Below are 115,343 nucleotides of genomic sequence, written 5' to 3' on the forward strand. Positions count from 1 at the left end.
GCTTTGGCTTCCGTTACGCCGCTGTAGGCCCAATGACACAGAAGGAAATTTCAGGCTGGGATGGGATGGCAAATGCTGCTAAGGAAATTTATCCATCGCTTTCCAATATCACTACACTACCTCCAAAAGTAGTTCAGCTCATGGCTGATGGAAAAACAGGCATGAAAGCTGGGGAAGGATTTAGGAAGTGGACCCCAGAAGAAATCAAAACCGTTTCCGACTCATACTCCCGTAGACTGAAAGCTGCTTTTGACGTTCTTAATATTGAATGATTGAGAAACCATGAGCGCCATCACCCCAAAATACCAGGGCGAATATATTAAGTCCGAAGCTACTAAGTGGGCCCCTATTGTTAAAAAATCTGGCGCAACTGCTGAATATTTAAACTATTAAATCGAAAGAAATTCATGATCGAAATCTCTGGAAAAAAACTAGCTGGTCCTATTATTCGCCTGCATCCTAATGACAATATTGTGGTCGCCCGGGTTGATGTTGGAATTGGCGCTGAAGTTCCTATTGAGCATTTTACAAGTCGCAGCCAAGTGCCTGCTGGCTACAAGATTGCCACCAAAAAGATCCTCAAGGGCGAGCCAATTCTGAAATACAACGTGACGGTAGGTTTTGCTAATACCGACATCGAACCCGGCACGATGGTGCATAGTCACAATACTGAGTTTCGCGAGTTTGATCGTGACTACGCTTATGCAAGCGAATATAAGCCGACCCAATTGTTGCCCGAAGCTCAACGAGCTACCTTCCAGGGCTATGTCAGACCCAATGGAAAAGTAGGAACACGTAATTACATCGGCATCTTGTCGACAGTAAACTGTTCAGCAACTGTTGTGAACAAAATTGCAGACTGGTTTACCCCCGAAAGATTGAAAGATTTTCCCAATGTAGATGGAGTCGTGGCGTTTAGTCATGACATCGGCTGCGGTATGGAAATGAGTGGTGAGCCAATGCAATTACTTCGCCGTACTATGGCTGGGTATGCTCGTCACCCCAACCTAGCAGCCGCTCTAATTGTGGGTCTCGGTTGTGAGCGTAATCAACTAAAAGGCTTGATGGAGCAAGAAGACCTGGCCGAAGGAAATACTCTGCATACCTTTATCATGCAAGAATCGGGCGGCACGCGCAAAACCATTGAGGCAGGTATCGAAGCTGTCAAAGCACTTTTGCCTGCAGCCAATCAAGCAAAACGGCAAACAGTGTCGGCAAGTCACCTGACGGTTGGCTTACAGTGTGGCGGTTCCGATGGCTTCTCTTCAATTACAGCCAATCCCGCACTAGGTGCCGCGATTGATATTTTGTCCCGCCATGGTGGCACTGGAATTCTTTCGGAAACTCCAGAGATTTATGGTGTAGAGCATACCCTTACCCGCCGCGCTGTTAGCAAAGAAGTGGGTGAAAAGCTCATTAAACGAATTCGCTGGTGGAAAGATGAATACTCCGTCGGTAGAGATGTGCAAATCAATGGGCAAGTGAGCCCAGGAAATCAGATCGGTGGCTTGGCCAATATATTTGAAAAATCCCTCGGATCTTCGATGAAAGGTGGTACTGGTCCACTAATGGAAGTCTATAAATATGCAGAACCGGTAAATACCAAGGGCTTTGTATTCATGGATACGCCTGGATTTGATCCGGTATCCGCTACTGGCCAAATCGCAGGTGGGGCCAATCTTGTTGCCTTCACCACCGGTCGCGGTTCGATGTTCGGCTCTAAGCCAGCACCCTGCATCAAGTTGGCCACTAACACCCCAATGTATGAGCGTCTTACCGAGGATATGGACATTAACTGTGGCGAGATTTTGGATGGCACTGTCTCAGTCCAGGAGATGGGGCAACGGATCTTTGATTTATTTCTCCGCACTGCCTCTGGAGAGCCCTCCAAAAGCGAATTATTGGGGTTGGGTGACTATGAATTTGTACCCTGGCAAATTGGGGTAATGAGCTAATAGAACTGTAGAATTAATCCTATTAGCTCAACCCAGATAGAAACCAAACTGAAACAGGCTTATGAAATTTAGGGATTACTACGAAACACTCGGCGTTGCTCGTGGCGCCACTGAAGCTGAGATTAAATCAGCCTATCGCAAGCTTGCTCGCAAATACCATCCGGATGTAAACAAAGAAGCTGGTGCTGAAGAGCAGTTTAAGCAAATCGGCGAAGCTTATGCTGTTTTAAAAGACACTGAAAAGCGCGCCGCCTACGATCGCTTTGGTGAGAACTGGAAAAACGGTCAAGACTTTACCCCTCCCCCAAACTGGAATGAAGGCTTTGAATATTCTGATGGCGGCTATGGTGGCGGTCATCCTGGTTATGGCGGTGGCTTTGAAGGTGATCAAAGCGAATTCTTTGAGTCGCTCTTTGGTAGAGGCAAACATCGCCAAGGTGGTCGCGGTGGCAACCCCCGTCAGGGCATGAACTTCAAAGGCCAAGATCATCACGCCAAAATTTTGATTGATCTTGCAGACGCGTACAACGGTGCCAAACGTACGATTGCGCTACACATGCCCGTGCAAGATGCGAACGGTCATGTCAGCACCCAAGAGCGCAAGTTAGATGTCAGCATTCCCAAAGGTATTAAGGCTGGACAAAACCTGCGTCTATCTGGACAAGGCGGTCCTGGTGTTGGCGAAGGCCCTGCCGGTGACCTTTATTTAGAAATTGATTTCCATCCAAACCCAATCTACCGCGTAGAGGGCAAAGATGTCTTCATCGATATTCCTTTGGCACCATGGGAAGCGGCTTTAGGAACAACTGTTAATGTACCTACACCAGCAGGCAGCACTTTGGAATTAAAGATTCCGGCTGGAACGGTAGCAGGTCGCAAGATGCGACTCAAAGGCAAAGGTATTCCAAGCGCAGATGCTGGCGATCTCTATGTTGTACCTTCTATCGCACTGCCACCAGCAGATACAGATGCACGCAAAGAAGCCTATCAATCATTTGAAAAAGCTTTTGATTTCAACCCTAGAACTCACTTGAAGGGATGATCGAGATGACACAGACTAATATCACTTGGATTGAAGGTGAAGTTGTTGAGAATGACGTTCACATGACTATTGTTGAACTCTCCCATGCATCACGCACTGCAGAAGATCTCATCATGACTTGGGTTACAGAAGGGGTTTTAAGCCCGACAGGATCATCACCTCAAGATTGGCGCTTTACTGGTGACTCTTTGAGAAGAGCAAAAACTGCTGCGCATCTCACACACGATTTAGAGTTAAATGTACCAGGCGTTGCCCTCGCACTCGACTTACTTGATGAGATTGCCCAGCTACGCGCCCGATTGCCACGCGGCTAGGCTGTAGCGTTAGGACTCTGAACGACTCAAAAGCTGCTCCCAGCGTTGCAGCTTTTGATCTAAGTCGGCAGTGATTTCACTAAGGCGGGCTTGCATACTAGCCGCCAACTCAGGTTCATTTTTATAGAGATCTGGGTTACTCATAGCAATCCCAATATCAGCCTGCTCAGTTTCTAATGTCTCGATTTGCAATGGTAAGGCTTCTAGCTCTTGACGCTCTTTGCCGTTGAGCTTCTGGACTCCGCTTTTAGCAGCTGGCTTTGCTTCTACTTTAGCCTCGGTCTTCACCTCTGCTTTAGCTTCCAGCTTTTCCACTGATTTTGAATTTCCATTGGCAGCGCGAATCTTATCTGAACGCGCTTTCTGAATCTTCCAATCCTCGTAACCACCTTCATACTCTCGCCAAAAACCATCACCCTCATTCGCAATGATGCTGGTAACAACGTTATCCAAGAAGTAACGATCATGACTTACCAAGAAAACAGTGCCTTTATAGTCTTGCAAGAGTTGCTCTAGCAAATCTAAAGTATCAATATCTAAGTCATTGGTTGGCTCATCTAAAACCAATACGTTAGCTGGTCTGGCAAATAAACGCGCTAGTAACAAGCGATTGCGCTCGCCACCAGATAAGGTGCTCACCGGAGAATTGGTTCTCTCGGGTGCAAATAAGAAATCACTCAGATAACTTTTAACGTGCTTCTTATTGCCATTGATTTCAATCCACTCGCTACCAGGGCTAATGTAATCTTCTAGTGAAGCATTGAGATCCAAGCCTTCGCGCATTTGATCGAAATAAGCCACCTCAATGCGTGTTCCCATAGTGGCAGTACCCGAGTCGGGTGTAATAGTTCCCAAAATTAATTTGAGCAAAGTTGTTTTACCTGCGCCATTAGGGCCTAGTAATCCCACTTTATCGCCACGCAATATCGTTGCCGTGAAGTCTTTCACGATCGGACGATCATAGGTTTTGCTGACATTCTGTAAATCAGCCACAATCTTACCGCTACGATCACCAGCAGAAACCGCCAACTTCACCTGCCCCATGGCATCCCTGCGTTCGGCACGACTGCTACGTAACTTTTCTAAGCGTGCAATTCGGGCAACGCTTCGAGTACGGCGAGCCTCAACCCCTTTACGAATCCAGACCTCTTCTTGCGCCAATAATTTATCGGCACGAGCATTAGCTAAGGATTCAGAGTTGAGCTCTTGCTCTTTTAATACTTCATATTGAGTAAAGTTACCTGGGTAACTACGCAGAATGCCGCGATCGAGCTCAACAATCTGGGTGCAGACGTTATCCAAGAAGGCGCGATCATGGGTAATCAAAATTACTGAACCCTGATACTCCTTAAGAAGTTCTTCCAACCACGCAATCGAATCCAAATCCAAATGGTTGGTTGGCTCATCAAGTAGTAGCACGTCAGGCATCTCAACTAAAGCACGCGCTAAGGCAACCCGTTTCTTAGTACCGCCAGAAAGTGTATTGATTTTGAGATCAGACTCCAAGTGCAAACGATCTAATGTTTCATAAACACGTTGCTCCCAATTCCAGCCGCTCAAGGCCTCTAATTGCGATTGCACTTCGTCAAGGCGATCATGGGAGGCATCATCCCACTCGCCAACGCTGAGGGCCTCGTATTCCTCGCGCAAGGCTTTTGCTTGAGCAACACCTTTGGAAACTGCCTCGAAGATAGTCTCTTCCGCCTCAAATATAGGCTCTTGGGGAACATATGCGATTCTGAGGCCTTGCTGATACTGCAAGAGACCATCGTCCAGCTTTTCTATACCAGCCAATATCTTCAACAAGGAAGATTTACCAGTGCCATTGCGGCCAATTAAGCCAACACGTTCACCGGATTCCAGTGAAAAAGCAGTGTTTGCGAGGAGGTCAACGTGGCCAAAAGCCAGTTTTGCATCAGTGAGTACGATTAAAGCCATGGCGACATTATCGTCACTTCCCCAAAAGAGGAGATATTTCCACTTATTTCTGCGAGACTAGCTACTTATGGTCTGTAAATTAACTCCTTATGCGCCCCGCCTGATCCTCTTTGCGGGACATGCCGGCACTGGAAAGTCGACTTTAGCCAAAAAGGCTCTGCCTCTGATTATTGAGAAAACTGGAGAAGATTTTTTCTTTTTAGATAAAGACACCGTGTATGGCGACTTCAGCGCCCATGTCATGGGCCTCACTACTCAGAACCCAAATGACCGTGACAGCCCCTTCTACCTTGAGAATCTGCGCGATTGGGAGTACCAAGGTCTCATTAATATCGCCAGGGAGAATTTGCTTTTAGGGGTAAATGTCATTCTGATCGGCCCATTCTCGAAGGAGATTCAGAGTGGCAAGATGTTTGATGCGCAGAAATTGGGGGTGCCCCCACAGACCTCTATTCAGATTGCTTGGATTGACCTAGAGGAGTCTGAAGCCAAAAAGCGGATGGAGAAACGAGCTGACCCAAGAGACGAATGGAAGCTTGCTCACTGGGATCAATATGCTAAGCGGAGAATAGAGCCGCCAGACCACGCTAAATTGCATCGGTTTAATAATTTCACCTTTAATGAAGGGGTGTTTGAAAAACTCGTCGATGACTTATCCCGGTAATTTTGAGACAAAAAAATAGAGCCCCTAAGGAGCCCTATCTCAATACCCAAGAACTGAATTCTTAGAACTTGTAAGTTACGCCAACTGCTGGCATCCACGGGTTCAATGTCAACTTGCCAGATGCACCGGCAAGCGCTCCGCTACCAGTTACATTGGTACTCATAGTTGCATATTTCACATCAACGTTTAAACCCCAATTTCTATCCAACATGTAATCCATGCCAACTTGACCAACAAAACCAACGCTTGACTGATCAACTTGTACCTGATTTCCGAGCGCAGGGAAATTTTGACGATTTCCAAAGATGGTGTAATTGATGCCAGCGCCAACATAAGGTTTAAAAGCACCTAAGTCAGTAAAGTGGTACTGGGCTAAAAGTGATGGCGGTAAAGCTGTAATCTTACCGGCGTTGGCATTACCTGGGCCATAAGTAATATTCACCTGTTGCGGCCATGTCAACACCAATTCAGCTGCAATATTTTTTGTGAAAAAGTAAGAAACATCAAACTCAGGAATAACTTGATTTTTAGCTTTTACGTTTGCGGCTTGAACCAGGCCAGACTGTCCATTTTGCCAAAGCAGATCCACCGCGCGTACACGCACCATCCAAGGATTTTCTTGTGCCTGGGCTTGAGCCGCGATTGGGGCTAAAGATACAACTACAGCCATTGCCCCTACGAGTGATTTAATACGCATGATGGTTTCCCTTTTTGTTATCAATTTCGATGAAATCATTTTCGAATTGATACAGAGTGGGCGATTTGATACAAATCAAATCAACAGCCCCTGGGATTTTTTTCTTTGCTAAAAAGCAACAGTATTTTTGAGTGCATTTGATCTAAATCAAATTGCTTAAGGTTTGACACTACAAAACCTTGGAATAAGTCCCTTTAGCCTGGGATTCCCGGAGGTGCCGATCAAAAGTCATGGCCACTCGTCTAGCCAGGAGGCGACCCTTCGTGGGAACCAGAATACTTTCACCCTCCCAGCTGAGGAGACCGGCCTCCTCTAGACTCTTGAGTTCTTCCATTTCCGTCTTAAAGTAATTTGAGAATTCAATTTGATGCGATATTGAAAACGCTTTGGTGTCTAAGGCGAATTGGCACATCAACTCACCAATTAACTCACGGCGCAGAAGATCATCTTTATCAAGACGCAAACCTCGGAGTACCGGTAAGCGACCCGCATCTAATGCTTCGTAATATTCATCCAAAGTACGGACATTCTGAGAGTAGCAATCATCCACTTTACCAATAGAAGAGATTCCAAATGCCAGAAGATCGCACTCCGCCTGGGTGGAGTAACCCTGGAAGTTGCGATGCAACCTTCCTTCTTTTTGGGCTATAGCCAATTCATCATCAGGCTTAGCAAAATGATCCATGCCAATAAAGACGTAGCCAGCCTCGCCTAACCGTGCGATGGTATTAGACAAAATATCCAACTTATCAGCAGCAGCAGGCAAATCAGATTCAGCAATGCGGCGTTGCGGCTTAAAGATATGCGGCAAATGCGCATAGTTGTAAACAGACAAGCGATCTGGATTCATAGCCAGCACTGCATCTACCGTTTCTTTAAACGTTTCTGGTGTTTGCTTTGGTAGACCGTAGATTAAATCGACGCTGCGTGATTTAAATCCATACTTTCGGGACCAATCCATCACCGCTTGAGTTTCTTCAATCGTTTGCACGCGATGAACAGCCTCTTGAACTGCCAAGTTGAAATCCTGAACACCCAAGCTAATGCGGTTAAAGCCCAGATCAGCCAAGAGTGCAATATCTTGCTCAGTAACACGGCGTGGATCAATCTCAATTGAATACTCACCGTCAGGCAGCAGTTCAAAATGCTCGCGAGTGTGCTGCATCAACTCGGTCATCTCTTCATGAGATAAAAAAGTAGGCGTGCCTCCACCCCAATGCAATTGCGTAACGGGAATCTTTTTCTGAGCATCCATGGCTTTAGTAACCATGGCCATTTCTTTGGCAAGATACTTGATATATTTAGCGCTACGCCCATGATCCTTGGTGATGATCTTGTTGCAACCACAGTAATAGCAAATATTGGGGCAAAACGGCAAATGAAAATATAAAGACAGCGACTCATTCGCTTTAGCCACCCGCTCTAATGCCCCTAGATAATCAGCCTCAGAAAAATCCCCATGAAATCGATCTGCACTTGGATAAGAGGTATAGCGCGGTCCATTAATATCAAACCTCTTCAATAACTCCGGATGAAAAAGAACTTCTTTTTCTTCGGTCGATGAATGAGTTACTGCAGAATTCATGGGGTTCTTATGTGATATTTACTTTGACAGATAGTCTAGCGCGACTGCTTCTGCTACTTTAATCCCATCAACACCTGCCGACAAGATTCCACCGGCATAGCCAGCACCCTCTCCCGCTGGATAAAGGCCTTTGATATTCAGACTCTGATAGTTGGCGCCTCGAGTAATTCGCAAAGGGGAAGAAGTGCGTGTCTCCACACCAGTTAAAACAGCATCTTTCATAGAGAAGCCTTTGATTTGCTTTTCAAAAGCGGGAATCGCCTCACGAATGGCCTCAATGGCATAAGCGGGCAAGCTATCTGCCAGATCCGTTAAATGAACGCCGGGCTTATATGACGGCATGACGCTACCGAACTGAGTTGAAGGCTTGCCTTCTAAAAAGTCGCCAATCAGTTGACCCGGCGCTTCATAAGTTCTACCACCTAATTCAAAAGCCTTTGATTCAATAGCACGCTGAAACTCAATTCCCGCCAATGGGCCACCCGGGTAATCTTCTGGAGTAATGCCAACAACGATTCCCGCATTGGCATTTCGTTCGTTACGAGAATATTGGCTCATGCCATTGGTTACAACTCGATTCGGCTCGGAGGTGGCAGCGACCACTGTCCCACCAGGGCACATGCAAAAACTATAGACGGAACGACCATTTTTGGCGTGATGAACCAATTTGTAATCTGCCGCGCCAATTAACTCATTGCCAGCATGAGGACCCAGGCGTGCTTTATCGATCAGTGATTGGGGATGCTCAATCCGAAAGCCAACAGAAAAGGACTTAGATTCCATGAAGACACCGGCATGATGCAAGGCTTCAAAGGTATCCCGTGCACTGTGCCCCAGAGCCAAGATGACATGGTTGGCAGGTAGATCTTCTTGCCCTTCAATCTTGACCCCTGTAATTTGCTCATTCTCAATATCAAAGCCAATCACCTTTTGCGAGAACCGAATCTCACCACCTAAGTCAATAATTTCCTGACGCATTTTCTCGACTACGCCAACTAGGCGGAAGGTGCCGATATGCGGCTTAGCTACATAGGTAATTTCTGCGGGAGCGCCAGCTTTCACAAACTCATGAATGACCTTGCGCCCATAAAACTTAGGATCTTTAATCTGACTGTACAACTTACCATCTGAAAACGTACCAGCACCGCCCTCTCCAAATTGCACATTGGATTCTGGATTTAAAACATTCTTACGCCATAAGCCCCAGGTATCTTGCGTGCGTTCGCGAACTTTCTTGCCGCGCTCAAGAACGATAGGCTTAAAACCCATTTGCGCCAATACTAGAGCGGCAAAAATACCGCATGGGCCAAATCCAACGACTACTGGGCGCAGTGCTTTTCCAGAATCTATAGCTTCAGGGGCTTTTGCTACAAAGTGATAGTTCGTATCCGGGGATGGTCTTACATGAAGATCTCCAGAAAATTGGTTCAGAAGAACATCTTCATGCTTTGCAGATAAGTCTACTGTATAGATAAAAGAGAGAGCGACGTTCTTTCGCGCATCGTAACTACGCTTAAAGACCTCAAATCGTATTAAGTCTTTAGCGTCTAAATTGAGGCGCTTCAATATCGCCTTCTCCAGAGCTTCTGGAGCATGGTCAATTGGCAGACGTAATTCAGTAATACGGATCATGGGTTTTTACGGTACACAGTACTTTGAGGTATTTCCAGGCTCATCAGGAGCCACAAGCCAAATAATACTGGTTATAGGTTAGCTCAGGCTAGGAGTTGGTTCATAAAGGCGATAATACGTCATGGCTCTACGCGCAACTATCCACAAAGTCGACCTTCATGTCGCAGATTCTGACCGCCACTACTATGGCAGCCATTCATTAACTATTGCTAAGCACCCTTCTGAGACTGAGCAGCGGATGATGATCCGCATCATCGCCTTTGCATTGCAGGCAAATGAGGATCTAGCGTTTACAAAGGGTTTGAGTGATACCGACGAACCCGATCTGTGGATTAAAGATCTTACCGATGCAATCAAGTTGTGGATTGAAATCGGTCAACCAGACGAGCGTCGTATTCTGAAAGCCTGTGGTCGTTCTGATCAAGTGATTGTCTATTGCTACGGCGGACATACCAGCAAAATCTGGTGGGATGGCATTGCCAACAAACTAACTCGTGCTCGCAATTTACAAATAATCTCTATACCAGCAGAACAAGCGGAAGAGCTGAACAAGTTGGTTGAGCGCAGCATGGTGATTCATGTCAATGTTCAAGATGGTGAGGCTTACGTCTCCTCTGATAAAGGGCAGGTCACTATTACCCCAGAGATTTGGCGCAACAATCAATAGGCGTTAGAAATGAAGGCAGTAGTTTTCGATACCAATGTCCTGCTAGATCTTTTTGTCTTTAATGACTTTAGAGCGCTTCATTTAAAGCAAGCGCTGATCGAAGGCAAAATAAATGCGCTCGCAACTCCAAACACTTTAGAAGAATTTGCTGATGTGATTGCTCGCCCCCTGTTTTCGCTCGATGAAGTACAACAAGAGCAAATTCGCCAGAAATGGCATGGTTTAGCAGGCATGATGGATGATAAAAACTTAGCCAAAGCACCCTGGCTATGCCAAGACCCGGATGACCAAGTCTTTTTAGACCTGGCTTACACCGCAAAGCCCTGCTTCTTAATCAGCAAAGACAATGCAGTGCTGCGATTTGCGAATCAGGCTGCAAAAGAACAAGTATTCATTACCGCAGATTACAACGTAGCGATCTTATAGGCTTTGCGCGGCCTGTGCGGCGATCTCAAATGATCTGAGACGAGCTTGATGATCGAAAATTTGCCCAGTCATGATGATTTCGTTTGCGCCAGTCAGATCCAACCAACGACGCATCCCCCGCTTTACCGTCTCTAGCGAACCAACCACTGAAACCTGCAAGGTATGATCTGCCGCCGCTTGCTCATGAGGCGCACAAAATTCATTCATGTCAGCAATTGGGGGTGGTAATTGCCCGCGAGTATTGCGCCGCATTCTGACAACATTTTGTTGCAAAGTAGTAAACAGATATTGAGCTTCTTCATCGGTATCTGCTGCAACTACATTCATCACAAATGCTGAATAGGGTTTATCTTGTTGTGCCGATGGCTTAAAGAGCTCACGATAAATCTTCATTGCCTCTAAAAGTTGCTCTGGCGCAAAGTGAGAGGCGAAGGCATAAGGTAAGCCAAAGTGAGCGGCTAATTGAGCCCCATACAAACTAGAACCCAAAATCCAGATGGGAACATTGCTATCCACTCCCGGTATTGCTTTTACAGATTGTCCTTCTTGTAGCGGGCCAAAATAATGCTGTAACTCACGGACATCCTGTGGAAAACGATCATCACTACCCAATAAATCCCTACGCAATGCCCTGGCAGTCATTTGGTCGGTGCCGGGTGCACGACCCAAGCCAAGCTCAATTCTTCCCGGGTATAAAGCTTCTAGGGTGCCAAATTGCTCAGCAATCACTAAGGGAGCATGATTTGGCAACATAACGCCACCTGAGCCCACCCGGATATGGGAGGTGCCAGCAGCGATGTAGCCAATCAAGACTGCAGTTGCAGAGCTCGCATTGCCCGTCATATTGTGATGTTCTGCCACCCAATAGCGGGTATAGCCCCATTTTTCAGCATGCCTTGCCACATCCAAGGAGTTGCGCAGTGCATCGGCAGCAGTAAAACCCTGGGGAATCGGAGATATATCTAGAATGGAGTATGGGATGGAATTTGCCATCGCTAGATCATACCGAGAAAGTGCATTGTTGACATGAGTAAACCCAAAATGGCCGATCCTGACGATGGCCTCTTTAAGCCAGGCAGTAGATTGCGCCACATTAAGACTGGTGGATTTTATAAAGTGGTCTTCTTGGCTAACGTAGAGGCAAATCTTGAGCCAGCCTACGTTTATGAATCCATGCAATCTCATGATTTTTGGATTAGGCCAAAAGCAGAAATGGAAGATGGGCGCTTTGAGCTTATCTCAGAATAGAAAGTAAGTTATGTCTGAAGAACGCATCACTAATCTAGAAATCAAATTAAGCTTCACAGAAGACTTAATTGAAAAGCTCAATGAGACCGTCTACAAGCAACAGCAGCAAATCGAATTTCTGTATCGCGAATTAAAGGCAATTAAAGAACAAGCCAGCGGTAGCGGAGGCGGAGGCGGAGGCCCTCAAGATGAAATCCCCCCGCACTATTAATCAACTGCTAATATAGCCATTAGGCATAAAATCCTTACAACACCAGCAAAGGAATCATCCATGAGCAACTTAACTCTATTTCTAGTCCAGTGGGGCTTAACTTCTTTATCCCTTTGGGTTGCCAGTTATATTTTTAGTGGCTTGCGCTTTGCAGATGGCGGCTCATTATTAATTGCCGCCCTCCTCTTAGGATTTGCCAATGCGATCGTTAAGCCTTTGCTCATTCTTTTCACGCTACCGTTAACGGTAGTAACTATGGGCCTCTTCTTGCTCGTGATTAATGCTTTGGTGTTGATGCTGGTTTCTGCAGTAGTAAGTGGTTTTACGATCTCTAGCTTCTGGACCGCTTTTTTTGCCAGCATCTTTATTTCTTTATTCAGTCTCTTTGTTAGCGGCTTAGTTTTTTAAAAGGCTGGTTTACGAGCTTAGCTAGTCTTACTTGCTAGCAGGATAGATATCAGACCAAGAGTGCAGCGCTGTTTTACATGGCTGCGACTTGGTCGCTAATGATTTAGCATTCTCCGCCGCAATACTAATACCGCCGGTTAAGAAACCTAGCCCAATGGAGACGGCGCTATTCACCACCCCTGCCTTATTCACTCCAGTTTGCGGGTTTTGTAAGGTTCCCTCAATTTTTACAAGTCCGGCCAGATTCAAGCCCGTTGTAAGGCCTGATTTTTCTCTTGGATTAATATTGATATTGAGAGCCTCGTCGGCAAGATTGATCGTGCCCGCCAAGGTGATATCAAGACGGTCCGTCTCAATGCCAACTGAATTCTGAATATTTACCATTCCACTATTGATGGGTAGGTAAGCAACTGCACAATTTAAGATAGTTTGATTGGATTTCTTGTACATTGGATTGATAGCATCTATTACAGTGATAACAAAGTCCCCGCCTTTATTGATGAACTTTGAATCTAATTTACTTTGCCCTAGTGAAACCTGAATAGCGCCATTAGCTCGACTAGCTATTTGATGTGGGCTCATCCCGCTCCCCTGCAAGCTCCAAGCGACTTTTGCATCACCACCAGATACTCTAGAGCTTGAATCAGTGACGGCAATAATTTGCTCTAAGGTAAAGTCTTTAGCAATACCCTTCACAGAAATCTTAGGCGTAGGGCTGGTGAACTGAGCAATGGAAAGTTGTGCTTGGGCACTTCCCTTGCCTACATTAAAGCTGAAATCGCTCGCATCAATCCTATCCTTCTGAAATCGGAGTGTCGTTTTGAAGTTAGTAAACGGCGCCTGATGCGGAATCCCAAGCTCAGTAATATTAATGTTGATCGAGCCGTCAGCCAAAGGCAAAAGATCAAAAGGCAGAGCGTCATCGGAGAATAAATACTTTCCTTGGGTCTTGTGTGTAGATGCTTGAGGAGTTTTTCCAGCTGATCCAGCAATAGCAACAGAACCCGCTAAAGGTCCTAAATCAAAGGATTTTGAATTGAGATTGATATTAAATTTTGGCAATAGATCTGGCTTTTTATCAATATCGCCCGTAATCGCAAGCGACTTACCGTTTAAGGTCAAAACTAAATCGAGATCTAGGTTTACTGGAGATTGATTCCAGGCGAAGTAAGCATTACGCAGTGAAGTTGTTTTACCCTTTAGATTTAGGGTGTAGTTAGCGCGCTGAACATCTACCAGAATCGTAGACCTTCCATCGCTAGCGTCTAAAGAAATTTTGGGAATGCTAATCGGGCTGGCTGCTTTTTCTCCGTCTTGATAATTGATATGGGCATCTACGACATCAAGAGTGTTAATGGAGACAAGGGCGTTATTAGAGGAGTCGCTATTTGCAGACTGCGTTACTGAACCACTGGCAACTATCGTAGGTGGAGTGAGGTTCCAATTACCCTCCCCAGCTTTATTGGTTTGTAAGTTCGACTCTAGCCCTCTTATACCGATTCTGCTGATTTCAACGCTACCTTTCAGAAGCGGAAGTATCCTAATATCTAATTCAATATGCTTGAATACAAACAAATCAGGGTTGCTTGCCCATGAGGCATTGCTCAAAGATACCTGTTCGGCTTTTACGCTAATTGATGGGAAAAGACTCAGACTTACTGGACCGGCGATTTTCAACTCACGCCCAGTAGCCTCTTTGACCGAAGCACTCAGGAGCTTGGTTACCTGGGCAGGATTTACAAAAGATGATGCATACCATGCACCCAAACCTATTATGGCAAGACAGCCTATCAGAGCAATAAGAGAAATCTTCAGGGTTTTATTCACCTAACCATTCTAAATCGAGTGCTAAATGCGGGACAAGACTGATCACCCGTAGACTAAAATGAGTCAATGAGCACAGATAATCTACCAAAGTGTCCTGCCTGCCAGGAAGATATGACCTACCCCGATGGGGAAAATTACGTTTGTGCCCAGTGCGGTCATGAATGGCCTATGGCTGCTGTTGCAGAAGAGGCTGAGGCTGGGCTCATTGTGAAAGATGCCAATGGAAATTTATTGGCAGATGGCGATACAGTCACCCTCATTAAGGACCTCAAGGTCAAAGGCTCTTCCACCACCCTGAAGGTTGGCACCAAGATTAAAGGGATTCGTCTGGTATCAGGTGATCACGAAGTCGACTGCAAAACAGAAGCGGGCAATATGCTACTCAAAGCCTGTTTCCTGAAAAAAGCCTAGATCTACAAAACCTAGGCTTTTCCAACTTATTGCTTGCTTAGTTAATTAGCTAGTTGCTTGCCTTCTTTAAGACGGCATAAATCTGATCTTTTAAAAGGAGCTTTTCTTTTTTTAAGGTCTCGATTTCTTCTGGGGTACTCGGCTCTGAATGGGATTCCATTCTTTGGATCTTTTGATCTAAATTGTTATGCTTATCAAATAAATGTGAGAAATGACGATCTGTCGTTTTCAGCTTGGTGATGAGTTCGCGATATTCAGGAAACATAGACCCTCTTCATATTTAGGTTAGACAAAACTTCACGCTTTTAGTGTAGCAACCCTGCATTGCAAGAACAATGGCTACGTCCATCTATTTATTTCACCCCTACCCTTGTAATCCGCAGGAAAAACCCCATATAGGAAAGGCGAATTCCCCAGGGAATTTGCAGTAATATCAGATAGTGCATCAAGCACAATAACTACCGAAAGAAGGGTAATAAACCATGGCTACAAAGAAGTCACCAGCAAAAAAGAAAGTAGCTACCAAGGTGGTAAAAAAAGCCCCTGTTAAAAAAGCTGTCAAGAAAGTTGCCGCTAAGAAAGTGGTAAGCAAAAAGACAGTCAAAAAGGTAGTGAAAAAACCAGCAGCCAAGAAAGTGGCCGCAAAGAATCCTGCTGCCAAAAAAGTAGCAGTTAAAAAATCAGTGGCAAAGAAACCTGCGGCCAAAAAGCCTGTAGCGAAGAAAGTTGCCAAGAAGACTGCAAAACCCGCTTCATCTAAATCACCTAAAGTAGACCAATATGGTCTTGAGCAAGATGATGAGTTTTACGGTCTGTATTTTGCAAAGTCTACCAACAAGGGATTGGTTGAAGTAAAGCCCTGCACTTTCTCACTGATGTATTGGTGGAAAGGTTTGCTTGGCTACCCTGACATGATCGAGATATCCAAAGGAAGCAATACTGCTATGTTGCAGTTTGAATCCACATTTGGTGGTGGCGATTCTGGCGAGACTGAGTTAACTGAAAAAGATGTGCTGGATATTGATCACATCATTGAAGTAGACGAAGAGGAAATGATGATCTCCCTCTACTCCTATGTACCTATCCCAGTGCCTGAGAAATTGGTTGGGGCTTTGAGCCTAGCCGTTCTCAACATTAACCCAGAAACTCGCTATGGCAGTCTAGAAATCTGCCCAACCGAGAATGAAAGTGGCGAAACTGAGCACTTCTTGCGTTACCGTACTGCAACCTATTTGCGTGGCATCAAGTCTGGCAAAGTGGAGGCAATCGAAAGCATGGTTACCAATGGCTCTGAGTTCTTTGGTCTTGCTTTAGATGCAATGTGCGTCAACAAGTCGATTAAGAAGTGGTTGCTTAGCTAAGATCCAATCAATGGCGGGCTAACTAATCGCCACTATCTACAAAGATAGATATAAGTTAAGGGAAAACGGTCATTGACCGTTTTTCTGCTTTCTAGAATCGTCACAGTTCTTTTGCCCTGCTTCTTGCATTCTGCAAGAGCAGCTTCCTGAGCCTCGCTCTCTTTTGCAGTCTTAGGCGCATGTACACCAATCGTGCCATCAGATTGTTGATAGACGCCAAATTCACTTTGCGGTGTAGAGCAAGCTGCTAACAACAAACACATCAGTAGAAATAGAAAGCGACTTAACATTTTGAATGCTGCCTAACAGATAAGAGATAGATGAATTCTATCTTATCTCCAGTTATGGAAAGCAAGAATTTACAGCCAAATTAGGCGGCCTGGAAGAACTTCTCTTTAAGCATGAGTGCAACCGAGACTAAGCCCACCATAATGGGCACTTCTACCAAAGGTCCAATCACCGCAGCGAATGCAGCTCCCGAGTTAATGCCAAACACAGCTATTGCAACGGCAATGGCTAACTCGAAGTTATTACTAGATGCCGTAAACGATAAAGTGCAGCAGCGCTTATATTCAATACCCATTTTTATGGTGATAAAGAATGTCAGTAAGAACATCACTACAAAGAAGATTAACAATGGAATTGCGATAGTAATGACATCAATTGGTAACTGAAGAATTAACTTACCCTTCAAACTAAACATCACCACTATAGTAAAGAGCAAGGCAATTAATGTGAGCTTTCCAATTCTTGGAACAAATGCATCTTGATACGACTCTCTCGACACAAATTTGAGTGAAATATATCTCGTTAAGAAGCCAGCCACACAAGGAACGCCTAGATAGATAGCAACTGTCTTAGCAATCTCGCCAATAGTAATATTGACAACAGAGCCTGCAAAACCAAAATATGGCGGTAGAACTGTCAAGAAGAAATAGGCATACAGACTAAAGAACAGCACTTGGAAGACAGCATTAAAGGCAACCAAACCAGCAGCATATTCTGTTGAGCCTTTAGCAATATCGTTCCAGACAATCACCATTGCAATACAAGGCGCTATCCCAATGAGTATTAAGCCGGCCATATACTCCGGCTGATTGGGCACAAAAATGATGGCCAAGAAAAACATCAACGTAGGTGCAACAATCCAATTGAGTAAGAATGCCAATCCAAAGATCCGCCTGTCTCTAAAGACGTCAGGCAAGTCTTCGTACTTCACCTTCGCAAAAGGTGGATACATCATCAATATTAATCCGATGGCTATTGGGATATTGGTAGTACCAGATTGAAAAGAATTAATGAATCCCTCTACTCCAGGGACAAAATATCCCAAGCCAATACCTGCCGCCATGGCAGCAAAGATCCAAACAGTGAGATATCGATCTAAAAAGGAAAGTTTGCTAGTAACTGTACTCATGATTTGGCGTGAATTTCTTTGAGACTCATCGAATCTAATTTCTCCAACGGCATTGATGCAAGAATATCAATGCGCTTCTTAAGTCCATTCATGACCTCAACAAAAGCCGTCTTTTTCTCCATATCGGAACCCTCTACTTTTGATGGATCAGGAAAGCCCCAATGGGCAGTTGCTGGACTACCCGGCCAAAATGGGCACTGCTCACCAGCTGCATTGTCACAAACGGTAATAATAAAATCCATCTTAGGAGCGTCAGGCACTCCAAATACGTCCCAACTCTTGGACTTTAATTTTGCAGGGTCCATACCCATCTCCACGGCAATTTCTCTAGCAATGGGGTTAACACTGGTGCCCGGAGTTGAGCCAGCAGAGTAGCCGACAAACTTACCACTAGGATGGGTAGACGCTAATGCCTCACCCAGAATAGATCGGGCGGAATTATGAGTGCATAGAAATAAGATGTTGTATTGCTTCATTACTGATCCTTAGTTAATTAACAGCAAGATTTTTTTGTAATAGATGCTACCGATATTGCTGTCAAGGTTGGCGGCACACAACATGCATCGTCCCCGCTTTGAGCAGTATTAAAAACAGGGATTATGTCTAGGGTATGAAATGTTTCCCATGGAATACCTGCAGGATCATTGACCCAATACTTATCTGATTTTGCATAACAACATGCGGTACCCATCTCCTCGATTACCCCCTCGTCAATCGTATCGAGGCGCATCTTCATCTCTTCAAGCTCAATATTGTTTTCTACCTGAATACCTAAATGATTAATACCCATGGGGGCTCCACGAGCTGAAATAGCAAAATTAACTTTAGGATCCTCTAGCTGCCATTTTGCGTAATCGCCCTTAAGAATAGTTGGCCCACACCCAAACATCTTCGCGTAAAAAGGAATAGAGGATGGAATGTCAGTCACCGCCACGTGAACATGAAGTCTTTTCATTTGCAAATCACTTTCTTTTTCTTTACTGACTCACAAGAATTTCCACCGCAGCAGTTTTCAAGTAAGAACCCGCTTAACTCTTGAACTAAGTTTGCATTGGGTCGATAGATGAGATTGCGACTTTGACGCTCTACTGAGAATAGATCAGCGCCAACCAGTTCTTTAAGGTGGAAGCTGAGTGTGGCATTGGCAATACCTAATTTTTCAATAATCTCACTAGGCGTTAATCCAGTATCTCCACGCTGCACCACCAAACGAAAGATATTTAAGCGGGTCTCTTGGCCCAGCGCCAGGAACACCTTGATAGCATCAGTATTTTTCATATTTCCAATTATATCGAAATATATATTTCTTTCTTACAAGCGATGTCACAAAACTGACATATATGTGTCACATATGCTTGAAAATAGGAGAAATAAAACGTAGGATCGGGTAATTAGATATACCAATCCACCTAGGAATCAGCATGAGCCAGAAGAAATTAGTAAAGCAGCTATTAAAAAAGCTTGATAAATTAGAGTCCGATAGAGAAAAGCTCATAGACAAGCTTGGAAAAGCACTAGATAAGTTAGATAAAAAAGTAGCCACCAAAAAAGCTCCGGCCAAGAAAGCTGTGACAAAAAAGGTTCCTGCGAAGAAGGCTCCCGCAAAGAAAGTCGCCGCCAAAAAGACGCCCACGAAGAAAGCGCCTGCTAAAAAAGCTGCCTCCAAAAAGTCTGCTCCTCCACAGCCATCAAATACAAATGAAGCAAGCTAATGGGCCAAAAAGGCAAAGATAAACTAGAGCGATCTAGCTATGATGATCAACTTCGTTTATTGCAAATTGAGTTGGTTAAGCTACAAAATAGTTTAATAAGCAAAGGTGATCAAATATTGGTCATTCTTGAGGGCCGTGATACGGCAGGCAAGGATGGCACTATTAAAGTCATCACTCAACACTTAAGCCCTAGAGAAACTCGCGTGGTTGCACTTGGCAAACCATCTGATAGCGAATCTGCTGAATGGTACTTTCAAAGATATGTAGCAGAACTACCCAAGAAAGGTGACTTTGTTCTATTCAATCGCAGTTGGTACAACCGTGCCGGCGTTGAGAAGGTCATGAATTTCTGTACCAAGCCGCAATATGCCAACTTTATGGGAACCGTAAATGAGTTTGAGTCCATCTTGGCCAGCTCAGGCATGACTATTCTTAAATATTATTTAGATATCTCTAAAAAGGAACAGGCTGCTCGTCTTGCAGATAGAGCTAAGGATCCACTCAAGCAATGGAAGATTAGCCCGATTGATCAGCAAGCGCAGAAATATTGGAATGCCTATAGCAAGTGTAGAAATGACATGCTAGAAAAAACTAGCCCTAAGGATGCACCCTGGATCATCGTGAAAGCGAACGATAAAAAAGTTGCTCATCTCAACATGATTCAAGATCTGCTATCAAGAGTCACGTATCCTGGCAAAGATAAAAACTTGCTGAAGGCTAGCAAAGATATTGTCTTCACGTGGGACGGCAATCTATCTAAGCTCGAAAAATAAGCCTTCAGAAAACCTCTGGAACATACATTTCAGGCGGTACTGGCCCACGTAGATAGTCTGGATTGTGCACGCGCTTTGGCAAAGTAATCTCTGGGTGATCAATCTCTTGATAGGGAATTTGATTCAATAAATGCGTAATGCAGTTGAGACGTGCTTTTTTCTTATCATTGGCGGCGACCACCCACCAAGGAGCCTCAGGAATGTGCGTACGTTCAAGCATGGTTTCTTTGGCCTTTGTATAAGCCTCCCAAAGCCTTCTTGCTTCCAGGTCCATTGGGCTTAACTTCCACTGCTTTAACGGATCATGAATACGCATCATGAAGCGGTTATATTGCTCGTCATCTGAGATAGAGAACCAGTACTTGATCAAGATAACGCCTGAACTAATCATCATGCGCTCAAGGTCAGGAACTGTTCTTAGAAATTCTTCGTACTCATTATCAGTACAAAAACCCATTACCCTCTCAACGCCAGCACGGTTGTACCAACTTCTATCAAATAAAACGATCTCGCCGCCAGCAGGCAACTGGGATATATATCTTTGAAAGTACCACTGTGTTTTCTCGCGCTCGTTCGGCGCAGGTAGGGCAACCACTTTGCATACACGCGGGTTAAGTCTCTGAGTGATTCGCTTGATCGCGCCGCCCTTACCTGCAGAATCACGACCTTCAAATAAGACTGCAACTTTGAGTTTATTGGCTACAACCCAGTCTTGGAGCTTAACTAATTCACCCTGAAGTCTAAAAAGCTCACGAAAGTAGACATTACGTGGAATTTGAGAGCTCTCACTTCCATCGTGCGATAGACGATCATCATCGAGCTCCATTTCAAGCTCTTCGTCCATGCTATCCAGAATCTCTTCTTGGGCACGGCGATACCAGTCGGCCATTTCGTTATGCTTCGATGTCATTGGTTTACGCTCCTAGACTAGATTTATAGCTAGAAATGATGACACATTTATTACATCAGCCGAGGATTGCCTTTTATATGAGCAGAGATAGCCTCCTGGCTGTGCAATGCCAGCCACTTTCGGTCACTCGATGCATCTGGACTGGCCCCTGAGGGTGGTAAAAAGACCAGTTCTACTATCAGCTTTCGATCTTTCAGGATCCTATTCATGGATTCGAGCAAGCCCATATCACCCACAAATGCCGGCGCCTCACTTCTGTCACCAGATAACAAAGATCTATAGGTAATTGCCAAGGAATAGACTGGCGCCTGAGCAATAACAGCCGATTCAAATAAATTAGGCTTGAATGGCAGGACGCCCTCACCTATTGTGGATGTACCCTCCGGAAAAATGCAGACAGACTCAGCTTTAAGCACATCACTCACTTCGTTAGCAACATGCCTTCCATGACGAGCGCTATCACGCCTGATAAATACCGTACCCAATTGTTTCGCCATCCATCCAAATATAGGCCAGCCCTCTACATCAGATTTTGCAACAAATCGAATAGGCTTAAACGCATTAATAGCGTGAATATCCATCCAAGAGATATGGTTTGATGCCAGCAGATAGGGGGTGGCAGGAAGAATTTCTGCATTTTTGAGTCTTAATTCAACACCAAAAATAGATAGCAACCTTTTTGACCACTTTTGAATATGCCTATTTTTGGCCTCCTGAGTGGCAAATGGGAACTGAAAAGACAAAGTAGCTAATCCGCCAATCACATGACCCCACACTAAAACCCACGAGAATGCAGAAGCCCAATATTGAAACGGGGGCTGTTTGAGGTATTTATTTAGACTCATACGTTATAGGAATATAAAACACATTCGGAAAATGCTACATCGTCATAAAACTGACTTGGAACTGTCATTCTAGTTTCATACTCAGTAGGCTTAATACTGTTTCATGATGCATTACAAAGCCATCTGGATTTCAGACGTACACCTAGGAACATCAGGGTGTCAGGCAGACTACCTTCTGGATTTCTTAAAACACAACGAAGCAGATAAATTTTACCTAGTTGGTGACATTATTGATGGCTGGAGACTGAAAAAATCTTTCTACTGGCCTCAATCGCATAATGATGTAGTACAAAAACTCTTGCGTAAGGCACGCAAGGGAACCGAAGTCATCTATGTTCCCGGAAATCATGATGAAAGCGCCAGACAATTCTTTGGAATGTCTTTTGGTGATGTCAAGGTAGTTGAAGAGGTAATTCATACAACAGTAGATGGCAGAAAACTATGGGTCACCCATGGTGATCAGTTTGATGGCGTGATGCAATACGCCAAGTGGCTTGCATACGTTGGTGATAACCTCTATTCGCTTATTCTTTATATAAACCGTTACTTTAATATGGTCCGCGCCAAGATGGGTCTGCAGTATTGGTCGCTATCGCAATACCTTAAACACCAAGTAAAGAATGCCGTCAGTTATATCGCAGACTTTGAGCACATTATGGCCAGAGAAGCACGTCTACGTGGTTGTGATGGGGTTGTATGCGGACATATTCACAAAGCAGAAATTCGCGAGATTGATGGCTTGTTGTATTGCAATGATGGTGATTGGGTCGAGAGCCTTACCGCACTAGTTGAAACACAAACAGGTGAACTCAAAATTATTCACTGGACACAGATCAAGGGTGAGCCAGTTGAGTCACCTCAAATCACCCTTCAACCCGCTATCGAATCACTCATCAAAGAGGCTGCGCTATGAAAATTATGATCATTACGGATGCATGGGATCCACAAGTAAACGGTGTTGTCCGCACCCTAAAACAAACCCGCGCTGAATTAACCGCAATGGGGCATCAAGTAGAGATGATTACACCAACAGGTTTTAAATCCATCCCCTGCCCAACCTACCCGGATATTGCTCTCTCACTCTTTCCAGGAAAAGAAGTCGCTCGTCGCATTAAAGAATTTGCACCGGATGCAATGCATATTGCCACTGAAGGCCCACTAGGTTTATCAGCTCGCGCCTATGCAGTAAAGAATCGCCTGCCATTCTCTACCGCTTATCACACACGCTTCCCTGAATACGTCAAAGCGCGTACCGGCATCCCTTTAGCAATTACTTATGCATTTATTCGGTGGTTCCATGGCCCATCAATGGCTGTGATGGCGCCAACCATTGTGGTTAAAGATGATCTTGAAAAATACGGCCTCAAGAATGTGGTCTTGTGGTCAAGAGGCGTTGATCTGGATATCTTTAAGATGCAAGATTCAAAGGCATTGAATACTGCGCATCCCATTTTTTTATACGTGGGCAGAGTTGCTGTTGAGAAAAACATCAATGCATTTTTAGAAATTGATTTACCAGGTTCAAAGTGGGTGGTAGGAGATGGTCCAGCGATGGCTGGAATCAAAGAAAAATATCCAGAAGTGAACTATCTGGGAGTTCTTCAGCAGCATGAGTTAGCAAAAGTGTATGCAGCAGCAGATGTATTTGTATTTCCTAGCAAAACCGATACTTTTGGCCTGGTTTTACTCGAGGCTATGGCATGTGGTACTCCAGTGGCAGCCTACCCAGTGACCGGCCCGATTGATGTGCTGGGTAACTCCAATTCAGGCGCCATGAACGAAGACTTGCGTGAGGCTTGTATGCAGGCCCTGAAAATTCCTCGTGAAGTAGCACGTGCACATGCTGAGAAATTCTCCTGGAGAGCGGCCTCAGAGCAATTTGCCAATCACCTTAAGCCCGTACCAACAACAGAAGTTCATGTAACAGCACTAGCCTAAAGAAAAACGTATCTTGAACTCTCCATATCACATAGATCAGAACCCCCATAAGGGCAATCGAGGCCTTGCCAGAGCATGGCATGCAGCCAAGAACTCTTGGTGTGGTTTGGTTTATGCATTTATGGAAGAAAGTGCGTTTAGACAAGAGCTGACTTTATTTGCCTTGCTAACACCAGTCGCCCTCTTGTTGCCGATCACCCTGCTAGAAAAGTCATTACTAGTTTCCTCGTTGATGATGGTGCTTGTTATTGAACTATTAAATTCCAGTGTGGAAGCGGCGATCGATCGAATTTCATTCGAACATCATGACCTCTCCAAAAGAGCAAAAGATTTTGGTAGCGCCGCTGTCATGCTTGCGCTATTTGTTGCGACTCTACTCTGGGCTGCAGTTTGCATCCCCTTGCTCCTAACACTTTAATCACCCACTAAGGCCAGCCATGTCTGACATCCCTAATCCAATTGGTTCATTTGAGATCTTTAGCCCTAAGAAGGTCAAAGCCTTAAAAAGAATCAAGCCAAATCCCCTTAAAAAACTCACCAAAAAGTTGGCTAAGAAGCTATTTGGTAAGAAGTTTGTAACTACAACAAGAGCCGAGCTTAGGGAAGTAGCTCCTGTTCCTGCGATTCAGGTTGATAAGCCTAAAAAACCGGCATTTCAAATTGTTTGGGCAAGCACACCGGGCGAGGTTAAAGAGGCACAAAGATTACGCTATAAAGTATTCGCTGAAGAAATGGGCGCCAATCTCCCAAAGAACGTCGAAGGCTTAGATGTAGATGAGTTTGACTCTTATTGCGATCATTTATTGATTCGCGATCAAGATACCCTGAAAGTAGTTGGCACCTATCGCGTACTGCCTCCACATAAGGCACAAGAAATCGGTCGCCTCTATTCTGATTCCGAATTCGATCTATCCCGTATTGATCACCTGCGCCCTAAATTGGTTGAGCTCGGTAGGTCTTGTGTTCACCAAGACTATCGCTCAGGAGCCGTCATCATGGCGCTATGGAGTGGCTTGGCTCAGTATATGCAAAAGAATGGCTATGAAATTATGCTTGGCTGCGCTAGCATCCCCATGGCTGATGGAGGTCACTTTGCAGCGAGCCTCTACAACTCCCTAGGCAATGATCAAATGGCGCCAACGGAGTTCCATGCCTTCCCGCGTTTACCTTTGCCTTTAGATAAATTAAATGGCGGCTTAGATGTACAGCCTCCACCGTTAATCAAGGGCTACTTGAAGCTTGGCGCCAAAATTTGTAGCGCCCCAGCTTGGGATCCAGATTTCAATACAGCCGACTTATTGACAATGCTCCGTCTCTCAGAAATCAACCCGCGTTACGCAAAGCATTTTTTGGGTTTGTAAGTCAAGAGCATTAATTGCAAGACAAAAGCCACTTCGTATTGAAGTGGCTTTTTTATTCTGAAATGCACATCTATTTAAAGCTAACTTGGTAGGAGCGCCCTACCCTTTCCCATTCTGCCGCCTCTTTCAGGAGGCTAAATTCAGTCAGGGGATGCTCAGCAACCCATTCCTTAGAAAGGCTAACTAAATACGAGCCAGCATGTTCAGAAACTTTTACCTTCGGAAAGTTGGTGTCATTGCGGCCGCGACACAGCACTTGAGCAAGTCGCAAACAAAAAAGCATGCGCCAGTCTTCAAAGCTAACATTATTCGCTAGCTTGCCTAGTTTGCCAGTATGTCCAATCAGCAAGGCGGCAAGCCTAGCCTGATCATTCTTAGAGAACCCAGGCATATCTGCATTGCCCGCTATATAAGCAGAATGCTTGTGATAGCCATTGTGAGAGATTGATAAGCCGATTTCATGTAGGTTGGCAGCCCACTGCAATAGGGCAATATTATCAGCTCTACTCTCTGATTCTGGCTTTGGTAATTGCTGCAAAAAATCAGCAGCTAATTTACCAACCCGATCTGCCTGCTCTCGATCAACGATATAGCGTTGCATAAATTGCTCTACAGTCACATATCGCATATCGTGATGTTGCGATCGACCAAGTAAGTCATATAAGACACCGCTACGCAATGCAGCGTCCGTTACTTCCATCTCTTCAATGCCCAATTCATCGAATGCTGCCAACATAATTGCTAAACCGCCTGGCCACACAGATCTTCTATCATCCTTCAGACCCTCTAGCTCCACTTGATTTACATGTTCATACTTGAGAAGGTGTTTTTTGAGATTCTTAAGGCCTTCACGGGTAATCATTCCGCTTGAGCTATTGACGCGGCCCATTGTTAAGCCGTCGCCACTGCCATTGAAATGATTATTTCCAATGAGATCAGCTAAAGCTCTAGCGGTACCGGAAGAGCCGATAACCTGCTTCCAGCCGCTTCTTAAATACGCGCCAGAAATAACCTGTATTTCACGGCGAGCTGCCAACTCAGCCTCCTTAAAGGCATGAGCATCAATATTTCCCTTAGGGAAAAATCGCATACTGTGAGATACGCAGCCGATATAAAGGCTTTCCATCAACTTAGGCTCATAGCCTTTGCCGATAATAAATTCAGTAGAACCACCGCCAATATCAATCACCAATCTATTACCCTGTACAGCCTGAACCTCATGCGCCGCTCCGATATAAATCAGCCGTGCCTCCTCAACCCCAGCAATGACTTCAATCGGGAACCCTAGAGCTACTTGCGCATCTTCTATAAATTGTTGGGAATTTTTGGCAACGCGCAAAGTATTCGTTGCGACCGCTCGAACATTGGCAGGATCAAAGCCGCGAATGCGCTCTCCAAAGCGCCGAATAGCAATCAAACCCCGTTGATAGGCATCATTACCAAGCAATTTATTTTCAGTCAGACCAGCAGCCAGGCGGACTGTCTCACGTAAGGTATCAATAGGGCGTAACTGAGTGCCAGAGGGGGTATTTACCGCTTGGGCCACCAGCATGCGAAAACTATTCGATCCCAAATCGACCGCAGCAACAAGGTCTTCTGAATGAACTAAAGGATCTACGGGATTGCTGGCCAAAATATTCCCCAAAAATGGAATGCTGTATCAATTGTGTCTATTTTATGTAAAAACCGTGACACATTGATGAAAATGCTAGCAAGCCTTTGTGGCCGGGAATAAGAGCTCTGATTAGGCTGCTAAGTTTTGCTCTGAACTGGAACAATCACGATTGCCAAAGCTACATAAGATGCAGCAATCACCAGACTTTGGCTTCAAAATAGCACTACAGGTGCGGCAACGATATAAGTGCTGAGAAGAGCCCTGCTCAATCTGAATAGCCTCTGAAGCTTGGCAATAAGGGCAGGTAACGATAGATTCTAAAAATGCAGCGTTTGTATTCACAACGCAATACTGAACCAAAAATATTTCAATATTGTGTCAATACATATAAATAGCTTAATCCGTTGTACTAGGGCTCCAGAATGCCTGAGTCACGAACTCTTGATCAGCAATCTTAGCAATCAACTGATCCATTTCATCTCCATCAACAGCCGATGCAGTTAAAACAGCCTGTATTTCCACATCATCACTTCCAAATTGATGCACCTCAACGTCTTGGGTTTGATACCCTGCTCCTTCTAGCGTCTTAATAAATTGCTTTAAGGCATGCTTTTGAGCATGCTTAGGGGTGATGATATATACCGAATTGGTCACCTCAACCGAGATGGTATCTAGTGGCTGACGATTGATAAAAGTCACCACAGGTCGCAAAAGAGTATTAGCAGCCAAAATAAATAAAGTCGCCAATCCGGACTCCAAAATTAGATCTGCACCAGCACAGGCACCCACCGCTCCTGAGGCCCATAAGGTGGCCGCCGTATTAATCCCACGAACATTACCTTCCTCGCGCATGATGACGCCAGCACCTAAAAAGCCAATGCCAGAGACAACATAAGCCATTACATGCACAGCCCCATCATGACCCGTCAGACGATTTCCAGCATCAACAAAAATCGCAGCGCCAATAGCTACCAGAATATTAGTTCTTAAGCCTGCAGTTCGTTGGCGATACTGACGCTCTAGACCAATTAAACCGCCAAAGAAAAAAGCCGCAGTCAGACTGATTGTGGTATCAGTTAACGACGCGTAATTAATGTTGCTAACAAACTCCATAGGACTAGTATTTATTTAGAGCCGAGACCTAATGACTCTACCATTACTTTGAATACCTCGGTGTTATCCATGAAACCCTTGAATTTATCTGCCCCCGGACCCATAGCATTCAGAACGGCATCATCTGCTGTGTGCACCCCAGACTCTTGGTGCGAGGGCAGATTTCCGCCCACATGAATCGCATCCTCCTGAAGTTGGAGATATTTTGGATTGGCTACATATTTACCGGAATCATCTTTAACGGCAGGAACAAAAGTGCCACCCAGTTTTGGATGTAAGGTCTCATAATGATCTGGGTAGTTGCCATAGAAAAATGCGATGCGTTTAGATACATCGATCTTATTTGGATAACCCTGGATATCCGCTTTTGGGTAGTTTGGGTAGCCTGCCTCAGCATAGGTGCCCACCTTTTCACGCAATGGGCCCGGCTTATCGTCGTGCACCACCCCGCTAATGGATCCGCTATGGGTGTGATCGGGCGTTACGATGATCAAAGTATCCGGATGCGTTTTAGCAAAATCTTTAGCAATCTGCACGGCGTTACTCAACATGATGGTGTCGAATGCCGCCCGCTCCCAATCGAGAGGATGGTTGAACTTATCAATTAATGCTGCCTCAACCATCAAGAAAAATCCATTAGGATTTCTAGATAGCACATCAATGGCAGACTGCGTCATCTCCGTCAAATCTGGCTGATTAGGGTATTGCTCAACCGTATTCTTTTTCAAATACAGGCGATCCAGTGATCCATCCATATTGTCCGGATGAAAGACGCCAAATAACTTTTTAGTCGTCTTATTTTCAGACGCAGAAATCAACTCCTGCTTGGTAAAGGCCAACTGATAACCATCAGACTTAAAACTGTCTACCAAATTCTTTTCATCTTTACGTTTTGAACCCTTGGTGGATTGCGGATAAAAATAGGCTGACCCTCCACCGAGAATGACTTCTGCACCGCTAGATAGTAGTTGATCAGCGATATATTGTTTGTCTGCCCTGCGTCTTGTATGAGAAACCATAGCGCCTGGCGTTGCATCTTCTAGTTCAGCATCAGAAACGATACCTATCGCCATCTTGGTATTGCGCTTGATGAGCTCTGCAATCGTTTCCACATTGGGATGTGCGAGATTATCACTGGCCCGGGATACATAGACTCCCATGGCATTTACTGCTGTCTTATGCCCCGTCGTATATGCACTCATAGAGTTGGCAGAGTCTGTAATAAGGGAATCAGACCCCGATGTCCCAATCATGGCAGTATTTGGCATATCGTCAAAGGCTAATCGACCTTGATACTTGCCCTCCTGAATACCTTTGGATAAAACTCTAGCAGTTGTTCGATTAGCAATCGTCATCCCATCACCAATAAATAGAATCACATTCTTAACACGGCGAGGACCCGTTGCGTAAACATCCCAGGTTACCTGTAATTTCTCTTGGGGTGCTCGAGCGATGATTTGATATTTACCAGCTTTTGATAGCTCAACATCCCTAAATAGAAAGGAGCTACCTCTACCATTTTCATTTGAAATGAACTCTGGTTTGGCGCCAATGGTTTTATTGATTGGTGAGCCGTTAAGTTCGATAAGAACCTCTTCAGGAGTGGTAACGGCATTGAATTCAACCTTGATATCGAACTTAGAACCCGCCAATATAGAGGCTTGATCGATTGGATAAATTGCTGCAGCTTGCGCTAGTCCAGCAAAGCTACCCAAGAAGATAAGAAATGTAGTTCTCAGAAATGGTAATGTATTCATGGGATAAATAGTGAACAAGATAGGTCAAATTAGACTATCTCCCAATCAAATGACAATTTGATGACCGCCCCACAGTACTCTAATTCAGAGCATTCATGCCTTGGCTGCCTTAAGTCTTCCACTCTTAACGGCCTTACGGAACAGCTCAAAGTCATGCTCATTTTGCTTTGCATAAGACCTGGCAAATAAATACATGGCCGCACCAAACTCTTTTTCCTCACCACAATACCCAGCAATCTCAGCCGCATCGCCAGAACGGGCATGCCCAAGTGCTAGTGCCCAGCCATACAATTTGGAATAGTCTGCAAAATTCTTTAAAGAAACCCCGCCTGGGCCAATCGGTATACCGCCTTTCATATCACGTAATTGACGTAGATAAAACCCCTGGCTTTTATCAATATCAAATTGCATAGAGCCGTAATTCAAAAAGATATCTGGGGCACCTTGGAGCAATCTCTGACCAGCCACGACGCGCTGGCCCATATCACGATAGATTGATTCACCCAAATACGGACTCAAGACAGATTTTTGGGCTTCCTTGTATTGCAAGAATAAGGGATCGCTTTCACTATCACCCTCAAAATAAAGAACCATGCAATTAGTCCCCACACTTCCAACCCCAACTATCTTGCGTGCAAAATCCTTCAAAACATAGCGCTCAAACAGAATCTTGCGATCAGCCAGCAAGGTGCTTGAATAATTCAGTAAAGCCTTATCAATGAGTGTACTCAAAGGATGACCAAAAGCATTCTTTTTGAAATGCTCAATTAAGGGGGCCTTATTGATAATCTTTCTATCTTTGCCAACAAGAGTGGTGAGTTTTTGTAAGACCTGCACATTTCCCTGCCCTTTAGTCTGCCTTAAGTAAGCGTCGATTTGCTTTTGGTGATCTTTATTAAAATGCTTGCGAATATTTGTATCGCTAATGAATTCTTGTGCCAAATCTAAATAGGGCATCTTTGCATATTGAAGCATCCGCTTTTGATATTCAGCGCAAATGCGTAACACTATTTTTTTGCTTAATGCTTTATCGCCACCATTGCTTTCACATGCAATCACTGCACTAGCAACAAGACGCTTCAGATCCCACTCCCAACTACCGGGCAGAGTTTCGTCAAAGTCATTGATGCCAAATACCAGACGATGTTCTGCAGTTCCAAACAGGCCAAAATTAGAAACATGCATATCTCCACACAGCTGAACTGTAATGTTGGTATTTGGCTGATTAGCTAAGTCTTGAGCCATGATCGCAGCACCACCACGGTAAAAAGCAAAAGGTGACTGCAACATTCGTTCGTAACGAATTGGAATCAAGGACTCAATGCGAGTCTTGGCTTGATTCTCAAGAATTGTGATGGGATGAATCCGATGTGGTGGTGGCGTATAGATACCCTGCTGAGCAAAGCTCACCACCTTACGCAAGGCCTTGCCATCTGCCATACGCTTTTTGATGCTAGGTCTTGGATTGCTAAAGGACTCTACCGACCTAAGTACAGCAAATTTAGGCTTCTTCTGTGGGTGCATGGGCTACCTGGGTAATGAATATACCCACCCATATTAAAGCTATTTCAAAAACAGGTCTAACTATGAATTCAGGAAATTTAGCTTCTTCTGAATACCTACCGGCAGAGTCGAGAACCAAACACTATCGTCCCCGACCGCAGGTAATATTTGGCCATATTCGATCATTTGGCAGGGAATAATTTCATCAATATATGCCCAAATCTGATGACCCGCCAATCCAGAGACGCTCTGAATGGCAACCTCAAGCTCAACGAGAAGTTGTTTTTTCATTTGCTCACCTCTACCGCTGCGGATTTGCCCGCTTAAAAAGAGGTGGGGTTCATCAAGAAGAACGCCACCAATAAAACAATCATGCGGATCCAATTGCTTAAAAATGACTTGGGCAAAATAAGCCTCAGCACCAGTGACATCAGCATGAATTTTAGTAATTGCTTTAGCAATAGTAAATTTTTGATGAGTTGTGAGCGAGATTCCGGCGTAATTGATGCTATATGTAGCCATAGTGAGGTATACCTGTGAATGCTTTAGTCACAGTGTTGATGAATAGAATGAAGCTCATCTTTAATTTGCAAATGATCCAATTTATCAATTGGAAGATCAAGCAATAACTCGATGCGATTTCTCAAACCCATCTCAACTTTTCTAAACGCACCCCACATTTCTTGATCGGTACCAGTAACAGCACCTGGGTCCATAAAGCCCCAATGTGCAGTTGTAGGATGGCCGGGCCAATAAGGGCACTCTTCACCTGCAGCAGAATCACAAACGGTAATAATGAAATCCATATGTGGCGCATCATGCCTACCAAACTCATCCCAAGACTTACTTCTAAGCAATTCGAGAGGGTATCCCATCTCTCTAGCGAGTTTCAAAGCAATCGGATGTACAAATTTCTTTGGATTCGAGCCCGCTGAGTACCCTATAAAGCGACCATGACTAAGAGTGGTTGCAAGTGCTTCAGCAAGAATGGATCGAGCTGAATTACCGGTACACAGAAATAAAATATTGTAAGAATGAGTCATCAATCAATAGCCATTAAAGAACACTAATTAAATAATTTCATCTAAGCGTAGTGAGAATCTTTTATCGAGTACAAATTGATCGATCTTTGGGTCTACCAAATCTCTACTGGCTTGCATTTCATTATTGACGGATTTGAAATTCGCATTTCCCTGAACTTCATTCCGAAATACATCAGATAGGTATTTTGTTAAATCTGCATTCATAGGGTTTTCGCTTTCTAGTAAATCATCGATATCGCTATCCTATGGCTTATATATTTCAATTCTATTAAAGCGTTTAAAAAAGGAAAAACCCAGCATAGGCTGGGTGTAAAGGAAGAGCGGTACAGATTTGTCTTGGTCAGAAACTTTCTGACCCATTAAAGATATCAGTGCTTTGTTACAAAGAAATGACCAGATTATGAAAATAAAATTAACTACCAAGACGATGGGAAGCGTAACGACTTGCATAAGCTAAGCGTGCTTCGTACCAGACTTGCCAAATTGCTAATAAAGTTTTTTTCATATAAATCTCTATGATGAAAGATTAATTGGGACATTTTTATTTTGTAAAAATGCCATTGGTTTAACAATTGAATTATTTACCGTCGAAGTGACAAGGTGAAGGCGCTTTTGTGACCGATTGACACAGCTGCGATACACTCCGACTTATATAAACACTTATCCAACAAGGAAATTCAGATGTTTGATTGGGATCTCTACAGCACTATTGCCCTCAGATTAGCCCTGGCCCTCTTTGTTGGATCTGTGCTCGGCCTAAACCGCTGGCTGCACCATAAATCTGCCGGAATTCGGACCCACTCTTTGGTAGCCATTGGCTCAGCCACGGCTGTTATGCTTATCAGCGACTTTGTGAAGGATGATGCGCAGTCTGTTAGCCGTGTTCTTCAAGGGCTTATTACCGGCCTTGGCTTCCTGGGTGCCGGTGTCATTATTCGGGAGCAGCGCTCACAGCGAGTCCACGGGCTAACTACAGCAGCAAGCCTTTGGGCTTGCGCCCTGATTGGGGCGGCATTTGGGGCTGGGCAATTTGCGCTTGGGGGACTCTCCTTGGGAGCGATATTGCTCACCTTACTGATTGGCGGTCCTATGGAGCGGTTGTTTGCCAGGCTAAATGGGGTTAGGCGTAGCTCTGAAATCTCGAACGAACCTGACTGAAATCCATTAAAACAGTCAAAAAATAGATTTTTGTCATATTACTTTGCTAGGATTGCACATCCCAACAATGACAAGCATATGCCATGAGTGATTATCGATATGAAGACGCAGTGAAACAGCTGCAAGAAACTGGTGCTATTGGGCTGGTTGACCTTAAAAGCCTTCCACATGAAGATCTAGTTGAGTTGCTTGAAGAGATTAAGGTTTGGTGCCTATACGCAAGCGGAAAGGCGGAAAAGCTGACCAAAGAATCCAAGAAGAAGAAGAAAAAGAAGAAAGACTAGATTTAAAGGGTTAAACGCTCTTTAGGAAAGCGCAGCGTAAAAGTGCTGCCTTTGCCGGGCATGCTTTCTATTAATAACTGAGCTTGATGACGACTTGCAATATGCTTGACGATTGCCAAGCCTAGGCCGGTACCACCCGTATCACGAGAACGACTTCTGTCCACTCGATAAAAACGCTCCGTCAGCCTTGCAAGGTGCTCTGAGGCAATCCCGGGGCCGGTATCTGTAACAGAAAATTCACCCTGCCCTTGTGCATTAGCGCACCACCTTACATGAATTGAACCTGCATCTGGCGTGTAGCGAATTGCATTTGAAACTAAATTACTAAATGCTGAGAGTATTTCTCTTTCCTCACCCAACAAGCATTGCTTATCAGCAACCTCAAAACTAAAGCTATGCTTTCCTTGGGATAAAGCCTCAGCATCATTTCTCAGCAATGCCATCAAAGTTTCAGTATTGATCTTGTTCATTGCAGCTGGCAATGAATTTGCCTCCAAATTTGCTAGCGTCAACAGGTCCTCAACCAAACTTTTCATACGGTGCGCCTGGGACATCATCATGTCAAAATATTGATCGCGTTGACTCTTCTCGAGATCCAGGGTTTGAACGGTCTCTAGAAATCCCATTAAGACGGTAATAGGGGTTCTCATCTCATGGGATACGTTAGCAACGAAATCGCGCCTCATAGAATCTGCTTTTTGCAGATCGGTCACGTTTTGCACCAACAACAAATTACGTTGATTTCCAAATGGAAATGCTTGCACCATTAAGCTAAGGCTATTGTCTGGCCCCATTCGCTCTAAAAGTAATGGCTCTTCAAAATGACGTCTGCTTAAATATTGGATAAATTCTGGGCGACGAATAAGAAAATTAATCCGTTGCATGACATCACGCTTATAGTTCAGGCCAAAGAAACTTTCTGCAATTGAATTGCACCACTCAATATGATCGCTTTCATCAAGCATCACGATGCCATTAGGAGATGCTTGGAAGGCCTCTATAAAGTGCTCATGCTGCTGCTCAATAATGCGCATTCTCTGCTTTAAGCTTTTTACCAAACGCTGCAGCTTAAAAAAAATCTCTTCCCAAAAACCACTAGGCAAAGGCATGCTCTCAACGGTATCTGACTGAATATTCTTTAATAGGCGCGCTAGATTGATGTAAGAGTAAATCAAAGGAATGGACATTAGGGCAATACTTATAAAAATAGCCCATTGAGCGCCCCATGTATAGAAGGCGGTAAATGAAGCTATCAAAACAAAGCATGCAAAGACAATGTAGCGCGAGATGGCAGAAATCATGGTGCAATCTTAGACTATCTTAAGGAGAGCCCTGAAATAGCCTTAAAAGCCTTAAAAATAGGCCCTAGGATTCAGTTGGTATCTTGGTGATGCGGTAGCCGCTACCTCGAACTGTCTCAATAAATCGATCGCAGTCAAAAGGGCTTAATGCAGCCCTTAAGCGTTTGATGTGAACGTCCACAGTGCGCTCTTCGATATAGACCTCATTGCCCCATACTTTATCGAGCAAATTTGTACGTGAATGCACTCGTTCTGGGTTAGCCATGAAGTACTGAAGAAGTCTATATTCAGTAGGGCCAAGGGATATTGGCTTTGGCTCAGAATTAGGCCAAACTGCTAAGACTCTGTGGGAGCTGGGATCTAACTTTAGTGGGCCAACCGTGAGGGGACCAGTATCGTCAACGGCGGTCTGTCTTCGCAGTAGCGCTCTAACCCTAGCAATCAGCTCCTTGGGCGAGAATGGCTTGGTGACATAATCATCGGCCCCGGAATCTAAACCCAAGACTTTATCTACCTCTTCACTTTTAGCAGTCAACATCAGGATTGGTAGTCCCCTTGTACGATCATTTGCTCTTAATTCTTTGGCAAACTGTACGCCGGACTTTCCAGGAAGCATCCAGTCCAAAATAACCAAGTTCGGCAAGCGCTCTTTCATCATGCCCAAGGCTATATCAGCCTGCATGGCCTTTTCAACTTCGTAACCAGCATGAGTTAGATTAATTGCAATTAACTCTGCAATTGATGGCTCATCTTCAACTATTAGTATGCGGTGAGTCATGTTCAGGCGCTGGTTTACTGCTTATTGGCTTCGCGCACCAAGTCTTCATGCGGAATATGACGCACATCGGACCCTTTTGCGATGTAAATCACGAATTCTGCAATATTCTTAGCGTGATCGCCAATACGTTCGATAGCCTTAGCAATCGTTAACATATCTAATCCAGTGCTGATAATGTGCGGATCTTCAGACATATAAGTAATTAACTTACGAACAAAGCCTCTGAATTCCTCATCAATTTGACGATCTTCCGCAACCACCTCTGCAGCGGCTACAGTGTCTAGCCTTGCAAATGCATCTAAGCTACGACGCAATAGATTAATGGCCATTTGCCCTGATAGACGAATTTCGGCAACGTTAATATTGTGTGGGGTACCAGACTCAATTAAACGCTTAGTGCGCTTGGCAACGCGCTCCGCCTCATCGCCCGCTCGCTCCAAATTCGTAATCGCTTTAGATACCGCCATTACCAAACGAAGATCTCGCGCAGTTGGTTGACGACGCGCAATTACTTCAGTGCAAGCTAAATCAATTTGGATCTCAAGATCATTTACAAGTTTTTCGTTTTCAATCACGATGTTGCAAGTATCAAGATCCATTTGCGTGAATGCACGCATAGCTGTGGAAATTTGAGACTCAACCAATCCACCCATTTCAAGCAATCGGCTTGAAAGCGAATTAAGATCGGCATCAAATTGTGAGGATAGGTGTTTATCTGGCATTTTGTATCTCCAATTAACCGAAGCGGCCGGTGATGTAGTCTTCTGTTTCTTTACGCTTAGGCTTGATAAAGATTTCGTCTGTTTTACCATACTCGACCAAACTACCAAGGTACATATAAGCAGTGTAGTCGGATACGCGGGCTGCCTGTTGCATATTGTGAGTAACGATAGCAATGGTGTACTCATGCTTTAGCTCATTGATCAGCTCTTCGATTTTTCCAGTCGAAATTGGATCCAAAGCAGAAGTTGGCTCATCGAGCAAAATGACTGATGGCTTGACTGCAACACCACGAGCGATACACAAACGTTGTTGTTGACCGCCAGAGAGAGATAAACCACTTTGGTTTAACTTGTCTTTTGCTTCAGTCCATAGAGCAGCTTTATTCAAAGCCCACTCAACACGTTCATCCATTTCAGAACGAGAGAGTTTTTCATAGAGGCGCACACCAAAAGCAATGTTTTCATAGATCGACATTGGAAATGGGGTTGGTTTTTGGAAAACCATACCAATACGTGAACGAAGCAGGTTCAAGTCCTGCCCTGGCTCCAAAATATTCTGGCCATAGAAATTGATTTCACCTTCAGCACGTTGCCCTGGATAGAGGTCGTACATACGATTCAAGGTACGTAGTAATGTGGATTTGCCGCAGCCTGAAGGGCCAATGAATGCTGTCACTTTACCCTGCTCAATATCCAGATTAATATTCTTGAGGCCCTGGAAAGCACCGTAAAAGAAATTCAGATTTCTGACTTCAAGGGCATTAATTGCTGCCTGTTCTGAATGTTGATTTGTTGTTTCCACTTTACCCCCTTGACCATCAATCTTATTTAAGTCAAACATAGTTTTCATATTACTCATCATCCCTGGACCTTCTCACGAAATACCACTCGTGCCAAAATATTTAAACCGAGAACGGTAAACGTAATCAAAAGAGATCCGCCCCAAGCAAGACTTACCCAATTGTCATAAGGGCTCATCGCAAATTGAAAAATAACCACCGGTAAATTAGCCATAGGCTTATTCATATCTGTGGAGAAAAATTGATTGCTCAACGCAGTAAATAATAAAGGCGCTGTTTCGCCACTAACTCGAGCAAGAGCTAGAAGAATGCCGGTCATAATGCCGCTTTGTGCAGCGCGCAAGGTAACCATAAATGCCACTTTCCACTTAGGCGTTCCCAACGCATAAGCCGCCTCACGCAAACTTCCAGGTACTAAGCGCAGCATATTTTCTGTGGTGCGCACAACCACTGGAATTGCAATCAGAGCTAATGCAATAGTGCCCGCCCATCCTGAGAAATGCTGTACCTTAGCAACATATAAGGCATAGACAAATAGCCCAATTACGATTGATGGTGCGGACAGCATGATATCGGTAACGAAACGAGTCAAAGAGGCCACTCGACTTCGATCACCATATTCAGAAAGATAGAGACCCGCCAGCACACCTACAGGCGTGCTGATAAATGTACATGACCCAACCAATAAAAGGCTACCAACAATTGCATTAGCCAATCCACCACCCTCAGTGCCTGGAGCTGGTGTGCTTGCTGTAAACATATTTAGATTGATTGCAGAAAACCCTTTAATAAAAAGGATGCTTAAAATCCAGATCAAACTTGCCATTCCAATTGCCATTGCAATCATGGATAAAGTTAGGCCAATTTTATTGGTCCTTTTTCGACGGGCAAACACGGTCATATCAAAGTTAACGTTTGAACTCATGATTTAAGTCCTTGCTTCTTTTCCATGCTGATCAACATCCATTTAGCAAAAGCCAATACAACAAACGTAATAAAAAATAGAGCAAGTCCGAGCGCGAAAAGAGATGAGTAATGCAAACCAGCCTCTGCCTCGCCAAACTGGTTGGCTAATGTTGATGCTATTGAGCTTCCTGGCGCAAAAAGAGAAGCTGAAATACGCTGCGCATTACCAATAACGAAAGTAACAGCCATCGTCTCTCCAAGCGCTCTGCCAAGACCCAACATCACACCGCCAATTACTCCCGCTTTGGTGTATGGCAAAACAATGTTTCTTACTACTTCCCAAGTAGTGCAACCAATACCATAAGCCGACTCTTTTAGAACAGGAGGCACGATTTCAAAGACATCGCGCATGACCGATGCAATAAAAGGAAGAATCATCAAGGCAAGAATTAATCCCGCACATAACATTCCAATTCCGTTTGGTGGGCCAGAAAATAAAATTCCGATAAAAGGAATTTGACCAAGAGTGGCCTGAAGTGCCGGCTCAATATAGTCACCAAAGATTGGTGCAAAAACAAATAAACCAAACATGCCATAAATAATAGATGGTACTGCTGCCAACAACTCCACCGCAGTCCCAAGTGGACGCCTTAAGGGTGGAGGGCAAATTTCAGTCAAGAAAAAAGCAATGCCAAAACTAAGTGGTACTGCAATCAATAGCGCAATCACCGAGGAGACCAAGGTGCCATAAATAGCAATTAATCCACCAAAATCACCATTAACAATATCCCAGGCTGGTGTAATGAAAAATTGCGGTCCAAACTCTTTCAATGCAGGCCATGCATTCACAAATAAGGAGCCAATAATCCCCAAGAGCGCAAAAAGCACAGAAAGAGAGAAAAATTGAGTTACGCGGTGGAAAAGAAAATCTTGAATGCGCTGAAGACGCGCAATTCTTGCGGCCACTAGCGTCGGCGCGCCCGCTGATTCCAAAGTATTCATCATTAGACTTAAGCTAAAGTTAAAAAACGACCCTGGAAGCCAGGGTCGTAATGATCAAAAATACAAAGAAGAATTACTTAGTGTCAACCTGTGACCAAACTTGTTTGCGAATGTAATCTACAGTTGCATCAGGCATTGGAACGTAATCCAATTCTGAAGCTGCTTTTTTGCCATCTTTGAAAGAGTACTCAAAGAATTTCAATACTGCAGCAGCTTGAGATTTGTTTTCTGGCTTTTTGTAAAGCACCACAAAAGTAGCGCCGGTAATAGGCCAGGATTTTGCACCAGCAGCATATGTGATGAATGTATTCATGCCAGGAAACTTAGACCAATCTGTACCAGCGGAAGCGGCTGCAAATGCTTCAGCAGTTGGAGAAACCATTACGCCATCAGCATTGCGAACTTGTGTGTAGCTCAAATTATTCTTTTTGGCATATGCATACTCAACATAACCAATGGAATTCTTAATGCGGGCTACGTTTGCAGCAACGCCTTCATTACCTTTGCCGCTAACTGTAGAGGCTGCAGGCCACTTGACTTGGGCACCAAAACCAACCGCTTCTTTAAAGTTGCTGCTTGTCTTAGAAAGGAAACTAGTAAAAATTGCAGTAGTACCAGAACCATCAGCACGAGTAACAACAGTGATTGGGCCTGAAGGAATCTTCATACCTGGGTTCAACAGAGCAACGCGCTTATCGCTCCAATCAGTTACGCTACCCTGGAAAATATCTGACAACAAGTCGCCTGAGAGCTTGAGCTGATTTGGACCAACACCTTCAATGTTCACAACAACTACAACACCACCAATAATTGCAGGGAACTGAACCATGCCATGACTTTGGAGATCATCAAATGCCATTGGGGCGTCGGTAGCACCAAAATCTACTGTCTTAGCTTTAATTTGTTTAATACCACCACCTGAACCGATAGACTGGTAGTTAAGGCCATCACCACTTTTAGCCTTATAAGACTCAGCCCATTTGCTGAGCACTGGATAGATGAATGAAGAGCCAGCTCCAGTCATTTCAACAGCGTAAGCTGTAGGGGCCAAAGCAATAGCACCGATGACTAGTGCTTTTTTCAAAAAAGATTTCATGTGATTAGTCCTGGTATTGAAATAACGCAACATTGCGATAACGAGACAATACGTTTTCACTGTGACGATTTAATGACAAAGTGTCATTAAGGAAAAATTCATTATAAATCAATGGTTTATACAATATTTTCCAGCCCGCTATGATGCCATTCGAACAACTGGGGAGGACTTAATCAGGAGATTAAATGATCCTTTTTAGTTTTAATGCAGCAAAAACTGCCGCACCAGTAACAGACATCAGAACCATGACTTCATAAAAAGAGCCTCTTAATCCCGGTAGGTCCTCCATATTCATACCCATCACGCCGGTAATTAAGGTCATTGGTAAAAAGATTACCGTCATTACGGACAACACTTGCAAGTTCTTGGCATTAAATTCTGCTACGTGGGCTGCCTGCTCGTCTTGCAGTACCTTTGCGCGGTCGTAAAGACTAGAAATCTCCTGCACCAAGTAGGAAAGCAAGTCCAAATCATCATTTAAGCGATGCTTATCTTCCTCGCTAAACCAGTATGGGAGACGCTTTAATAGGCGATGTAAAGCGATTAATTCTGGTGAAAAGTGTCTTCGAAGCCGACTACATTGAATGCGTATCCTGCCAAGATTTTCATGCTCTGGAAATTCCCTTCCTTTGAGAAGTTTTTCCTCCAAATCATCCATATTCTCAGAAAGATGTACCAACAGCGTTCGCAATTGCTCGGCACGCAAGTCCAGTAGCTCATGAAATAATTCAATGACAGAGGCTGGGTTGAGTTGACCATTTCTTAAGTCATACCGCAATTTATCGGTAGTTCTCAGGGGGTTGTTGCGCAAAGAAACCATCAGCTTTGGCCGGACAATCGCCCAAAGGGTTCCCAAGCCGGAGTCACCGCCCTCCTCCCCAAACTCTTGCTGAAAGTCGTTCATGACCATTAAAAGACAATCATCTAACTTTTCAATGCGTTCCAAACGACTGAGGTTGACACCTTCTTGAATCATCTCTACCACACGCTCTGGAATCAATGGGGTATTTTCGAGCCACCGCTGAATTTGGGAATTAGATAGATTTAAATGCAGCCAGATAGAGATATCAGGATTTTCAAGTGCCTCAGAAATTTCAAACAATGGAATTTCATACCCATTACCTGAAATGGGCATAGCCCAAGCGAATACAACACCTGCAACTGGAAAAGGTTTTGCAATGATTTCTAAAGTCATCACTAAATTGTATGGCACACAACAAGTGACACTAAGTACACCTGACATCAAAATGACATGAAATTAGTCTAAACAGATTGTTTGAACAATAAGCAGGTCTTTGTAGATTCCAATGAAAGCGTTATTCCTTGCGTTTCTGCTTTTACCAGCATTTGCCTATGCTTTTGAGCCCCTGAATACCGATGATGCAGGTACTGTAAAAGCTGGAGGGAATCAAATTGAGCAATATTTTTTCTCCATCAACCGAAATGGTGGATCCCAGCAAGCAGACGTAATGACCCCAGGCGAAGAGTACACCGGCCGAACCGATGCAAAAGCATTTCCATTTACGTACACGCGTGGACTAAGCGACCAATTAGAGGCATCGCTCTCTGCAACCTACTATAACGAGCCAAGCGGTACTTTCTCCAAGTTCTCAAATTATGTACTAGCAAGCAAGTGGCGCTTTCATGAGGATAACGATCTAGGGTATGCCCTCGCCATTAAGCCAACGGTTGTATTGCCTGCCGGTAAACAGCAGCAAGTTGCAGGCTTAGGCTTAGCTGCCTTGAATTATGGCGTGAACTTCATCACCTCTAAATACTGGGAGGACATCGAGCTGCACGTGAACGCTGTTTATATGCGCTCGCCATACAACACGAATTACAGTGTCGGGACTGCTTCTGATCCTAATCGGACAAATATCTTTTTAGTGTCTATTGCTCCTGTTTGGTCTATTTCTAAGAATTTAAAAATCGCTTTAGACCTTGGGGCAGCAACTAACCCACCATCAACCGAACAATACTTAAGTCATTACGCCTTGATAGCGGGGATTTACTCCCTTACTAAGACTATAGATCTTGGTATTTCCTATATGCGGACCGGAGCAAACTATGGTGAAACTTTTGCAGCGCAATCGGCCGGGGCAACACGAAGCGAAGTTGGGATTACTTGGAGATTTTGAAATTTGATTAGATGGCGGATATGAAATTGTCACAATTTCGTAGCAAACTCAAAGGAACCCCATTACATTTAAATTGGAGCAACTAAATGTACTATCAGATTATTCCTTTAGAAATGGGCTCCTTAGTAGAGCGCAACCTATTTCAGAAATCCAATAAAGAAATTAAGTGCGGCATGGTCTGGAAATTGGGCTCCGTTATAACCGAAAGTAAACCCACCTTTATTAAGGCATACGACCCAAATATTGGCATCTGTATTGAAGATATCCCTGGTGGCGCCATTAGCAAGACTTATGGTGGGGAAAAAGTGATTTATTTTTCCGATACCATCGAGGAAGATGAGCAAGATGAATTAACGGAGATCTTTTATCAGAGTAATAAAAAATATTCTAAGAGTTATGAAGATGTTTTCCATGACCTAGGCTGGAAGCAAGTAAGCTCAGATTCCTATATTTTTGGCGAGCTTGAAATAAAGGAACTAGATGATGCACTCACCTCTTACAAATAAGCATGAAATTACTTAAATCAATACTTGCTGGACTACTCTTCGCTTGTTCTTTGGGTGCAACCGCTCAATCATTAGAGTCATTTAAATTTGTAGCCTTAGGAGATATGCCTTACTCCATCCCTGAAGACTACCCCCGCTACGAGAGATTAATCGCCGCAATCAACCAAACTAATCCGAGTTTTAGCCTATTTATTGGCGACACTAAATCAGGCTCAACACCTTGTAGCGATGAATACAACCAAAAGGTTAAGGGCTATTTCAATCAATTCACATCCCCCTTAATTTATAGCGTTGGGGATAATGAGTGGACTGATTGCCATCGACCGATGGCTGGATCTTATGATCCCATTGAACGATTAGACAAACTCAGAAGTACTTTCTTTAATACTCGTAAGAGTTTGGGTAAGCAACAATTAGAGCTCACCAGACAATCTGATGTTGACCCTAAACATCAAAAGTTTGTTGAAAATGCTTACTGGGTAAAAATCCATTTTCTATTTGTCAGCATACACATTCCCGGCTCTAACAATAATTTTGAACGAGATGAACAAGCAAAAGCGGAATATTACGAACGTAACCAAGCTAATATAGATTGGATCCAAAACAGCTTTGCGCTGGCTCAAAAGATGAATTATTTAGGCATCATCTTCTGCTACCAAGCCGATATGTTCTACACACCCACACAGGCAGTGAACCCAGACAGCGGCTATCGAGATACATTGCAGGTATTCAGCAAAAATGCTCAATCATTCAAGAAGCCTGTGCTATTAATTCACGGTGATAGCCATCGACTCATCGTTGATCAGCCACTGAAAACGGCAGATCAAAAACATACTCTGGAGAACGTATTACGACTAGAGGTGATGGGCGCAGAACAAGTCCAAGCCGTAACGATTGGGGTAAATCCAAAGTCTGAGCAACCATTTAGCTTTACACCAATTATGCTCAGAGAAAATATGTCTACTCCAAGACCCTAAAACCTAACCAAGGTATTCCACGCTCTAAATCTCAGACTATGAAATGTCATCAAAATCGCATCAACATGTCACATTCCATTAGTAAAGTGGAGCCCTACTTATGGGAGATGAAGTGCAATTCTCTTTTTACTGGTTGTAAATAGTTTGTACTAACAGCCCATAGGTAACCAAATTCTTTAGTTTCACGAGGGCATCATGAGTGGCAAACGACATCAAAGCGAAGGTGCGAGCCTTGAGAAGAAGCCTGAAGTCAGCGAGGAATCCCATTCTTTTTTAAAGAAAAGATTAATTTGGCAACGCCTAGCTCAAAAAAAGATTAAAAAGACTCTTAAAGCTCGATTCAAAATAGATACCAAAAAATAATTGACGATGGTTCTAATCCCTATTTTGATTTAACTGAGGCGCTCTAGGTTTTCCTGGATAACTTCTATAAAGTGTTCGCCATATCGATCTAGCTTGGCCTGCCCCACCCCGCCAATACCGCTAAATTGATCTAAGGTAGTTGGTGTAGACCTCACCATCTCCTGCAAAGTGCTGTCATGAAAAATTACATAGGGTGGAACCCCTTGCTCGCGTGCCAGCTCAGTACGCTTAGCTTTGAGTGCCTCCCACAATTTTTCATCTGCAACATTACTAAAGGGATGCGTAGAACTTTTCTTTGCTCCTGATTTTGTAGCCTTTGCTTTGGAGTAGCCCGTTTCTTTTCGCAACCAAACCTCTTGCTCGCCACGCAGGACCGGCAATGCGATCTCATCGACCAACTTTAAGCCCCCATGCAGGGCAATGTCTACATCTAGATAACCGCCTGCTACTAGTTGACGATAAATGCTATTCCATTGAGCCTGGTTGAGTTCTGCACCGATGCCAAAAGTGCTGACCTGCTCATGAAAGTACTGCTTGACTCTGGGAGTAACCTTGCCAAGGAGAACATCAATTAAATGGGTCACACCAAAACGCTGGCCTGTCCGATAAACGCATGACAACGCCTTTTGCACCTCCTGCGTGGCATTCCAAGTTGCCACTGGCTCTAGACAGTTATCACAGTTCCCACAGCCGCCAGGATGCGTCTCTCCAAAGTATCGCAAGATTGTTTGATGGCGGCATGATGTGGATTCACAATAACCCAGTAGTGCGTTGAGTTTTTGCCGCTCTACCCGCTTACGATCCTCAGAAGCTTCGCCAGAATCGACCATTTGCCGCAAGCTCACAACATCCCCGAATCCATAGGCCATCCAGGCATTTGCGGGTAAGCCATCACGTCCTGCGCGCCCTGTTTCCTGGTAATACCCCTCCATACTTTTTGGAAGATCAAGATGAGCTACAAAGCGAACGTTGGGCTTATCAATACCCATGCCGAACGCTACGGTTGCGACCATGATGACGCCCTCTTCACGTAGGAAACGTTTTTGATTGGCGCTACGTGTTTCAACGCTTAAGCCTGCGTGATAAGGCATAGCATCCCAGCCGCGGTCTACCAACCATTGCGCAGTCTCTTCTACACTGCGACGCGATAGGCAATAGATAATTCCCGAGTCATCGGCATGCTCAACATCTAAAAGATGCTCTAACTGTTGTTTGGCACTCTGCTTTTGCAGAACACGATATTTAATATTGGGACGATCAAAGCTGGAGACAAACTGCTCGGCAGATTCGAGCGAAAGGCGCTCTACGATTTCGGCTCGAGTTGGCGCATCTGCGGTTGCTGTTAAGGCGATACGAGGTACCTTAGGAAATCGCTCATGCAATACAGTGAGTTGGCGATACTCTGGACGGAAATCATGACCCCATTGAGAAACGCAATGCGCCTCATCAATCGCGAATAAGGCAATTCCAGGGCCTGAATTAAGTCTATCGAGTATCGATAGAAAACCAGGGTTCATGAGACGCTCAGGCGCCACATAGATTAAGTCAAGATCCCCAGCCAGCAACTGACTGGTCACCTTTTGAGATGTAGCCGCATCCAAACTGGAGTTTAGAAAAGAGGCTTTAACGCCTAACTGGGTTAATGCATCAACCTGATCCTGCATTAGTGCAATCAGGGGTGAAACTACTACGCCAACACCACGTCGAACAAGTGAGGGAATTTGATAGCACAGCGACTTACCGGCGCCAGTGGGCATCAGAACCAAAGCATCGCCGCCTGCCACTACATGTCTAACAATAGACTCTTGAGCCCCACGGAATTGATCAAAGCCGAAAACATCATGAAGAACTTGGTGGCTCGACTGCAAAAGTAATACTCCCCTGTCTTATTCAATAACTGCGGATTGCAAACTATATATAAATAAAAAGCCCCACGTCATGCGGGGCTCTTTCGATATTTTCTCTATGCAAACAAATATAGAGTCTGAATGGCGGAGAGGGTGGGATTCGAACCCACGGTAGGTTTGACCCTACGCTTGATTTCGAGTCAAGTACATTCGACCACTCTGCCACCTCTCCGAACCAAAGCCAATTATAGCTTTGGGGTGGTTTTATGGTTTTTGCTCAGATTGGCTTTAATACCGCTAGGCCACCCAAGTAGGATTGCAATGCCTTAGGGATAGCAATACTGCCATCTACTTGCTGCTTATTCTCAAGCAATGCAACCAATGCTCTGCCTACTGCAAGGCCTGAACCATTTAAGGTGTGCACTAATTCTGGCTTTCCTTGACCGGCTTTAAATCTAGCCTGCATCCGTCTTGCCTGGAAATCGCCCATGCTGGAGCATGAGCTAATTTCTCTATAGGCTTTTTGTGAAGGCACCCAAACCTCTAAGTCATAAGTCTTGGTACTACCAAAACCCATATCGCCCGTGCAAAGCAATACTTTTCTGTAAGGTAACTCGAGCAATTCCAGAATACGCTCAGCGTGGCCCGTGAGCTCTTCCAAGGCTTGCATGGAATCTTCTGGCTTAGTAATTTGCACTAACTCAACTTTGTCAAACTGATGCTGACGTATCATGCCTCGGACATCACGACCATAGCTACCAGCTTCTGAACGGAAACAGGGTGTATGAGCTACAAACTTTATTGGTAAGTTATCGGCGTTAACGATTTCATCGCGGACTAAATTCGTTACCGGCACTTCTGCAGTAGGAATCAAGTAGAAGTTTTCAGTCTTCGCTTCACCGCCCTCATCTTCACCGCCCATTTGGCGCGGAACCTTAAATAAATCCTCTTCAAACTTCGGCAACTGACCAGTACCGCGCATAGAGGCAGCATTCACCATGTAAGGTGCATACACCTCTTGATAATTGTGATCTGTAGCATGAGTATCAATCATGAGCTGCGCCAAAGCGCGATGCAGTCTTGCGATTGGTCCCTTGAGAACCACAAAGCGTGAGCCGCTAATTTTGGCTGCTACTTCAAAGTCCAGGCCCAGGGGGCCACCCAAATCAACGTGATCTTTAATCTCAAAATCAAAAATCGGCTCTTCACCCCAACGCTTTACTTCTTTGTTTTCTGTTTCGTCTTTACCGGTTGGTACAGATTCATCTGGCAGATTCGGAATCCCCATTAAGAAATCAGAAATCTCTGCTTGCAGCGTACTTAATCTGGTTGCACCAGATTCCATATCAGTATTGACTTGCGCAACTTCAGCCATCTCGGCAGAAGCATCCTCGCCCTTGCCTTTTTTCATACCAATAGCTTTGGATAATTGGTTGCGTTTAGCTTGCAATTCTTCAGTACGGGTTTGCAAAGATTTTCGCTCAGATTCCAAGGCATTGAATTTCTCAACATCGAGTTGGAATTTGCGAGTCGCTAAACGTGCAGCAACTGCGGCGATATCTTTACGGAGTAATTGCGGATCAATCATGTGATGCTCTGTAGATTAGGGGTTCTAGGTTTTAGTTTTATACGGGCTCTAGTTTAAGCGCAAGACTTCGGCTCCGGCTGGCGGGGTGAAAGTAAAGCGATTGGCGGGCAAATTAACATTGAGTTGGATCTTATCCAAAGTCACCAGGACCACGCTTCCAAGCCCATCGGTTAACTCCAAAGCTTTCGGTAAGCCATTAGCCATGCCAATCGAGATCTTTGTATAAGGCAGGTCATTTTTATTCTTGGCATTGGGATCTTTTTTAGGAATCAAAGCTACCCACTTCATTCCTAAACGCTCTTCGCCTTCAACCAAGTCAAAATGCTGTTCTAGTGAAGTCTCACCAAACAGAATAGCTGCTGGTGTAGAAGCTAAGGCCTGCCCCGCTGGACGAAAAGTCGCCTGGTTTAAATCTTTATCCCATAAGATTAGTTGCTTGCCATCAGCAATTAACTTTTGCTCGTAAGGCTTTTGGGTATCCCAGATAAATCTTCCTGGACGCTGAAACACAAAATGACCTTGGGTTTGACGGAGGACTTTCAAGCCCTTGTCTTGCGACTCATTGGCTTTGGGTGCGCGCAACTGTTGTTGCACAAAGTCACCTTCAGCAGTTTTAGAGTTGCGTACAAATTGACGCAACTGCTCTGCGCCACTCTCGCTTTGAGCAAGCGATGCACCTGAAAAAAGGATACTTGCAATTGTCAGAATTGCTGCAGTCAGAAATCTTGGCATGGATTCTTATTCGGAGGGGCGATGGAGAATCTCGCGATTGCCGCCGTTACCCATTTTGGATACAAGACCTGCTTTTTCCATATCTTCTAGCAAACGTGCAGCGCGGTTGTAACCAATACGCAAATGACGCTGCACTAGTGAGATCGATGGGCGTTTATTTTCTAGAACAATAGCGACGGCTTGGTCATAAAGAGGATCTGCTTCACCACCACCCTCACCAGTCAATGCATCCACATTGGATTCGTCAGCACCTTCAAGGACACCATCAATGTAGTTGGCTTCGCCCTTCTCTTTGAGCCATTCCACAACACGATGGACTTCATCATCCGATACGAATGCGCCATGAACACGAACTGGCAAACCGGTACCTGGCGCCATATAGAGCATGTCACCCATACCCAACAATGCTTCCGCGCCCTGCTGATCCAAAATCGTACGACTATCAATCTTGCTGCTGACTTGGAATGAGATACGGGTTGGTACGTTGGCTTTAATTAAACCAGTAATGACGTCAACGCTTGGGCGTTGTGTTGCTAATACCAAATGAATACCTGCAGCACGAGCCTTTTGCGCAATACGGGCAATCAACTCTTCAATCTTCTTGCCCGATACCATCATCAAGTCAGCCAACTCATCAATCACGATGACAATGACTGGTGCTTTATAGATTGGCTCTGGATCATCTGGAGTTAAGCTAAATGGATTGGTGAGCTTCTCACCTTTCTCTTCGGCTTCTAGAATCTTTTTATTAAAGCCAGCTAGGTTACGAACGCCAAACTTACTCATCAGTTTGTAACGGCGCTCCATCTCATTTACCGCCCAGTTAAGTGCGTTGTATGCCTGCTTCATATCCGTTACAACTGGGCACAACAAATGCGGGATCTTGTCGTAGATGGCCATCTCGAGCATCTTCGGATCAATCATGATCAAACGCACTTCATCAGGCTTAGCCTTAAAGAGTAGCGACAGGATCATGGCATTGATACCCACCGATTTACCCGCTCCAGTAGTACCCGCAACTAAACAGTGAGGCATCTTTGCTAAGTCAGCCACCATTGGGCTACCAGAGATATCTTTACCTAAGGCTAGAGTCAGCAATGAATGATTGTCGTTGTAAACCTGCGAAGTCAAAATCTCTGATAGGTAGACTGACTGGCGCGTTGGATTTGGTAACTCCAAAGCCATGCAAGTCTTGCCAGGAATAGTTTCTACAACACGCATACTGACAACGCCTAGTGAGCGCGCTAAGTCACGTGAGAGATTCACGATCTGACTGCCCTTTACACCAATCGCTGGATCAATTTCGTAGCGAGTCACTACTGGGCCAGGATAGGCGGCAATCACTTTTACTTGAACATTAAACTCGGCTAACTTGCGTTCGATTAAGCGTGAAGTAAATTCCAGCACGTCAGCAGAGATGGTTTCTTTTGCTTCAGGCACTGGATCAAGTAATGCGAGTGGCGGTAATTCTGAATCTGGAATATCCACAAACAATGGCTGCTGTTTCTCGCGCTCTACACGGGCACTCTTCGGAATCTCAATTGGAGCACGTACGATTTGCACTGGTGCTGCAACTTCAACGCGACCGCGGAACTCTTCTACAAACTCTTCACGCTCTTCAGCAGCAACTTCACCTAACTTGCGGTCTTCTTCGCTATCGCGGCGTTCACGAATGCGGTGATATGTCACCTCCAAGAAACGCCCTACTTTTTCAGCAACATCCAGCCAGGAGAAATGCAAGAACAAAGAGAGGCCAGCACAAAGACCAAATAGGAGAACCAGAGTGGAGCCGGTAAATCCAAGAGACATTTGCAATGGGTCACCAATCAGCTCACCCAAAATACCGCCAGGAGGTCTAGGGAGCTCCCAGGACAGCGAATGCATGCGGATGGACTCCAAACCCATACTGCAGACAAGAGTCAGTCCAAAGCCTAACCAACGCATTAGTAGAGAGTCTGGCTTAGCATCTGGATCTGGTGGCAAAGGTATGCTCCAAAGCTCACGCCAGCCATTTAAGACGCGGCGCCCAAAGAGAGCAACCCACCAAAAGGCAGAAATACCAAAGATATACAGCATTAAATCGGCTAAATAGGCCCCAAAACGACCCCCCAGGTTCTTGGGAGCCTCAAAACTGGCGTGGGACCAGGCTGGATCAGCCTTGGAATAGGTCAGCAAAATGGCAAATAAACCCAGGCACAAGCCTAGAGAGATGAACCAACGAGCCTCTAATAAGAGGCGGGGCATCCTGCCCTGCGGGCCATTCTCTGGGGGCTGGGAGCTCATTGGAGCCTTGGACTTCGGGTATGCGGTTCTTGCCATGTTCTACCGATTGTAATCAAGCAAATCTATAATTTGAATATGACTACAAATACCCCAAAACACTCCAAAGTTCTGATCCTCGGATCCGGCCCTGCTGGCTATACAGCAGCCGTCTACGCAGCCCGAGCCAATTTAAACCCCACCCTCATCACTGGCCTAGCTCAGGGCGGTCAATTAATGACCACTACTGACGTCGAAAACTGGCCTGCGGATGCCGATGGCGTTCAAGGCCCAGAACTCATGGAGCGTTTCTTAAAGCATGCCGAACGCTTTAATACTGAAATCATTTTTGACCATATTCATACAGCAGCCCTGAAAGAAAAGCCCATCCGCTTAGTTGGTGATTCTGGAACCTATACCTGCGATGCCTTGATTATTTCTACTGGCGCTTCTGCTCAATATATTGGCTTACCAAGTGAAGAAGCATTCATGGGTCGCGGTGTTTCTGGTTGCGCCACTTGCGATGGCTTCTTTTACCGTAATCAAGATGTTTGTGTAGTCGGTGGTGGCAACACTGCAGTTGAAGAAGCGCTCTACCTTACTGGTATTGCTAAAAAAGTAACCGTGATTCATCGTCGCGATAAGTTCCGTGCTGAACCAATCTTGAATGATCGCCTCATGGCAAAAGTTGCTGAAGGCAAAGTGGAGCTGAAACTGAACTCCACTCTCGACGAAGTTCTAGGCGATGAAAAAGGTGTAACTGGTGTGCGCATTAAGAAACAAGATGGCAGCACTGAAGACCTTGCTGTAACAGGCGCCTTTATTGCCATTGGTCACAAACCGAATACCGAACTCTTTGTTGGTCAGCTCGATATGAACAATGGCTACCTCAAGACCCATTCAGGCCTTGAAGGCAACGCCACTGCTACTAATATCCCTGGCGTCTTTGCTGCTGGCGATGTGCAAGACCATATTTACCGTCAAGCGATTACCAGCGCTGGCACAGGCTGTATGGCTGCATTAGATGCGCAACGTTATTTAGAAACTTTGGAGTAAGTTTTATTTGCTTAGAACTTTAAGTAAGTATGAAATAAAAAAACGCCTAGCAATGCTAGGCGTTTTTGTTTGAGCTTTCTTATACGCTCAAGGCCAGTAAAGCCACCTCAGGGGCACGATCCAATATCTTTAGCAGCGCCTTTGCTGCGCCTGTAGGACTTCTTTTTCCCTGCTCCCAGTTTCGAATAGTTTCTAAAGAAACTTCTATACGACTTGAGAACTCTTGTTGAGATAAGCCAATCCGTTCACGAACTCGCTTTGCATATTTTGCAGCATCTTGCATGGCTTCGTCATCGTCTTGCCGTTGGTGTAGCTTTATGAGGCGCTCAGAAGTTGCATCTAATAGCTTCTTATCTACAACCCCCTTGGGGAAACTTGTAGGGTTATTTAGATCAACGCTAACTCGTACTATTTTTTTCATATCGCTTGACCTCCCTGTTATTAGCTTTCCTTGCTGAAATAATTCTGATGGCCTTAACTCTTCTGGTGAACACAACTACGAAGACTCGTTTATCAATTGCCCCTATTGCGCGATACCGCTCTTCCCCGTAATCCCATCTTTGGTCATGCTCAATAACTATCGTAGGATCTTTAAAAATTGATATCACATATGCGAAATCAAAATTTCGAGAGATCTGGCATGAGTTACTTTTAGCCAAATCCCATTCAAAATCCATTTACCCTATAGTAGGCCAATGGCCTACACTTTGTCAAGTGGCGTCAACATAAACAAAACGCCTAGCATTGCTAGGCGTTTTTGTTTTCTGCAGTCTGATTGCTACTGCATTTAATGACTACTCATTACTTAACGAGAGACCATTGGCAAGAGTGGCACGATAAGTAATGCCACGATATTGATGATCTTAATGAGTGGGTTAACGGCAGGGCCCGCAGTATCTTTGTAAGGGTCGCCAACGGTATCGCCAGTCACTGCCGCTTTGTGAGCTTCAGAACCTTTGCCGCCGAAGTGACCTTCTTCGATATATTTCTTGGCGTTATCCCAAGCACCACCACCGGTACACATCGAGATCGCTACGAATAAGCCAGTCACAATAGTTCCCATGAGCAAACCACCCAATGCTGCAGGTCCTAACAAGAGACCAACTACAACTGGGGCTACTACTGGCAAGAGGGAAGGAACGATCATCTCTTTAATAGCTGCAGAAGTCAGCATATCGACAGCTTTGCCGTACTCTGGCTTTGCAGTGCCTTCCATGATTCCAGGGATATCACGGAACTGACGGCGCACCTCTTCTACCACCGCACCAGCACAACGACCTACTGCTTCCATCGCCATTGCACCAAACAAGTAAGGAATCATGCCGCCGATAAAGAGGCCAATGATGACCATGTGATTGGACAAGTCAAAAGACACCTGTTGGCCCATACCCTCTAAAGCATGGGTGTAGTCAGCAAAGAGCACGAGCGATGCCAAACCAGCCGAACCAATTGCATAGCCTTTAGTAACTGCTTTAGTAGTGTTGCCAACCGCATCCAATGGATCGGTAATATCGCGAACAGATTGTGGCAAGCCTGCCATCTCTGCAATACCACCAGCATTATCTGTAATTGGGCCATATGCATCAAGCGCAACCACAATACCTGCCATGGACAACATGGCTGTTGCTGCAATTGCAATGCCATATAAACCAGCCAACCAATACGCTGCAAAAATCGCTGCACAAACAAAGAGCACTGGGTAAGCAGTTGACTTCATCGAAATACCTAAGCCAGCAATAATGTTGGTACCGTGACCTTTGGTTGAAGCTTCAGCAATATGCTGCACTGGCTTGAACTGGGTACCGGTGTAGTACTCGGTAATCCATACCAAACCTGCTGTAAGCAACAAGCCCACTACAGTTGAACCAAACAAACGCCATTGGCTACCAGGAATACCTAATGCGTCGTCCGGCATGATGAAATTGGTTACGAAGTAGAAGGCAATCAGCGACAGACCACCAGCAATGATCAACCCCTTGTACAAAGCAGGCATCACATTTTTCATGCCAGGTGTTGCTTTTACAAACGAGCAACCAATGATGGAGGCGATGATAGAAACGCCACCCAGCACTAATGGATAAATAATTGCAGCAACTGGTGCGCTAGAAACCATTAAGGATCCCAGCACCATGGTTGCAATCAGCGTAACCGCGTAAGTTTCGAATAAGTCCGCCGCCATACCTGCGCAGTCACCAACGTTGTCGCCAACGTTATCAGCAATCACCGCAGGATTACGTGGATCATCTTCCGGAATCCCAGCCTCAACCTTACCGACCAGGTCAGCGCCAACGTCTGCACCCTTAGTAAAGATGCCGCCACCTAAACGCGCAAAGATCGAAATCAAGGAAGAGCCGAACGCCAAACCAATCAGGGGATGCAATACAGAAGAGAGATCTTGTCCAGCACCAATCGATACAAGGAACATAAAGAAGAGGCCAACACCCAAGAGACCCAGTCCAACTACCAACATGCCGGTAATTGCGCCGCCTTTGAATGCCACATTGAGCGCTTCGTTCATACCCTTGGTGGCCGCTTCCGCTGTCCGCACGTTTGCGCGCACTGACACATTCATACCAATGAAGCCGCAAGCGCCAGAAAGCACGGCGCCAATGACAAAGCCAATCGCGGTCGCAAAATCAAGGAAGAGCGCCATGAGAATGGCCAGAACCACCCCAACCACGGCAATCGTTTTATATTGGCGTGACAAATACGCTGCCGCCCCCTGCTGAATCGCCTCTGCAATTTCTTGCATTTTGGCGTTGCCTGTACTTTGCTTCAAAATCCAGCCGCGCATCACAAAACCGTAAATCACGGCTAGGACACCGCAAGCCAAGGCAAAATACAAGCCTAAAGTGACATTACTCATGCTTGAACTCCCTAAAGTTAATCATTTGTTAATCTTTATTGTTTTTGCATAACTCCACTTAGGTAGACCTGGTTTCCGAAAGCTTTAAACTATGGTCTTTAAGCTGTATCAGTATGTAACAGAATCACCCCTGCTCTCCCTTGATAGGATCAGGGTATTTACTAATCAATATTCGGAGTATTTATGAGTCTCGAAAAAGTCAAGCCAGGTAAAAAGATCCCTGAAAGCTTCAACGTCATTATTGAAATCCCAATGAACGCTGATCCAGTGAAGTACGAAGTGGATAAAGAGTCTGGCGCAATTTTCGTTGACCGTTTTATGGGCACTGCAATGCACTACCCATGTAACTACGGATACATTAATAAAACGATTGCCGGTGATGGCGACCCTGTTGATGTTCTCGTAATTACTCCATTTCCACTCATTCCAGGTGTTGTTGTTAGCTGCCGTGCAATTGGCATCCTACAAATGGAAGATGAGGCTGGTCAAGACGCTAAATTATTGGCTGTTCCAGAAGACAAAATTTTGCCTATCTATACACACTGGCAAAAACCTGAAGACATGAACCCATTGCGTTTGAATCAAATTCAACACTTCTTCGAGCACTATAAAGATCTCGAAAAAGGTAAATGGGTAAAAGTTAAAGGCTGGGGTGGCGTTGCTGATGCTCATAAAGAAATTCTTGAAGGCATCGAGCGCTACAACAAAGAGAACAAGTAATTCTTTTATTGAAAAGGCTTTGTGATTCGGAGTGAGCACGCAGAAAATTGCCTTAGCCCAAATCAACCCATTACTGGGTGATTTGGCTGGCAACGCGCAACTCATTCACAAAGCCGCTCTAGATGCCAACTCACAAGGCGCCAAACTCGTAGTCACCCCTGAGCTTTCGCTCACCGGCTATCCCCCAGAAGACTTACTCCTCCGCCCTGCTTTTATTGAGGCGGCACAATCACAGCTCGAGCTCTTGATGAAAGAGCTAGCTCAGTACTCTGATCTAACAGTCATCGTCGGTCACCCCAAACAAACATCTGCAGGTTTGCAAAACTACGCATCTGTTTTACGAAACGGCAAAGTCATTGCGGGCTACGCAAAACAAGAATTACCTAACCATGAAGTATTTGACGAAGTTCGCTACTTCGTACCTGGTAATCAAGCTTGTGTTTTTGAATGCGAAGGTGTTCGCTATGGATTGATCTTGTGTGAAGATGCCTGGCATGCAGGTCCCGCTAAACAATCTCATGCTGCTGGCGCACAAGTATTGTTAGTCCCCAACGCCTCTCCTTACCACCTGCAAAAAGAAGCCTTGCGTATTGAAGTGCTCCGCGGGCATATTGCACAAACCAAAATGCCACTGGTTTACGTCAATGCCGTTGGCGGTCAAGATGAATTAGTTTTTGATGGCGGCTCATTTGCATTAAATAGTGATGGCAAAGTCGTGATGGCAATGCCTCAGTTTGAAACCGGCCTAGGCCTTGTTACCGTGACAGCAACTGGCGAGCTAGAAAAAGGTCTGATCACCCCACCCCAATCCGTTGAGGCACAGGCCTATCAAGCGCTGGTTTTGGGTGTACGTGACTATGTGACCAAAAATCGCTTCCCTGGCGTGATTATTGGCCTATCTGGCGGTGTAGATTCAGCTTTGGTATTGGCAATTGCCGTGGATGCCTTGGGTGCTGACAAGGTACGCACCGTCATGATGGCCTCTCGCTATACCGCCGATATCTCTTGGATCGATGCAAGGGAGATGGCCCAGAACTTAGGCGTGCAGTACGACGAGATTCCGATTAGCGGGCCGGTAGATGCTTTAGAAGCATCTCTAGCGGAGCAATTCAAAGGTTTAACAGTAGACGCCACCGAAGAGAATATTCAGGCACGCGTTCGTGGCACTCTGCTGATGGCCCTATCTAATAAAACAGGTCGACTTGTTTTGACTACCGGCAACAAGAGTGAAATGGCAGTCGGCTACTGCACACTCTATGGCGATATGGCGGGTGGCTTTGCAGTCATTAAAGATATCGCCAAGACTTTGGTGTATCGCCTATGCGCCTATCGCAACAGTATTACGCCAGTGATTCCGGAGCGAATTCTGACCCGCGCACCTTCGGCAGAGTTACGTCCAGACCAAAAAGATCAAGATAGCCTGCCCTCTTATGAAGTGCTGGATGGCATTGTTGAGCGCTATATGGAGCAAAACCAATCGATTGCCCAGATCATTGCCGCAGGCTTTGATGCCGAGAGCGTAGAAAAAGTAACCCGCTTAATCAAGCTTAATGAATATAAGCGTCGCCAAGCCCCACCGGGAGTCCGTGTAACCACTCGTGCCTTTGGCCGCGATTGGCGCTACCCCATTACCTCCCAATTTAGAGCCTAGAACGTTCAGCGGGTCGATTTTTGGTATTTCAGAGCAGATCTAGGTATGATTAGTGCATTAGGGAGAACACATGAAATTAATTACATCCATCATAAAGCCGTTCAAACTCGATGAAGTTCGTGAGTCATTGGCAGAAGTCGGTGTTACAGGTCTGACCGTTACTGAAGTTAAGGGCTTTGGCCGTCAAAAAGGCCATACTGAACTCTATCGTGGCGCTGAGTATGTAGTCGACTTTTTACCTAAAGTAAAAGTAGAAGCCGTGGTTTCTGATGACCGTGTTGAAGCTGCTATTGAGGCAATCACTAAAGCTGCACGCACCGGCAAGATTGGTGACGGCAAGATTTTCGTGACTGCAGTAGAGCAAGTGATTCGTATCCGTACCGGTGAAACCGATAACGCTGCGGTTTAATTCAACAAATTAAACCTGCGAACCTCTCAGGCCATCAACGTAGCTGAGAGTCTGTGGAGTTTGATGGAGCTGCAGGCTGAATCATTTCAGCCGGCTCCAAAATAATTGTCTTACTAGTTGTATTTCCCACGCGCACCTTTGCACCTTGGTAATACAAATCCACCTGATTTAAACCACCAGTTAAAACCTTTAATGGCGGCTTGCCATAAACACTCGTACCAACTCCAGGTTCTAGAGTTTTATTCTGGGTCTTACCTGTAGCATCCACCACACATACTGTTTGCGCAGTCTTTGATTGCAGATAAACCATGTCACCCGCTTTTTTAGGGGCTTCGGGCCTGTAATTGAGTGTAGATGCATCTGCAGGCGGGCATTCATTAGAAACGGTCGCTGGGGTCGGCTCTGGTGTTGCCGCTGGAGCTGGCTTGGCTTCTGCTGGAGCATCCACCGGGACAGGTTCTTGTGCCACCTCTTGAATAATGACAATCTCTTCTTTAACTGGCTCAGGAAAAAATAAGGGGCGCAAGTTCACCACAGAGAAAATCACTGCCACACCAATTGCCAACAGTAAAAAAAGTTTCTTTTTAGGTCCTACTGAAGCTTTTGATTTCTGGCTGTAATCAATCGCTTTTTGTGAGAATTTGCTAGCACTGACCTTCTCAGGTTTTAGTTTTGGTTCTGCGACTTTCTCTACCGCTACAGGGCTAGCCTCTTTTTCTTTTACTTTTTCGGTCTTTGCCTTTTTTTCTACCGCAGAGGCTTTTGTCTCCTCCTGCAATTTCTCCTCAACATCAGCTACTTTGATAGGCTGCACGACACCAGAAAAATCAAATGCCTCTTCAGGTGTGAGCCTGAGTAATCCAGCTACCTTTTTTGCTGCTGTGAATTTAACTTGATCACCGTAAAAAGAGCTGCTTTCACCATTCTCAATCTGCTCAATTTGGCGAGCAGATAGACAGGCCATTCCCGAAAGATCTTTCGTGCTGAGACCAAGGCTTTCTCTGGCTTTAGTAAATGCCTCTTTGCGAATCTCAGGAAGTTTGACTGGTTTATTCACTGCGCAGCAACCATCTCATATGGAATTAATAAGATTGATAGTAATACCAAAATGGGACAAGAGTAATTAGCCACAAAGCTAGGTGTTTAATGGATGGTTCTCAAGGTTGGATTCAAGATACTTCTTCACCAGCACTTGCAGGGAATCCGCATGCATTTTGTCCATCACCCTAGCCTTATGGACTTTAATGGTGGCATCCGTGGTTCCTAGTTTTACGGCAATATCCTTGTTTAGAAGGCCCTTAACAAGCCATCCACAGACCTCACGCTCTCTAGGAGTGAGGCTTTCGTAGTCTTTCTTAGCTTCAACATCCAGGGAAACTCGCTTGAGTTGACGACTATCAAAATCAATTGCGTCTGCAACTGCCTTTAAGAGCTCTTCTAAATTAAAGGGCTTGAATAAGAAATCCACCGCACCCCGCTTAAGACCCTGAACGATTTGGTGTGGGTGACTTTGGCCGCTAATAAATACGATAGGTGTCTTACGGCCACACTTTTGGAGCTTTTCTTGCAAATCTAGCCCGGTCATATCTGGCATTTGCATATCCAACAGAATTACTGCTGGTGACACTGGAACAGATTTCTCCAGGAAAACACTGGCAGATGCGTAGTCCTCAACCAGATAACCCAATTCACGCAGCATTCTCGAGAGCGAAATGCGCATGGATTCGTCATCATCAATTAGGTATATATGGCCGACTTTAGTCATTGAATTCAAAGGAAAAAGTGATTGATGACTTAATGTACTGCAGCCTCTTTTACTAAGCTATTAGCTCCTTAGCTAATATTTAGACCTAAATCTATGAATTCTTTGGCATTTTCATACTGCAGTGCAACATTTGTAGTAATTATGATGAGCTCATCGATCTAGAGCACCCTTAACCCATCTCACGGCACAATAGAGCCTTTCGACACAAACCTTTTCTGGAGTAATAAGCATGAAACGCCTTAATGAACGCTCGCGCATGGTCACCGAAGGGGTCGCTCGCGCACCTAATCGTTCGATGTATTACGCAATGGGTTACGAAGAAAAGGATTTCGTAAAGCCGATGGTTGGCGTTGCGAACGGCCACTCCACTATTACCCCTTGCAATAGTGGTTTACAAAAATTAGCTGACGCTGCTGTTGAAGCTCTAGAAGCGGCCGGTGCAAAAGCACAAGTATTCGGTACACCAACTGTTTCCGATGGCATCGGCATGGGCACTGAGGGCATGAAGTACTCCCTCGTCTCACGTGAAGTGATTGCTGATAGCATTGAAGTGTGTGTAAATGGTCTTTGGCAAGATGGTGTTGTCGTCATTGGTGGTTGCGATAAAAACATGCCAGGCGGCATGATGGCCTTAGCCCGCACTAATGTGCCCGGCATCTATGTCTATGGCGGCACGATTAAACCAGGCCATTACAAGGGCAAGGAACTCAATATTGTTTCTGCATTTGAGGCAGTTGGTGAATTTACTTCCGGTCGATTGAGTGAAGAAGATTTAAAGGGTGTTGAACAGCATGCCTGTCCAGGGAGCGGCTCTTGTGGCGGCATGTACACCGCAAACACCATGAGCTCCTCATTTGAGGCTTTGGGCATGAGCTTGCCCTACTCCTCTACGATGGCGAACGTTGATGCTGAAAAAGTAGCGAGTGCTGCCGAATCAGCGCGCGTACTGGTTGAGGCTGTGAAAAATAACTTGCGTCCCCGTGACATCATCACCAAGAAGTCCATTGAGAACGCTGTCAGTGTGATCATGGCAGTTGGTGGATCCACAAATGCAGTATTGCATTTCTTGGCCATCACCAGCGCAGCTGAAATCGATTGGACAATCGATGACTTTGAGCGTATTCGTAAACGCGTTCCTGTGATCGTTGATATGAAGCCATCCGGCACTTACCTTGCAACTGACTTGCATCAAGCCGGCGGCATTCCACAAGTAATGAAGATTTTGCTTGATGGCGGATTACTTCACGGTGACTGCATGACCATCACTGGAAAAACGATTGCTGAAGTACTAAAAGATGTTCCGTCAGTACCGCGCGCTGATCAAAAAGTGATTCGCACCTTAGACAATCCTTTGTACAAACAAGGTCACTTGGCAATCTTGAAGGGCAATATTTCTCCAGAGGGTTGCGTGGCTAAGATTACCGGCCTCAAGAATCCTTCGATCACTGGCCCAGCCCGTGTGTTTGATTCTGAAGATGATGCCATGGCAGCCATCATGGCCCAGAAGATCAAAGATGGTGACATCGTTGTGATTCGTTATGAAGGCCCTAAAGGCGGCCCAGGGATGCGTGAGATGCTTGCCCCAACCTCTGCTCTTGTAGGGCAAGGTCTAGGTGAGTCTGTAGGCCTCATCACTGATGGCCGCTTCTCTGGTGGCACCTGGGGTATGGTTGTGGGTCACGTAGCTCCTGAAGCCTACGTAGGCGGCACAATTGCCCTCATTCATGAAGGTGACTCGGTAACGATTGATGCCCATCAACTACTGATTCAATTGAACGTTGATGAAGCAGAAATTGCGAAGCGTCGCGCAGCTTGGGTGCAACCTAAGCCTCGCTACACTCGTGGCTTATTAGCAAAATACGCTCGCCTTGCAAGCACTGCAAGTAAAGGTGCGGTAACTGACTTGAACTTAGGTGACTAAGTTAATCAAGTAAAAGCCTTAAAAGAAAAAGCCCCCAGGTAAAACTAGGGGCTTTTTTATTGCGTGTACCACCCAATCAATTGACTTAGTGCTTCATAGCTCCAGCGCCCATTGCATTAACTGGCATCTTGACCTCAACATCACCTGCCTTAGCAAACTTCAGCTTCACGGGAACGGTTTCACCTGCAGCTAATGGAGCTTTAATGTTGATAAACATTAAGTGCAAGCCGCCAGGTTTTAATTCAACAGCGCCACCTGCTGGCACAGTAATATCTTTTACCTGACGCATCTTCATAACATTGCCCTCCATTGCCATCTCGTGGAGCTGCACTTCACCTGCAACAGGTGAGCTGGCAGAGATCAATTGATCAGCAGCGCCTTTATTTTCAATCTTCATAAAGCCACCGGCTACCTGCTGACCAGGAACTGTAGCACGGGTATAAGCATCTTCAATTTTGATAGCGTTAGTAGTGACGGTTTTGGAAACGTTTTGCGCCCATGTCGTCCCTACGAAAGCCATCCCCGCAACGGCACACAGTGTTACTAATAGTTTTGTCTTCATTTACATTCTCCCGGTAATTGATAAGCGATACATTTAATTATGGTTTAACCATCAAAGCATTTTGTAATTGCTGAAAGTCTACTAAGCCTGTTTTTCTGGTAGCTTTACCATTTTTATCGATCACTATGGTTGTAGGTGTTTCGCCATGCCATTTAGGATCGATTTCATAGCGCAGGCGCTCATCAAAAGGCGCTGCTACATAATAATTATTGGCTTTTTCTAGATTTGCTTTGCTCAACATTTTTTTCATCGACTCGATTGATACATCATCAACCTGAATAAAAACTACTTTAGCGCTTGGATTGTTTTTGATAAAAAGACCCCACTGCGGCATCTCTTTAACGCAGGATGGGCAAGTCACCCCCCAAAAATTAATAGCCAGAGGTCCACCATTTGCGGCTTTGATGATGGATTTCCAATCTCCCACCTGATAAGGCTTCAAAGAAACTGGATCAGCGAAGGCAAACCCAGTCATTGAGAGAATGAGAATAAAAATAAGCCAATATTTTTTCATTGCTTTTGTCCAATATTTATGAGTTGGTATCCATCATTACGCGTAAGCCAGGATAAAAATACTTGATTCCCTTGAGCTAGCAACAAGGGATGGTCACTGTACCCTGCTGTACTAGATAGTATTTTAGGAATTGCCCAAGTTTTTCCATCATCGCTAGATTCTTTTAAATATACGGATGATTGCACGCCATCAAACTCCTTCCATACCAACCAAACTTGCTGGCCCAATGCCAATAGATATGGCCTGGATACATTGGCAGTTTCAGCGCCTATGCGAGTAGGCTTGGAATAGGTGGCACCTTGGTTGGTGGAATTGGCATAAAAGACTCCAGAGCGCTTACTGCCTTGGGTATACCAAGCCACATGGAATGTACCGGTGTTTGATACTGCTATGGATGGTCCATGATGCGGGCAGGCATCCGTTTTCCAGTTGTCATCAGCCACCTTACGGATTGGTCCTGCACCTGAAGCAGAAATCACTTGGCTGGCCTGATCCCGAATGCCTCCAGGAAATATTGCTCTATACGCTAGCACTGGGTTGTCTTTTGGATCAAGGCTGCCACCAATGCGACAACACTCACAACTACTCTCATTAGCAAAGTGTTCTGCCTGAAAGCTTTTGCCGCCATCCTGAGAAAAAGAATAGGCAATTGAGCCGCCAAGACGATTTTGTCCACCCTGCTTTGCTGCAGAAACTAAACGTTTATCGATCCAAGAGATAAAAATATCGCCATTTGGCTTGATCAGAACCGATGGAAAGCGCTGACTGGAGCCATCATTTACTAAGGACACTGCTTTGGTGAATGTGTTTGCCCCATCGGTCGATCTAGCAGTATTGATTTGCGCATTCCAGTTTGCATCTTTGAAAAATGCATATGCCAAAAAGACATTCCCTTGTTTATCAGCAACAATTTGTGGACGTGCATCAGCGCCAGCATCTAATGATTTACCGTGCTCAGCAATTTTGACTGCTGGTGAAAATGTTTTTCCTAAATCAGAAGACTGCGCAACTGAGACCACGCCACTCGCGGTCCATACCAGCAATAGCCTTCCATCCTGCGTAAAAAATGGGGTTGCAGCATTGGCACACTCCAACCCAATTCCCTGGCAAACACTGCTCACTTTTGCTGGATTTGCACCGGCCATATGCGATGAATGATCCATTTGCGTTTGAGCTTGTGCAGCAAAGCTCAGCACTCCCGAAAGAAGCGCCCCGAGCAATAAGAATCGATTAAAAGAGTATGGGGTCGAATTCATAATTAGAAGATGATACGTGCACCTACAGTAATGCTCTGTGGTTGCCCGGCGATATAACTTCCTTGACTAGTTCCCGTACCGTAAGTGATGTAGCTTCGATTGAACATATTGATCACACTGGCAAATACTGAGGCTTCTGGCGTTAATTGATGGTTCACCTTTAAACCAACAACTGCATAGGAAGGAACTGGTAAGGTGTGTGCGCCATCCAACCAAGAATTACCAATATAACGAACATTGGCTGTCAGACTGGTCTTTGGAAGCGGCATATAGGTCACTCCTGCATAACCCATGTTTTGTGGCACACCGCCAACCTGAGATCCAATTGGATTTAAGGATGCACTAACCCCCGAGCCAATCCAAGTAAGAATGGTGTTCGTATGGGTATATGTACCATCAACAGCCCACTGAGTATTGAGATCATGATGTGCCTGTACCTCAAGCCCACGACTTTGAAGATTCTGATTATTGCCGTACAAGCTAAATGTTTGGCCATTAGCTCCGGTACAAACTGAGATTGGACAACCTGCAGCAGCAGCTTGTGCCTGAGAAACATTGGGTGCATAAACTGCGTTTTTTACATTCGCATTAAAGCCCGTGATCTGCACAAAGCCCGCATTCCAACGATAGTCAGTCCCTAGTTCATAGCCAGTCATGTTCTCGGGGCTCAGCAATGGATTGGCCAGGCTAACGCTCGTTGAATTTCCATAAGTACGAAGCGTGTTGTTCAAACCAGGCGCATGGAAACCCTGATAGGCCGCCCCCCTAAAGTCCCACTCCTTAGTAGCCTGTAATAACAAGCCCAGATTAGGGCTGAACTTATATGCAGTTTGATTAGGGACATTGGTGTAATTTTGAACACCATTTGCACCTGCGATCCAATAGGTTGGGGTCTGGCTTTGCCATTGATCCTCTCGAAGTGAGAGAGTAGCTTGCAATGGGATGGCATCTGTTTTAGCCTTCATTTGCGCCATCACACCATAAAACTGTTGCTGACCTTTTGCGTAATCAGAAGAGGTAACCACTCCATTTGCATATCCAGCAGCAGAACTAAAGGAATTCGTTAAATTCTGTGCAGCTACCTGTCTTCCATCAACACTAACTACTACCTGATTAATGGTTTGATCCTTTAAGTCATGGGTATATTGCGCAGATGCCCCTAGCGTTGAATAAGGATCGTTATAGTTGGCACTAATATAAGCTGGTGTTGCACCGCTATTACTGACATTTTGCTGCCAGAGAGTGGTGTTTTCGTAGAAAGCATTCACCTGAACCTTTTGGGTTGCGCTCAAACGCGTAGTTGCTCCTCCAGAAAAAGTAGTTTCTTGAGTTGTCTTGGTAGCAAAGTTATATCCACCAGATGGTAGATTTTGCATATTGTGGGAACCAAGATTAAAAAAAGCATCCGTATCAGAACTTAATTTCAAGGCTCCTTGAAGTCGGTAATTTGCACTGTTAGCGCTTTCAGGACCCATCCCAGGCAATAGAGGTGCTGACTGCCCTGCTCTATTCTTTGCTGGATAGACTGTTGCCGGAGAAATAGTAGGCTGGTTAATATAACCATCCGTATTAAAGTAGTCCGCAGATGCTCGTAGCTTTAATACGTCATTTACTGCCACTTCTTTTGAAGCAGCCACATTGCTTGTATTGTATGAACCATAACTGGCAGACACTTCGCCTTTGTTATCGTTAATGGGCTTGGTAGTGATGTTGATTAAACCACCCATGCCATAGTTGCCATAAAGATTGGAGACGCCACCGCGAACCAGTTCTACATCCTGCACTGCTGAGAGGGGGACAAGATTCCATTGAATGGTTCCATACATAGCGTCGTTTGCAGGCAGTCCATCGATCAATGCCAGAGTCCGCGCAGCACCAAGACCACGGACATTCAAACTCTGACCGGTGGGGTCCTTTTCATAATACGGTTGATCATTTAAAAATACACTTGCTTGATTCTTTAAGACCTGGTCAACCGTCATTTCCGGGGCGTTTTGAATATCTTCATTCGTCAAAATAGAAGTGTTTTGAGTCATGTCCTTTAGCTCGGTACCAGAGCGAGTGGCACTAACAACCACATCACCTATTTTTTGACCGTAGTCGGGTGGCTGCGCAATTTGTGCTTGCGCGTTGATTAGTACAGACCCAAATAGCACACCCACGCATACGCTGATTTTCTTTTGCTGAAATAACATTTACTGCTCCACTGAACAATACGACAACGTATTGATTAAATCGTTGCCAACTACATAGCTAGGCTATGCCCTAATTTGATTAGGCTTGTACTGGTGGAGCTGCTGAAGGCGGGGTTATCCAAACAGCAAGTGGTTTGGGTGATTGGTAGAAAAGCTGAGGCAGCAAAGCGAAAGTCTGCGGAGCTTCAAATCTGAGATTAGTGTTGAATGCCGGAGTGATAACGCTCTGCGCTACACAATACGGGCAAGGCTTCATTTGATTGGCAACGTCTTTCCCGTCATCTTGAACATCGATTTGCATCTTGCTGCCATCGACAGAACAAATCTCCATTGCAAAACCTTCGCCATGCTTAGCCACTGAAACCGCTTGAGATGCGGCTGGCGCCAGCGCGCTCATTGCGATTGCTAAGGCAGCAATCCAGTGAACGAAGCGGTTTTTGGAGGAACTCATGATGGAGGAATTCTATCTGATTTTCCCCAACCTCATCTTGGATTTGCCCTCGTATTGGTGCAGGCAATAAAAAAGGGTCCGAAGACCCTTTTTTATTAGGCTTTTAACCTAACTTACATAGCAGCAGAACGCTCGATGAGTTTGCGACGCATTGGACGCAATACAAACCAAGCCAAGATTGCAGCGGTACCGTTCAAGATACTAGCAACCCAGAATACCGCTTCCCAACCACCAGTAGTGGCTACCAATACGCTAGACAGTGGCACTAACAATGAAGCAGTACCTTTTGCTGTGTAGAGGAGACCTGCATTACCGGCAGCGTAAGTTGATCCAAATGTATCGGCGTTGGTTGATGGGAACAAGCTGTAAATCTCACCCCATGCAAAGAACACCAAACCAGTTAACAGCACAAACATGACCGGGTCATGACCGAGGTAGTACAAACCAAGAATACCTACGCACTCAAAAGAGAAGCAAAGGGTCATAGTTTGTTCGCGACCAATCTTGTCTGATACCCAACCAAAGAAAGGACGGGTTAAGCCGTTCAAAACACGATCAATGGTTAATGCAAAAGTCAGAGCTGGCAATGCTAGACCTAACAAGCTCACCGTTACGCCAGCAACTTGGAAGTCTTTAGCGATTGGAGCCAATTGAGCAGTTGCCATCAAGCCACCCGCAGCAACCATCACGAACATGAGGTACATGATCCAGAACACTGGTTGCTTAACCATTTCCATTGGACGGAAATCTTTACGAGTCTGCGCAACAGCAGCCTTAACTGCAGTAATAGCACTCTTAATTGGCTTGGAAAGGAATAGACTTAACAAGACAACGATTGCGCCTTGACCAATACCAAAGAACCAGAAAGTTTCTTGATAGCCTTGTTCAGCAATCATTTTTGCAATTGGAATTACGGTTAATGCAGAGCCCGCACCAAAGCCCGCAGCTGTAATACCTGCAGCCAAACCACGACGATCTGGGAACCATTTAAGCGCATTACCTACGCAAGTACCGTAAACAGCGCCAGCGCCAACACCGCTAACTGCAGCAGCCGCGTAGAGCATAGTTAGTGTGTCTGCATGGGAATTCATGATCCAGCCAAGACCGCACAAAAGACCGCCAACAAAAACCACTGGGCGAGGGCCAAATTTATCTACGAGATAACCTTCGATTGGTACCAACCAAGTTTCAGTCAATACGAAAATAGTGAACGCAACTTGGATCGCTGCGCGACCCCAACCAAACTTAGCGTCGATTGGGTTTACAAACAAAGTCCAACCGTATTGCAAGTTTGCAATCATCGACATACAAACAACGCCGATTAGTAGCTGAAACCAACGACCTCCTAAAGGTCCTGCAGTTTTCTCGCCGCTCATCCTGAATCTCCTATTTTTTACTTTTTTATAAATACTCATCACGCCCAAAAATTTGGGTTATGTGATTTTTAAGCATTTACACATTGGAATACTTGACACTAATCAAGATTCACTCAAATCCCCACTAGTGATTACCCTTGCCTTAAACCTATGAAATATAAGCTTTACAAGGGCAAATCAATAGATGTGCGGATCTACAGACGAGTGACGACAGAAAGCAAAAAAGCCACCCGAAGGTGGCTTTTGAAATGCTGTAATTTTTTAAATTACATGCCGCGGTAAGCGCCGTCAAAATCATAGTGACGAGCAGGCTTGTCTTGGCTTGGTTTGCTTTCAGAAAAAAGCTGGTTAATCATATTCAATAAAACAGTCATTTGAATCTCCTTAAGGGTTAGTACCTAGATTATAACCCTAATACTATTGCGGTGCAACAGGCCAAAAAAACAGGAAAAAGTGTAGTAAGTCTCTGTTTTTGTAGGGAATTATCTCAATTTAGGGGGAATGCCCCAGTGACACCTGCCGAACTGGGATTGGCGTGGCAAATCCTTTTTAGCGGAAGCGATCTAGCAGCTTTTTACTAACTTTATCCAATTGCGTAGAGTCTTTGATGAGAAATTGCAGTCCGTTGGAATCGGCAATAAGCAATGTATTGCCAGCAATTCGACGAATATCTTCCTCACCCTTGAGGCGAATTCGTGTTGGACCTCGATCCGTTTCGATATCCCAAATACTAGGAGTGGCGAACGTAGAAACCTTAGCGATCTTCTCAATGACTGGCATGAACTCGCGCTCAGCCAGTTCTTCCTCGATCAATCCAAGTTCTGCTTCAGAAATAGCGGTGACATCCGGGAACCAACAAAGCTCTTTTCCAGATTGATTCATGATGCCAATACCCGCAGCAGGCGCGGTAATTGGAAAAGCTCTGACAGGATGAACGCCAATGTGTCGCTCACCTTCACTGTCGATAAAGACTAGACGTCCTAGCGCATCACGTTCTAGCTGATGAGTCGTACTCATACCCCACCCCCAACTTGCTTAGCAACCTCTTCTAGCTTTTCTTCTTGCTCTTCTTCCAGGCTTTCACCAATAGCACCGCCTTCAACGAGCTCCGCAGCATGACGTAATTGAGCTTGATACAAGGTGTAATAAGCGCCCTGAGATTCCATCAATTGATCGTGAGAGCCTATTTCAACAATCTCGCCTTTATCTAAAACCACCAAGCGGTCCGCTTTTCTTAAAGTAGAGAGACGGTGAGCGATGGCAATAGTAGTGCGGCCCTTAACCAAGTTATCCAAAGCGCGCTGGATTTCTTTTTCAGTAGTGGTATCAACCGAGGATGTTGCTTCATCTAGGATCAAAATACTTGGATTAATCAGCAATGCACGAGCAATGGATATGCGCTGACGTTCGCCACCAGAAAGTGATTGACCGCGCTCCCCTACTAAGGAGTCATAACCTAAAGGAAGGCGAAGAATAAATTCATGGGCATGAGCGGCGCGTGCTGCCTCAATAATTTCTTCGCGAGTTGCATCTGGTTTACCGTAAGCAATATTCTCTGCAATCGTGCCAAAGAATAAAAATGGTTCTTGCAATACCAAACCAATACGCTTGCGATAGTCAGCAATTCTGATACTGCGAATATCACGACCATCCAAGGAAATCGATCCTGCGCTCACGTCATAGAAGCGGCAGATCAGGTTCACCAAAGTGCTCTTACCGGAACCACTATGACCTACTAGGCCAATCATTTCTCCGGGAGCAATATCCAAGTCAACGCCTTTAGAAACAGCACGATTACCGTAACGGAAGCCTACGCCACGCAGGGAGATGCGGCCTTTGACTTCACCCAAAGGCGCTGGATTGATAGGCTCAGGAACGCTAGAGACGTGATCCAAAATATCAAAAATACGTTTAGCGCCAGCAGCGGCTTTTTGTGTATGCGAAACAATCCGACTCATAGAATCTAAACGAATATAAAAACGTCCGATATAGGCCAAGAAAGCAATCAAAACACCAACAGAAATTTTCTGGTGCGCAACTTGCCAGATACCAAAACCCCACACCACTAGTAGACCGGTTTCAGTTAGCAAGGTTACCGTAGGAGAAAATAATCCCCATACGCGATTCACGCGATCATTGATTTGTAGATTATGTTTATTAGAATCCACGAAGCGCTTCAGCTCGCGATCCTCTTGGGCAAAGGCTTTGACTACCCGAATGCCTGGAATAGTGTCCGCCAAAATATTAGTTACTTCAGACCAGATGCGATCAATCTTTTCAAAACCAAAACGCAAACGATCGCGCACTATATGAATCATCCAAACAATGAATGGTAATGGTGCCAAGGTAACTAAGGCCAGCAAAGGATCAATGGATACCAGGATGGCCGCGGTCATGGTGATCATCAACACATCGGTAGCAAAGTCCAGCGCGTATAAGGAGAGGAAAACGCAAATACGATCGGTCTCAGCGCCAATGCGGGCAATCAAGTCACCAGTTCTCTTGCCGCCAAAGTATTCCAGCGAAAGTTTGAGTAGGTGCTCGAAAGTAGTATTGCGTAAATCAGCACCAATGCGCTCACTCACCAATGCAAGTAAATAGGTCTTCCACCAACCCAGACCCCAAGCAACAATTGCAGCGCCAAACAATGCCAACAGATACATGCTGGCCAAATGAAAATCAATAGGATTGCCGCGCTCATATGGAATCAACACATGATCCATTAATGGCATAGTGAGGTAAGGCGGAATTAAAGTCGCACCCGTAGATAGCAGGGTCAATACAAATCCCAGCAACAATTGTTTCTTGTAGGGCCGTGCAAAACGCCAGAGTTTAAATAGCGTCCAAGTAGATGGCGGTGCATCGTCCTCAGGATCACAAGTCGGACAAGAATCCGAATTCGCGGGCTTAGGACTTAAGCAAACTGGGCAAACTTGCTTGTCATACTCGCTGACCTCACCATTGCTAACTTCTTCACCACGAGTTAATTGCTTAAAACTGGACTGGAAGCGAAGCACTTGGGGATTAACCGCCAAGGTGAAATTCCAGGAACTCAGCAATTTATCGGGGGTTTCTAGGCGTAGATGCCCTACTCCAGCATGATCACCGTGGATTAAATGGGTGTTTTTCTCCAACTTCCAGGAGTGAAATACCTTGCCGTCCATCCAAAATAGACCTTGTTCGTTGAGCAAAAGCAGGCTTTTTTCAAAGCGTAAATCGGCGCCTAAATCGAGCTCAACCCACGCTAGCAGGGCTTCGGGGCTCTTTATCGGGGAAGTTTCAGCCTCCAAAATAGCCAGCCAATAGCTAGGTAGCACAGGGGCAAAAGGTAGGATTTGTGGCTTCATTGACCTTAAAAGTATAGTGGAGCTGAAATTTTTAGATTTATTGCTCCTGTCAACTTTAGAGGGTCAAAAGCCGTTAAATTGTCTAAGTAGGCCCTTTTATGAATTTTTGCCAATTTTGTGAGTTTTTCAAATAACTATTAGAAACAGAGAGACTGTCTGACGCGTCAACGCCAAAAGCTGGCGCCGACCATCGCAACACTGCATATGCCCCAATTACTAGATAAATCCATCGAGATTCTGAGCGTTAAGCATCTCCGTGGTCCCAATATGTGGACTTACCATCCCGTAATTGAGGTTTGGCTCGATATTGGCGATTTAGAGGACTACCCCTCTAACCTGATTCCCGGCTTTTATGACCGCCTAGTAAAAGCCCTTCCAAGTCTCGTTGAACATCGCTGTAGTTATGGTGAAACCGGCGGCTTCCTGAAACGCGTTGAAGAAGGCACATGGCCTGCACATATTATGGAGCACCTCACGCTTGAACTACAAAATTTAGCCGGCATACCTGGCGGCTTTGGTAAAGCACGTGACGGCGATAGGCGCGGTGTTTACAAAGTGATGGTTAGCGCAATCAATGAGGAGGTCACACTCACCGCCCTCAAATATGCGCGTGATCTTTATTTGGCCATAGCGCAAGACAATGCTGACTGCGTTGCTCTGGTGCAAACCATCATCGAAAATTTACGTGATCTTGGCGATGATCTTTTGCTGGGTCCAAGTACAGCATGCATTGTGAATGCAGCTGAAGAGCGCGGCATTCCATCAATTCGTTTATCTGAAGGCAACCTGGTTCAACTGGGTTACGGTGCTAAACAACGCCGCATCTGGACAGCAGAGACCGATCAAACAAGCGCAATAGCTGAAACCATTTCTCGCGATAAAGATTTAACTAAGAGCTTGCTACGTAGCGCTGGAGTTCCAACGCCTGAGGGCAGAACTGTTACCAGCCCTGATGATGCCTGGGAAGCGGCGCAAGATATTGGCTTACCTGTAGTGGTTAAGCCGATCGATGGCAATCATGGCCGCGGTGTATTTATCAATCTCTATACCCAACAAGAAATTGAAGCCGCTTACGCTGTTGCGATTGATGAAGGTAGCGAAGTATTGGTTGAGCGTCATATTGTTGGTGATGAGCATCGCTTACTAGTTGTAGGCAACAAAGTAGTTGCTGCGGCAAAAGGTGAAACCGTATGGGTCACTGGTGATGGCAAACATACCGTTCATGAGCTCATTCAAATACAGATTAATTCTGATCCCCGTCGCGGCACTGCGGAAGAACATCCTCTTAATCCTGTGCGCATAGATTCTGCAGTAGAGCTCGAGCTGGCACGTCAACAATTAAAGGGTGATAGTGTTCCTGCAATAGATCACAAAGTACTCATTCAGAGCAACGGCAACGTGGCATTTGACGTCACTGATTCAATTCATCCTGATGTTGCCAGTCAAGTAGCCTTAGCTGCTCGTGTCGTTGGTCTTGAAATTGCTGGCGTTGATTTAGTGGCTCAGGACATTAGCAAACCATTGGCAGATCAAAACGCTGCCATTGTTGAAGTCAATGCTGGTCCTGGCCTGCTGATGCATCTAAAGCCTGCCAGCGGCAAACCACAACCCGTTGGCAAAGAGATAGCAAATCACCTCTTCCCGCCTGGAGTGGATTTCCGCATTCCAGTAGTTGGCGTCTGTGGTGAACGAGGCAAAACCCCTGTCGCCGAAATGATTGCCCATTTCTTACGCTTAACTAATGTGTATGTTGGACTGTCTTGCAGTAAAGGATTGTTTTTCGGCAACCGCGCCATTCCCAATTCCAATGCATCGAATTGGGAAAATGCCCGACGCACTCTTCTGAATCGTGCAGTAGAAGCGGTGGTGATTGAGAACAATCATTTGTCAATGTTGATTGAAGGCTTAGCTTACGATCGTTGCCAAGTTGGCGTAGTTCTCAATGTCGATCCAACAGCCAACTTCCCGCAGTACGCTATTTACGATGAAGATCAAGTCTTTAGTGTCGTTCGTACTCAAGTTGATGTCGTTCTTCCAACAGGCGTTGCCGTACTCAATGCCGATGACCTAATGTGCGTGCAAATGGCCGAGCTTTGTGATGGTCAGGTGATTTTCTTTACTGAGAATTCGGACTCTGAGATTGTCAAAGCCCACTTAACAAACGGTGGTCGTGCCGTTGTCATTGGTAAACAGCAAATTACCTTGAAGTCTGGAATGCTGGATCAGAAATCTATTCCTGTGCCGCATCACTCAGAAGCCAACCACTCTACTCCTTGGAAAACCATGAATTTAGGTGCAGCTATAGCAGCAGCCTGGGCTCTGGAAATTCCATTTAACGTTATCGAAGCAGGCGCAGAAACATTCGTGCCTGACGCCACTACTGCTACAGGGGCTTAATTGGAAATTACCCGTATTCGCATGTTGCGCGGCCCAAATTTATGGAGCCGCCACACCGCCTTAGAAGCGATTGTTTCTTGTGATGAGTCTGAACGCTCAATCGACTCTATCCCTCAATTTGAAACCAAGATTCGCGAGCGCTTTCCTCAGCTAGGGAGCATGCGTCGCGGTGGCCACAATGAAGTGCTTTCTTTAGCCCATGCTCTTGAGCATGCAGCGCTTGGTCTTCAAGCTCAAGCGGGTTGCCCCGTTACCTTTAGTCGCACAGTGCAAACAGTCGATGTTGGTGTTTATCAAGTGGTAGTGGAATACACCGAAGAAGTCGTGGGTCGCATGGCTTTCGACTTTGGTTTTGCTTTGATTCAAGCAACACTCAACGATGCGCCATTTGATCTCGCTGCTGCCCTCTCAGAGTTAGAAGCTCTTTACGAAGACGTTCGCCTTGGACCAAGTACTGGATCCATTGTTGATGCCGCAGTACAACGTAACATCCCCTACCGCCGCATGACTGAAGGCAGCATGGTGCAATTTGGTTGGGGCAGCAAACAAAAACGTATTCAAGCTGCAGAGACTAGCGATACCAGCGCAATTGCTGAAGCGATTGCCCAAGATAAAGAACTCACCAAGAACTTACTTGCCGCTGCTGGCGTGTCAGTTCCTATTGGCGAAGTAGTTACCACCGCTGATGATGCTTGGCGTGCCGCTCAAAAAATTGGTGGTCCGATTGTTTTAAAGCCGAAAGATGGCAATCAAGGCAAAGGCGTTGTTGCCAACATTCAAACTGAAGAAGAAGTGCGCGCTGGCTTTGTTGTCACTCAAGCCTTTGGCCGTGAAACGATTGTTGAGCGCTATCTTCCTGGTGCAGACTATCGCCTACTCGTCGTTGGCAACCGCCTCTCGGCCGCTGCTCGGCGTGAGCCAGCACAAGTAGTTGGTGATGGCAGTCACACCGTTGCCGAACTTGTTGAAATCGAGAATAAAAATCCATTGCGTGGTGATGGTCATGCAACAGCATTAACCAAAATTCGCTTTGATGACATTGCCATGGCGCATCTTGCAAGCTCTGGTCTTACCCCACAATACGTGCCCAAGACTGGCGAACGCGTTCTGCTCCGCAATAATGCCAATCTCAGTACAGGCGGAACCGCTACTGATGTTACCGATGATGTACACCCGGATGTAGCAGCGAGCGCAGTCGCGGCCGCCCAGATGATTGGACTTGATATTGCTGGTGTAGACATCCTTTGCGAAAATATCTACAAGCCATTGGAACAACAAGGTGGCGGTATTGTTGAAGTCAATGCTGCGCCTGGTTTACGTATGCATCTCAAGCCTTCGTATGGCAAAGGACGTCCTGTTGGCGAAGACATCATCAATATGATGTTCCCACTAGGTGAAGATGGCCGCATTCCAGTGGTAGCGGTTACCGGTACAAACGGTAAAACCACTACCGTTCGCTTGATTTCTCATTTATTAAATGAAACTGGCCTACGTGTTGGTATGACAGGAACTGATGGTGTTTACATCAATCATCGCCTTATCGATACCGGCGATTGCAGCGGGCCTAAGAGTGCCAGAAATGTCCTGATGCATCCAGATGTTGATGCGGCTGTACTTGAAACTGCTCGTGGTGGAATGCTCCGCGAAGGTCTTGGCTTTGATCGCTGCGAAGTTGCGGTTGTAACCAATATTGGCGAAGGTGATCACTTGGGCCTTAATTACATTACCAGCGTTGAGGATTTAGCCATTCTCAAGCGCGTAATTGTGCAAAACGTTGCCCCAACTGGTGCCGCAGTGCTCAATGCGGCAGACCCAATGGTTGTGAAGATGGGTGACAAGTGTTCTGGTCGAGTGATTTTCTTTGCCCAAAATCAACATCACCCAGTTATTGCCGCTCATCGCGCCAAGAATAAAAAAGTTATTTATTTTGACGGCACCTATATTGTTGCGTCCAAGGGATCACGTGTGATGTATCGCTTCCCCATTAGCGAAATTCCCCTGACCCAAAATGGCGTACTAGGCTTCCAAATTGAAAATGCCATGGCTGCGATTGGCGCAGCCTGGGCCCTTGGTCTTGATGCAGAAAAGATTGCTCGCGGTTTACATAGCTTCGAAAGCGATCCGAATTCCGTGCCGGGGCGGTTTAATCAATTCCAACACAATGGCGCCACCGTCATTGCTGACTATGGTCACAACCCCGATGCTATGCGCGCCCTTACTAGCGCAGTTGAGGCCATGAAACCCAAGAAGAGCCACGTGGTCATTAGTGGTGCCGGTGATCGACGTGACGAAGATATCCGTGATCTAACTCGTATCTTGGGCAACTCATTTGACAACGTCATTCTTTATCAAGATGCCTGCCAGCGTGGTCGTGAAGATGGTGAAGTATTAAAGCTATTGCAAGAAGGCTTAGTGGGCGCCACAAAGGCCAAACAAGTCAAAGAGATTCATGGTGAATTTAAAGCGATTGATACCGCACTTAACGATCTTGCCGCTGGCGATATCTGCTTAATTCTGATTGATCAAGTGGAAGAGTCTCTTGCCTATCTTAAGCAGCAGGTAAGACCTTAATAACTACTTCTGCCAATAAAAAACCCAATCAATCGATTGGGTTTTTTATTATGAAGTGAGATTACTTATGCGTGATAGTGCATGATGCGATCAATCTCTTCTTTAGAGCCCAGCATTACAGAAACACGCTCATGCAAGTCAATTGGCTGCAAATCCATAATGAGATCCGTGCCATTGGTAGAGGCACCACCCGCTTGCTCTACTAGAAAACTCATTGGATTTGCCTCGTACATCAAGCGTAACTTACCCGGCTTGTGTGGTTCACGCTGATCCCATGGATACATAAACACCCCGCCACGAGATAAAACACGGTGCACATCCGCCACCATCGAAGCGATCCAACGCATATTGAAATCCTTGTCACGGGTGCCACTGACGCCAGCTAAGCACTCTTCAACATAACGACGAACTGGGTCAGCCCAGTGGCGCATATTGGACATATTGATTGCAAACTCTTTAGTCGAATGAGAAATCTTGACCACATCCTTGATAAGCAAAAACTCACCAGTCACCTTATTCAAGGTAAACATCACCACACCATCACCCAAGGTCAAGGCCATCGTAGTTTGAGGGCCATACACTACATAACCCGCAGCAACTTGATGACGTCCTGACAATAAAAAGTCAGAGGTCTGTAACGGTGCATTCGGGTCTTGTTTCTTGAGAACAGAAAAAATAGTTCCAATCGACACGTTCACATCAATATTAGATGAGCCATCCAGTGGATCAAACAACAGTAGATAATCACCTGTACCTTGAACGGGAACTGGGAGCTCCATTTCTTCTGAAGCTAAACCTGCGAGCGATTTACAACCTTTAACGCCATCAATTAATAGATCATTAGCAATGATGTCGAGCTTTTGTTGAACTTCACCCTGCACGTTGCCAGTGCCTGCGGAACCCAACAAGCCAATCAAGGCGCCCTGCGCTACTTCATGACTGAGAGTTGAGCAGGTATTAACAACCGCGGTCAGCAACTCTTGCAATCCAGCCGGGATAGCAACGCCAGCCGGCTTTGTGGAGGTCAAGTATTGCTTGAAATTAATATGGGTACTTGAGGACAAAGGTATTACTCCAAAGCTCTAATGAAATTAAGGTCTATTTTGCCTTGTTCCAAATGCCAACCTGAAAATATTGATATTTCCCATCTAAATGATCATTTGGGCACTAAACCACTCTAATTTTGATGTTATTTTAGATGTTATAATGCATCAATAATGATGAGGAATATATATGAGAACTACTGTCACGATTGACGACGATCTATATCAAAGAGGTTTGGATCTTGCTGACCCTGATATGGATAAAGCTGATCTCTTCAGGGAGGCCATTAACGTATTCATAAGAGTTCAAGTTGCTAAGAGGTTGGTAGCATTGGGTGGTAAATCACCTCAGATGAAGGCTATTCCTCGCCGCAAACCGAAAGATGGCCAGTAATCATGACCATGGTTTTAGTTGACACATCAGTCTGGGTAGCTCACTTTAGAAAGTCAAATGTATCTTTCGAAGCTCTACTACTAAATGACCAAATACTGTGTCATCCCCTAATTCAAATAGAATTAGCCTGCGGATCACCCCCATCGCCACGCTCTAAAACCTTGGGCTATATTAAAAAATTACGACAAGCAACTATAGCCACCCCTTATGAAATATTGGAGTTTATTGAAAAGCATCAACTTCAAGAATCTGGATGTGGGGCAATTGATGTGTCACTCCTTACATCAACTCTGCTTTCAGAAAATGTCCAGCTTTGGACTCTGGATAAGAGCCTAGAAAAGCTTGCAATTCGATTGGGTATTTCGTACGGCAATAAGCTCCATTAACTTCTTAGTTACCCAGCGCTTTTCCAATCACTTCCCTCACATCTGGAGAGAGCGTTGGGCATGCAGAAACACGCTCTAGAGCTGCTTTCATATGACCTTGGTACGGCTGGGCAAATAAACGCCAACGATCCAGGGCTCTGGCGAGGCGAGCCGCCACCTGAGGATTAATGGGATCAAGAGCTAATACGCTATCTACCCAGAACTCATAACCACTGCCATCCACCTGATGAAAGCTAGCAGGGTTGTTAGCGCAGAATGAATGAATCACGCTGCGAACTCGGTTTGGATTATTTAACTTGAATGCAGGATGCTCACGAAGTTTCTTCACCTCAGTAAGGGTGGAGTCAAGGCCGTCAACAGGAGGGCGACTGGATTGCAAGCCAAACCACTTGTCGATGACCAAGGCATCGTTAGCAAATCGATTGTAAAAATCAATTAAGCAATCTTTAGCTTGTTTTGCACCATGCACCACCAATGCGGATAAGGCTGCATAGCGGTCAGTCATATTGTCAGCAATCTGATATTGATTAGCTGCCATTGGGCCCCACACTGCTGGTGCCGCCTCAAGCAACATGCTCATTGCTAGATTTTTCAGAGCACGCTTACCAGCATCCACCCCATCAGACTTAAATGGCCCAGGTGTTTGCATCTGCTGATACAACGCAGCCCACTCGAGCTGCAACTGTTTGGCAATCTCTCTGCGGAAAGCGCGTCGCGCAGAAAATATCTCTTGAGGATCAACGCTCGTGCATTGCTCATACAAATAAGACTCTGCAGGCAGCGTTAAAGCCAGATCCTTAAAGGCGGGATCCAAGTTAGGGTCTAGCAAAATATTGCGATACGCCTCAATCAATTTGTCATCCGGCAAACGATGATTCAGAATCATTTGCATCGCTAACTTCTGACCAGCTTCCCAACGATTAAATGCATCATCATCGCTTGAGAACAAAGTCAGAAGATCTGCCTCGGATTGCTCAAAATCTAAATTAATCGGCGCAGAGAAGTTGCGATTGATTGAAAGCACTGGTCGCTCTTCAATATGCTCAAAAGTCCAAGTTTGACACTCTTGCGTTAATTCCAATAACTGTTCAGCTTGGTCATTTACCTTGGTAATTAAGCGCATCTTCAATGGAATATGGAAAGGCTTCTTCTTAGGCTGGCCTGGACTAGGCGCGCAACTTTGCGTCAGCGTCAGTTGGTACTGTTTTTTGGTGGCGTCGTAGCACTCTTGCACCTGAACCCTTGGGGTGCCTGCCTGGCTATACCAATTCTTAAACTGCGTCAGATCCTTGCCATTGGCATCTGCCATCGCGGCTAAGAAATCATCGCAGGTAACCGCCTGACCATCGTGGCGTTTGAAATACAAATCCATGCCCTTGCGGAAACCTTCTTTACCTAAGAGGGTTTGATACATCCTGACGACTTCAGAACCCTTCTCATAGACAGTGACGGTATAGAAGTTATTGATTTCTTGATATTCATCCGGCCGAATCGGATGTGCCATCGGGCCCGCATCTTCAGGAAATTGTAATTGACGCAGTAACCGAACATCTTCAATTCGCTTTACCGCTCTACCCGATTCACTACCCATTTGATCAGCAGAAAACTCTTGATCTCTAAATACTGTCAAACCCTCTTTCAGGGATAGCTGAAACCAATCCTGACAAGTGACACGATTACCGGTCCAGTTATGGAAGTATTCATGGGCAACGACACTCTCAATATTGGCAAAGTCTGCATCTGTCGCAGTCTCTGGCTGGGCAAGAACAAACTTGGTATTGAAAATATTCAAACCCTTGTTTTCCATTGCCCCCATATTGAAGTCACTTACCGCCACAATCATGAAGCGCTCTAAATCCAACTCCAATCCAAAACGCTTTTCATCCCAATGAATAGAGGCTATTAGGGAGTCCATGGCATGTCGAGTCTTCTTGAGGTCATGCGGCTCAACCCAGATCTGCAGTAACTTCTTAGCACCGCTGCTAGTGGTGATGGTCTCTTCAATACATTCCAACTTACCAGCAACCAAGGCAAACAAATAGGAGGGCTTAGGAAATGGGTCTTCCCAAGTAGCGCTATGCCATCCATTAGGTAGTTTTTCTGTAGTTAGTAAGTTGCCGTTGGATAACAGCACCGGGCACTCTGCTTCGCGTGCACGCAATGTCACGCGATAACGCGCCATCACATCCGGGCGATCCAAGAAGTAAGTAATCTTCCTGAAACCCTCTGCCTCACATTGAGTGAAAAAGTTCCCATTAGAAACATACAAGCCCATCAGAGTAGTATTTTTTTCTGGGATGCAAACGCAAATAATTTCTACGACAAACTTTTCTTTACCTTCATTTGGCAGCGAATGAATCGTCAGTGTTTCTGGTGTTAACTCAAAATGGCGATGCGCTTCACCATTGATGCGCAAACTGACAAACTCGAGTTCTTGCCCAACTAAAACCAATGGGGCTCCTGGCTTAAAGCTTTTGCCTGGCAAAACCTCAATACGACTTTTCACAACAGTTCGCGCTGGATCCAGAGCGATATCGAGCTCGACGTGATCGAAGGTGTATACAGGCGGGAGGTATTCGAGCCTACGAAAGCTCTGGGGGAGATCAGTTTTCATGAACCTATTTTAAGTCTAGGCTGGCAGACTGGTTGTCTCGTTATCTCAGGCCCATATTAGGGTGGCCAAGCCAATAGCAATAAAAGTAACTGCCGCCACTGCATGAACCCACTTAATGGGCATACGTTTCGTGAATTTCTGACCAATCCAGACGGCAGGGGCATTTGCCAGCATCATCCCCAATGTGGTGCCAACCGTTACGGAGAATACGTCCTCATAACGGGCGCCTAAGGCAATGGTCGCAATTTGCGTCTTATCACCCATCTCAGCCAAAAAGAATAAGCCTACCGTGAGTAAAAATACTTGGAGAGCCCTATCGGCTACCTTAGAACCAGCCGCATCATCAATATGATCTGGTACTAGTAACCATAAGCCGATTCCTAAAAAGCTCAAACCCAAAATCCAACGCATCACATCCGGTGACACTAGGGTGGTAAGCCAATGACCCAATAAGGCAGCACAAGCATGATTAGCAATCGTGGCAATAAAGATGCCCGCAATGATCGCTAACGCCTGCTTGGGATAGCGAGCCGCTAGCATCAATGAAAGTAATTGGGTTTTATCGCCCATCTCCGCTAGGGCAACCACCCCAGCAGAGAGGGTTAAGGCTGAAAAATCCATAAATGACTAGGTCCAGTAGGTTTTGCGTATTAGGGCTAGTTTAAATCCTAGCCCTCACTAGACCCACTCAATTTGGATATGTATGGCTACGCCACTAAAAGCTCCTCGGCTATTGCATAGTCCAAACCTTGAGCCATCGCAACAGGTTTAGATGTCAGCATCCCTTTGTGCACACTCAAACCATTGCGCAAGTGATGATCAATTGAGAGCGCTTTCATAACTCCCCGGTTTGCCAAAGCCTCAACAAACGGATAAGTCGCGTTGGTTAAAGCAAAGGTAGATGTTCTTGCAACTGCTCCGGGCATATTGGCAACGCAATAATGAATTACACCGTCCACCACGAAGGTTGGGTCCGCATGCGTAGTAGGCTTGGATGTTTCAAAACAGCCACCTTGATCAATGGCAACATCCACCACAACCGAACCAGGCTTCATTGTTTTAATCATGTCATGCGTAACCAACTTGGGAGCTGCTGCACCAGGTAGCAAAACCGCTCCAATCACGACATCAGCTTCACATACCTCTTGTTCAATCAGTAAACTGTCAGAATAAAAAGTTCTCACTCGATTGCCATAGAACATATCGATCTGGCGTAAGCGATCAATATCACGATCAAAGATGCAAACATCAGCCCCCATGCCAACCGCTATTTGCAAAGCATTACGGCCCACCACTCCACCACCCAGAATGACAATCTTTGCTGGCGATACACCAGGAACACCTGCCATCAACACACCTAAGCCACCATTGGTCTTTTCTAAATGGGATGCAGCTGCCTGAATAGACATGCGGCCAGCTACTTCACTCATGGGCGCCAATAGAGGGAGGGCGCCATTCATAGCAGTCACTGTTTCATAGGCAATACAGGTAGCGCCTGATTGCAACAAAGCTTTTGTCTGCCTTGGATCTGGTGCTAAGTGTAAATAGGTAAACAGAATTTGATCCTCGCGCAACATGGCACATTCTTGCGCCTGAGGCTCTTTGACTTTCACAATCATCTCCGCCCTTTGAAACACTTCTGCTGCACTATTCACGAGGCCGGCACCGGCAAGCCGATAAGACTCATCCGTTAAGCCAATTTGCTCGCCAGCACCTCTCTGAATCAGAACAGAATGCCCCTGTTTACAAAGTCCACTGACATTACCGGGGGTTAATCCAACCCGGAACTCATTATTTTTAACCTCTTGAGGTACGCCAATAATCATTGCCTTCTCCTATTATTTAAAGTCACGTTGGTTTGCTGTTTTGCGATGTAGGCCCACGACATAAAACATTGCGAGATACACGCCCAATAAACACGGCCCCACGATGAGTGCGATCCGTGCATCCTCATGAAAGCCCATCAACACCACCACCAATCCGATAAATGCCAGAGCAAACCATGAGGAATACGGCCACCAAGGAGCGCGATACCCTAATTCTGCCACTTGGGATTTGGACAGCGAGCGACGGAATTTGATCTGTGTAATCAAGATCGCGATCCAAACCATTAAGCCAATAAAGGTCACTGCAGCCATCATGTATTGAAAGGCTTTGTCAGGTACAAAGTAGTTCAGTACTACACCTGACATGCAGACTCCGACTGTGGTCATCACCGCACGATGAGGAACGCCGTACCTAGAAAGCTTTGAGAAGGATCTGGGAGCGTAGCCGTTAGACGATAAGGAGTACAACAAGCGTCCACCGCTAAAAATGCCGGCATTACAAGAAGAGAGCGCTGCAGTGATCACGACAAAGTTAATTAAGCCTGCCGCTTCTCGCAAACCCAGCCTCTCAAACATTACTACAAATGGACTGCCTTGCTGCCCAACTTGATTCCAGGGAAAGATAGCCAAAATAACCAAGATGGCACCCATATAGAAAATGAGAATACGCCAAGCTAAAGAATCAATGGCCATCGGAATGGTTTTTTGTGGGCTCTCTGCCTCGCCCGCAGAAAGACCAATCATTTCTATACCAACATAAGCAAACAAGACCATTTGCAATGACAACAACATTCCGCCGATACCATTTGGAAAGAAGCCGCCGTGTTGCCATAAATTATTCAGGCCAATGGGCTGCCAATCATTCGTAAAGCCAAACAAGATGACTGAACCTCCAAGCGCAATCATCGCGACAATCGCAACTACTTTAATAAGGGCAAACCAAAACTCAAACTCTCCAAATACCTTTACTGCAATCAGGTTGATTAAACCCATCATCACGATAGAAGAAAGTGCCCAAATCCACTGCGGGGTTTCAGGAAACCAAATGCCCATATAGATGCCAACCGCTGTGACTTCAGCAATTCCAACCACAATCCAATAAGTCCAATATCCCCAACCCACCATATACCCCGCTAGTGGACCCACATACGTATTGGCGTAGGCTGCGAAAGAACCGGCTACAGGTTCATGCACCGCCATTTCACCAAGTGTCCGCAGAACAATGAAGGCAACAATGCCTGCCAGCAAATAACCCAGAAGAATAGACGGACCTGCTATTTGAATTGCGCTAGCTGACCCCAGAAATAATCCAACGCCGATCGTTGAGCCTAAGGCCATCAAACGAATATGCCGTACTTTGAGGTGACGTTTTAAGCCAGATTGTTCAGTCTGCAAGGGAGACCTCCTTTCGATTTGTCATTGGCAACTTGCCAACGGAGCAAAGTCTAGGGAGGACTGGTGATCAGTACTAGAGGAGGAAAATTACTAAAGTGATAAATTAAATAAATCTATTTAGGAAAATATTGAAATGTCTTTGAAATCAACGCAGAGTTTGAAATAAATTATTTCTGATTGCAAAAGAATCAGTAATTTCCTACAGGGAATCCCCTTAAGGATTTACGGCAATTTTTGAGAAAAATTTACTGCGCAGAGATGAGATTCAGAATTTCTGCTGCAGCTGCAAGCCCACAAGCAGCCGTTACCATCACGGTAGAGCCATAACCCGTGCAGGCGAGGCCTCCGCTGGAAGCCCCCGCTCGTGGTTCATACGAGTAGATCGCGCGAATGCCCATTTTTTTCTTGAGATTTCTAGAGAAACCATGATCCTGTCTTAACCCTTGGCGAACCTTAGCCAATAAAGCATCTTGTTCGGTACGAGAAAGATCTTCGCAGCGTACTGATGTGGGGTCTGACTTGCCACCAGCGGCGCCACACATGACTAAAGCACGATTATTTTTCACGGCCCACACTGATAAAGCAATTTTGGTTTGTACTGAATCAGTCGCATCCAATACCAATGCATTTGCTGGAATGAGTCGATCTAAGTTTTCTGGCTCTAAGAATTCATCGTAAGCAGTCAACTTGATCTCTGGGTTAATTTGCAGAATGCGCTCCTTCATCGCCTCGACTTTTGCTTTACCGAACTGCCCTTCTATGGCGTGCAGCTGTCGATTGGTATTGCTTTCGGAGATATGATCAAAATCAATAATGACAAGGTGTCCAATACCAGTTCGGGCTAAGGCCTCTGCTGCCCAGGACCCAACTCCACCTAGACCAGCCACAACAACCGTTGCATTCAGAAAGCGCTCGCGCAGTTCTGGCCCATAGAGTCGTGAGACCCCGCCAAAACGACGATTTTCTAAGCTGCCTTCTACCTTGTCTTCTGCCATAGCTTCTCTTTATACTGAATAAATGGACCCCATTGCACAACTTCGCAAAAACTATACCTTTGGTCAGCTCTCAGAGACCGAGGTTCCCCAAGACCCGCTTCAGCTTTTCAAGCTTTGGTTTGATCAAGCGGTGAAAGCAGAATGTCCTGAACCCAACTCAATGACCTTGGCAACGGCTAACCAGGCTGGCAATCCATCAGCCCGTATTGTCTTACTAAAAGGCGCAGACCAAAATGGCTTTACCTTTTTTACTAACTACGAGAGTCAAAAAGGCAAAGACTTGGCCATCCGCCCTCAAGCAGCCCTCCTCTTCCATTGGCATGAATTAGAGCGCCAGGTACGTATTCAGGGTGTTGTTGAGCGAGTTAGTGCAGCTGAAAGTGATGAGTACTTCCATTCTCGCCCAGCCGCTTCCAGAATTGGTGCCTGGGCCTCGCCTCAGAGCGCCGCCATCCCAAACCGTGAATTCTTAGAAGAAGCGGAAAAACGTTTTAAGACAGAGTTTGGCAATACCCCTCCACGTCCAGAACATTGGGGTGGTTACCGCCTGCGCCCCAATGAAATTGAATTCTGGCAAGGTCGCCCATCTAGATTGCATGACCGCATGCACTACAAACTAGCAGGTGCCAACTGGCGAGTGAATCGCCTAGCGCCCTAGAGACCTTTAATCCTCAGGAATACTGCGGCGCTATGAGTGATTTAAATTTCGCTCTAAATTTAGCTAGCTTAGGTGCAACTACTGCCATGCAATATCCTTGATTAGGATGCTGCTGAAAATAATTCTGGTGATAGTCTTCTGCAGGATAAATAGTTGGCGCAGCATCGATCTGAGTGACCACTGGGTTGACGTAGATTTTTGAATCTTCAAGTTCTTTCACTACTTCATGCGCAATCTGGGACTGTTCTTCGCTATGAGTAAAAATGACTGAACGATATTGCGTACCATGATCGTTGCCTTGATAGTTCAAGGTAGTTGGGTCATGAATCACGAAAAGGATTTCCAATAAATCCCCAAATGAAACGATTTGCGGATCAAACAAGATATCGACAATCTCGGCATGGCCTGACACGCCCGTGCAAACAGCCTCATAAGTCGGATTGGGTCTAGCGCCACCGGCGTAGCCAGAAACCACAGACCGAACTCCTGAAATTTGCTGGTAAACCGCTTCCAAACACCAAAAACAGCCCCCACCCAAGGTTGCACGCTCTAAAAGGGGTTCTTTTTTATCTAAATTTGTTTCCATGGCTTTATCCTAATGCCTTATTCCAATACCTGCCAACTATTAATAGACTATGAATCGCTTCACTATCCAGCTCGATGAAATGAAAGCAGCTTATGCTGCAGAACCAAACCCTACTCTCGAAGTGAGACTGGATCGAATTGCCCGCATTGAAAAAATGATTGAGGCAAATGAAGAAAAAATCTGTAAAGCGCTCGAGGCTGACTTCGGAGTACGCCATCCAGTGGAGACAAGGCTTGCTGAATGCCAGATGATCTATCAGGCATGCAAGTACACCCGCAAGCATCTCAAAGAGTGGATGAAGCCAGAGCAAAGAGAAGTTCCATCCCATATGGGCGCTTCACAAGCCTGGGTTGAAAGTCAATCGCTTGGCATAGTTGGCATTCTGAGTCCCTGGAACTATCCGGTTCAATTAGCGCTCATTCCAGCAATCGCCGCTTTTGCTGCTGGTAACCGTGTTTGGTTAAAGCCTTCTGAACGAAGCTCACGCACCTCTGGATTTATTGCCAGCTTAATTCAAGAATATTTTCACCCTAGTGAGTTCTGCGTCACTACTGGTGGCCCAGAAGTAGCTGAGCAATTTGCAGCACTGCCTTTTAATCATCTTTTCTTCACTGGCTCGGGAGCTATTGGCAAAAAAGTGATGCGTGCTGCCGCAGAAAATCTGACACCAGTCACTCTGGAGCTTGGCGGTACAACGCCCGTTATCATTGATAAGAGCGCCAAACTCAAAGATGCTGCTGCATCCATTGCTTACGGCAAATTACTGAACGGCGGTCAAACTTGTATTGCCCCAGACTATGTTTTGCTAGAGCAAGGCATTCAAGCAGAATTTATTCAAGAATTACAAACTGCAGCTCAAGTTCAATTTAGCAAACCAGAAGAACTAACAGGCCCGATTGATGGGCGCCAATTGGAATACTGGCAACACCTAGTCAGCGATGCGCTTGACCGTGGTGCAAAAGTGATTCCTTTACTCAATAACCCTGGTGCTGGTGCAAGACCGTTTGAACCTATCGCATTGATCAATGTTCCGCCAGAGGCCCGCATTCTTCATGAGGAAATCTTTGGGCCCATACTGCCGATCATGACTGTTGCAGATACCTCGGCAGCGATTGCTTATGTAAACAACAAACCCAATCCCTTGGCTCTATATTGGTTTGGCAAAGACAAAAAGAATATGAAGCGCGTTTTACATGAAACGTGTTCTGGTGGCGTCACTATTAATGACACACTCCTACACATCACCATTGAAGACCTTCCTTTTGGTGGAGTGGGAGCGAGTGGTATGGGGAGTTACCACGGCAAAGCAGGCTTTGATGCCTTTAGCCATCAAAAGTCGATTCTGGAAGTACGCGGCTTTTTTGGTTTAAACCTTTTCAAGGGAACTAAAACAGCGCGTCCTCCATATGGAAAAGTGACTGAGTGGCTTTTGCGTTACCTCAAATAAAGAATCAAACAAGTAATACTTGAATGACTAAGCTCATTAGATGAGGGCTTTATCTCTCCATTTGCTAATTAAGTCGGGAAAACCCTTGTAATCGAGTGCTGAAAATGCCATAATAAGAGGCTTTTTAAAGCAATTTGATTCATCGCCCCCCAGCTCTATTTCAGCGATTAGTTTAGAAGTCATAAACACAACAACGCTGCCGCTTGTCTGATGGTCGATGCCTTTGACCATCGCACCCTATAAAAAACCATGGGTGCAACATACGGAGACATCCCTTAAAGGGGATGTGTAATAGCATGACTTTTTCTAAAGAAACTAATCATGAGTCGAAAGACTCAAAGAGCACTGGAACTGAGTTCCAGAATTTTGCCCTAGCGGCTTCACTCCTTAAAAACGTTGCTGAACTGGGTTATACCCAAGCCACTTCCGTGCAAGCTCAGGTTATTCCTGCGGCTTTGGCTGGTGGTGACTTATTGGTCAGCAGCCAAACCGGTAGCGGTAAAACCGCAGCCTTTTTATTGCCTTTGATTAATCAACTCATCGAAGACAACCCGAACAACTCACCGGTACCAGGTCGCGCACAACCTAAAGTGTTAGTGCTCTGCCCTACTCGTGAATTGGCTCAACAGGTATCTGCTGATGCAGTGAACTTAGTTCGTGGCATGAAAGGTATCCGTATCGCAACTGTGATGGGTGGCATGCCATACGGCAAGCAGATCCAGGCATTAAAAGGTGCATTGTTAGTTGTTGCAACTCCAGGTCGTTTGCTCGACTTGTGCGATAGCAAAGCAATTCGCTTAGACGATGTTAAGCAACTCGTTATCGATGAAGCAGACCGCATGCTTGACATGGGATTTGCTGACGACCTCGAGGCAATTGATAAGCGTTGCGCAGGCCGTAACCAAACTTTGATGTTCTCTGCAACTTTTGCGCCAAAGATCATGTCTTTAGCAAACGAGTTGACTACAGATGCTAAGCGTATTGAACTTGCTCACGCAGGTGAAAAGCACGCCAACATTGAACAGAAATTACATTGGGCTGACAGCATGTCACACAAGCATAAATTGCTCGAGCACATTTTGGCTGATGCTGATTTGGATCAAGCGGTTGTGTTTGCTAGCACTCAAGTTGAGAGCGAAAAAATTGCTGACACCTTGCGCGCTAATGGCTATGAAGCTACTGCCCTTCACGGTGCAATGCCTCAAGCCGTGCGTATGCGTCGCCTTGAGTCTTTACGTAAAGGTCACACCAAGATTTTGGTGGCGACTGACGTAGCGGCTCGCGGTATTGATGTACCACGTATTAGTCACGTGATTAACTTTGGCTTGCCAATGAAGCCAGAAGACTATACGCACCGCATCGGTCGTACCGGTCGTGCAGGTCGTAATGGTGTTGCCATCACTTTGGTTGAACATCGTGATCGCGCGAAGATCCGCAATATCGAACGCTTTACACAGCAAGATATCGTTGCTTCAGTCATCGCTGGTCTTGAGCCGCAAGCCAAGCCAAGCTTTGGTGGCGGTGGTGGCGGTCGCGCTGGTGGTGGCCGCTCAGGCGGCGGTGGCGGTCGCGCTGGTGGTGGCTTTGGTGGCAATCGTTCTGGAGGTGGTGGCGGTCGTTACGGCTCAGGCGCTCGTTCAGAATCTCGCTTTGGTGGTGGCGGTTCAGGCGGCGGCAATGCTGGTGGTCGCTCAGACGATTCACGCCCAGCACGCTCTGCTGATTCACGTCCTGCGCGTTCTGCTGACTCACGTCCGGCACGCTCTGGTGACTCACGTCCAGCAGGCGGACCACGTTTTGCTAAACCAAAGGCCGGCGGTCAACGTCGCAGCTTTAGCGGTAGCTAAAAATGATTCACCGCAATCGTCTCCGTTCTGCATGGAATCGAGTCGGTTCCGGTGAAATCCATCGGGCGCCACGCGAGTGGCAACCTTGGCTAAGCGATACCGGGTCTCTCACCCAAAAAATTGAGAATGCAATTGGGCAAAAGCTAGAAATTCAGGTTTTGCGTGATTGTCCTCAATCACTCAATAGCGACGAAAGTCGCTATTTTCATTTCAAGCTCAGACGCTGCAGAGTACGTGAAGTACTACTCTGCTCAAATGGCATTGCCTTGGTTATGGCACACAGCGTCATTCCAACACTCAGCTCCAGCGGCAGTAATCATCAGGTCTTGCGATTAGGCACTAAGCCATTGGGTGCGGTCTTATTTAGTAAAACTCGCAAACAATCTAAGGCAAAGCCGCCGCGCGATATTGCGCGCCTTGATAAAAGGAGTGAATTATGGAAAAAGTGCTCTAAGCACTCTGCCGGCTTGAGCTCGCCATTATGGGCACGACGTACCCTCTATCGCTTAAAAGGTCATCCTATTTTGGTAAATGAGATTTTTTTGCCTGCCTTGTTACCGACTGCAAAGCGTTGATTATTCGCCTTTACTTTTAGATTGTCAGCCAAGCTAAAGTTGACTTGATCAAAGCCTCATCACCCGGCTCACTTGTAAAGACTTCACCAAACCCAATCATTTCCGCCGCATCCGCAATATTATGATGTGGGCATAGTGCACTGGCGACATTGAGGCTTTGCGTAAATTGGTCTTTCATGACTTCGCCAAGATAGCGAACAGCCTCAGAGGAAGTGAGCAACCAAAGTGATTTACTCAAATCCATTTCTCGCACCAGTTGCCAAGCAGGATTATCAATACCCAAGGGCACACGTGTGTAGGTTGAAATAGCCTCTACAGTGGCGCCTGCCTTTTTTAGCGTATCTGCCAGCCAATCACGGCCACCCTCACCTTTAAAGATCACTACTTTTTTACCCTGCCAATTCCATTTCAGGGATTGAAGCTCTTTCCACAAACCTTCAGAGTCCCAGTTTTCATTATTTCCTGGAATGATGATGGGAGTGGGCTTGTCTTCCGATCCGACACCATGATTTTTCAGGGCAAAATGACTGCTGCCACCCATTACACCAATGGGAATAATCTTCTTAGAAAAGTCTTGCCAATCTCGCTCCAATAAACGCATCACACTCTCGATGGCATTAGGACTTACAAAGATGGCAAAATCCGCGTCACTCAGGGTGGTAGCAATATGGTCAGCTAGATGTTCGTCCGACCTGGGAACAATGGTTAGCAAAGGCAAAGAGAGAATTTCTGGAAGACTACGCTTTCCTACTCCACTTGCCTCGATTGCTTTGGTGAGCACTTCAATCAATTGACGAGCCTGACCACTAGGTCTCGTGACAATGATCGTTTTAGTACTCATGCTCAATAGCTACTTTTTCTCTATTTTCTATGTATTACTTAGAAATTTTAGGAATTAAGTCGGCTGCGCCCTGCGCCAGCAAGTCCTTTGCCACTGCTAGTCCTAGCGCCTCTGCGTCTTCAACTGATGTCACCTGAGCGCTGCCATTGGCTAAGCAAATAGCCTTGCCATCAACACTCGCTACAAAAGAGCGAATATTCATTTGGTTCTGATCCCATATGGCATGGGCAGCTAACGGTACCTCACATGAGCCGCCGAGTTGACGAGACACCATACGTTCAGCAGAAACAGCCAATAAAGTTGGTAAATCATTTAGTGGAGCAAGCCACTGTTTGATATTGGGATGCTTGCTTAAAGTTTCGATACCTAAGGCGCCCTGACCTGCAGCAGGTGTGTAAGGATCGTATGGCAAAAATGCACGGATGCGGGACTCCAAACCTAAACGCTTTAAGCCTGCAGCCGCCAAAATAATGGCTTGATATTCACCGCGATCTAACTTGCTCATACGGGTATCTAAGTTACCGCGTAATGGCTGTATGACTAAATACGGAAATTTTGCGCGCAGCACTGATTCACGTCTGAGGCTTGAGGTACCCACAATCGCACCGTGTGGTAAATCCTCAAAGATTGCATAGTCATTGGAAACAAAGGCATCGCGCGCATCTTCCCTGGCCATGACACAAGAAAGGTCGAATCCCTCGGGCATCACCATTGGGACATCTTTTAAAGAATGCACCGCTAAATCGGCTCGTCCATCCTCAAGTGCTGTTTCCAGCTCTTTTACAAAAAGGCCCTTACCACCCACTTTAGAGAGGGCTCGGTCCAAAATCTGATCCCCACGGGTGGTCATCCCTAAAATCTGGACATCGCAGCCTGGATAGAGCTTTTTCAGGCAATCCCGGACATGCTCAGCCTGCCACATGGCTAGGCGACTTTCACGGGAAGCGATTACGAGGCGCTTTGGAGCGTCAGATGGGGAGGAATTCAGGGTTGGGGACATAACATTTAAAATAATTAAAGACCTACACCAATATACTGTGTTTATGAGCTCATCAAATAATTCCTTAGCCAACAAAGCCCAAGCTTGGTCGGCCCGTTTTGCAGAACCTGTCGACGAACTCGTTCAGCGTTATACCGCCTCTATTGGCTTTGATCAACGCTTTGCAATGGTTGATATTGCCGGCTCCTTAGCCCATGCTGAAATGCTGGCTACCCAAAAGATTATTAGCAGCCAAGATTTGGCCGATATTCAAAGGGGCATGGCTCAAATTAAGAGTGAAATCGAATCAGGGCAGTTTAATTGGCAATTAGCACTAGAAGATGTGCACCTGAACATCGAAGCGCGCTTAACAGCATTGGTAGGCGATGCTGGCAAGCGTTTGCATACCGGTCGTTCACGTAATGACCAAGTAGCGACTGATTTGCGCCTATGGTTGCGTAGCAATGTTGATGATATTGCTATCACCCTTAAATCTCTCCGTCTTGCACTATTGGATTTAGCTGAAAAGCATGCTTCCACGATCATGCCAGGTCATACGCATTTGCAAGTTGCGCAACCGATTACTTTTGGTCATCACTTGATGGCCTACTATGAAATGTTTAGTCGTGATGCCAGTCGCTTAGTAGATTTGCGTGCTCGTTTCAATCGCCTGCCTTTAGGTGCAGCAGCATTAGCTGGCACCACCTATCCGATCGATCGTGAACAAGTGGCTAAGACCTTAGGCTTTGATGGTATCTGCAATAACTCATTAGACGCTGTCTCTGATCGTGACTTTGCGATTGAGTTCTGCGCCTTCTCATCAATTTTGATGATGCACGTATCGCGCCTGTCTGAAGAGTTGATCTTATGGCTGAGCCCACGCTTTGGTTTCATCGATCTACCAGATCGCTTCTGCACTGGCAGCTCGATCATGCCGCAAAAGAAAAATCCGGATGTTCCAGAATTAGCCCGTGGTAAGACTGGCCGTGTATATGGCGATCTGATTTCTTTGTTGACCCTTATGAAGGGTCAACCACTGGCCTACAACAAAGATAACCAAGAAGATAAAGAACCTCTGTTTGATGCAGTAGATACTGTGCAAGATACCTTGCGTATTTTTGCTGACATGGTTCCGCATATTGAAGTGAAAGCAGAAGTAATGAAGAAGGCTGCTGAAGAAGGTTTTGCAACAGCAACCGACTTGGCTGACTATTTGGTTAAAAAAGGTTTGGCTTTCCGCGATGCCCATGAAGCAGTGGCCCATGCCGTTAAGGCCTGTGTTGGCAGAAACTGTATGCTTACCGACCTCAGTCTTTCTGAGTTGCGTTTTGCATGTGGTTTAGATAACCGCCCTGAACTGATTAGCGATGATGTGTTTGCATTACTCACCGTTGATGGCTCAGTGCAATCACGCCAACATGCTGGTGGTACCGCCCCGGAGCAGGTTCTCGCTGCTATTAAACGGGGTCGCGCAGACCTTTAAAGTGCATGGGGTTTTGGTCCAAACTCTCTGCGGGGATTGACTACGTAAACCAGCTTCTGGGCAAGGCAGCCAGCATCATGATTTTGCTGTCTTGTGTCGTGTCAGCACTCAATGCCCTGCTGCGCTATGGATTCGATGTCAGCAACAACTGGCCATTAGAACTTCAATGGTATCTCTTCGCTGCTGCAGTTATGCTCGGCACGTCTTACACACTCAAACGCAATGAACATGTCAGGGTAGATTTAATTTACTCACAACTTTCTGATCGCGGGCGCTTGTGGGTTGATCTTTTTGGCTTGGCATTCTTTTTAATGCCAGCCTGCCTCTTATTTGCTTGGCTCTCCTGGACAACACTCTTTTACCCATCATGGCTGGTAACCGAGCATTCACTGAACTCTGGTGGCTTAGCACGTTACCCCATTAAGTTTGTAGTACCTTTTGGGTTTTTGATGCTGAGCCTGCAAGGTGTGTCAGAAATCATTAAGCGTATCAGCGCGTTACAGGGTAAAACAACCCTCCCCGCCGAAGATCTCCATTACGAAAAGCCGATGCAATGATTCCATTAGAGTGGATGCCACCCTTGATGTTTGGTGGGCTGATTGTCTTTATGTTAATCGGCTTCCCGGTTGCATTCTCTTTAATGGCTGCGGGATTATTTTTCTCAGCCATTGCGATTGGCGAAGGCTTCTTTGGCCTCCCATTTTTGCAAGCTATTCCGCAACGCATCTTTGGTAGCGTGCTCGCCAATGATCTACTGCTAGCCATTCCCTTCTTCACTTTCATGGGCGCTATTTTAGAGCGCTGCGGCCTCGCAGAAGAAATGCTCGACTCGATGGGCCAACTGTTTGGGCGCGTTCGTGGCGGCCTTGGTTACTCCATCATCATCGTTGGCTTTATCTTGGGTGCCATCACTGGCACTGTCGCTGCTCAGGTGATCGCTATGGCAATGATTTCTTTGCCGGTGATGATGCGTTACGGCTACAACATGCGCTACGCTACAGGCGTTTTAGCGGCCTCTGGAACGATTACGCAGCTGGTGCCCCCATCATTGGTATTGATTGTGTTGGCGGACCAACTTAAAACACAAAGCGGCAGTGCAGATGTGGGCAGCATGTATCTCGGCGCATGGGGTCCATCGCTTTTGCAGATCGCCCTCTTTGCTCTATATACATTCTTCCTGAGTCGTGTTCGCCCCGACTATCTGCCGCCTGTACCTGAAAGCGATCTCACACTTAAAGGCTGGGCCCTTTGGAAAAAATGCCTCCTAGGAATCATCCCATCAGCGGTCCTGATCTTCCTGGTTCTGGGCACCATCATGACTGGTATTGCCACCCCTACAGAATCGGGTGCTATGGGTGCAATGGGTGCACTTCTTCTCGCTTGGCTACGCCGTGCAAGCATTCCTAATCTCAAAGGATTGGTACAAGAGGCTTATCAAAACACCATGCGTATTACTGCCATGGTGGTTTTTATTCTAATTGGATCTACTTGCTTCTCTGTCGTCTTTCAAGGAATAGATGGTGGCTTCTGGGTAGAAGAGCTTTTCTCCAATCTTCCTGGTGGTTGGATTGGCTTTCTGATCGTCGTTAATTTATTTGTTTTCTTCCTAGCTTTCTTCTTAGACTTCTTTGAAATCGCCTTCATAGTGGTGCCGATGTTGGCACCAGTAGCAGTGAAATTACTTTCACCGGTATTGCTCGATTCCATGAATGGCAATCCTCAAGCAGCAGCCAGTGCAGCACTAGTGTGGTTTGGGGTCATGCTCTGTGTGAATATGCAGACTTCTTTTATGCATCCGCCGTTTGGTTTTGCCCTTTTCTACCTCAGAGGTGTAGCACCGAAAGAAGTGAAGAGTAGTGATATCTATTGGGGTGCCCTGCCTTGGGTAGGTCTACAGTTAGTAATGGTTGTGCTGGTGATGGTATTCCCGGCCTTAGTTACAACTCTCCTAGATAAGCCTGCTGCTGTAGTTCAAAGCCAAGACTTTAATTTCACCGGGGAAGAAAGCAAGCCTGATACATCCACAACCAAGGTAGATGAGGATGCTCCGGTGACGTTTCAGCTGGATAAGCCGGCAAAATAAAACGCCCCGCAAGTACGAGGCGTTTTAATACAAAATATGAGTTGATTACAGAGTAATGTCGCGCTCTTGCCTTACGCAATCCACGTAGTACTCGCTCTTACCATCGATGCTAGCTTTAACGAGTCCATGGATATCCGTCTCAAATCCAGGGAACTTCTCATTGAAGTCTCTAGCGAAGTAGAGGTAGTCAATGATGCGTTTGTTAAAGCGCTCCCCCGGAATCAGAAGCGGAATGCCCGGAGGATAAGGAGTAACCAACATGGCAGTTACACGCCCCTCCAATTGATCCAGCGGCACACGATCTACTTCTTTGTGTGCCATCTTTGCCCATGCCTCTGAAGGCATCATGGCAGGAACCATATCTGAGGTATACATCTCAGTAGTCATGCGTGCCACATCACGACCCTTATAGAACTCATGAATTTGCTGGCAAATATCTTTTAAGCCAACGCGCTCGTAGCGTGGGTGTTTGGCGACAAACTCAGGCAATACCTTCCACAAGGGTGCATTTTTATCAAAGTGATCCTTGAATTGCTGTAGCTCGGTTACAAGCGTGTTCCAACGGCCTTTAGTAATGCCGATCGTGAACATGATGAAGAAGGAGTAGAGACCGCACTTCTCTACGATTACGCCATGCTCAGCAAGATACTTAGTCACAATACTTGCAGGAATGCCCATAGAGCCAAAGTTACCTTCGATATCCAAACCAGGCGTAACCACTGTAGCCTTAATAGGATCAAGCATGTTGAAGTCTTTGGCTAATTTGCCAAAGTCATGCCAAGCAGCAGATGGCTCCAAGATCCAATCAGAGCGCTCGCCAATCCCCTCCTCCGCTAAGTGATCCGGGCCCCAGACCTTGAACCACCAGTCAGCGCCAAACTTATCATCCACCTCGCGCATCGCGCGGCGGAAGTCCATTGCTTCAGCAATGGACTCTTCAACTAGCGTCGTGCCGCCAGGAGACTCCATCATGGCCGCAGAAACGTCGCATGAAGCAATGATGGCGTACTGAGGACTGGTAGAGGTATGCATTAAGTAGGCTTCATTGAAGCAATCACGATCCAACTTAGTATCTTCAGCATCCTGTACCAACACCTGTGATGCCTGGGATAAACCAGCCAGTAACTTGTGGGTGGACTGGGTTGCGAACATCAAACTCTTCTTTGTACGCTTACGATCCGAACCAATGGCATGCATGTCTTTATAGAAAGGATGGAAGGCGGCATGCGGCAACCATGCCTCATCGAAATGCAAGGAGTCTACCCTGCCGTCCAGCATCTCTTTAATCATCTCAACGTTATAAACAATGCCGTCATAAGTACTTTGTGTGAGCGTCATAACACGTGGCACGACATTCTTGTCCTTGATGAACGGATTTGCATCAATTTTCTTCTTGATGTTTTTCCACTCAAACTCTTCTTTCGGGATTGGGCCAATAATGCCCAAGTGATTACGAGTAGGCATCAAGAAGATAGGAATCGCGCCCATCATGGTGATGGAATGAATCACAGACTTATGACAATTACGGTCAACTAGGACCACGTCGCCAGGAGCAACCGTAGAGTGCCAAACAATCTTGTTTGATGTCGATGTGCCATTGGTAACGAAGAACAAATGATCGGCATTGAAGATGCGTGCCGCATTGCGCTCGCTCTGCAGCACTGGGCCCGTATGGTCCAGAAGTTGACCCAGCTCTTCCACGGCGTTACAGACGTCAGCGCGCAACATATTCTCACCAAAGAACTGATGGAACATTCGTCCTACCGGGCTCTTTAAGAAAGCAACACCACCAGAGTGACCTGGGCAATGCCAAGAATAAGACCCTTCAGAGGCATAGTTAGTTAACGCACGGAAAAATGGAGGAGCCAGAGAATCCAAATACACCTTGGCTTCACGAATAATATGACGTGCCACGAATTCTGGAGTGTCTTCATTCATATGAATGAAACCGTGCAACTCGCGCAAGATGTCATTGGGCATATGACGTGAGGTACGTGTCTCGCCATACAAGAAGATAGGGATATCTTCATTACGTTTACGCACTTCAGTAATAAAAGCGCGCAAGTTATTTAATGCTGGAAGATCATTATCTTCAGAGTCAGCATCAAACTCCTCATCATCAATAGAGACGATGAATGATGATGCACGAGAAGCTTGCTGAGCAAATGAAGTTAGGTCACCATAGCTAGTTAAACCAATAACTTCCATGCCTTCATTCTCAATCGCCTCAGCGAGGTCACGAATTCCCGAGCCCGAAATATTTTCGGAGCGGAAGTCTTCATCAATAATGATGATTGGAAAACGAAATTTCATAAAAACTCCCCTGCTAATTTATCCGAGACATTCGGAACCCACTTCTCAAAGTTGGCTAAATCTATTATCCGGCCGCCGTCTGGCGAAACCGTGACTATATCGACAAAAGTCGCATTTTGCTGCACATCTCTTGGTAAGTAAACATGGCGGGCATAGACTTGATTGGCTAAGCTCTCGTGATACCCCGTAAAGGTAATCAAAAGGTGCCAATGGCCATTTAATTCCGCTTTACCCAAGAAATCTTTTAGTGGACTTGCCTCATCTATGCTATGCATCGCCGTCCAGGTCAAGGAAAAGACTGGACTCTCGGAGCGATGGAGCTGCAATTCAACGGATCGACGATAGCGCTCACCCTCGGTTGTCATACTTTCTGCAATGAGCCATAAGCGTAACTGCGCCTCCACAATATGGGAACTGCGATCATTGGCTACTCGGAACTTCAATGTCTTGATGCCGTCGTGATTACCAACCACGGCTACTTTAGAGAAACGTATACCTGCAGTAGGCCTGGTAAAGCGCGCAAAGGCCAGACCCGTAGTTAATGCGGAGTACACAATCCCAAAAAATGCTTCAAACGTCACAATCGCATTAGGCCAACTACCAACCGGAGTCATTCGGCCATAGCCGATAGTTGCCATGGTTTGCACACTAAAGAAAAAGACGTCTAACAGAGAGTCTGATCGTGAATTAGTAATCGCGCCATCCCCACATGCGATATATGCAAAAGCAAATAAAAGGTTTGTGCCGAGATATACAAAGACAACTAGTAACATAAAGCTAGTCCAGGTAGTACCTAGCAGCCAATGGTAGAAATTATTCTCTGGTCGCGCCATTTCTGAGCGCGAGAGCGAAGCGCGATATTCTTCTAGATTAATCCGCGATGGACGGCGATTAAATAGAAATTTACGCACTGCCGTAATGGCTTAGGTCTTAGGCAGGGTAACGCCCCGCTGACCTTGATACTTACCACCGCGATCTTTATATGATGTGCCACAGACTTCGTCACTCTCAAAGAAGAGTACTTGTGCACAACCTTCACCCGCATAAATTTTGGCAGGCAATGGTGTGGTGTTTGAAAACTCTAAAGTGACATAGCCTTCCCACTCAGGTTCAAATGGAGTGACGTTCACAATAATGCCGCAGCGAGCATAAGTACTCTTACCAACGCAAACGGTTAATACGCTGCGCGGAATCTTGAAGTACTCAACCGTTCTTGCCAATGCAAAAGAATTTGGTGGAATGATGCAAACATCACCCTTGAAGTCGACGAAGGATTGTTCATCGAAATTCTTCGGATCAACAATGGTGCTATTGATATTCGTAAAGATTTTGAATTCGTCTGCACAACGAATGTCATAGCCATAACTTGAAGTGCCATAACTAACAATTTTGTTGCCGGCGGCGTCTTGGCGAACTTGTCCAGGCTCAAATGGGCTGATCATGCCTTGCTCGCCCATGCGGCGGATCCAGTGGTCTGATTTAATAGTCATGACCGAATTGTAAAACCTTCGCCCTCACCTACCGACGAATTTATAGGGGTTTTTGGCTAAAAACGACCCTCTCCGGGGCGTTATAGATCTCAAAGTGTTTGCCAGAGCAGCGAGAGAGGATGGTGAGATTGGTTTTACGCGCCAGCTCCAGACCCATCAAGGTCACGCCCGAGCGGGTCAGGAGGAAAGGAATACCCATCTGAGCCCCCTTGATCACCATCTCCGAGGTCAGGCGCCCAGTAGTAAAGAAAATCAAATCCTTGCCAGGTTTATTGGCCAACCACATCAAACCAGAAATCGAGTCAACCGCATTATGCCGACCCACATCCTCAATGAAGTGGAGGAGGCGTACACCTTCATTGCCGTCTCGCTCAAAAACTGCACAGGCATGAACCGAGCCGGACTTCTTATAAATCGAGTCGTGAATCCGAATGGAGTCAATCAAGGCAACTATTGCTTCCTGGGATAGCGCCGGACCTTCGGGAAGCTGAATCGCATCCATCTCCTCAATCAAACCACCAAACATGGTTCCCTGACCGCAACCTGTCGTTACTACCCGCTTGCTCGTCAGGGCATCAATATCTACCGTACTCCGCCGGGTTTTAACAGCGGCTGAATCGGTCTCCCAATCAACCTGAATACTTTCAATGTCATCAGAAGACTCCACAAGGCGCTGATTACGCAGGTAACCTAAGACCAATGCTTCTGGGGCACTCCCCAAAGTCATCAGCGTCACCACTTCACGCTTATCCAAATATATGGTTAAAGGGCGCTCCCCAGGAATATGGGTAGTTTTAAGGCGTCCCAGCTCATCCAAGACCTCGACCTCGTGCACCAAGGGCACGGAGGCACAAGACATCTGAATGGTTGGTTTTGCTGCCATAAAATACTCTCTAAGGTCGGGCTGAACTCAATTTTATCGGGGTTTAGGAACACTCCGAGGAGTCTTACTTTAACCGCAGACTAAAATCAGTGCATTAGCCAGCATAATTGAGTGCTGTACCCCAAATAACCCCCCTTACCTTCTTATTTAAGTCTGTATTACATGAGCAGTTCTCAACGCCGCCTTCTTGTTACCTCCGCCCTGCCGTATGCCAATGGTCAGATCCATATCGGTCATTTGGTGGAATACGTTCAGACTGATATTTGGGTGCGCTTTCAAAGAATGCGTGGTCATGAGGTTCACTATGTTGGCGCTGATGACACACATGGCACCCCCATCATGTTGCGCGCTGAAAAAGAGGGCATTACCCCTAAAGAACTGATTGCTAATGTTTGGAAAGAACATAAGCGCGATTTTGATAACTTCCTCATCTCATTTGATAACTACTACACTACAGATAGTCCCGAGAATGAGAAGTTAGCGCAAAGTATTTATCTCAAGCTGCGTGATGCTGGCTTGATTGAAAAGCGTGCGATTGAGCAAGCTTACGATCCTGTTAAAGAAATGTTCTTACCGGATCGTTTCATCAAAGGTGAATGTCCTAAGTGCGGCGCCAAAGATCAATACGGCGATAACTGCGAAAAGTGTGGTGCAACGTACTCACCTACAGACCTGAAGAATCCTTTCTCAGTAGTAAGCGGTGCAACACCTATTAAAAAGATTTCGGATCACTACTTCTTTAAGCTGTCTGATCCGCGTTGCGAAGAGTTTTTACGAGACTGGACACAAGTCAAAACACCATTGCAGCCTGAAGCTCGTAATAAGATGAAAGAATGGGTTGGCCAGCCTGGCGAAAGCAAGCTGGGCGACTGGGATATCTCCCGCGATGCCCCGTATTTCGGGTTTGAGATCCCGGATGCACCAGGTAAGTACTTTTATGTGTGGCTTGATGCCCCGATTGGCTATTACGCTAGCTTCCTCAATTACTGCCAAGCTAAAGGCCTTAATTTTGATGAGTGGGTTAAGCCAGATACTACTACCGAGCAATACCATTTCATCGGCAAAGATATTCTGTATTTCCACACCTTATTCTGGCCTGCTACTTTGAAGTTTGCCGGTTATCGCACGCCAACCAATGTATTTGCTCATGGCTTCTTAACGGTTGATGGCGAGAAGATGAGTAAGTCACGCGGCACTTTAATATCCGCCAATAGCGTGATTAAGTGCGGCTTTAATCCTGAGTGGTTCCGCTACTACTTCGCAACTAAGCTCAATGACAGCATGGAAGATTTAGATTTAAATCTTCAAGACTTTGTTGCACGAGTGAATAGTGACTTACTCGGTAAGTACATCAACATTGCAAGTCGTAGCGCAGGCTTCTTAGTGAAGCGATTTGATGGCGTAGTTTCTGATGAAGCGATGAGTAATCCACTACTCAAAGAGATTGCTGGTGCTAGCGAAAAAATTGCTGAACTCTATGAGGGACGCGAATATGCAAAAGCATTGCGTACCGTGATGGAGTTGGCTGACAAAGTTAACGGCTTTGTAGATGAGAACAAGCCGTGGGAAATCGCTAAAGATCCAGAACGTGAAGCAGATTTACAGCGAGTTTGCAGTATTACCCTGGAGGCATTCCGGATGATGAGTCTGTACCTTAAGCCAGTGATTCCTCATGTAGCAGCTGGAGTTGAAGAATTCTTCTCCTTGCCACCCCTTTCCTGGTCAGACATTAATACCCCGCTTTCCAGTAAGAACCCTATCAAGCCCTATAAGCACCTCATGACCCGGGCTGAAGCCCCTCAAATTGAGGCTTTGCTGGCTGCAAACTTGTAAAAATAGCCCTAAAAAGCACCTATAATGGCAGTTGTAGTCCCTAGATAACTTTTCGGATTAATTTCATAAGTTATTGAATTTATTGAGTATTTTAGGAAATGCCATGGCAAGATATCAATCTGAAATCACCCAGTTCTTAACTGAACTCAAAACAGAGCATCCAAACCTCGAAGCCGAACAGCAAGCTGGTCGCGCCCTGCTTTGGGATAAAGAGCCATTAAGCGTTGAAGACCAGCGCCGCGCAAAAGCTGCAAAACTCAAGCAACGCGCCTACGTGTATTCGAATGACTGAGCCTAGCGCACAGCCGATGTCGGATTTACTAGATAGCACTCCATCAGTTACCGATGGAATGTCGGCTGCTTTCGCCAAGCTCTATGGCGAACCGCTTTTCAAGCTCCCTACCGATCTTTATATTCCACCAGATGCTTTAGAGGTTTTTCTAGAGGCATTTGAAGGTCCATTAGATCTATTGCTGTACTTGATTCGCAAACAGAACTTCAATGTTCTCGATATTCCGATGGCACAGGTTACTCAGCAGTACCTGAGCTATGTTGATCAAATCCGCCATCACAACCTTGAACTGGCTGCCGAGTATCTACTCATGGCCGCCATGTTGATTGAAATTAAGTCCCGCATGCTCCTGCCAATGAAGAAGGCAGATAGCGAAGAAGAAGTAGAAGATCCGCGCGCAGAATTAGTGCGTCGCCTCTTAGAGTACGAGCGTATGAAGTTAGCAGCGCAAGAGCTCGATCAGATTCCACAGCAAGGGCGTGATTTCCAAGTAGCACACGGTTACGTGGATACCACCGTCGCCATTGCGTGGCCAGATGTCAATGTAGAAGACTTGCAAATGGCTTGGCGTGACGTTTTACATCGCGCCAAACTCACTCAGCATCATACGATTACTCGTGAAGAATTATCCGTTCGTGACTTTATGACGCGCATTTTGCGCCGCCTACAAAGCACTAAATTTGTAGAGTTTGGTGAATTGTTTGAAGACGCTATCAAGTCTGGTAAAGGTGTTCCTGTGGTCATCGTCAACTTTATTGCAATGCTTGAACTCTCACGTGAAGCTTTGGTAGAAATTACTCAAGCTGAGCCGTATGCCCCAATTTATGTGCGTCTCGCCTACACACCTGTTGCATGAAAATCATCAGTGACATTCAAGAGTTACGTGACCATCTAAGAGGTCAAAACCGTGCCTCGTTTGTTCCAACGATGGGCAACCTTCACGAAGGCCACCTCTCGCTGATGCGCCTAGCAAGACAACATGGTGACCCTGTAGTAGCCAGTATCTTTGTGAACCGCCTGCAGTTTGGTCCTAACGAAGATTTCGATAGCTACCCCCGTACTATGCAGGCGGATATTGATAAGCTTGAAAAAGAAGGTGTGTACATCTTATTTGCGCCTACCGAGCGCGATCTTTATCCGCAGCCACAAGAATATCGAGTCGATCCACCGCAGCAGTTGGGCGACATCCTTGAGGGCGAGTTCCGTCCAGGCTTCTTCAAGGGGGTTTGTACTGTTGTATTAAAGCTCTTTTCTTGCGTGCAGCCCAAGGTTGCCATATTTGGTAAAAAAGATTATCAACAACTGATGATCATTCGTCAGATGGCTAAGCAGTTTGCCCTACCAGTCGACATTATTCCTGGTGAAACCATTCGTGCAGAAGATGGCCTTGCCCTCTCCTCTCGCAATGGCTACCTCTCAGTTGAAGAGCGCGCAGAGGCTCCAGAACTCATGAAAGCTTTAAAAGAAGTTCGTGAACGCGTGCTGCAACTCAACAATCGCAACAGTCAATCCATCTCTGAGATTGAAAAAGCAGCGGTTGCCTCTTTAGCTAAACGCGGTTGGCAACCGGACTATATCGCCATTCGTCAACAAAGCGACTTAGCACCTGCAAGCAATGAGCAACTGCAAGCTGATGAGCCCCTCGTCATTCTGACAGCAGCTAAGCTGGGTAAAACGCGTTTGATTGATAACCTCGAAATCTAAGTCTTGGGGTCGGTCGAGATATTGATCAAGCCCTTGTAAGGATCTCAATAGCTTTGATGTTATGTGCAGAGTGACCAAACCCTCTTAACAAGCTGTCACGCTGACCAATTTCAAAATCTGCAAATTCAAATCCGGGTGCTACAGCACAGCTAACTAAGCAAAACGAGTCTTGATGTATAGGTTTGGCAGCAAACCAAGTATTGGCCGGAATAGTGGCCTGCAAGCATTTCGAATCTAGCCCCAGTTGAATGGTTTGAAGTTCTTTGTTTTCATCAAAAAAGTGGATGATGACATCACAGCCGCTATGAAAGTACCAAGTCTCATCCGATTTAATGCGATGCCATGATGAAAAGTCTTCACCCGCCAGAAGATAATAAATACTGGTATAGGCGCTCTTATGTCCCGCGCCATCAGCACTAACAAGGGTTGGCGATCGATACATTTCTCGATAAAAGCCACCCTCAGGGTGCCGCAGAAGCTTGAGAGTCTCAACTAAGGCATTCACTGTTTGCATATGTCTCTATCGAGCTCTATATATTTTTGCAGCAGCATTTTGCTCGATGACTTTTTTCTTAAAGGCTGCTATCAACGCTTTCTGATTCAGGCTTCTACGAGTCTTAAACCAGTAGAAGAAACCAAGCAGCACAAACCATAATGGCAAGAAGTACAGCGCAATGCGTGTGTTCTCATTCAGGCCTAGAGCGTAGATGACAATAGCAAAAAATACAAATGCGACATAAATCATCGTTTTACCCAGAGGAGTCTTAAACTTCGACTCATCATGAACTTGGGGTAAACGCTTGCGATACGCAAGATAGGCAAACAAAATCATCGACCAAATATAAATAAAGAGAATAGCTGTTACGCTACCAACCAATTCAAATGCGCTCATCATGGACTGTGTGGTTGTCAGTATGAGGGATGCCGATAGCACAAGCCCCGTTCCAAAAAAGATGCCTCCAGTAGGAATCTTATGGGAAGATAACTTTCCAAAGATGGATGGCGCATGATGATTCTTTGCCAGGCCATATACCATGCGCGATGTGGCGTAGATGCCGCTATTGCTCGATGAAGTAGCCGAACTAATCACCACTCCGTTGATCAAGGATGCGGCACTTACCATTCCCACCAGCGAAAACATACCCACAAAAGGACTTTCGTCAGGAGAGATATCCACCCAAGGAGTCACCATCATTAAAACCATGACAGTGCCAATATAGAAAATCATGATGCGGAAGGGAATTTTATGAATCGCATCCGGCAGCATTCGCTCTGGATCCTTTGTTTCTGCCATCATGGTGCCAATGATTTCCATGCCAGCAAATGCGAAGATGGCGGTCTGTAAGCCACCAAGTAAGCCCGATACCCCATTAGGAAAAAGTCCTCCGTAGGACCATAGGTTACTGATATGAGCGGTAACCCCACTCGGAGAAACAAAACCGATAATGCATAAGTAAATCCCTAGAGCAATCAGACTAATAATGGCAATGACTTTGATGATAGCCAACCAAAACTCTAGCTCCCCAAATGCTTTAACACTAAGAATATTTAAGGCGAGCAATAAAAGCACAATAGAAAGAGCGGATATCCAAGGGGGTAAGTTAGGCCACCAGAAAGCAATATAGCCAGTAATCGCAATAATCTCAGCAATCGCAGCAACGATCCAAGCAAACCAATACGTCCAGCCCATAAAAAATCCTGCTGACGGCCCCAGTAAGTCTTCAGAAAAATCAACAAAGGATTTGTAATTGAGGTTCGATAGGAGCAACTCTCCCATAGCTCGCATCACAAAATATAAGATGCAGCCAATGATGGCATAAATCAAAATGATGCTGGGGCCAGCAATCGATATGGTCTTTCCAGAGCCCATAAATAAGCCGGTGCCAATACAGCCACCGATAGCGATCATTTCGATTTGTCGCTGACCTAAACCGCGCTCTAATTTATGATGACTTTCCATACAAATCCAATTTCTGGTGAAACAAATTTAGCTGAATTCAGTTAATCGGTATTAGCACCCGTCGCTCAATCATTCTGGCAACCAAGACAACAATGGAAACTAAGAGTAAATATACTAAAGCGGTGAGTAAGTAGGCTTTGAAAAACTGAAAATTAGTGGAGGCTAACTCCTGCATTCGAGCAAAAAACTCGGTGTACTGAATCAAAAACGTAATCGAGCTATCTTTGAGGTTGCCTATCACTTGGTTGGTTAATGCCGGCACTGAAGTACGCAACACTTGCGGCAGAGTAATCAAGCGAAATACCTGTGACGGCCTAAAGCCTTGTGCCCTAGCGGCCTCTAACTGAGTCTTATCCAGGCCATTAAACGCCGTCTTTAGATATGCAGCATTGTAAGCAGCCACATTTAAGGTAAATCCGATCACTGCAACTGTGAAAGGATTCAATCGAACCCCCCACTGTGGAAGTCCGTAATACATTAAGAATAAAAGCACGATCAAAGGCATGCCGATAAAAAAGGAAATGTAGCTATTAATGGCATTGCGGATAAGGACATTTTTACTGAGCGTCAGATAGAAGACAAAAACACCTAATAAAAATCCCGTAACACTAATAACAACTGCTAATTGGAGGGTATTAGAAAGTCCAGCCAATATGAGCGGCATCTGCTCAAGAAGGTCACGCTCAAAACCGCTCCAAGATCCTGCCATGACTACTCTCTCTTACCAAAAAAAGCTCGTAGCTCTGGGTCGGAATGATTATTCGCAAGAACATCAATACGCTCATCTGCACGAATAACACCCCTATCCAAAAATAGCACCCGATCTGAAATGGCGCTTGCCAAACCCAAGTCATGAGTTACACAAATCATGGTGATTCCATTGCGATGCAGGCGATTTATGAGATCTCCAACATCGCGAGACATGATGGGATCGAGTGCTGAGGTTGGCTCATCCAACAGCAATACGGCTGGGTCCATCGCTAAAGCTCGTGCAATAGCAACGCGCTGCTTCTGTCCACCGGATAATTGAGATGGGTACTTACTTTGATGGGACGTCATCTCAAATCGAGACAACTCATGTAAAGCCTTCTCATTGGCTTCTTTAAGCCCCATACCCTCTAATTTACGCAATGCTAATGTGACATTTTCTAAGGCAGTGAGATGGCTATACAAAGCAAATTGCTGAAACACAAAGCCAATTTGCTTGCGTAATTGCCGCACATCTCCATTGGGGCCCAAGATCTCATTACCCTTGAACTGAATTGATCCGGAGGTAGGCTCTACTAAGCGATTTAAGCACCTCAAGAGGGTTGATTTTCCGCTTCCAGAAGAGCCCATCAGGACCTTCACCTCACCTTGCTGCAAGTCTAGGTTAATCCCAGAGAGAACTAAATGACCCTCAAATTCCTTAGTGAGGTCTCGAATGGAAATCACCGTCATACAGCAACTTCTTTCATGCCTGGAATCTCATAATGTTTTTGAATCAACTGAACGCCGAATAATAAGATCCGATAAATCACAAAATAAAGAACTCCAACCATCAGATAAACATCAATTCCCTTTAGGGTGTTAGCTGTTAATGTCATGGCTTCCTTAGTGATTTCTGGAATACCTACGGTATAAGCAAAAGGAGAATATTTCAGCACGGAAGTAAATTCATTGACCATGCCGGGAATGGAGAAACGGAGCATCTGTGGAATTTCAATATATCGAAGCACCTGGATACGACTCATGCCCATTGCCCGTGCAGCAACTATTTCAGCTGGATCGACAGAATTAAATGCCCCACGAAAGACTTCCGTTAAGTAGGCGCCGCCTACCAAACCCAGACTAAGCGCCATCGCCATTAAGGGTGGCGGCTTAATACCTATCCCAGGAAGACCAAAGTACACCATGAATAGGAGAACGAGTACTGGAACACCACGAAAGATGTAGGTATAGATATCAATTAGAAAAGAAACGCTTCTGATAGAGAGTCTATGTAGGCTAGAAAGGAGTAGACCGACAACAAGGCCGGTCATACTACAAACCAATGTCACGATAACGGTGTAGACAACACCCTTACAGAGTTCTAGCAGAATACCTAAAAGACTCATGACGAACTTTTACTAGAGGATTACTTCATCCACTTATCTAAGATCGCTTGAATTTTTTCTGGCCCTAACTCCGTTAAGTACTTATCAAAGTCATCACGTAACTTGGAGCCCTTGGCAAAAGCAAATCCCAACTTATCGTAACCCTTGAATACATAGGCACTTTCCAATGGAAGCTTTAGCTTGTTTTCGTAATTTAAGAACACGGGCTCTTCAATAAATGCTAAATCAATATTGCCATTCTGCAGATCAGTTACCACCTCAGCATATGAGGGATAAAGCTTTACCTTACTCAAAGAGTAGTAACCCTTAGGTTCCAGCTCATTTCTGATTAAGTCATCATAGGCCATACCACGCGGGTAGCCAATCGAATATTTCTTGAGTTGATTTAAGTCCGTAATCTTAATGTTCTTACTTTTAAGACTTACGAGATGCCAAGAGTTATCGTAATAAGGCTGAGAAAAATCCATCGCCTCTTTGCGCTTATCCGTGATTGAGATGCCAGAAAAGGCAACATCGGCTTGACCGCTTGAAACAGCACCAAGCATTCCCTGCCAATCATAAGGAGTTACTTTTAAAGTGCAGCCACGGGATTTGCAATAGCCCTGGAAAATATCCATATCGACGCCAACAATCTGACCATTTTGATCAAATAGCATTGGTGGTGACGCAGGCGATACGGCTACCTTAATTTCACTTGAATTCGTCCCCTTAGAGCAGGCAACCATTCCTAGGCTTAGGGCACAAATCAGTAATAGCAAAAATCGGCGTTTCATAGACAAAATCCTTGTAGTAAAAATCGGGTCAATTAAGCTTAAAAACATTCCGTAAATCTGACCAATAATGCACCAAGATCAGAAGCGGCACAATGAAAAGTATTTCATCAAAAGGTATTGGCAGAAAGGCTGTTTGCAAATGATGATTCTTTGACAGGAATTGCAGAACATCACAATTCATGCCGTCATTGGGTTGTTTGCCAACCGATTTAAAGAATAAAGAACCGCCCTACTTCTAGATTCAGCTCTTTAGCCAATTCAGCACCAGTGACTTTGCCCGCAGCACCTTTAGCCTTCAGGACTTCAATCTGTCCACCGTGGCAGGTTACGAAGAAAGAATCTAGCGTGATTTGGGTTACTTCACCAGGCTTACCTTTAACGGCACCAAATGTAGCAGCTACGTGTTTGTGGCAATCGAAGATCTGCACTTTTTGCTCGCCAAACTTTGTCCAAGCACCTGGCGCTGGATTACATGCGCGAATCAGGTTATAGATTTGACTAATATGAGTCGCCCAATGAATCTGTGCAGCATTCACATCAAACCAGCCTTCATAGTTGGCCTGTGATTCATCTTGAACAACTTCTTGATGCTTACCTGCAACTACAAGATCAGCAGCCTCTAGGAGGGCTTGTACACCGATCGGGAATAAATGATCAAAGTAGATCTTGCCTAAGGTGTCATTGGGTCCAATGGCTACTTCTTTTTGCAAAATGACTTCACCTTCATCCAAGCCATCGGTTGGGCGGAAGATAGTTAAACCTGTTTTCTCTTCACCTAATGCGATTGCCCAATTGATAGCGCTTGGACCGCGATATTTAGGTAGCAAGGATGGGTGATATTGGATGGTGCCATGCTTTGGAATCTTACAAAGCTCTTGCGGCACAAACTGAAGCACATAAGCCATTACACAGATATCGGCATTGGCGTCAATCATGGCTTGGGCAGCCTCTGGACCCTTCAGTGAAGCAAACTGCAAGGGGGTTAAGCCCCTTGCTAACGCAGCTTCTTTTAAGACTTCGGGTTTGCTTGATTTGGGATTATCGGGTGGGCAGAAAACAGCAACCACTTCGTCGCCGCGATCTAAAAAGGCTTCTAACACCGCCTTACCAAAATCCGCACTCCCAATCAAAGCAACACGCATCTTAGATCACCTTCTCGTGACGTAATGCGATCAATTCATCGGTTGAGTAACCGAGCTCACTGAGAATCTCATCAGTATGCTCTCCAAGTAAGGGTGAACGCTCTACGTCAGTTGGACTATCGGACAACTTAATTGGGTTGCCAACAGTAAGGTACTTGCCACGAATTGGATGATCCACCTCAACCACTGTCCCAGTCGCGCGTAATGCAGGCTCTTCAGCAATTTCTTTCATGGACAGAATTGGACCGCATGGGATGTCATATTTATTAAGAACATCCATGACTTCAAACTTCGTCATCGTCATAGTCCACTTTTCGATCTCACCGAAGATTTCCATCAAGTGCGGCAAGCGTGCCATTGGCGATGCAAAACGCACATCGGTAATCCAATCTTCACGACCGATTACTTTACAAACAGCTTCCCAAACTGGGGCTTGTACGATCACATACATATAGGCATTTGGATCTGTTTCCCAGCCCTTACACTTAACGATCCAACCAGGCTGACCGCCACCAGAAGCATTGCCGGCGCGGGGTACGGCGTCACCAAACTCACCATTCGGGAACTGTGGATATTCTTGCATCAGACCAACGCGCTCTAAACGTTGTTGATCACGCAACTTCACGCGGCACAAATTCAATACGGCATCTTGCATCGCCGCTAATACTTTCTGACCACGCCCAGAGTGAGTGCGTTGGTATAGAGCTGTAACAATACCGAGCGCTAAATGCAAGCCTGTTCCGCTATCACCAATTTGTGCACCGGTTACCATTGGAGGACCGTCATCAAAACCAGTGGTTGATGCAGAACCACCAGCGCACTGCGCTACGTTCTCATACACCTTGCAATCTTCGTATGGACCAGGGCCAAAGCCTTTTACGGAAGCCATGATCATCATCGGATTGAGTTCCTGAATGCGCTCCCAAGAAAATCCCATGCGATCAAGCGCGCCTGGTGCAAAGTTCTCAACTAATACGTCGCACTCTTTAATGAGACGCTCTAGGATTTCTTTACCCTTTTGGGTTTTGGTATTCACGGTAATGGAGCGCTTGTTATGGTTCAGCATCGTGAAATACAAACTATCTGCATCAGGAATGTCACGCAATTGACCGCGTGTTGCATCGCCTTCACCGGATTTTTCTACTTTGATGACGTCTGCACCAAACCAAGCCAGCAACTGAGTGCAGGTTGGGCCTGATTGAACGTGCGTAAAGTCGAGGATTTTGACCCCTTCTAGTGCTTTTGCCATGATTTAAGTCCTAATAAGAATGAAATATTGAATTAAAGCAATTTTACCAGTGGGAAATGGGAGAAATTGAGGCGTGCCCGTTTTTTGGGCATGGATTCCGTCTAAACCTGCATTTACTCTTGTTAGGGTCTATGTACGGCTAAGTCTGGGGATTTTCAAGATCAGAAAGGCGCTTTTTAAGGGCCCTTTCTTCGGCAAAACGCTCTGACTCATCCCGAATGACGGCAACCACTCCGTTAGCCTTCCCCGAGGCGTCAAAGAGCATGCCTACAGTAAAAGCGATCGAAAGGGTTCTACCATCCTTATGTTTGGCTGGAACTTTTAATAGCGAAGCGCCATAGCGGGTTGTACCAGTCTTCATAGAATGGCTATATCCCTCATTGTGTTTTTGACGTTGGCGTTCAGGAACGATGAGATCTAAAGTATTCCCAAGAGCCTCTTGCTCTGAATAGCCGAAAATGCGAGTAGCTGCTGGATTCCACAGTACGATCTTTTCATGGGCATCGGCAACCACAATCGCATCCCCTATGCATTCTACTAACGGGTGCAAATCAATATTGGTGTTCATGTGATCAGTCTATAGAGTTTTTGAGAAATAAAAAAGGCGCTCACTAGGAGCGCCTTTAAATTAATACCAGTGTTACTTGTTATTAAACTGCTTTGGCTGTGTGTAACTTAGCGATGTCATCAGCGCTATAGCCAAGATCAGCCAATACTTCGTCAGTGTGCTCACCCAATACTGGTGATGGACCAACTTCGATTTCCAAATCAGAGAACTTGATTGGGCTACCAATAGTCAAGTACTTACCACGTACTTTGTGGTCCACTTCAACGATAGAACCGCTCTTACGCAAGTCAGGTGAGTTAGCCAATTCTTTCATAGAGAGAACTGGAGCACATGGAATATCGAACTTGCGGAGAATGTCCACAGCTTCGTACTTAGTCTTGTCTTTGAGCCACTCTTCGATGGTTGCGAAGATGTCAAAAATCTTGTCTTGACGGGCTTCAGCTGTCATGTACGCTGGATCAGTTGCCCACTCTGGCTTACCAATCGCACGAGTAATCGGCTCCCAAGCGTGACCTTGAATTGTGAAGTAAATGTATGCGTTTGGATCTGTTTCCCAACCCTTACATTTCAACACCCAGCCTGGCTGACCGCCACCACCAGCGTTACCGCCACGTGGAACTACGTCAGTAAATGAACCGTGTGGGTACTGTGGGTACTCTTCCAAGTAACCAATCTTGTCCAAACGTTGTTGATCGCGCAACTTCACGCGGCACAAGTTCAATACAGCGTCTTGCATTGAGCAAGATACTTTTTGACCTTTGCCAGTTTTTTGACGCTGCATCAATGCAGTCAAAATACCAATCGCCAAGTGCATACCAGTATTAGAGTCGCCCAAAGCAGCAGCAGAAACAGTAGGAGGACCATCCCAGAAACCAGTTGTAGAAGCAGCGCCACCAGCACACTGAGCTACGTTCTCATACACTTTTAAGTCTTCGTATGAGTGGCCATCGCTAAAACCTTTAACAGAAGCCATGATCATTTTTGGGTTCAATTCTTGGATACGCTTCCAAGAGAATCCCATACGATCCAAAGCGCCCGGACCAAAGTTCTCAACCATGACGTCAGAAGTTTTGATCATCTTCTCTAAAACTTCTTTACCTTCTTGAGTCTTAGTATCCAAAGTCAAAGAGCGCTTGTTACCGTTCAACATTGTGAAGTACAAAGCATCTGCACCTGGAATATCGCGCAATTGGCTACGAGTTACGTCGCCAGAACCTGGACGCTCAACCTTGATTACGTCAGCGCCGTACCAAGCCAACAACTGAGTACATGCAGGGCCTGCTTGTACGTGTGTGAAGTCAATAATGCGAATACCGTCTAATGGTTTAGTCATGTGTGTTTCTCCTTAAGTCTTTCTTGTTTACTTCAAATTTAGCTCAAAAATATTAACTTTTTATTACCGTTTTTTAATATCTTATTTCTTAGCAGCTGCGGTGGATGGGTTTAAGTTCGTTAAACGTCCACTCTCAGTACCTGCAGTTTCATCAATAACAGCATTGATGAGGGCTGGTTTACCGGCAGCAATCGCTTCTGTTAACGCTGCTTCTAATTCTGCTGGGGTAGTTACGTAGTAACCAACACCACCAAACGCTTCAATCATTTTGTCGTAACGAGCATCTTTCACGAACACAGTTGGTGCAACATCAGCACCACCAGTTGGGTTAACGTCAGTACCGCGGTATACGCCGTTGTTGTTGAATACAACAGTCGTGATTGGCAGGTTATAACGGCAAACTGTTTCCAATTCCATGCCGCTAAAGCCAAATGCGCTGTCGCCTTCAACTGCAACTGTTGGCAAGCCGCTAGTAACGGCCGCGCCAATTGCATAACCCATACCGATACCCATAATGCCCCAAGTACCAGAGTCAAAACGCTTACGCGGCTTGTACATATCAACGATTGCACGGCAATAGTCGAGCGTATTTGCCCCTTCGTTTACCAAGTTCACATCTGGGTTCTTCTTAATCACATCACGAATCACACGTAACGCGCCATGGAAGTTCATTGGGCTTGCTTCTTTAGCCAATGTCTCTGCCATTTTGGCTAAGTTCTTATCCTTCTTCTCAGTGATCGCAGCAATCCACTCAGCGCTTGGCTTAGGAACTACAGAGATACCCTTTAAGAGTTCACCAACACATGAACCGATATCGCCAATCAATGGGGCAGCGATTTGTACGTTGCTATCCACTTCGTTTGCTTGAATATCAATTTGAATAAATTTCTTAGGCTCTTTGCCCCAAGTTTTACCTTTACCGTGTGCCAGCAACCAGTTCAAACGCGCACCAACCAACAACACTGCGTCAGCTTCAGCCAAAACAAATGAACGCGCTGCAGAAGCAGATTGTGGGTGATTGTCTGGCAACAAACCTTTAGCCATAGACATCGGCAAGTAAGGGATACCTGATTTTTCAACTAAGTCACGAATCTCTTTATCGGCTTGAGCATAAGCAGCGCCCTTACCCAAGAGAATCAATGGACGCTTAGCGCCCTTCAACACATCTAATGCACGAGCAACTGCATCAGCTGCTGGGATTTGACGTGGAACTGGATCAATTACTTTGAAAATGGATTTCTTTGCTTCATCAGCAGGCATAGTTTGTGCAAGCAACTGAGCTGGCAAGTCTAAATAAACGCCACCTGGACGACCAGAAACAGCAGCACGGATTGCGCGAGCAAAACCAATGCCGATATCTTCAATGTGATTAATACGATATGCAGCTTTGCAATATGGCTTCGCTGCGTTGAGCTGATCCATCTCTTCGTAGTCGCCCTGTTGCAAGTCAACGATTTCACGTTCGCTTGAACCAGAGATCAAAATCATTGGGAAGCAGTTCACAGTTGCATTAGCAAGTGCTGTCAAACCGTTCAAGAAACCAGGAGCAGAAACAGTCATACAGATACCCGGCTTTTGCGTCATATAACCAGCAATAGCAGCAGCATTACCTGCGTGTTGTTCATGACGGAAGCCGATAAAACGCAAACCTTCTGCTTGCGCTAAACGGCATAAGTCAGTAATTGGAATACCAACGAGGCCGAAAATAGTATCGAGGTCGTTTGCTTTCAGGGCGTCAATGACGAGGTGAAAGCCATCGGTTAATTGTGTGTTTTGATTATCAGTTGTCATAGAAATTTATATAGAAATTGCGGGTTTGCTCTTCCAGAGCCAATGCAATTTAGCTTTCGCTAACGTCTCCAATGTAGTTATAAATCGCATAACGGGTTTTGTGTCCCGCTTAGGCTGAGATGAATATTAGGCTTGGGGAAGAGGTTCATCATTGACTTCGGTCAATTTCCCCCTAAATCCTGTAATTACGGGCGGTTTTGCCCCTTAAACAAAGAGCTCTTTATGCTTCGTTTTAAGGCGACTTAGGGTCTCAGGAGAGAGATTGAGGTAAGCCGCTAACTCCTTCTTTGGAAGAAGCTCGAATAAATCCTCATATTTACGCAAGAAACGCTCTACCCGGCCTGGAGCATCGAGCATATGCAAGGTAATGGTGTGAGCCATGATTTCACTCATCAGGCGCATCACCTCAAACTCAAAGCTCTCTTTGAGAGGTTTGTGCTCCTCCAGGAATTCAGCCCACTTCTTCATGGGCATCCGAGCTACACGCGCCTTAGTGACACACGCAATACTGTATGGGGCAGCGGTTTTTAAGCGCCATGCGGCATAGCTGGTTTCAATATCTTTTTCGATAGCAAAACGCAAAATCATCTCTTTGGCATCCGCGCTCGAAACAATCCGTTTCAGAATGCCATCCAAAACGAAGTACTGCTCCATCTGGTGATCACCTTGATGCAGCAAGATTTCTGATTTTTTGAGGTCTGCAATTTCTAAATGGCGCTCTAAATCAGCCATTGCCGAGGGATCCAAGCTTTTTAAGACCGAGTTTTGACTCAACTGCAGACGAATCAGGTTTTTTTCGGGATGCTTATCTAATACGGTCATGAATCCTTGCTCCAAGACCCTCTATTGTAGGCTTCTTTACCTCTCAAAGCCTTGG

General features: G+C 45.6%; 115 protein-coding genes, 1 tRNA gene and 1 pseudogene (1 of these 117 cut by a window edge). 43 read left to right on the plus strand and 74 right to left on the minus strand.

Annotated elements, in window-relative coordinates:
- The 4 genes from C2755_RS06485 to C2755_RS06500 all read left to right on the plus strand — a co-directional run.
- Positions 1-272 carry the final stretch of a 3-hydroxyacyl-CoA dehydrogenase family protein gene (locus C2755_RS06485; protein ID WP_215320169.1) on the plus strand. Its footprint begins 664 nt before the window's first position, so only the last 272 of its 936 coding nucleotides appear in the window; its start codon lies beyond the left edge, outside the window; it ends in the stop codon at positions 270-272.
- A 135-nt stretch (positions 273-407) separates the two neighbouring features.
- On the plus strand, positions 408-1,955 hold the full coding sequence (locus C2755_RS06490; protein WP_215320171.1) for a UxaA family hydrolase: 1,548 nt from the start codon (positions 408-410) through the stop codon (positions 1,953-1,955).
- 61 nt (positions 1,956-2,016) lie between these two features.
- Positions 2,017-2,997 (plus strand): DnaJ C-terminal domain-containing protein, encoded by a 981-nt coding sequence (locus C2755_RS06495; protein ID WP_215320173.1) that lies wholly within the window; start codon positions 2,017-2,019, stop codon positions 2,995-2,997.
- Positions 2,998-3,002: 5 nt separating this feature from the next.
- A complete protein-coding gene (locus C2755_RS06500) occupies positions 3,003-3,311 on the plus strand; it encodes a chaperone modulator CbpM (protein WP_215320175.1) in 309 nt (102 codons plus the stop codon).
- 9 nt (positions 3,312-3,320) lie between these two features.
- On the opposite strand, the gene C2755_RS06505 is transcribed toward C2755_RS06500, so the two are convergent.
- A complete protein-coding gene (locus C2755_RS06505) occupies positions 3,321-5,249 on the minus strand; it encodes an ATP-binding cassette domain-containing protein (RefSeq protein ID WP_215320177.1) in 1,929 nt (642 codons plus the stop codon).
- Between the two features lie 67 nt (positions 5,250-5,316).
- Here C2755_RS06505 and C2755_RS06510 point away from each other — a divergent pair, with 67 nt between their 5' ends.
- Positions 5,317-5,913, plus strand: a complete 597-nt coding sequence (locus tag C2755_RS06510) for an ATP-binding protein (protein ID WP_215320179.1) — start codon at positions 5,317-5,319, stop codon at positions 5,911-5,913.
- A 61-nt stretch (positions 5,914-5,974) separates the two neighbouring features.
- Here the strand turns inward: C2755_RS06510 and C2755_RS06515 are convergent, their stop codons facing one another.
- From C2755_RS06515 to C2755_RS06525, 3 genes are all read right to left on the minus strand, one after another.
- A complete protein-coding gene (locus C2755_RS06515) occupies positions 5,975-6,610 on the minus strand; it encodes an OmpW family protein (RefSeq protein ID WP_215320181.1) in 636 nt (211 codons plus the stop codon).
- 169 nt (positions 6,611-6,779) lie between these two features.
- Positions 6,780-8,195 carry an oxygen-independent coproporphyrinogen III oxidase gene (hemN, locus tag C2755_RS06520; RefSeq protein WP_215320183.1) on the minus strand — a complete coding sequence of 472 codons (1,416 nt, stop codon included), beginning with the start codon at positions 8,193-8,195 and terminating at the stop codon, positions 6,780-6,782.
- An 18-nt stretch (positions 8,196-8,213) separates the two neighbouring features.
- Positions 8,214-9,827, minus strand: a complete 1,614-nt coding sequence (locus C2755_RS06525; RefSeq protein ID WP_215320185.1) for an NAD(P)/FAD-dependent oxidoreductase — start codon at positions 9,825-9,827, stop codon at positions 8,214-8,216.
- Between the two features lie 121 nt (positions 9,828-9,948).
- On the opposite strand from C2755_RS06525, the gene C2755_RS06530 reads away from it, so the two are divergent.
- Positions 9,949-10,494, plus strand: a complete 546-nt coding sequence (locus C2755_RS06530) for a YaeQ family protein (RefSeq protein ID WP_215320187.1) — start codon at positions 9,949-9,951, stop codon at positions 10,492-10,494.
- Between the two features lie 9 nt (positions 10,495-10,503).
- Positions 10,504-10,920 (plus strand): putative toxin-antitoxin system toxin component, PIN family, encoded by a 417-nt coding sequence (locus C2755_RS06535; protein ID WP_215320189.1) that lies wholly within the window; start codon positions 10,504-10,506, stop codon positions 10,918-10,920.
- Here the strand turns inward: C2755_RS06535 and C2755_RS06540 are convergent.
- A complete protein-coding gene (locus C2755_RS06540; protein ID WP_215320191.1) occupies positions 10,915-11,913 on the minus strand; it encodes an LLM class flavin-dependent oxidoreductase in 999 nt (332 codons plus the stop codon). The two genes, C2755_RS06535 and C2755_RS06540, sit on opposite strands and share 6 nt — an antisense overlap.
- A gap of 33 nt (positions 11,914-11,946) precedes the next feature.
- On the opposite strand from C2755_RS06540, the gene C2755_RS06545 reads away from it, so the two are divergent.
- From C2755_RS06545 to C2755_RS06555, 3 genes are read left to right on the plus strand one after another with little or no spacing between them, the layout of a single operon-like run.
- The gene (locus tag C2755_RS06545; protein WP_215320193.1) at positions 11,947-12,168 is read left to right on the plus strand and encodes a hypothetical protein; all 222 of its coding nucleotides are present in this window, start codon (positions 11,947-11,949) and stop codon (positions 12,166-12,168) included.
- A 10-nt stretch (positions 12,169-12,178) separates the two neighbouring features.
- Complete coding sequence (locus C2755_RS06550) at positions 12,179-12,379, plus strand: SlyX family protein (RefSeq protein WP_215320195.1); 201 nt, start codon at positions 12,179-12,181, stop codon at positions 12,377-12,379.
- Between the two features lie 60 nt (positions 12,380-12,439).
- On the plus strand, positions 12,440-12,787 hold the full coding sequence (locus C2755_RS06555; protein ID WP_215320197.1) for a phage holin family protein: 348 nt from the start codon (positions 12,440-12,442) through the stop codon (positions 12,785-12,787).
- Positions 12,788-12,814: 27 nt separating this feature from the next.
- Here the strand turns inward: C2755_RS06555 and C2755_RS06560 are convergent, their stop codons facing one another.
- The gene (locus tag C2755_RS06560; protein ID WP_215320199.1) at positions 12,815-14,614 is read right to left on the minus strand and encodes an AsmA family protein; all 1,800 of its coding nucleotides are present in this window, start codon (positions 14,612-14,614) and stop codon (positions 12,815-12,817) included.
- Between the two features lie 66 nt (positions 14,615-14,680).
- Here C2755_RS06560 and C2755_RS06565 point away from each other — a divergent pair, with 66 nt between their 5' ends.
- Positions 14,681-15,025, plus strand: coding sequence for a zinc ribbon domain-containing protein YjdM (locus tag C2755_RS06565; protein ID WP_215320201.1), 345 nt, complete (start codon positions 14,681-14,683; stop codon positions 15,023-15,025).
- A 49-nt stretch (positions 15,026-15,074) separates the two neighbouring features.
- On the opposite strand, the gene C2755_RS06570 is transcribed toward C2755_RS06565, so the two are convergent.
- The gene (locus C2755_RS06570) at positions 15,075-15,290 is read right to left on the minus strand and encodes a YdcH family protein (RefSeq protein WP_215320203.1); all 216 of its coding nucleotides are present in this window, start codon (positions 15,288-15,290) and stop codon (positions 15,075-15,077) included.
- 217 nt (positions 15,291-15,507) lie between these two features.
- Between C2755_RS06570 and C2755_RS06575 the strand changes: the two genes are divergently transcribed.
- Positions 15,508-16,386, plus strand: a complete 879-nt coding sequence (locus C2755_RS06575) for a hypothetical protein (protein WP_215320205.1) — start codon at positions 15,508-15,510, stop codon at positions 16,384-16,386.
- Between the two features lie 32 nt (positions 16,387-16,418).
- Here C2755_RS06575 and C2755_RS06580 read toward each other — a convergent pair whose 3' ends face one another.
- The 5 genes from C2755_RS06580 to C2755_RS06600 form a co-directional block, all read right to left on the minus strand.
- Positions 16,419-16,676 carry a hypothetical protein gene (locus C2755_RS06580; RefSeq protein ID WP_215320207.1) on the minus strand — a complete coding sequence of 86 codons (258 nt, stop codon included), beginning with the start codon at positions 16,674-16,676 and terminating at the stop codon, positions 16,419-16,421.
- Positions 16,677-16,756: 80 nt separating this feature from the next.
- Positions 16,757-17,803 carry an ACR3 family arsenite efflux transporter gene (arsB, locus tag C2755_RS06585; RefSeq protein WP_215320209.1) on the minus strand — a complete coding sequence of 349 codons (1,047 nt, stop codon included), beginning with the start codon at positions 17,801-17,803 and terminating at the stop codon, positions 16,757-16,759.
- Positions 17,800-18,279 carry an arsenate reductase ArsC gene (locus C2755_RS06590; RefSeq protein WP_215320211.1) on the minus strand — a complete coding sequence of 160 codons (480 nt, stop codon included), beginning with the start codon at positions 18,277-18,279 and terminating at the stop codon, positions 17,800-17,802. Before C2755_RS06590 ends, arsB begins: the two co-directional genes overlap by 4 nt.
- 17 nt (positions 18,280-18,296) lie before the next feature.
- A complete protein-coding gene (locus C2755_RS06595; protein WP_215320213.1) occupies positions 18,297-18,758 on the minus strand; it encodes an ArsI/CadI family heavy metal resistance metalloenzyme in 462 nt (153 codons plus the stop codon).
- Positions 18,755-19,081: a helix-turn-helix transcriptional regulator gene (locus C2755_RS06600; protein ID WP_215320215.1), complete on the minus strand. Its 327-nt coding sequence runs from the start codon at positions 19,079-19,081 to the stop codon at positions 18,755-18,757. The genes C2755_RS06595 and C2755_RS06600 overlap by 4 nt, the downstream gene beginning before the upstream one ends.
- Before the next feature lie 143 nt (positions 19,082-19,224).
- Between C2755_RS06600 and C2755_RS06605 the strand changes: the two genes are divergently transcribed.
- Together C2755_RS06605 and ppk2 (C2755_RS06610) are read left to right on the plus strand one after the other, a co-directional pair.
- A complete protein-coding gene (locus tag C2755_RS06605) occupies positions 19,225-19,515 on the plus strand; it encodes a serine/threonine protein kinase (RefSeq protein ID WP_215320217.1) in 291 nt (96 codons plus the stop codon).
- Positions 19,515-20,288, plus strand: coding sequence for a polyphosphate kinase 2 (ppk2, locus tag C2755_RS06610; RefSeq protein WP_215320218.1), 774 nt, complete (start codon positions 19,515-19,517; stop codon positions 20,286-20,288). Before C2755_RS06605 ends, ppk2 (C2755_RS06610) begins: the two co-directional genes overlap by 1 nt.
- Positions 20,289-20,292: 4 nt before the next feature.
- On the opposite strand, the gene ppk2 (C2755_RS06615) is transcribed toward ppk2 (C2755_RS06610), so the two are convergent.
- Positions 20,293-21,198 (minus strand): polyphosphate kinase 2, encoded by a 906-nt coding sequence (ppk2, locus tag C2755_RS06615; protein WP_215320220.1) that lies wholly within the window; start codon positions 21,196-21,198, stop codon positions 20,293-20,295.
- 50 nt (positions 21,199-21,248) lie between these two features.
- On the minus strand, positions 21,249-22,043 hold the full coding sequence (locus tag C2755_RS06620; RefSeq protein ID WP_215320223.1) for a 1-acyl-sn-glycerol-3-phosphate acyltransferase: 795 nt from the start codon (positions 22,041-22,043) through the stop codon (positions 21,249-21,251).
- Positions 22,044-22,146: 103 nt separating this feature from the next.
- Between C2755_RS06620 and C2755_RS06625 the strand changes: the two genes are divergently transcribed.
- Genes C2755_RS06625 through C2755_RS06640 form a run of 4 tightly spaced genes read left to right on the plus strand, consistent with a single transcriptional unit; the run spans position 22,147 to position 25,342 of the window.
- Positions 22,147-22,956 (plus strand): UDP-2,3-diacylglucosamine diphosphatase, encoded by an 810-nt coding sequence (locus C2755_RS06625; RefSeq protein WP_370623812.1) that lies wholly within the window; start codon positions 22,147-22,149, stop codon positions 22,954-22,956.
- On the plus strand, positions 22,953-23,981 hold the full coding sequence (locus C2755_RS06630) for a glycosyltransferase family 1 protein (protein ID WP_215320225.1): 1,029 nt from the start codon (positions 22,953-22,955) through the stop codon (positions 23,979-23,981). The genes C2755_RS06625 and C2755_RS06630 overlap by 4 nt, the downstream gene beginning before the upstream one ends.
- Positions 23,982-23,994: 13 nt before the next feature.
- Entirely contained in the window at positions 23,995-24,399 is a 405-nt protein-coding gene (locus C2755_RS06635; protein ID WP_215320227.1) for a diacylglycerol kinase, read from the plus strand.
- A gap of 19 nt (positions 24,400-24,418) precedes the next feature.
- The gene (locus C2755_RS06640) at positions 24,419-25,342 is read left to right on the plus strand and encodes a GNAT family N-acetyltransferase (protein WP_215320229.1); all 924 of its coding nucleotides are present in this window, start codon (positions 24,419-24,421) and stop codon (positions 25,340-25,342) included.
- Positions 25,343-25,412: 70 nt separating this feature from the next.
- Here the strand turns inward: C2755_RS06640 and ppx are convergent, their stop codons facing one another.
- From ppx to C2755_RS06680, 8 genes are all read right to left on the minus strand, one after another.
- Complete coding sequence (gene ppx / locus C2755_RS06645; protein ID WP_256441223.1) at positions 25,413-26,975, minus strand: exopolyphosphatase; 1,563 nt, start codon at positions 26,973-26,975, stop codon at positions 25,413-25,415.
- Positions 26,976-27,086: 111 nt separating this feature from the next.
- Complete coding sequence (locus tag C2755_RS06650) at positions 27,087-27,299, minus strand: GDCCVxC domain-containing (seleno)protein (protein ID WP_215320231.1); 213 nt, start codon at positions 27,297-27,299, stop codon at positions 27,087-27,089.
- A gap of 54 nt (positions 27,300-27,353) precedes the next feature.
- Positions 27,354-28,070 (minus strand): MgtC/SapB family protein, encoded by a 717-nt coding sequence (locus C2755_RS06655; protein ID WP_215320233.1) that lies wholly within the window; start codon positions 28,068-28,070, stop codon positions 27,354-27,356.
- Between the two features lie 11 nt (positions 28,071-28,081).
- Positions 28,082-29,827 carry an alkaline phosphatase gene (locus tag C2755_RS06660; RefSeq protein ID WP_215320235.1) on the minus strand — a complete coding sequence of 582 codons (1,746 nt, stop codon included), beginning with the start codon at positions 29,825-29,827 and terminating at the stop codon, positions 28,082-28,084.
- A 93-nt stretch (positions 29,828-29,920) separates the two neighbouring features.
- Positions 29,921-31,351, minus strand: a complete 1,431-nt coding sequence (locus C2755_RS06665; protein WP_215320237.1) for a DUF2252 domain-containing protein — start codon at positions 31,349-31,351, stop codon at positions 29,921-29,923.
- 60 nt (positions 31,352-31,411) lie between these two features.
- On the minus strand, positions 31,412-31,852 hold the full coding sequence (locus C2755_RS06670; protein WP_215320239.1) for a tautomerase family protein: 441 nt from the start codon (positions 31,850-31,852) through the stop codon (positions 31,412-31,414).
- A 23-nt stretch (positions 31,853-31,875) separates the two neighbouring features.
- The gene (locus C2755_RS06675) at positions 31,876-32,373 is read right to left on the minus strand and encodes an arsenate reductase ArsC (RefSeq protein ID WP_215320241.1); all 498 of its coding nucleotides are present in this window, start codon (positions 32,371-32,373) and stop codon (positions 31,876-31,878) included.
- A 27-nt stretch (positions 32,374-32,400) separates the two neighbouring features.
- Entirely contained in the window at positions 32,401-32,577 is a 177-nt protein-coding gene (locus C2755_RS06680; RefSeq protein ID WP_215320244.1) for a hypothetical protein, read from the minus strand.
- Positions 32,578-33,054: 477 nt separating this feature from the next.
- On the opposite strand from C2755_RS06680, the gene C2755_RS06685 reads away from it, so the two are divergent.
- Both C2755_RS06685 and C2755_RS06690 read left to right on the plus strand, forming a co-directional pair.
- Positions 33,055-33,531, plus strand: a complete 477-nt coding sequence (locus C2755_RS06685) for an MgtC/SapB family protein (protein WP_215320246.1) — start codon at positions 33,055-33,057, stop codon at positions 33,529-33,531.
- Positions 33,532-33,614: 83 nt separating this feature from the next.
- Entirely contained in the window at positions 33,615-33,815 is a 201-nt protein-coding gene (locus C2755_RS06690; RefSeq protein WP_215320248.1) for a hypothetical protein, read from the plus strand.
- A 2-nt stretch (positions 33,816-33,817) separates the two neighbouring features.
- On the opposite strand, the gene phoR is transcribed toward C2755_RS06690, so the two are convergent.
- The 8 genes from phoR to C2755_RS06730 all read right to left on the minus strand — a co-directional run bounded on the left by phoR (position 33,818) and on the right by C2755_RS06730 (position 41,615).
- Positions 33,818-35,116: a phosphate regulon sensor histidine kinase PhoR gene (gene phoR, locus C2755_RS06695; protein ID WP_215320250.1), complete on the minus strand. Its 1,299-nt coding sequence runs from the start codon at positions 35,114-35,116 to the stop codon at positions 33,818-33,820.
- Positions 35,117-35,180: 64 nt separating this feature from the next.
- Positions 35,181-35,894: a phosphate regulon transcriptional regulator PhoB gene (gene phoB, locus C2755_RS06700; protein ID WP_215320251.1), complete on the minus strand. Its 714-nt coding sequence runs from the start codon at positions 35,892-35,894 to the stop codon at positions 35,181-35,183.
- Positions 35,895-35,908: 14 nt separating this feature from the next.
- On the minus strand, positions 35,909-36,616 hold the full coding sequence (phoU, locus tag C2755_RS06705) for a phosphate signaling complex protein PhoU (RefSeq protein WP_215320253.1): 708 nt from the start codon (positions 36,614-36,616) through the stop codon (positions 35,909-35,911).
- Between the two features lie 13 nt (positions 36,617-36,629).
- The gene (pstB, locus tag C2755_RS06710; protein WP_223146584.1) at positions 36,630-37,466 is read right to left on the minus strand and encodes a phosphate ABC transporter ATP-binding protein PstB; all 837 of its coding nucleotides are present in this window, start codon (positions 37,464-37,466) and stop codon (positions 36,630-36,632) included.
- An 8-nt stretch (positions 37,467-37,474) separates the two neighbouring features.
- Positions 37,475-38,341 carry a phosphate ABC transporter permease PstA gene (pstA, locus tag C2755_RS06715; protein WP_215320256.1) on the minus strand — a complete coding sequence of 289 codons (867 nt, stop codon included), beginning with the start codon at positions 38,339-38,341 and terminating at the stop codon, positions 37,475-37,477.
- Positions 38,338-39,324, minus strand: coding sequence for a phosphate ABC transporter permease subunit PstC (pstC, locus tag C2755_RS06720; RefSeq protein WP_215322329.1), 987 nt, complete (start codon positions 39,322-39,324; stop codon positions 38,338-38,340). Before pstC ends, pstA begins: the two co-directional genes overlap by 4 nt.
- 73 nt (positions 39,325-39,397) lie before the next feature.
- Entirely contained in the window at positions 39,398-40,420 is a 1,023-nt protein-coding gene (gene pstS / locus C2755_RS06725; RefSeq protein WP_215320258.1) for a phosphate ABC transporter substrate-binding protein PstS, read from the minus strand.
- A gap of 181 nt (positions 40,421-40,601) precedes the next feature.
- Entirely contained in the window at positions 40,602-41,615 is a 1,014-nt protein-coding gene (locus C2755_RS06730) for a CorA family divalent cation transporter (RefSeq protein ID WP_215320261.1), read from the minus strand.
- A 112-nt stretch (positions 41,616-41,727) separates the two neighbouring features.
- On the opposite strand from C2755_RS06730, the gene C2755_RS06735 reads away from it, so the two are divergent.
- The 3 genes from C2755_RS06735 (at position 41,728) to C2755_RS06745 (ending at position 44,041) form a co-directional block, all read left to right on the plus strand.
- Entirely contained in the window at positions 41,728-42,558 is an 831-nt protein-coding gene (locus C2755_RS06735) for a hypothetical protein (RefSeq protein ID WP_215320263.1), read from the plus strand.
- A gap of 86 nt (positions 42,559-42,644) precedes the next feature.
- Positions 42,645-43,064, plus strand: a complete 420-nt coding sequence (locus tag C2755_RS06740) for a hypothetical protein (RefSeq protein WP_215320266.1) — start codon at positions 42,645-42,647, stop codon at positions 43,062-43,064.
- Between the two features lie 2 nt (positions 43,065-43,066).
- Entirely contained in the window at positions 43,067-44,041 is a 975-nt protein-coding gene (locus C2755_RS06745) for a hypothetical protein (RefSeq protein ID WP_215320269.1), read from the plus strand.
- A gap of 392 nt (positions 44,042-44,433) precedes the next feature.
- Here the strand turns inward: C2755_RS06745 and recQ are convergent, their stop codons facing one another.
- The 5 genes from recQ to C2755_RS06770 form a co-directional block, all read right to left on the minus strand.
- A complete protein-coding gene (recQ, locus tag C2755_RS06750; RefSeq protein ID WP_215320271.1) occupies positions 44,434-46,272 on the minus strand; it encodes a DNA helicase RecQ in 1,839 nt (612 codons plus the stop codon).
- A gap of 121 nt (positions 46,273-46,393) precedes the next feature.
- Positions 46,394-46,483: transfer RNA gene (locus C2755_RS06755), tRNA-Ser, on the minus strand.
- Positions 46,484-46,528: 45 nt separating this feature from the next.
- Positions 46,529-47,839: a serine--tRNA ligase gene (serS, locus tag C2755_RS06760; RefSeq protein ID WP_215320273.1), complete on the minus strand. Its 1,311-nt coding sequence runs from the start codon at positions 47,837-47,839 to the stop codon at positions 46,529-46,531.
- A 48-nt stretch (positions 47,840-47,887) separates the two neighbouring features.
- Positions 47,888-48,571 carry an outer membrane lipoprotein carrier protein LolA gene (locus tag C2755_RS06765; protein WP_215320276.1) on the minus strand — a complete coding sequence of 228 codons (684 nt, stop codon included), beginning with the start codon at positions 48,569-48,571 and terminating at the stop codon, positions 47,888-47,890.
- A 6-nt stretch (positions 48,572-48,577) separates the two neighbouring features.
- Positions 48,578-50,890: a DNA translocase FtsK gene (locus tag C2755_RS06770; protein ID WP_371816835.1), complete on the minus strand. Its 2,313-nt coding sequence runs from the start codon at positions 50,888-50,890 to the stop codon at positions 48,578-48,580.
- Between the two features lie 39 nt (positions 50,891-50,929).
- Here C2755_RS06770 and trxB point away from each other — a divergent pair, with 39 nt between their 5' ends.
- Positions 50,930-51,886, plus strand: coding sequence for a thioredoxin-disulfide reductase (gene trxB / locus C2755_RS06775; RefSeq protein ID WP_072583823.1), 957 nt, complete (start codon positions 50,930-50,932; stop codon positions 51,884-51,886).
- 79 nt (positions 51,887-51,965) lie between these two features.
- Here trxB and C2755_RS06780 read toward each other — a convergent pair whose 3' ends face one another.
- The 3 genes from C2755_RS06780 to C2755_RS06790 form a co-directional block, all read right to left on the minus strand.
- A complete protein-coding gene (locus tag C2755_RS06780) occupies positions 51,966-52,307 on the minus strand; it encodes a DNA-binding transcriptional regulator (RefSeq protein ID WP_215320278.1) in 342 nt (113 codons plus the stop codon).
- Positions 52,285-52,563, minus strand: a complete 279-nt coding sequence (locus tag C2755_RS06785; RefSeq protein WP_215320280.1) for a BrnT family toxin — start codon at positions 52,561-52,563, stop codon at positions 52,285-52,287. The genes C2755_RS06780 and C2755_RS06785 overlap by 23 nt, the downstream gene beginning before the upstream one ends.
- Before the next feature lie 128 nt (positions 52,564-52,691).
- Positions 52,692-54,752, minus strand: a complete 2,061-nt coding sequence (locus tag C2755_RS06790) for a sodium-translocating pyrophosphatase (protein ID WP_215320283.1) — start codon at positions 54,750-54,752, stop codon at positions 52,692-52,694.
- Between the two features lie 183 nt (positions 54,753-54,935).
- On the opposite strand from C2755_RS06790, the gene ppa reads away from it, so the two are divergent.
- From ppa to C2755_RS06805, 3 genes are all read left to right on the plus strand, one after another.
- Positions 54,936-55,472 carry an inorganic diphosphatase gene (gene ppa, locus C2755_RS06795; RefSeq protein WP_215320286.1) on the plus strand — a complete coding sequence of 179 codons (537 nt, stop codon included), beginning with the start codon at positions 54,936-54,938 and terminating at the stop codon, positions 55,470-55,472.
- 31 nt (positions 55,473-55,503) lie between these two features.
- Positions 55,504-57,123 carry an NAD+ synthase gene (locus C2755_RS06800; RefSeq protein ID WP_215320288.1) on the plus strand — a complete coding sequence of 540 codons (1,620 nt, stop codon included), beginning with the start codon at positions 55,504-55,506 and terminating at the stop codon, positions 57,121-57,123.
- Between the two features lie 70 nt (positions 57,124-57,193).
- The gene (locus C2755_RS06805) at positions 57,194-57,532 is read left to right on the plus strand and encodes a P-II family nitrogen regulator (protein ID WP_072583818.1); all 339 of its coding nucleotides are present in this window, start codon (positions 57,194-57,196) and stop codon (positions 57,530-57,532) included.
- A gap of 34 nt (positions 57,533-57,566) precedes the next feature.
- Here the strand turns inward: C2755_RS06805 and C2755_RS06810 are convergent, their stop codons facing one another.
- Positions 57,567-58,589: a helix-turn-helix domain-containing protein gene (locus C2755_RS06810; RefSeq protein ID WP_215320290.1), complete on the minus strand. Its 1,023-nt coding sequence runs from the start codon at positions 58,587-58,589 to the stop codon at positions 57,567-57,569.
- A 78-nt stretch (positions 58,590-58,667) separates the two neighbouring features.
- Positions 58,668-59,297: a response regulator transcription factor gene (locus C2755_RS06815; protein ID WP_215320292.1), complete on the minus strand. Its 630-nt coding sequence runs from the start codon at positions 59,295-59,297 to the stop codon at positions 58,668-58,670.
- Positions 59,298-59,526: 229 nt separating this feature from the next.
- On the opposite strand from C2755_RS06815, the gene ilvD reads away from it, so the two are divergent.
- Entirely contained in the window at positions 59,527-61,218 is a 1,692-nt protein-coding gene (ilvD, locus tag C2755_RS06820) for a dihydroxy-acid dehydratase (protein ID WP_215320294.1), read from the plus strand.
- An 85-nt stretch (positions 61,219-61,303) separates the two neighbouring features.
- Here the strand turns inward: ilvD and C2755_RS06825 are convergent, their stop codons facing one another.
- The 8 genes from C2755_RS06825 to C2755_RS06860 form a co-directional block, all read right to left on the minus strand.
- Positions 61,304-61,780, minus strand: coding sequence for a copper chaperone PCu(A)C (locus C2755_RS06825; RefSeq protein ID WP_215320296.1), 477 nt, complete (start codon positions 61,778-61,780; stop codon positions 61,304-61,306).
- A 37-nt stretch (positions 61,781-61,817) separates the two neighbouring features.
- The gene (locus C2755_RS06830) at positions 61,818-62,294 is read right to left on the minus strand and encodes a TlpA disulfide reductase family protein (protein WP_215320299.1); all 477 of its coding nucleotides are present in this window, start codon (positions 62,292-62,294) and stop codon (positions 61,818-61,820) included.
- Positions 62,291-63,550: a sialidase family protein gene (locus C2755_RS06835; RefSeq protein WP_215320302.1), complete on the minus strand. Its 1,260-nt coding sequence runs from the start codon at positions 63,548-63,550 to the stop codon at positions 62,291-62,293. Before C2755_RS06835 ends, C2755_RS06830 begins: the two co-directional genes overlap by 4 nt.
- Positions 63,551-63,552: 2 nt before the next feature.
- Positions 63,553-65,745, minus strand: coding sequence for a TonB-dependent receptor (locus C2755_RS06840; RefSeq protein ID WP_215320304.1), 2,193 nt, complete (start codon positions 65,743-65,745; stop codon positions 63,553-63,555).
- Between the two features lie 79 nt (positions 65,746-65,824).
- On the minus strand, positions 65,825-66,196 hold the full coding sequence (locus C2755_RS06845) for a DUF2946 domain-containing protein (RefSeq protein ID WP_215320305.1): 372 nt from the start codon (positions 66,194-66,196) through the stop codon (positions 65,825-65,827).
- Between the two features lie 113 nt (positions 66,197-66,309).
- Complete coding sequence (oxlT, locus tag C2755_RS06850; RefSeq protein ID WP_215320307.1) at positions 66,310-67,572, minus strand: oxalate/formate MFS antiporter; 1,263 nt, start codon at positions 67,570-67,572, stop codon at positions 66,310-66,312.
- Positions 67,573-68,121: 549 nt separating this feature from the next.
- The gene (locus C2755_RS06855; protein WP_215320310.1) at positions 68,122-68,589 is read right to left on the minus strand and encodes a DUF1854 domain-containing protein; all 468 of its coding nucleotides are present in this window, start codon (positions 68,587-68,589) and stop codon (positions 68,122-68,124) included.
- Positions 68,586-70,919: an ABC transporter ATP-binding protein gene (locus C2755_RS06860; protein WP_215320312.1), complete on the minus strand. Its 2,334-nt coding sequence runs from the start codon at positions 70,917-70,919 to the stop codon at positions 68,586-68,588. Before C2755_RS06860 ends, C2755_RS06855 begins: the two co-directional genes overlap by 4 nt.
- Positions 70,920-71,123: 204 nt before the next feature.
- Here C2755_RS06860 and cphA (C2755_RS06865) point away from each other — a divergent pair.
- Both cphA (C2755_RS06865) and cphA (C2755_RS06870) read left to right on the plus strand, forming a co-directional pair.
- Positions 71,124-73,304, plus strand: a pseudogene (gene cphA, locus C2755_RS06865) (cyanophycin synthetase); the annotation flags it as partial.
- 12 nt (positions 73,305-73,316) lie between these two features.
- Positions 73,317-75,887: a cyanophycin synthetase gene (cphA, locus tag C2755_RS06870; protein WP_215320316.1), complete on the plus strand. Its 2,571-nt coding sequence runs from the start codon at positions 73,317-73,319 to the stop codon at positions 75,885-75,887.
- A 65-nt stretch (positions 75,888-75,952) separates the two neighbouring features.
- On the opposite strand, the gene C2755_RS06875 is transcribed toward cphA (C2755_RS06870), so the two are convergent.
- A complete protein-coding gene (locus C2755_RS06875) occupies positions 75,953-76,951 on the minus strand; it encodes a class 1 fructose-bisphosphatase (protein WP_371816836.1) in 999 nt (332 codons plus the stop codon).
- Positions 76,952-77,120: 169 nt separating this feature from the next.
- On the opposite strand from C2755_RS06875, the gene C2755_RS06880 reads away from it, so the two are divergent.
- Together C2755_RS06880 and C2755_RS06885 are read left to right on the plus strand one after the other, a co-directional pair.
- On the plus strand, positions 77,121-77,324 hold the full coding sequence (locus C2755_RS06880) for a type II toxin-antitoxin system VapB family antitoxin (RefSeq protein ID WP_215320319.1): 204 nt from the start codon (positions 77,121-77,123) through the stop codon (positions 77,322-77,324).
- A 2-nt stretch (positions 77,325-77,326) separates the two neighbouring features.
- On the plus strand, positions 77,327-77,710 hold the full coding sequence (locus tag C2755_RS06885; RefSeq protein WP_215320322.1) for a type II toxin-antitoxin system VapC family toxin: 384 nt from the start codon (positions 77,327-77,329) through the stop codon (positions 77,708-77,710).
- Between the two features lie 4 nt (positions 77,711-77,714).
- Here C2755_RS06885 and pepN read toward each other — a convergent pair whose 3' ends face one another.
- The 5 genes from pepN to C2755_RS06910 form a co-directional block, all read right to left on the minus strand.
- On the minus strand, positions 77,715-80,324 hold the full coding sequence (gene pepN / locus C2755_RS06890) for an aminopeptidase N (RefSeq protein ID WP_215320324.1): 2,610 nt from the start codon (positions 80,322-80,324) through the stop codon (positions 77,715-77,717).
- A 45-nt stretch (positions 80,325-80,369) separates the two neighbouring features.
- Positions 80,370-80,945 carry a TMEM165/GDT1 family protein gene (locus C2755_RS06895; RefSeq protein WP_072583759.1) on the minus strand — a complete coding sequence of 192 codons (576 nt, stop codon included), beginning with the start codon at positions 80,943-80,945 and terminating at the stop codon, positions 80,370-80,372.
- Positions 80,946-81,031: 86 nt separating this feature from the next.
- Positions 81,032-82,150: an alanine dehydrogenase gene (gene ald, locus C2755_RS06900; RefSeq protein WP_215320327.1), complete on the minus strand. Its 1,119-nt coding sequence runs from the start codon at positions 82,148-82,150 to the stop codon at positions 81,032-81,034.
- Between the two features lie 12 nt (positions 82,151-82,162).
- Positions 82,163-83,488, minus strand: a complete 1,326-nt coding sequence (locus C2755_RS06905; protein ID WP_305849383.1) for an amino acid permease — start codon at positions 83,486-83,488, stop codon at positions 82,163-82,165.
- Positions 83,489-83,790: 302 nt separating this feature from the next.
- On the minus strand, positions 83,791-84,540 hold the full coding sequence (locus C2755_RS06910) for a ThiF family adenylyltransferase (protein ID WP_215320332.1): 750 nt from the start codon (positions 84,538-84,540) through the stop codon (positions 83,791-83,793).
- Between the two features lie 22 nt (positions 84,541-84,562).
- Between C2755_RS06910 and pdxH the strand changes: the two genes are divergently transcribed.
- The gene (gene pdxH / locus C2755_RS06915) at positions 84,563-85,198 is read left to right on the plus strand and encodes a pyridoxamine 5'-phosphate oxidase (RefSeq protein ID WP_215320334.1); all 636 of its coding nucleotides are present in this window, start codon (positions 84,563-84,565) and stop codon (positions 85,196-85,198) included.
- 13 nt (positions 85,199-85,211) lie between these two features.
- Here pdxH and msrA read toward each other — a convergent pair whose 3' ends face one another.
- Complete coding sequence (gene msrA / locus C2755_RS06920) at positions 85,212-85,784, minus strand: peptide-methionine (S)-S-oxide reductase MsrA (protein ID WP_215320337.1); 573 nt, start codon at positions 85,782-85,784, stop codon at positions 85,212-85,214.
- Between the two features lie 49 nt (positions 85,785-85,833).
- Between msrA and C2755_RS06925 the strand changes: the two genes are divergently transcribed.
- Positions 85,834-87,231, plus strand: coding sequence for a coniferyl aldehyde dehydrogenase (locus C2755_RS06925; RefSeq protein WP_215320339.1), 1,398 nt, complete (start codon positions 85,834-85,836; stop codon positions 87,229-87,231).
- Positions 87,232-87,267: 36 nt separating this feature from the next.
- Here the strand turns inward: C2755_RS06925 and C2755_RS06930 are convergent, their stop codons facing one another.
- Complete coding sequence (locus tag C2755_RS06930; protein ID WP_215320341.1) at positions 87,268-87,462, minus strand: hypothetical protein; 195 nt, start codon at positions 87,460-87,462, stop codon at positions 87,268-87,270.
- Positions 87,463-87,527: 65 nt separating this feature from the next.
- On the opposite strand from C2755_RS06930, the gene C2755_RS06935 reads away from it, so the two are divergent.
- The gene (locus C2755_RS06935; RefSeq protein WP_215320344.1) at positions 87,528-89,078 is read left to right on the plus strand and encodes a DEAD/DEAH box helicase; all 1,551 of its coding nucleotides are present in this window, start codon (positions 87,528-87,530) and stop codon (positions 89,076-89,078) included.
- A 2-nt stretch (positions 89,079-89,080) separates the two neighbouring features.
- On the plus strand, positions 89,081-89,653 hold the full coding sequence (locus C2755_RS06940) for a chorismate lyase (protein WP_215320346.1): 573 nt from the start codon (positions 89,081-89,083) through the stop codon (positions 89,651-89,653).
- A gap of 16 nt (positions 89,654-89,669) precedes the next feature.
- Here the strand turns inward: C2755_RS06940 and C2755_RS06945 are convergent, their stop codons facing one another.
- Positions 89,670-90,494 carry a uroporphyrinogen-III synthase gene (locus C2755_RS06945; RefSeq protein WP_215320349.1) on the minus strand — a complete coding sequence of 275 codons (825 nt, stop codon included), beginning with the start codon at positions 90,492-90,494 and terminating at the stop codon, positions 89,670-89,672.
- 34 nt (positions 90,495-90,528) lie between these two features.
- Positions 90,529-91,494, minus strand: coding sequence for a hydroxymethylbilane synthase (gene hemC / locus C2755_RS06950; RefSeq protein ID WP_215320352.1), 966 nt, complete (start codon positions 91,492-91,494; stop codon positions 90,529-90,531).
- Positions 91,495-91,537: 43 nt separating this feature from the next.
- On the opposite strand from hemC, the gene argH reads away from it, so the two are divergent.
- Genes argH through C2755_RS06965 form a run of 3 tightly spaced genes read left to right on the plus strand, consistent with a single transcriptional unit; the run spans position 91,538 to position 95,039 of the window.
- On the plus strand, positions 91,538-92,956 hold the full coding sequence (argH, locus tag C2755_RS06955) for an argininosuccinate lyase (protein ID WP_215320354.1): 1,419 nt from the start codon (positions 91,538-91,540) through the stop codon (positions 92,954-92,956).
- A 5-nt stretch (positions 92,957-92,961) separates the two neighbouring features.
- The gene (locus C2755_RS06960; RefSeq protein WP_215320358.1) at positions 92,962-93,513 is read left to right on the plus strand and encodes a TRAP transporter small permease subunit; all 552 of its coding nucleotides are present in this window, start codon (positions 92,962-92,964) and stop codon (positions 93,511-93,513) included.
- Positions 93,510-95,039 carry a TRAP transporter large permease subunit gene (locus tag C2755_RS06965; RefSeq protein ID WP_215320360.1) on the plus strand — a complete coding sequence of 510 codons (1,530 nt, stop codon included), beginning with the start codon at positions 93,510-93,512 and terminating at the stop codon, positions 95,037-95,039. The genes C2755_RS06960 and C2755_RS06965 overlap by 4 nt, the downstream gene beginning before the upstream one ends.
- Before the next feature lie 45 nt (positions 95,040-95,084).
- On the opposite strand, the gene C2755_RS06970 is transcribed toward C2755_RS06965, so the two are convergent.
- From C2755_RS06970 to C2755_RS06985, 4 genes are read right to left on the minus strand one after another with little or no spacing between them, the layout of a single operon-like run.
- Entirely contained in the window at positions 95,085-97,352 is a 2,268-nt protein-coding gene (locus C2755_RS06970) for an arginine/lysine/ornithine decarboxylase (protein ID WP_215320362.1), read from the minus strand.
- On the minus strand, positions 97,349-98,263 hold the full coding sequence (locus C2755_RS06975; RefSeq protein WP_215320365.1) for an ion channel: 915 nt from the start codon (positions 98,261-98,263) through the stop codon (positions 97,349-97,351). Before C2755_RS06975 ends, C2755_RS06970 begins: the two co-directional genes overlap by 4 nt.
- A 12-nt stretch (positions 98,264-98,275) precedes the next feature.
- Positions 98,276-98,842, minus strand: a complete 567-nt coding sequence (dcd, locus tag C2755_RS06980) for a dCTP deaminase (RefSeq protein ID WP_071464932.1) — start codon at positions 98,840-98,842, stop codon at positions 98,276-98,278.
- A gap of 40 nt (positions 98,843-98,882) precedes the next feature.
- The gene (locus tag C2755_RS06985; protein ID WP_215320367.1) at positions 98,883-99,725 is read right to left on the minus strand and encodes a formate dehydrogenase accessory sulfurtransferase FdhD; all 843 of its coding nucleotides are present in this window, start codon (positions 99,723-99,725) and stop codon (positions 98,883-98,885) included.
- A gap of 162 nt (positions 99,726-99,887) precedes the next feature.
- On the opposite strand from C2755_RS06985, the gene metG reads away from it, so the two are divergent.
- The 4 genes from metG to panC all read left to right on the plus strand — a co-directional run bounded on the left by metG (position 99,888) and on the right by panC (position 103,554).
- Entirely contained in the window at positions 99,888-101,558 is a 1,671-nt protein-coding gene (gene metG / locus C2755_RS06990; RefSeq protein WP_215320370.1) for a methionine--tRNA ligase, read from the plus strand.
- A 103-nt stretch (positions 101,559-101,661) separates the two neighbouring features.
- Positions 101,662-101,850: a DUF3460 family protein gene (locus C2755_RS06995; protein ID WP_215320373.1), complete on the plus strand. Its 189-nt coding sequence runs from the start codon at positions 101,662-101,664 to the stop codon at positions 101,848-101,850.
- On the plus strand, positions 101,843-102,706 hold the full coding sequence (locus C2755_RS07000; RefSeq protein WP_215320375.1) for a ScpA family protein: 864 nt from the start codon (positions 101,843-101,845) through the stop codon (positions 102,704-102,706). The genes C2755_RS06995 and C2755_RS07000 overlap by 8 nt, the downstream gene beginning before the upstream one ends.
- Positions 102,703-103,554 (plus strand): pantoate--beta-alanine ligase, encoded by an 852-nt coding sequence (gene panC, locus C2755_RS07005; protein ID WP_215320378.1) that lies wholly within the window; start codon positions 102,703-102,705, stop codon positions 103,552-103,554. The genes C2755_RS07000 and panC overlap by 4 nt, the downstream gene beginning before the upstream one ends.
- A gap of 25 nt (positions 103,555-103,579) precedes the next feature.
- On the opposite strand, the gene C2755_RS07010 is transcribed toward panC, so the two are convergent.
- The 12 genes from C2755_RS07010 to C2755_RS07065 form a co-directional block, all read right to left on the minus strand.
- Positions 103,580-104,068, minus strand: coding sequence for a cupin domain-containing protein (locus C2755_RS07010; protein WP_215320381.1), 489 nt, complete (start codon positions 104,066-104,068; stop codon positions 103,580-103,582).
- Positions 104,069-104,074: 6 nt separating this feature from the next.
- Positions 104,075-105,514, minus strand: coding sequence for an amino acid permease (locus C2755_RS07015; RefSeq protein ID WP_215320383.1), 1,440 nt, complete (start codon positions 105,512-105,514; stop codon positions 104,075-104,077).
- Between the two features lie 37 nt (positions 105,515-105,551).
- The gene (locus tag C2755_RS07020; RefSeq protein ID WP_215320385.1) at positions 105,552-106,223 is read right to left on the minus strand and encodes an amino acid ABC transporter permease; all 672 of its coding nucleotides are present in this window, start codon (positions 106,221-106,223) and stop codon (positions 105,552-105,554) included.
- Positions 106,224-106,225: 2 nt separating this feature from the next.
- Entirely contained in the window at positions 106,226-106,954 is a 729-nt protein-coding gene (locus C2755_RS07025) for an amino acid ABC transporter ATP-binding protein (protein WP_215320387.1), read from the minus strand.
- Entirely contained in the window at positions 106,951-107,610 is a 660-nt protein-coding gene (locus C2755_RS07030; RefSeq protein ID WP_215320389.1) for an amino acid ABC transporter permease, read from the minus strand. The genes C2755_RS07025 and C2755_RS07030 overlap by 4 nt, the downstream gene beginning before the upstream one ends.
- A 20-nt stretch (positions 107,611-107,630) precedes the next feature.
- Positions 107,631-108,383, minus strand: coding sequence for a transporter substrate-binding domain-containing protein (locus tag C2755_RS07035; protein WP_215320391.1), 753 nt, complete (start codon positions 108,381-108,383; stop codon positions 107,631-107,633).
- Between the two features lie 209 nt (positions 108,384-108,592).
- Positions 108,593-109,525 carry a methionyl-tRNA formyltransferase gene (locus tag C2755_RS07040; RefSeq protein WP_215320393.1) on the minus strand — a complete coding sequence of 311 codons (933 nt, stop codon included), beginning with the start codon at positions 109,523-109,525 and terminating at the stop codon, positions 108,593-108,595.
- 1 nt (position 109,526) lies between these two features.
- Positions 109,527-110,774 carry a formyl-CoA transferase gene (gene frc / locus C2755_RS07045; RefSeq protein ID WP_215320395.1) on the minus strand — a complete coding sequence of 416 codons (1,248 nt, stop codon included), beginning with the start codon at positions 110,772-110,774 and terminating at the stop codon, positions 109,527-109,529.
- Between the two features lie 139 nt (positions 110,775-110,913).
- The gene (locus tag C2755_RS07050; RefSeq protein ID WP_215320397.1) at positions 110,914-111,342 is read right to left on the minus strand and encodes a PAS domain S-box protein; all 429 of its coding nucleotides are present in this window, start codon (positions 111,340-111,342) and stop codon (positions 110,914-110,916) included.
- Positions 111,343-111,424: 82 nt separating this feature from the next.
- Positions 111,425-112,675, minus strand: coding sequence for a formyl-CoA transferase (gene frc, locus C2755_RS07055; RefSeq protein WP_215320399.1), 1,251 nt, complete (start codon positions 112,673-112,675; stop codon positions 111,425-111,427).
- A gap of 81 nt (positions 112,676-112,756) precedes the next feature.
- Positions 112,757-114,466, minus strand: a complete 1,710-nt coding sequence (gene oxc, locus C2755_RS07060) for an oxalyl-CoA decarboxylase (RefSeq protein ID WP_215320401.1) — start codon at positions 114,464-114,466, stop codon at positions 112,757-112,759.
- Positions 114,467-114,670: 204 nt separating this feature from the next.
- Positions 114,671-115,288 (minus strand): Crp/Fnr family transcriptional regulator, encoded by a 618-nt coding sequence (locus tag C2755_RS07065; RefSeq protein WP_072583791.1) that lies wholly within the window; start codon positions 115,286-115,288, stop codon positions 114,671-114,673.
- Positions 115,289-115,343 lie beyond the last annotated feature (55 nt).

This window comes from Polynucleobacter sp. MWH-S4W17, assembly GCF_018687535.1.
Taxonomy (GTDB): Bacteria; Pseudomonadota; Gammaproteobacteria; order Burkholderiales; family Burkholderiaceae; genus Polynucleobacter.

What these genes read in the sequence shown, in the direction of transcription:
- C2755_RS06490 (WP_215320171.1), top strand. Translation starts at nt 408, where the DNA reads ATGATCGAAATCTCTGGAAAAAAACTAGCTGGTCCTATTATTCGCCTG.
- C2755_RS06495 (WP_215320173.1), top strand. Translation starts at nt 2,017, where the DNA reads ATGAAATTTAGGGATTACTACGAAACACTCGGCGTTGCTCGTGGCGCC.
- C2755_RS06500 (WP_215320175.1), top strand. Translation starts at nt 3,003, where the DNA reads ATGACACAGACTAATATCACTTGGATTGAAGGTGAAGTTGTTGAGAAT.
- C2755_RS06505 (WP_215320177.1), bottom strand. Translation starts at nt 5,249, where the DNA reads ATGGCTTTAATCGTACTCACTGATGCAAAACTGGCTTTTGGCCACGTT.
- C2755_RS06510 (WP_215320179.1), top strand. Translation starts at nt 5,317, where the DNA reads ATGGTCTGTAAATTAACTCCTTATGCGCCCCGCCTGATCCTCTTTGCG.
- C2755_RS06515 (WP_215320181.1), bottom strand. Translation starts at nt 6,610, where the DNA reads ATGCGTATTAAATCACTCGTAGGGGCAATGGCTGTAGTTGTATCTTTA.
- hemN (WP_215320183.1), bottom strand. Translation starts at nt 8,195, where the DNA reads ATGAATTCTGCAGTAACTCATTCATCGACCGAAGAAAAAGAAGTTCTT.
- C2755_RS06525 (WP_215320185.1), bottom strand. Translation starts at nt 9,827, where the DNA reads ATGATCCGTATTACTGAATTACGTCTGCCAATTGACCATGCTCCAGAA.
- C2755_RS06530 (WP_215320187.1), top strand. Translation starts at nt 9,949, where the DNA reads ATGGCTCTACGCGCAACTATCCACAAAGTCGACCTTCATGTCGCAGAT.
- C2755_RS06535 (WP_215320189.1), top strand. Translation starts at nt 10,504, where the DNA reads ATGAAGGCAGTAGTTTTCGATACCAATGTCCTGCTAGATCTTTTTGTC.
- C2755_RS06540 (WP_215320191.1), bottom strand. Translation starts at nt 11,913, where the DNA reads ATGGCAAATTCCATCCCATACTCCATTCTAGATATATCTCCGATTCCC.
- C2755_RS06545 (WP_215320193.1), top strand. Translation starts at nt 11,947, where the DNA reads ATGAGTAAACCCAAAATGGCCGATCCTGACGATGGCCTCTTTAAGCCA.
- C2755_RS06550 (WP_215320195.1), top strand. Translation starts at nt 12,179, where the DNA reads ATGTCTGAAGAACGCATCACTAATCTAGAAATCAAATTAAGCTTCACA.
- C2755_RS06555 (WP_215320197.1), top strand. Translation starts at nt 12,440, where the DNA reads ATGAGCAACTTAACTCTATTTCTAGTCCAGTGGGGCTTAACTTCTTTA.
- C2755_RS06565 (WP_215320201.1), top strand. Translation starts at nt 14,681, where the DNA reads ATGAGCACAGATAATCTACCAAAGTGTCCTGCCTGCCAGGAAGATATG.
- C2755_RS06570 (WP_215320203.1), bottom strand. Translation starts at nt 15,290, where the DNA reads ATGTTTCCTGAATATCGCGAACTCATCACCAAGCTGAAAACGACAGAT.
- C2755_RS06575 (WP_215320205.1), top strand. Translation starts at nt 15,508, where the DNA reads ATGGCTACAAAGAAGTCACCAGCAAAAAAGAAAGTAGCTACCAAGGTG.
- C2755_RS06580 (WP_215320207.1), bottom strand. Translation starts at nt 16,676, where the DNA reads ATGTTAAGTCGCTTTCTATTTCTACTGATGTGTTTGTTGTTAGCAGCT.
- arsB (WP_215320209.1), bottom strand. Translation starts at nt 17,803, where the DNA reads ATGAGTACAGTTACTAGCAAACTTTCCTTTTTAGATCGATATCTCACT.
- C2755_RS06590 (WP_215320211.1), bottom strand. Translation starts at nt 18,279, where the DNA reads ATGAAGCAATACAACATCTTATTTCTATGCACTCATAATTCCGCCCGA.
- C2755_RS06595 (WP_215320213.1), bottom strand. Translation starts at nt 18,758, where the DNA reads ATGAAAAGACTTCATGTTCACGTGGCGGTGACTGACATTCCATCCTCT.
- C2755_RS06600 (WP_215320215.1), bottom strand. Translation starts at nt 19,081, where the DNA reads ATGAAAAATACTGATGCTATCAAGGTGTTCCTGGCGCTGGGCCAAGAG.
- C2755_RS06605 (WP_215320217.1), top strand. Translation starts at nt 19,225, where the DNA reads ATGAGCCAGAAGAAATTAGTAAAGCAGCTATTAAAAAAGCTTGATAAA.
- ppk2 (WP_215320218.1), top strand. Translation starts at nt 19,515, where the DNA reads ATGGGCCAAAAAGGCAAAGATAAACTAGAGCGATCTAGCTATGATGAT.
- ppk2 (WP_215320220.1), bottom strand. Translation starts at nt 21,198, where the DNA reads ATGACATCGAAGCATAACGAAATGGCCGACTGGTATCGCCGTGCCCAA.
- C2755_RS06620 (WP_215320223.1), bottom strand. Translation starts at nt 22,043, where the DNA reads ATGAGTCTAAATAAATACCTCAAACAGCCCCCGTTTCAATATTGGGCT.
- C2755_RS06625 (WP_370623812.1), top strand. Translation starts at nt 22,147, where the DNA reads ATGATGCATTACAAAGCCATCTGGATTTCAGACGTACACCTAGGAACA.
- C2755_RS06630 (WP_215320225.1), top strand. Translation starts at nt 22,953, where the DNA reads ATGAAAATTATGATCATTACGGATGCATGGGATCCACAAGTAAACGGT.
- C2755_RS06640 (WP_215320229.1), top strand. Translation starts at nt 24,419, where the DNA reads ATGTCTGACATCCCTAATCCAATTGGTTCATTTGAGATCTTTAGCCCT.
- C2755_RS06655 (WP_215320233.1), bottom strand. Translation starts at nt 28,070, where the DNA reads ATGGAGTTTGTTAGCAACATTAATTACGCGTCGTTAACTGATACCACA.
- C2755_RS06660 (WP_215320235.1), bottom strand. Translation starts at nt 29,827, where the DNA reads ATGAATACATTACCATTTCTGAGAACTACATTTCTTATCTTCTTGGGT.
- C2755_RS06665 (WP_215320237.1), bottom strand. Translation starts at nt 31,351, where the DNA reads ATGCACCCACAGAAGAAGCCTAAATTTGCTGTACTTAGGTCGGTAGAG.
- C2755_RS06670 (WP_215320239.1), bottom strand. Translation starts at nt 31,852, where the DNA reads ATGGCTACATATAGCATCAATTACGCCGGAATCTCGCTCACAACTCAT.
- C2755_RS06675 (WP_215320241.1), bottom strand. Translation starts at nt 32,373, where the DNA reads ATGACTCATTCTTACAATATTTTATTTCTGTGTACCGGTAATTCAGCT.
- C2755_RS06680 (WP_215320244.1), bottom strand. Translation starts at nt 32,577, where the DNA reads ATGAATGCAGATTTAACAAAATACCTATCTGATGTATTTCGGAATGAA.
- C2755_RS06685 (WP_215320246.1), top strand. Translation starts at nt 33,055, where the DNA reads ATGTTTGATTGGGATCTCTACAGCACTATTGCCCTCAGATTAGCCCTG.
- C2755_RS06690 (WP_215320248.1), top strand. Translation starts at nt 33,615, where the DNA reads ATGAGTGATTATCGATATGAAGACGCAGTGAAACAGCTGCAAGAAACT.
- phoR (WP_215320250.1), bottom strand. Translation starts at nt 35,116, where the DNA reads ATGATTTCTGCCATCTCGCGCTACATTGTCTTTGCATGCTTTGTTTTG.
- phoB (WP_215320251.1), bottom strand. Translation starts at nt 35,894, where the DNA reads ATGACTCACCGCATACTAATAGTTGAAGATGAGCCATCAATTGCAGAG.
- phoU (WP_215320253.1), bottom strand. Translation starts at nt 36,616, where the DNA reads ATGCCAGATAAACACCTATCCTCACAATTTGATGCCGATCTTAATTCG.
- pstB (WP_223146584.1), bottom strand. Translation starts at nt 37,466, where the DNA reads ATGAAAACTATGTTTGACTTAAATAAGATTGATGGTCAAGGGGGTAAA.
- pstA (WP_215320256.1), bottom strand. Translation starts at nt 38,341, where the DNA reads ATGAGTTCAAACGTTAACTTTGATATGACCGTGTTTGCCCGTCGAAAA.
- pstC (WP_215322329.1), bottom strand. Translation starts at nt 39,324, where the DNA reads ATGAATACTTTGGAATCAGCGGGCGCGCCGACGCTAGTGGCCGCAAGA.
- pstS (WP_215320258.1), bottom strand. Translation starts at nt 40,420, where the DNA reads ATGAAATCTTTTTTGAAAAAAGCACTAGTCATCGGTGCTATTGCTTTG.
- C2755_RS06730 (WP_215320261.1), bottom strand. Translation starts at nt 41,615, where the DNA reads ATGACTTTAGAAATCATTGCAAAACCTTTTCCAGTTGCAGGTGTTGTA.
- C2755_RS06735 (WP_215320263.1), top strand. Translation starts at nt 41,728, where the DNA reads ATGAAAGCGTTATTCCTTGCGTTTCTGCTTTTACCAGCATTTGCCTAT.
- C2755_RS06740 (WP_215320266.1), top strand. Translation starts at nt 42,645, where the DNA reads ATGTACTATCAGATTATTCCTTTAGAAATGGGCTCCTTAGTAGAGCGC.
- C2755_RS06745 (WP_215320269.1), top strand. Translation starts at nt 43,067, where the DNA reads ATGAAATTACTTAAATCAATACTTGCTGGACTACTCTTCGCTTGTTCT.
- serS (WP_215320273.1), bottom strand. Translation starts at nt 47,839, where the DNA reads ATGATTGATCCGCAATTACTCCGTAAAGATATCGCCGCAGTTGCTGCA.
- C2755_RS06765 (WP_215320276.1), bottom strand. Translation starts at nt 48,571, where the DNA reads ATGCCAAGATTTCTGACTGCAGCAATTCTGACAATTGCAAGTATCCTT.
- C2755_RS06770 (WP_371816835.1), bottom strand. Translation starts at nt 50,890, where the DNA reads ATGGCAAGAACCGCATACCCGAAGTCCAAGGCTCCAATGAGCTCCCAG.
- trxB (WP_072583823.1), top strand. Translation starts at nt 50,930, where the DNA reads ATGACTACAAATACCCCAAAACACTCCAAAGTTCTGATCCTCGGATCC.
- C2755_RS06780 (WP_215320278.1), bottom strand. Translation starts at nt 52,307, where the DNA reads ATGAAAAAAATAGTACGAGTTAGCGTTGATCTAAATAACCCTACAAGT.
- C2755_RS06785 (WP_215320280.1), bottom strand. Translation starts at nt 52,563, where the DNA reads ATGGATTTTGAATGGGATTTGGCTAAAAGTAACTCATGCCAGATCTCT.
- C2755_RS06790 (WP_215320283.1), bottom strand. Translation starts at nt 54,752, where the DNA reads ATGAGTAATGTCACTTTAGGCTTGTATTTTGCCTTGGCTTGCGGTGTC.
- ppa (WP_215320286.1), top strand. Translation starts at nt 54,936, where the DNA reads ATGAGTCTCGAAAAAGTCAAGCCAGGTAAAAAGATCCCTGAAAGCTTC.
- C2755_RS06805 (WP_072583818.1), top strand. Translation starts at nt 57,194, where the DNA reads ATGAAATTAATTACATCCATCATAAAGCCGTTCAAACTCGATGAAGTT.
- C2755_RS06815 (WP_215320292.1), bottom strand. Translation starts at nt 59,297, where the DNA reads ATGACTAAAGTCGGCCATATATACCTAATTGATGATGACGAATCCATG.
- ilvD (WP_215320294.1), top strand. Translation starts at nt 59,527, where the DNA reads ATGAAACGCCTTAATGAACGCTCGCGCATGGTCACCGAAGGGGTCGCT.
- C2755_RS06825 (WP_215320296.1), bottom strand. Translation starts at nt 61,780, where the DNA reads ATGAAGACAAAACTATTAGTAACACTGTGTGCCGTTGCGGGGATGGCT.
- C2755_RS06830 (WP_215320299.1), bottom strand. Translation starts at nt 62,294, where the DNA reads ATGAAAAAATATTGGCTTATTTTTATTCTCATTCTCTCAATGACTGGG.
- C2755_RS06835 (WP_215320302.1), bottom strand. Translation starts at nt 63,550, where the DNA reads ATGAATTCGACCCCATACTCTTTTAATCGATTCTTATTGCTCGGGGCG.
- C2755_RS06840 (WP_215320304.1), bottom strand. Translation starts at nt 65,745, where the DNA reads ATGTTATTTCAGCAAAAGAAAATCAGCGTATGCGTGGGTGTGCTATTT.
- C2755_RS06845 (WP_215320305.1), bottom strand. Translation starts at nt 66,196, where the DNA reads ATGAGTTCCTCCAAAAACCGCTTCGTTCACTGGATTGCTGCCTTAGCA.
- oxlT (WP_215320307.1), bottom strand. Translation starts at nt 67,572, where the DNA reads ATGAGCGGCGAGAAAACTGCAGGACCTTTAGGAGGTCGTTGGTTTCAG.
- C2755_RS06855 (WP_215320310.1), bottom strand. Translation starts at nt 68,589, where the DNA reads ATGAGTACGACTCATCAGCTAGAACGTGATGCGCTAGGACGTCTAGTC.
- C2755_RS06860 (WP_215320312.1), bottom strand. Translation starts at nt 70,919, where the DNA reads ATGAAGCCACAAATCCTACCTTTTGCCCCTGTGCTACCTAGCTATTGG.
- C2755_RS06880 (WP_215320319.1), top strand. Translation starts at nt 77,121, where the DNA reads ATGAGAACTACTGTCACGATTGACGACGATCTATATCAAAGAGGTTTG.
- C2755_RS06885 (WP_215320322.1), top strand. Translation starts at nt 77,327, where the DNA reads ATGACCATGGTTTTAGTTGACACATCAGTCTGGGTAGCTCACTTTAGA.
- pepN (WP_215320324.1), bottom strand. Translation starts at nt 80,324, where the DNA reads ATGAAAACTGATCTCCCCCAGAGCTTTCGTAGGCTCGAATACCTCCCG.
- C2755_RS06895 (WP_072583759.1), bottom strand. Translation starts at nt 80,945, where the DNA reads ATGGATTTTTCAGCCTTAACCCTCTCTGCTGGGGTGGTTGCCCTAGCG.
- ald (WP_215320327.1), bottom strand. Translation starts at nt 82,150, where the DNA reads ATGATTATTGGCGTACCTCAAGAGGTTAAAAATAATGAGTTCCGGGTT.
- C2755_RS06905 (WP_305849383.1), bottom strand. Translation starts at nt 83,488, where the DNA reads ATGGCCTTAGGCTCAACGATCGGCGTTGGATTATTTCTGGGGTCAGCT.
- C2755_RS06910 (WP_215320332.1), bottom strand. Translation starts at nt 84,540, where the DNA reads ATGGCAGAAGACAAGGTAGAAGGCAGCTTAGAAAATCGTCGTTTTGGC.
- pdxH (WP_215320334.1), top strand. Translation starts at nt 84,563, where the DNA reads ATGGACCCCATTGCACAACTTCGCAAAAACTATACCTTTGGTCAGCTC.
- msrA (WP_215320337.1), bottom strand. Translation starts at nt 85,784, where the DNA reads ATGGAAACAAATTTAGATAAAAAAGAACCCCTTTTAGAGCGTGCAACC.
- C2755_RS06925 (WP_215320339.1), top strand. Translation starts at nt 85,834, where the DNA reads ATGAATCGCTTCACTATCCAGCTCGATGAAATGAAAGCAGCTTATGCT.
- C2755_RS06930 (WP_215320341.1), bottom strand. Translation starts at nt 87,462, where the DNA reads ATGGTCAAAGGCATCGACCATCAGACAAGCGGCAGCGTTGTTGTGTTT.
- C2755_RS06935 (WP_215320344.1), top strand. Translation starts at nt 87,528, where the DNA reads ATGACTTTTTCTAAAGAAACTAATCATGAGTCGAAAGACTCAAAGAGC.
- C2755_RS06940 (WP_215320346.1), top strand. Translation starts at nt 89,081, where the DNA reads ATGATTCACCGCAATCGTCTCCGTTCTGCATGGAATCGAGTCGGTTCC.
- C2755_RS06945 (WP_215320349.1), bottom strand. Translation starts at nt 90,494, where the DNA reads ATGAGTACTAAAACGATCATTGTCACGAGACCTAGTGGTCAGGCTCGT.
- hemC (WP_215320352.1), bottom strand. Translation starts at nt 91,494, where the DNA reads ATGTCCCCAACCCTGAATTCCTCCCCATCTGACGCTCCAAAGCGCCTC.
- argH (WP_215320354.1), top strand. Translation starts at nt 91,538, where the DNA reads ATGAGCTCATCAAATAATTCCTTAGCCAACAAAGCCCAAGCTTGGTCG.
- C2755_RS06960 (WP_215320358.1), top strand. Translation starts at nt 92,962, where the DNA reads ATGGGGTTTTGGTCCAAACTCTCTGCGGGGATTGACTACGTAAACCAG.
- C2755_RS06965 (WP_215320360.1), top strand. Translation starts at nt 93,510, where the DNA reads ATGATTCCATTAGAGTGGATGCCACCCTTGATGTTTGGTGGGCTGATT.
- C2755_RS06970 (WP_215320362.1), bottom strand. Translation starts at nt 97,352, where the DNA reads ATGAAATTTCGTTTTCCAATCATCATTATTGATGAAGACTTCCGCTCC.
- dcd (WP_071464932.1), bottom strand. Translation starts at nt 98,842, where the DNA reads ATGACTATTAAATCAGACCACTGGATCCGCCGCATGGGCGAGCAAGGC.
- C2755_RS06985 (WP_215320367.1), bottom strand. Translation starts at nt 99,725, where the DNA reads ATGGCAGCAAAACCAACCATTCAGATGTCTTGTGCCTCCGTGCCCTTG.
- metG (WP_215320370.1), top strand. Translation starts at nt 99,888, where the DNA reads ATGAGCAGTTCTCAACGCCGCCTTCTTGTTACCTCCGCCCTGCCGTAT.
- C2755_RS06995 (WP_215320373.1), top strand. Translation starts at nt 101,662, where the DNA reads ATGGCAAGATATCAATCTGAAATCACCCAGTTCTTAACTGAACTCAAA.
- C2755_RS07000 (WP_215320375.1), top strand. Translation starts at nt 101,843, where the DNA reads ATGACTGAGCCTAGCGCACAGCCGATGTCGGATTTACTAGATAGCACT.
- panC (WP_215320378.1), top strand. Translation starts at nt 102,703, where the DNA reads ATGAAAATCATCAGTGACATTCAAGAGTTACGTGACCATCTAAGAGGT.
- C2755_RS07010 (WP_215320381.1), bottom strand. Translation starts at nt 104,068, where the DNA reads ATGCAAACAGTGAATGCCTTAGTTGAGACTCTCAAGCTTCTGCGGCAC.
- C2755_RS07015 (WP_215320383.1), bottom strand. Translation starts at nt 105,514, where the DNA reads ATGGAAAGTCATCATAAATTAGAGCGCGGTTTAGGTCAGCGACAAATC.
- C2755_RS07020 (WP_215320385.1), bottom strand. Translation starts at nt 106,223, where the DNA reads ATGGCAGGATCTTGGAGCGGTTTTGAGCGTGACCTTCTTGAGCAGATG.
- C2755_RS07025 (WP_215320387.1), bottom strand. Translation starts at nt 106,954, where the DNA reads ATGACGGTGATTTCCATTCGAGACCTCACTAAGGAATTTGAGGGTCAT.
- C2755_RS07030 (WP_215320389.1), bottom strand. Translation starts at nt 107,610, where the DNA reads ATGAGTCTTTTAGGTATTCTGCTAGAACTCTGTAAGGGTGTTGTCTAC.
- C2755_RS07035 (WP_215320391.1), bottom strand. Translation starts at nt 108,383, where the DNA reads ATGAAACGCCGATTTTTGCTATTACTGATTTGTGCCCTAAGCCTAGGA.
- C2755_RS07040 (WP_215320393.1), bottom strand. Translation starts at nt 109,525, where the DNA reads ATGCGTGTTGCTTTGATTGGGAGTGCGGATTTTGGTAAGGCGGTGTTA.
- frc (WP_215320395.1), bottom strand. Translation starts at nt 110,774, where the DNA reads ATGGCAAAAGCACTAGAAGGGGTCAAAATCCTCGACTTTACGCACGTT.
- C2755_RS07050 (WP_215320397.1), bottom strand. Translation starts at nt 111,342, where the DNA reads ATGAACACCAATATTGATTTGCACCCGTTAGTAGAATGCATAGGGGAT.
- frc (WP_215320399.1), bottom strand. Translation starts at nt 112,675, where the DNA reads ATGACTAAACCATTAGACGGTATTCGCATTATTGACTTCACACACGTA.
- oxc (WP_215320401.1), bottom strand. Translation starts at nt 114,466, where the DNA reads ATGACAACTGATAATCAAAACACACAATTAACCGATGGCTTTCACCTC.
- C2755_RS07065 (WP_072583791.1), bottom strand. Translation starts at nt 115,288, where the DNA reads ATGACCGTATTAGATAAGCATCCCGAAAAAAACCTGATTCGTCTGCAG.